The following is a 112,299-nucleotide window of genomic DNA, read 5'->3' as shown; positions in this document are numbered from 1 at the left end:
CCTGGCCACGGTGCCGGCCGGCACCCCGCACCGGCTGCGCGAAATGGGCGTGCGGTACGTGGAGTTCGCCCTGGGCCATCCAGCCCACTTCACGGTGATGTTCCAGCCCCAGCTGCTCCACGGCGACGACCAGGAACTCACCGCCGCCAAGGAACGCGCCTCCCGCGCACTGCGCTCAGGCGTCGAGGACCTCCCGGCCGCCAGACGCGGCCCCGATGTCCAGCGCGCCGCACTGGCCGCCTGGTCGCTGGCCCACGGCTTCGCCACCCTGCGACTCAACGGGAGCCTCCCACAACTGGACGACAACCCCGCCGAGACCTTTCGCGCACTCGTCGGCGACCACCGCGTCACGGACCTCCCGTAGCCGACCGCCCCCTCAGGGGCCGACGCCCACGCCCACCCGGGCAGTGTTCTTGACCCTCACACCGTGTCAGGCAGTCAACTCGGAGACATCATGTTCACCATCGGAGACTTCGCCCGGCACGGCCGCGTCTCGGTCCGGATGCTGCGTCATTACGACGCGACCGGTCTGCTGCGCCCGGCCCACGTCGACCCCGCCACCGGCTACCGCCACTACACGGCCGCCCAACTGGCCCGGCTCAACCGCGTCATCGCGCTCAAGGACCTCGGTTTCACCCTCCAGCAGGTGCTGGTGATCCTGGACGAGAAGGTGAGTACCGAGGAGCTGCGCGCGATGCTCCGGCTGCGGCACGCCGAGCTGCAGGCCGCGATGACCGCTGCGGCGGCCCGGCTGGCCCAGGTCGAGGCGAGGCTCCGCTCGATCGAGAGCGAGGGGCAGATGCCCAGCAACGATGTCGTACTGAAGAGCCTGCCGAGCGTGCGGCTGGCCGAACTGACCGCAGTCGCACCGGACTTCGACACCATCGGTCCGGTCATCCAACCGCTCTACGACGAGCTGTTCCGGCGTCTGGGGTCGGCGGGCATCGCCCCCTCCGGGCCAGGGATCGCCTACTACGAGGACGCGCCGGACGGCGGCATCCTCATCCACGCGGGCGTCGAGGTCTGCGCACCCCTCGGCGAGGACGACGGGCTGCGGATCGTGGACCTGCCTCCCGTCGAACAGGCGGCGACGATCATGCACCGCGGCTCGATGGAGACCGTCCTGCCCACCATCCAGACTCTCGGCCGCTGGATCGACGCCAACGGCTACCGCTGGGCCGGCTACCCGCGGGAGATCAACCTGGAATGCCCCGACAACCACGACGAGTGGGTCACCGAACTCCAGGAACCGGTGCGCAGGGCCTGACGAGAGAAGGCCCGACCAGGCCTGCGCACAGGCAGGATGCGCCGCACCGCCACTTGATCAAGCAGCAGTTGCACGGCCGCGCTGTCACTGCACGCGGTGGACTCAGGAAAGTGAACAACTCCGGCAGCTCGGGCATAACTTGGCGCCAAAAGCTGGCAAATTTTCAGTCACTATTCAGAAACCCCAGGTCATAACACCAGCAATCAGCCCTGCCGGGAACAGCGAAAAGCCTGTCCACTGAGGCGCCAACGAAATGATCATGACTTGCCAGACCTGGGGGTACCCGACGGTGAGATCCACCCTGCGCGGCAGAGTGCTGAACGCGACGCTGACTGCCGCGCTCAGCGCTCTGTCCCTGTCCGGCACGGCGGCGGCCGCCCATGCCGATGCCGCGCCCGCGACCTCGTCATCACGACTGCCGCTCGGCAAGCCGCAGACCTCGACCAAGGCCGGCCCGCCCGGTGCCCCGGCGATCACCGACGCCTCCGGATACGACTGCGGTGACGACGCGAGCCCGGCCTCCTACCAGGTCGGCATCCCGGCCACCTTCACCCTGGTACCCGCCGCCTCCGGCGGCACGACCGCCGGCTACCGCTACCAACTCGACGGCGCGGCACCGATCTCCCTGGCCGCCACCGGGTCCGGCACCACCATCAGCGTCACTCCCACCGAGGGCGCGAGCGTGCTGGATGTCACCGCGGTCTCGGCCGACGGCAGCATCGGCGACACCACGCGCTGCGTCTTCAGCGCCGCCCCCGCGGCCACCGCTCACGACGGCGACCTGACCGGCGACGGCATCCCCGACCTGACCGTAGTGGGCGGCCAGGCGGGTCTGCCCAGCGGGCTGTGGCTGGCTCGCGGCACGGCCGACGGGCAACTCGACACCCACGCCACCGATATCGGCGCGCAGGGCACCGGCGCCGACTCCTCGGGCTCACCTGCCAACTGGGACGGCATCCAGACCATCACCGGACACTTCCACACGGGCGCGGGCTTCAACGACGTCCTGGCCTACGACCCGGCGACCGGCACTGGCACGGTGCTGTACGGCAGCGGCGACGGCTCGCCCCTACTGCCCACCAGCGGCCACGAGGCCAACGTGTCCTCCATGGTCTTCACCGACTACTCCGGGAACAAGGCGACCAGCATCGCCAGCGGCGGCGACCTGTATCACACGCTCAACGGTGAACCCTCCACCGGCTATCCCGACCTGCTCCTGATCGTGGGCGGACAGCTGTGGGACGATGCGGGCAACCCCGTCCCTGGCGCCTTCGTCCCCGTCGACGCCGCGCTGCCGCTGGGCGGCACCAACCCCACCGGCACCGGAGACTGGACCGACTGGAGCATCACCACCAGCCTCATCGACGGGATGCCCGCGCTGTTCGCCCGCAACACCACCACAGGCGCGCTGTACTACTACACCCCGCAACAGCTCCAGGACCTCGCCTACGGCAACCCCGTCTCCCCCCTTCAGATCGCGGACAGCGGATACGACTCCGCGACCCTTCCGGTCCTGCAGGCCGCCGACCTCAACGGCGACGGCACGCCGGACCTGCGCAGCGTCTCCTCCGACGGGTCGAGCACTGCGCGGATCTTCGACGCGGCCACCGGAACGCTCGCCCCGCAGACACCGCAGACCCTGATCACCTCCTAGGGCCTGCCCGCTCGGCGACGGCGGCGAGGGCGGCGCCGCGAGGCCCCGGCCGGGGCCTCGCCGCCGTCTTCAACCGCCCCACGGACCCTCTCCCGCACCGGGGAACGTCCCCCAACACCCCGTTATGTCGCAACTTTCCCATCGCTCGCACCAATTGATGCCCTCCGGGCCCTCACAGAAACGTTCAGGATTCACCTAAGCTCCACACATCGCTGATCAGCGCCCTTTCATCCGTGACTGCTGATCAACACTCTTGAGGTCTTGGGGGGCCAGAGTCATGACGGGAAAGAGGCGTGCCGAAATCGGCCGGAGACGGTTCATCCGGCTGGCCGGCGGCGGCGCCGCGGGGGTGGCGGTCGCGGGCGGCGGGGCCGTCACCGCGATGGCATCGGGAGTCTTCGAGTCACCCGCGCCCGTCGACCCGTTCGCCAACATGCCGCGGTCGATCGCACTGAGCCTGCCGTCCGGCTCGGGCGAGGAGCCCATACCCGTGCCGACGGAGCTGCCGGACCCGCTGGACGGCGGCACCGTCAGCGCGCCGAGCGCGACCACCCGTATGCCGTACGCGGTCGGCACGCCGACCGAGACGGACGTCCCGACCACGCTGCCGTTCGAGTTCCAGAAGGCCGGCTACCAGATCGTCCCCGATCTGCCGGAGGCCATGCGGCCGTGGCGCAACCGGCCCACGCCCTGGGCCAATGTGAACCTCGCGTCGGGCGACTACCACCTGAACGCCGACGGCGTGTACATGAAGTACATGGCCGACGGGACGTCCTACGATCACCCGGTGGGCCAGATCCAGTTCGGTCTCGGCTGCATCGCCAGCTACCGCGTCGAGACCGACCCGGCCCGCAAGGCCGTGTTCCTCGATCGCGCCAGGGCCCAGGCCGACCGGCTCATCGCCAAGCGGGTCGAGACCCGCGGCGCCTGGTACTTCCCGTACCCGTTCGATTTCACCCACGCCGAGCACAGCGGTGTCGTCTACAAGGCGCCCTGGTACTCCGGGATGGCTCAGGGCGAGGCGATCAGCCTGTTCGCCCAGCTCGCCGCTCTGGAGGACGGGCTCGACGCGGAGCAGCGGGCCCTGTACCGCACGGCCGCCGACGGCGCCTTCGCCTCGCTGCTGCGCGCCGACAACGCCAGCCCGTGGGTGGTGAACAAGGACAGGGCGGGATACCTCTGGATCCAGGAGTACCCGTTCAAGGCGGCCGGGACCGGCGACTACACGTACAACGGCATGATCTTCGCCCTGTTCGGCGTCTGGGACTACCACCAGCTGACCGGGAGCGAGCTAGCCGCCCAGCTGTACGACGGCGCCTGCACGACGATCGCCCGGTACTTCAGCCTGCTGCGCAACCCGCGCTGGTTCTCGTACTACTGCCAGACGCACCGGATTCCGGCGAACACCTATCACCACCACCACATCACGCTCTGGCAGCAGTTGAACTGGCAGACGAACAGCTCGGTCTTCGCCTACCAGCTGGACATGCTCATCGAGGACGTCCCGCCGGGCGTGAAGTCCGGCTCGTTGATCGCCATAGCCGCCGGCACGCACACCTTGTACAAGCCGAACACCAAGCCCGACGGCAGCTGGGACAAGGCCAAGGCGGACAAGATCCTCAGCACCAAGAAGGTCACCTTCGCCCGGGCCACCCAGGCACCGACCGACATGCGTCGGCGCATCCAGGGCGCGGGCGTCTGGTACCGGATCAGTGCCGGGGCGTACAAGGGCTACTGGATCGGGGAGGCGTACCCGAAGGCGTTCCTGCGCGGTGAACACGTCGGCGTCACCTACAAGGTGCCGCGCACGCTCACGGTCGCCGCGAACGCCTCCGCCGAGGCGATCAGCTTCGGCACCAACGGCGTGGCAGGCACGCTCAAGACCCTGAAGTACTCGGCGCCGCGCACCCTCCAGTTCGACCGCAGGGCGGTCGTGAACGGCCGGTCGATGGTGCGGATCACCTCGGCGGAGCTCGCCGGGTACTGGATCCCGGCCAACCAGGTGATCACCGACGGACATTGAGCGGTCCTCGTCGTACGCCACGGAGCCGCCGTCCTCAAGTGCACGTGCGTGACGGTCTGGACGGACCGCGGCCCGGGCACGCCTGTCGCGTGTCCGGGCCGTGCGGTTCGACCGACGTCGCGGCGGTGCGCGGGTCGGCTCCGGGTCAGGCGGACAGTGCCTGGTGGAGGGCTTCGAGGCCGTCGCGGTAGATGCCGGCGAACAGGTCCTCGGCCTCGGCGTCGGTGATGCCGTCGGGGGTGAAGCGGCCGGACCACTGGACCTCGGCGACGTCGTCCCGGCCGGCGACCGGGTGGACGCGAAGGGTGGAGAGGTATCCCGTGACCGGGAACGGAGCCTCCAGGATGGCGTAGCTGTAGTGACGCCCGGCCTCGTCGAAGGCGACCAGACGCTCGACGATGACATCGCCGTCCGGGTTGGTCAGGCGGCGCACCCTGCCGCCTTCGAGCGCGGTGCTCTCCGGGATGTAGGGGAGCCAGTCGGGTAGGGCGTCGAAACCGCCGATGAGGTCCCAGACCCGCTGAGGGGAGGCGGGGACGACGCGTGAGACGGAGGTGGAGGCCATGGTCTTCTTCCTGGGGACGGAGCGCGGGGCGGGGGTCAGGCGTTGTTCGGGAGCGGGGCGGCCGGGCTGACCAGGCCTGCGGCGCGCAGTTCGGTCCAGAACGCGGCCGGGACGGTCTCGTTCAGGGCCGCGGTGTCCTCGGCGATGCGGCTGGGGCGGGTGGCGCCCGGGATGACTGCCGCGGCCGCAGGGTGGGCGAGGGAGAACTGCAGGGCGGCGGCCTTGATGCTCACGCCGTGCTTGTCGGCCAGGGCCTTCAGCGCGCCGACCCGCTCGACGATCTCGGCCGGGGCCTGCTGGTACTCGAAGTGGGTGCCGCCGGCGAGGATGCCGGAGCTGTAGGGGCCGCCGACGACCATGTCGACGCCCTGCTCCTGGGCCATGGGCAGCAGGCGCTGGAGGGCGTGGTCGTGGTCGAGGAGGGTGTAGCGGCCGGCGAGGAGGAAGCCGTCGGGGCGGGGCTCGTCGAGGGCGAGGGTCAGCTCGATGGGCTCGGTGCGGTTGACGCCGAGGCCCCAGGCCTTGATGACGCCCTCGTCGCGCAGCCGGCTCAGGACGCGGAAGGCGCCGGTGCGGGCTTCCTCGAACTTCTGGAGCCACAGGTCGCCGTGGAAGTCCTGGGCGATGTCGTGGACCCAGACGATGTCGAGGCGGTCGGTGCCGAGGCGTCGGAGGCTGTCCTCGATGGAGCGCTCGGTGGCCTCGGCGGTCCATTCGTGGACGATCTTGTTCGGGTTGCCGTGCTCGAACAGGCCGCCCTTCTCGCCGAGGTCGCGGGTGGCGCTTTCGTGCTCATCGAGGATGACGCGGCCGACCTTGGTGGACAGGACGTAGGAGTCGCGGGGCTCGGCCGACAGGACCTCGCCGAGGCGGGTCTCGGCGAGGCCGGCGCCGTAGAAGGGGGCGGTGTCGTAGAAGCGGATGCCGTGGTCCCAGGCCGCTTCGACGGTGGCGCGGGCCTCGTCGTCGGGGATCGCGCGGAACATGTTGCCGAGCGGGGCGGTGCCGAAGCCGAGACGGCCGGGAAGGATCTTCTTGAGCGACATGACGGTGCCTTTGCTTGTGTGGGGGTGGTGCGGTGCAGGACGGGGGCGAGCTCCCATTTACATGCACACGCGCCTTACATGTGAAAACAATACTTGCATTCGCGGGCTATTGCAAACGATGGGTGTTCGTCGGGCGTGTCCGCGCCTTCGGCGTGGGGCACTGTGCAGCACTTCACGGCGCGGAACTCGTGCAGCACTTCGCGATGAAGCAGACGGACGCAGAGCGGGGCTCCGCTCCGGGGCGTCTGCCCGGAGCGGAGCCCCGCAGGGAGGGACGACAGGTCGGCTCAGTTGAGCTCGTCGGGGTGCGGGCCGGTGCGCAGACCGCGGTCGAGCGCGGCCACGGCACGCATCTCCTCGTCCGTGAGGGCGAAGTCGAGGACGTCGAAGTTCTCGCGGATCCGGGCCGGGGTCACCGACTTGGGGATGACGATGTTGCCGAGCTGGAGGTGCCAGCGCAGGACGACCTGGGCGGGGGACTTGCCGTGGCGGGCGGCCAGGTCGCCGACGGTGCGGTCGTCGAGGACGGCGCCCTGGGCCAGCGGGCTCCACGCCTCGGTCGCGATTCCGTGCTCGGCGTGGAAGGCGCGCAGCTCGGCCTGCTGCAGGCCGGGGTGCAGCTCGATCTGGTTGACGGCCGGGATCAGCGTGGAGTCGCCCACCAGCCGCAGCAGATGGCCGGGCTGGAAGTTCGAGACGCCGGCCGCGCGGATCCGCCCCTCCCTGGCGAGCCGTTCGAGGGCACGCCAGGAGTCCCGGTACAGGTCGCGGGCGGGTGCCGGCCAGTGGATCAGGTACAGGTCCACGTGGTCGAGACCGAGCTTGGCGAGGCTCGCGTCGAAGGCGCGCAGGGTGGCGTCGTACCCCTGGTCGGCGTTCCACAGCTTCGTGGTGACGAACAGCTCGTCGCGGGGCAGCCCCGAGGCGGCCAGCGCGCGGCCGACACCGGCTTCGTTGCCGTAGATGGCTGCGGTGTCGATGCTGCGGTAGCCGGTTTCGAGGGCGGCGGTGACGGCGGCGGCGGTCGCGTCGTCGGGGACCTGGAAGACGCCGAAGCCGAGCTGGGGGATCTCGACGCCGTTGTTCAGGGTCACGCTGGGGACGGTGGCGGGTGACATGGTGTGCGGTTCTTCCTTCACGGGTTGCGCGGGGTGAGGGTGTAGCGGACGGTCTGGGCGCTGATGAGGCCGTCGCGGAAGACGAAGGTGTCGACGCCGTCGGCGACCTGGTGGGTGGCGCCGGTCGCGGACCACTCGAGGAACAGGACGTTCGCGGCGAAGCGGGGGGTCAGCTGCCACTCGGCGTCGGGAAGGTCGGCCAGCAGCCGGCCGATGCCCTCCTGGACGCCCCGGCGGCCGGTCAGCACGCCGTCGGGCGTCACGAAGACCGCGTCCTCGGTGTAATTGCGGCTGATCAGGTCGAGGTCGCCGGTGCCGAGGCGGGTGCCGTGGTCGGCGAAGACCTCCTGCGGGGTGCGGGTCATCGGCCGAGCTCCTCGAGTGCGGCGGTGGCGAAGGCGTGGTCCTGCTCGGGCGCGCCGCCGCCCACGCCCACGGCGCCGACGAGCCGGCCGTCGCGGTGGACGGGGATGCCGCCGGCGATGAACAGCAGCGGCCGGTCGAGCGCGGTCGGCAGCGAGTGGAAGGGTCCGTCGGGCTTGACCAGCTCGACCAGGTCGGCGGTCGGGGCGTCGAGCTGCAGCGCCGTGTACGCCTTGCGGGTGCTGGTCTCGCCGGAGATCAGGACCGCCCGGTCGTCGCGGCGGAAGGCGAGCAGGTGACCGCCGGCGTCCAGGACGGTGACGCTGACGGCGACCCCTGCCGCCTCGGCGGCCCGGCGGGCGGCGTTGATCAGGATCTCGGCGTCGGCGGTCGTCAGCGGGGTGACGGTGACGGGGGCGGTGGTGCTCATGGCGCTTCTCCTTGGTGATGTGCGGCGCTGGAAGGGAGGGAAGTCAGCGAGGTCACTGGTGTACGGGGGTACGCCAGTGAGGTCACTGGTGTACGGGGGTACGGGCCGGAACGTCGCCGGCGGCGGCCGGTCCGGCCGCGGGGGCACGGCGCTCCAGCGCCGCGGACCACAGGGCCAGGCCCAGCGCGGCGGCGGCGAGGACGGCGCCGACCCAGTTCGGGGACGTGTAGCCGAAGCCTGCGGAGATCACGAGTCCACCGAGCCATGCGGCCAGCGCGTTGCCCAGGTTGAAGGCGCCGATGTTGACGGCGGAGGCCAGCGTGGGGGCGCCGTGCGCCTGGTCGAGCACCCGCTTCTGCAGCGGCGGCACGGTGGCGAAGCCGAGCGCGCCGACGAGCAGGACGGCGAGCGCGGCGAGGATCTTGTCGTGCGCGAATACCGTGAACAGCGCCAGCACGACCGCGAGGCTGCCGAGCGCGACGTACAGCATCGGCATCAGGGCCCGGTCGGCGAACCGGCCGCCCAGCAGGTTGCCGAGGAACATGCCGATGCCGAACAGGACCAGGAGCCAGGTGACGGAGCCGTCGGAGTAGCCGGCGACATGGGTCATCATCGGCGCGATGTAGGTGATCGCGGCGAAGACGCCGCCGAAGCCGAGCACGGTCATCGCCATGGCGAGCAGTACCTGCGGGTTGCGGAACGCGGTGAGTTCCCGACGCAGATGGGCGCCCTCGGGACGGGGTGTCGCCGGTACGAGCTTGAGGATGCCGAGCAGTCCGATCACGCCGAGCGCGGCGACGATCGCGAAGGTGGTGCGCCAGCCGACCGCCTGCCCGACGAAGGTGCCCAGCGGCACGCCCACGATGTTGGCGATCGTCAGGCCGGTGAACATGGTGGCGATGGCGCCGGCCTTCTTGTCCGGGGCGACGAGGTCGGCGGCGACGACGGACCCGAGGCCGAAGAAGGAGCCGTGGGCGAGCGAGGTGATCACGCGGCCGGTCAGCATCATCCCGAAGCTGGGGGCGAGTGCGGACAGTATGTTGCCGAGCACGAACAGGCCCATCAGCAGCATGAGCATCCGCTTGCGGCTCACCTTGTTGCCGAGCACTGTCAGCAGCGGCGCGCCGACGACGACGCCGAGGGCGTAGCCGGTGACCAGCAGGCCCGCCGTGGGGATGGAGACGCCGTAGGTGGCGGCGATGTCGGGCAGCAGCCCCATGATCACGAATTCGGTGGTGCCGATTCCGAAGGCGCCGATGGCCAGGGCGAGGAGTGCGAGAGGCATGGTCTCGGCCTTCCAGGTGTTGCTTGAGGGAGCTCTTTAGACGCTCAGACAATAGTTGCATACGCGCTATAAGTGCAAGCGCGGCTAACCCTCGTGCGACATGACAGACGTCTCGGAGGGAGCTCGCGGACCGGACCCCGCGCATGAGTGCGGGCGGCGGCACCGACGGGACGGGGGCGCGACCGCCCGGGATACTTGCGTCCGCCACCTATGGGCCCTGGCCGGTAATTTTTTTCGCGCCTATCCTGGACCCTGTCCCCCGGAAGGAGATACGGACCCATGACCGCCACAGACCCCGCCCTCACCGCCCTCGCCAGCGGATGGGGCGCGCTCTCCCTCCTGCACGGCAAGATCGAGACACGTATCGAGCGCGCTCTGCAGTCCGGGCACGAACTCAGCGTCCGCGAGTACTCGCTCCTCGACGTGCTCAGCCGTCAGCACGACGGCGAGGGCGGACACCTCCAGATGAAGCAGGTCGCCGACGCGGTCGTGCTCAGCCAGAGCGCCACCACCCGCCTCGTCTCCCGGCTGGAGGACCGGGGCCTGCTGTCCCGGTATCTGTGCCCGACCGACCGCCGCGGCATCTACACCGACGTCACCGCGTCCGGCCTGGCGCTCCTCGAACGGGCCCGGCCGACCAACGACGCGGCCCTGCGAGAGGCGCTCGACGAGGCGGCGAAGAACCCGGAGCTGGCCCCGCTGGTCGAAGCGGTCGAGGCCGCGGACGCCCCGGCGGCCCGCCCGTAACCGTCGGAACACGGGCGGGCCGACCTCGTTTCACCGCAGGGTGCCCGCAGCGCATCTCCCGGCATAGAGTCTCGGGGACCGGCCGGCCGAGGGCTCCGGAGACCCGGAGATCCGGCACAGGTCCGGCACGGGTCCGGCACGACTCACCCCGGTGCCGCACCTGCTCGTCAGGCGACGGTCACGGGTCGAGTACCGGTCTCGGCGTAGCCGGGTGGGGCTCCGCGCAATGTGGACCGAGGGGGAACCGCGTGGGCGTGCTGCGATTTCATTTCACCGCCGCCGACCTGGGCAGGACCCGTGTCGCAGCCCGTCCGGATCCGTTATGGGAACTGGTGCTGAGCGCGAATCTGCTCGGCAACCGCGAAGGCCGTGCGGTGTTCGACCGTTGGCGTGGCGATGCCCGCGCTCGGATACGGACCCTCCCGCCCTGGCTCGGAGCCATGGTCCGCACCCTCGCGCCCCCGAGGGGTGACTTCCCGGATCTGCTCACCCCGCTCGCCGGCCAGCACGGCATCGAGGCAGGCTTGGACGCGGTCCTGTCGACACCGCGGGACCGTCTGACGCGCGAGCTCACAGCGCTGGGTCCGTTGCCCCGATGGGCGGGTCCGCTCGTCCGGGGCGAGCGTGAGGGGCTGGCCCTGCTCGGCCGAGCCCTGGACGGTTACCACACGCACGTGCTCGGGCCGTACTGGCCGCGCGTCGAGGCTCTGGTGGCCGCCGACCAGGCCCTGCGGGCCCGGGCGTTCATGCGGGGAGGTGTCGCCGCCGTGCTCGACAGCCTCCGGCCGTGCCTGCGCTGGCAGGATCCCGTGCTGGAGGCCGACTATCCGCAGGACCGGGACGTGCATCTCGACGGCCGCGGGCTGCTGCTGATCCCCTCCGCGTTCTGCTGGCGCCTGCCCGTCACCTGGATCGATCCTGACCTGCCCCCTGTCGTGGTCTACCCCGTCCACCGCACCCCCCAGTGGTGGGGCACTCCACAGGAGGGCACCGGCCGCGACGCTCTCGCCGCCCTGCTGGGCACCACCCGGGCAGCCGTGCTGCGGGCGGCGGCCGCCGGTGACTCGTGCGGGGAACTGGCCCGTCGCGCCGGGAAGCCGGTCAGCATCACCAGCTACCACCTGAACGTGCTCTGCGAGGCAGGGCTGGCGACCTCGCTGCCGGACGGCCCGCGCACCTTGTACTCCGCGACCGCGCTGGGACTGCGCCTGCTGGAACACAACGGCGCCCCCCGCGCGCGCTCCGGCACGTACTGACCGGCCAGCCGACCTCCCCTGTGGGCAGGCCTTTCGCATCAGGATTGGACAGTGTTGTGGCCCGCACTCCGCGCCGCGACGCTGGGCGCGTGCAGTTCCCGAGCGCGGAGAGACCGCGTGCCTGCATCAACAGGGGGAAAATCATGAACAGACGAAAGATGATCGCGGTCACCGCGGCGGCCTCCGCCGTTGCCGGGGTGCTGCTGCTCGCCCCCGCGTCACCCGCCTCGGCGGCCACGTCCTGCTACGACAGCGCCAAGACCATCACCGGCACCGACGACAACTGGCACTGGCCCGCAGCTGACCCCAACTACCGCTACACGACGTCGTACTGCAACGACATCAACGTGAAGATCACCACGACGGTGAGGGTGCAGACCTGTTTCGAGCCGTCCAGCGGCGGCTACTACTGCAACAGCATGCGCACCGTCTACGCCAACACCTGGGGACTCGCGGCCACGGACGTGAAGGACGGCACCAAGTTCTGGCTCGTCTTCAACACCTCTCAAGTCCGGGGCCTCGTCGCCTACTGACCCCAGGTGCGCTCGCGACAGCCGAGGATGCCCGGCCGCGCTGCGGAGGCGGCCGGGCACCGCAGGGCCGGACCCGGGTCCAACCGGCGCCGCCGGCGATGAATCCGGCTGCGGAACACGGTCTCAGCACTGCAACCGAGCGCTGGGAGTGGAGATGGGCGAGCTGAAGCAGGTCGCCGACGGCGTCTGGGTCCGGCAGAGCGAGTGGGTCTGGGCCAATTCCGTCGTGGTGCGCGGGGAGGACGGGCTGGTCCTGATCGATCCCGGCATCCACGGCGCCGAGTTGGACGGACTCGCCGATGATGTGGACCGGCTCGGCATCCCGGTGGTCGCCGGGTTCTGCACTCATCCCCACTGGGACCATCTGCTCTGGCATCCCCGGTTCGGCGACGTGCCGCGCTACGCCGCCCCGGCCGCGGCCCGGCGCGCCGGTCAAGTCCGGGAGCGGGCGCGGGCGATGGCGGCGGAGAGCGCGTCCGGCGTCCCTCTCGACCTGGTCGCGCTCGTCACCCCGCTGCCCGTGGACGGCGGACCGGTGCCGGGCGAGATCATCGAGCATCGGGCGCACGCTGTCGGCCACACCGCGGTCCTCCTCGCGGACCGTGGCGTCCTGCTCGCCGGCGACATGCTCTCCGACGTCCTGATCCCGCTCCTCGACGTCCGCGAGGACGATCAGGTGGAGGCCTACGGGAAGGCACTCGACCGGCTCGGTCAGGCCGCCCGGCACGTCGATGTCGTGATCCCCGGCCACGGGGCCGTTGCCGAGGGGCCGGAGGTGGCGGCGCGTCTCGCCGCCGATCAGGCGTACGTCGACGCACTGCGGCGGGCAGCGGAACCGGTCGACTCGCGGCTCGACCAGGACTGGCTCGCCGGCCCCCACCGGTCCAACCTGGAGCAGGCCCGGCTCTCGTCCGGATGAACGACGGACTTCGGCGTCATCGCCTCCTACGCGGCCGCAAGGGCCGCCCGGGCCAGCCAGTTGTCGATCAGCCCTGCCAGGATCCTCGGCTGCTCGTGCGGAAGCGCGTGGCCGGCGCCGTCCAGCACGGCCAGGGTGGCCCGCGGGTACCGGTCGAGCAGGTCCGCGGCCGCCACGTACCCGACGACGGAGTCCTGCCGGCCGGCCACGACGAGTGCCGGACCCTGGTACGCCCGCCCCTCGGTCGCCTCGAGCTCCCATCGCCCGCCGATCCGCTCCATGGCGGCCTCGTCGACCAGCGGGATCGCCGGTGCGACGAACCGCTCAAAGCGGTCGAGCATCGCCGGCGACTGAACCACGAAATAGCGGCGGAACTCCTCGGTGCCCAGATCGTCCGCCGCGACCACCGCGTGATGTGCCGGGATGTCTCGAACCCCGGTGAGCAGTGGACACACGAGGGCCAGCCCGGCGACCCGGTCGGGCCGTCGAGCTGCGATCCCCTGGGCATAGTAGGCGCCGGCCGAGTGGCCGACGACGAGAAGGTCGTCCGCGCCCGCGACCTCGTCGGCGAAGCCGAGCAGCACGTCGAGAACGTCGTCGGCGCTGCGCACAGACGCAGGTGCGGGGGTGCGCCCCATTCCGGGGAGGTCAGGATAGATCCGCCGGTAGCCGTCACGGGCCCCCAGGGCCGGTTCGAAGCAGGCAACGGCCTCGCGGTGGTCGACCCCCGCTCCGTGCAGCACCAGCACCGGCCTGCCTTCGCCGTACTCCACGCAGTGCACCGGCACGTCCCCTACCGCACGCTCCATCGAGCCAACCTATCAACACCACCACGGTGATCCGATGCGCCGGCCCGCCGCAGAGCCGTACCGGAACACCAACGTCGCCCGGCACCCGGGCATTACCCGCTGACCTGGGAGAAGCCCGCCCGCCGAGCTCGGTGTCCTGGGTCGGGCGGTCGCATAGGGTCGGGCCATGACGTCGACCGGGACAGAGCCCCAAGAGCCCTACACCGCACCGCACTTCGCGACCTCCGCGCTCATCACGATCGATGTGCAGCGCGACTTCCTCTCCGAAGCCCCGTACGGGGTACCGGGGACGACGGAGATCCTGCCCGCGCTGCGGCGGACCGTGTCCGCCTTCCGCGCTGCCGGGCGACCTGTGGTGCACGTGGTGCGCTTGTACGAGGAAGGCGGGGGCAACGCCGATCTGGTACGGCGCGGGCTGCTGGAGTCCGGGGTGCGGATCGCCGCGCCCGGCACACCGGGCAGTGAGCCGGCCGACGGGCTCCTGCCGGAGGACGCGCCCGCCCTGGACCCGGCGCTGCTGCTGTCCGGCCGGCCTCAGCGGTTGGGGCCGTACGACCATGCGGTCTTCAAGCCGCGCTGGGGTGCCTTCTACCGCACCTGCCTGGCGGATCTGCTGCGTGAACTCGGCGTCGACACGCTGGTGTTCGCTGGGTGCAACCTGCCCAACTGCCCGCGGGCCAGCATCATGCAGGCGTCGGAACGGGACTTCCGGGTCGCCCTGGTGCGGGACGCGGTCTCCCGGGTGACGGACTCGGCCCTGACGGAGCTCGCGGGCATCGGTGTCCAGATCCTCGGCACCGCCGCAGTCGAAGGGCTGCTGCTCGGACACACCGCCGACGCGGGCTGACACCGATCGGGACGCCGGCCGTCAGGAGGTTGCCGCCTTGCGCGGCGGCGTGAAGACGTAGAGGTCGAGAATGGCGGGGCAGGGGGCGACGCCGGGGCCGCCGGCCTGGATCCAGGCGGCGATGTCCTCGGTGGCGTCGGGGTCGTTGACGAGCCCGAGCCAGACCGGGCGGGCTCCTGCGGCACGTGCGGCAGCGGAGGGCTGGACGACGACCACGTTGGCGTGTTCGCACACGCCGAGGCAGTCCGAGACGCGTACGGGTACCTCCTCGGCCAGGCGGGCGAGTTGGCGGTCGTGGTCGACGCCGGTGACTTTCGGGGTTCCGCAGCAGCAGTCCCGGCAGACGACGGCGCGGCACGGTGCCGGTCCGGCCAGGGCCTGCACCGGGCCGGCTGCTTCATGGCGCTGTCGAGGCATCGCTCCTCACACTCCGCTTCGGGCGGGATCCAGTGCGGACGACCGGCCGCAGGAAGCGGATCGCGGGGTGTCCCGGGTCGCGGGCGACCTCGGTGCGCAGAGGGGCGGGGTACGGAGCACGGGCATGCCTCTGGGGTCGGGGCTCGTACGCGGAGCCTGGCCTGCGGACGTCCCTCCACGCCGGGGCGCGAAGGTGCCAGCAGGTCTTCGGACTCGGGTTCGTCCGGTCGGGGCGCCTTCCCGGTCTCCCAGTGGCGTCGTGCCCCGCCCGTCCCCCTCACCGCTGCGCGTCAGTTCCGGATTCGCACCGGATTCCCTGGCCTCGGGTGTGGCTCGACTGGCCCGCCGAGGCTATCAAGTCCGCCGGCGACATCTCCCGCCCCGAGCCGATGACCGTGCGCTGGACGACGTACGCCCAGTCCCTGACCTCACGCCCGGTCAAGGGCATGCTCACCGGACCGGTCACCATGCTCGCCTGGTCCTTCGTCCGCGACGACCAGCCCCTCGCCGACACCGCCCGGCAGGTCGCTCTCGCGCTGCGCGACGAGGTGGGCGACCTCGAGAGGGCCGGGACCTCGGTGATCCAGGTGGACGAACCCGCCCTGCGCGAGACCCTGCCGCTGCGGGCCGCCGGCCACGCCGCGTATCTGGCCTGGGCCACGGAGGCGTTCCGGCTCACCACCAGCGGTGTACGCCCGGACACCCAGATCCACACCCATATGTGCTACGCCGAGTTCGGCGACGTCGTCCGGGCCATCGACGACCTCGACGCCGACGTCATCAGCCTGGAGGCCGCCCGCTCCCGCATGCAGGTCGCCCGCGAACTCGCCGCCCAGGGCTACCCGCGCGAGGCCGGGCCCGGCGTCTACGACATCCACTCCCCCCGCGTGCCGAGCGCGCAGGAGGCCGCCGAACTGCTGCGGGCCGGTCTCCGGGCGATTCCCGCCGAGCGCCTGTGGGTCAACCCCGACTGCGGCCTGAAGACCCGCGGCTGGCCCGAGACCCGTGCCGCGCTGGAGAACATGGTCGCCGCCGCCCGCACGCTCCGTACGGAACTCCCCGTGTCCTGACCGCAGACCCCGTCGGCCGGGGGAGGAAGCATCCGCCCTCCCCCGGCCCTCGGGATTCCTTCCGTCAATCAATGTGACGGAAGATAAATCCGTCGCCTATTTCCGGTGGTCGAACATTCGCGCCATATTCCCCGGGCGACTTCCATGGGTATATCGTACGAGTCCGCTCAAAGATCTATTCCCCTTGGGGGCGGCATGGGGGATTATTCCTCATTCCTTGATCCGGCGCATTTCGATCCCTCGCATTTCGATCCCTCGTCCATCGACAGCCCCGATGAACCCGCCGACATCACACCCCCTCTCACCGACGGCCCGTCGGCGCAGGGCGACGGCTTCGACCTCCCGCACACCGCCGCGGACGACCACCCACCGTACGACGCCCACCAGTTCCAGGAGCCCCACGACCACCAGCTCCGGTTCGGTGCCGGGGCCTGCGCCCACTGCGGGGGCACCGGACGGACGCGCTGGATCTCCTCCCAGACGGACGAGCCCTGCTGGTACTGCGACGGCTCCGGGGTGGCCCCTTGAGTGCCGAGATCGGCGGGTGATCCAGAAATGGATCCCATATCCGGCACCGTCCTGGGCGTTCTCGCCCTGAGTCAGGCCGCCGGCCATGTGTTGAACTGGTACAAGGGCAAGCGCGACGGATCGTTCCAGGAACAACAGGACTTCCTCGCCGAGGTGCGTGAGAAAGAAGCGCGGCGTTCTCACGAGAATCTCCTCGCCAGGGACCGCAAACTCAGAAAGGACCGGAGGCAGGAGGCGGACACCGCCTACGAGCGGGCGCTGCACCGGGACCGGCAGATGGCCGAGCACCGCGAGCAGGACGCGCGGGCCGCACACGAGCGCGCCCTGGAGCGGGACCGCATCCTCGCCGGCACCCGCGCCCAGGAGGCGACCGTGGCACACCAGCGGTCCCTGGAGCGGGACCTCTATCTGACCAAGCTGCGCATCGAGGAGGCGGAACTGGCCTTCGAGCGGTCCCAGCAGCTTGCGGTGGTCCAGTCCCGGATACAGGTGGACACCCAGCAGGAGCTTCAGCGCCTGGCCCGCGAACAGGCGAACAGCCCTTTCGCGTACGACGTCGAGAAGGTGCGCGAGAAGGTCCTGGAGAAGACGGGCGGCGGCAACCGGCCGGTGCTGATCATCGCCCCGTTCCACTACGAGGACTCCGGGCAGCGCAACGGCACGGCGGAGCCCGGTTCGGCGCTGGGCATCCGGCAGGCATGGCTCACCTCCGCCTGGTCGCTCGACGCCGAGCCCTTCGCCGGGCTGGTGACCCGTCCACTGATCTGGCCCGACGCCGATGTGCAGACGATCCGGACCACCCTGCACGACCTGCCCGTGATCCTGGTCCAGGGGCAGGTACAGGCGAACACCCGCCTGTGGCTCTCGCTGTCCGCGTGGAACCTCGGAGACACCAGCGGGACGAGGGTCGTCGACACCCACTTCCCGCCGATGCTGCTTCCGGGCGCCGAGGCGGGGGAACGGCCGTCGCCGCTGGAGCGCCTCGCCTTCGAGGACCACATCGCCGAACTCGTCACCCTGACGGCGGGCGCCCACGCCGAGTGGTTCCACATTCTCAAGAGCGGCCGTGCGCCCCGGCTGCACAACCTGCTGCCCGCCGGCCGGGACTCCGACCGCCGGGTGCTGGCCGCCAACAGCGCCGCACTGTACGAGGTGTGCGCCGAGCGAGGCATCGTCAGCCCGGAGCGGGCCAGGCTGACCCAGGCCGTGGTGCTGGCGGAGGGAGGACATGAGACGCGTGCCGTCGACGTGCTGCGCTCGAGCCTCGCCCTCCTGGGCAGTACGACGGCCAAGGGGGCCCGGGACCCGGAACTGGCGGATCTGCTCAGCAGGCTGGTCCGTCTCGTCGAGGAGCGGGCCGACCCCGAGGCGAAGCGGCTCTTCGCCACGGCACTGGACGAACTGCGCGAACAGGCTCTGCTGCACCGATTCGGCTGGGGGGATCTGGATTGAGCGGCAAACACCGGGTGGTGGCGGCGATCGACTTCGGCACCCATGGCACAGGCTTCGCCTGGGCCGTGGTGAACGAGATCAATCGCGACATGACCCAGCGTGAGGTGTTCTTCTTCGACCAGTGGTCCCAGGAACTCGCCTACGCCAAGAACCTCTCCGCCCTCCTGCTGGACCGGGACGGGAACCTGGAGGAGTGGGGTTACGCGGCGGAGGAGCTCTGGCACACCGAGGGCTCCGCGACCGGCCGTCGCTACGTCAGCGGCTACAAGATGGCGCTCCAGCGGAATCTGAGCAATGAGGGCAGGGCACGTATCGGCGGCGGGGACGGTGTGGTCTCCGAGACCGCCGACGACGTGCAGGACCTGATCCGGATGTGCCTGCGGCAGGTCTACCGCAAGGCCGTCGACCTCATCGAGCGGGGCGGGATCTACAAGGAGGACGACATCCGGTGGTGCGTCACCGTCCCTGCCATCTGGGACAGTTACACCGCCGACCTGATGTACCAGACGGCCTGCCAGGCGGGACTGCCCGACGACAAGGAGCGTCTGATCCTGTCGCTGGAGCCCGAGGCGGCCGCCCTGTACTGCATCGTCAAGGGCGAGCAGGCACTTCAGCGCCCCGGGCAGATCTTCATGGTGGTCGACGCGGGAGGCGGGACCGTCGACATCACCTCCTACCGGGTGGAGAACGGCCGCAAGCTCAGCCAGCTGGCCACGGCGAACGGGAGCAAGGCCGGTTCGAACTACCTCAACCGCTACTTCGTGACCGAGGTCCTGTGCGACCGCTTCGGTTCGTCGTTCATCGAGAAGGTCTCCGAGCACCACGCCACGGACCTGTACGAGCTCGTACGCAAATGGGAGGGCCTGAAGCGGGCGGTGACCGTGACGGGCGCCAAGCCGCTCACGCTGCCCCTGACGGCGCAGATGTACGCGCTGGTCTCCCAGGACCCTTCGGCGCTGGCCCGGTTCGAGGAGCGGCAGGGCGGTGTGGTCACGGCCATCGTCATCTCCGCCGACGAAGTCCGCGCGGTCTTCGAGAAGGTGGTCGCGACCGTCGTGGACGAGGTCCGTGAGCAGACGGCACGGATGCGCACGAACGGCGGCTCGGACGGCGGGGAGATCGCCATTCTCGTGGGCGGATTCGCCGAATCCCCGTATCTCCAGGAACGTCTCACCGCTCACTTCGCCGAACAGAAGATGCGGTTGCACATTCCCCCGCGGCCTTCGGCGGCCGTGATGGCCGGCGCCACCCATTTCGCGTACGACCCCTCCGTCATCCGCGCCAGAAGGGCGCCGCTCACCTACGGTGTCGCGACCTCGATGAGCTTCCGGGAGAAGGTCGATCCGAAAGCCAAGCGCTACACGGACGAGGACGGAAGGGTCCTGTGCACCGACCGGTTCGACGTGTTCGTGTGCAACGGGGATCCGGTCGACACCGACTCCTACGAGCGGCGCATCTATGTCCCGGTCCATTCGGAGCAGACCGGGCTGGAGATCCAGATCTACGCCACTCGGGGCACCGAGCCGGAATACACCACCCAGGCGGGTGTGGACCATATGGCATCGCTTTCGATCAGCCTGGCGAAGTCGATGCATCTGCCCAGGGACGAGCGGGCGGTCGAGGTCAGGATGTTCTTCGGTGAGTCGCGGGTCCGCGTGGAGGCCAAGAATATGGAATCCGGCGAGAGCACCACTGCCGAGATCAAGTGGAAGCCGACGTGGTGAAGCGGATATTGCGGTTCTTCGGGCTGGGCGGAGAAAGGAAAACTGCATTGGAAGCGGTACGGGTTCCGGGTCCCGACGGCAAGCTGACGATGGTGCCACTGGACGACTGGGCACCCCAGGTCGCCCACGGCCTCAATAAACTCACCGGTCGCATCGACGAACTGACCCGTCACATCGACGACCTGACGCGTCGCAACGACGCGTTGAGCAGGGAGAAGAAGAGGCTCGTCGACACGGTCGAACAGCAGCGGGCCGACCTGGCCTCCGCCCACGACCGGATCACCCGTCTGGAGAGCGACCTCGAGGACTGTGCCGCGGCCGCTTCCGAACTTCAGCGGGCGTTTGCCGACATCGACCAGAGGTTCACCAACATCGCGGGCGGTATCGCGGCGGCCACCCACCCCGGCCGGCTCACCGAGGACGAATACGGTCACCATGACCTGGGCAAGCGCTACGGCGACTTCGTCCAGCAGCACGTCATGCCGCTGGCCCTGCAGTCCTCGTCGGGTGTCCACCTCAGCCCGTACGATCAGGCTCAAGTGGTCGCGGAGATCTGCCTGTTGCTGTTCGGGGACGCCGAGCCGGAAGCGGCGTACCTCGCCGACGTCCTGACCCGCCGCCGCCTGCTCGTCGACCGTCGCGCCCTGCAGGACATGTGCGAGCAGGCTCAATCGATCAGGGCCGAGGCGCGGCAACTCGGGCGCAGCCAGCGCTGGGTCTTCGACGTACCCGACGACCGGTTCGACGCGAAGCGGCAGCAGCAGTTCGTGGGTTCGGCCATGGGACACGAGCACGAGCTCGCCGTGACTCTGGTGGTGGCCCCGTCCTACGTGGTCGGCGACGGTACGTCGATCGCACCGCAGCAGGTGTTCACCGTACGACGCGACACGGCCGCCACGCAGGGGCCCGTCCCGACAGTCTGACCTGCTTGTTGCAGGAGTTGGATCTGCGGGCCGGCCAGCGGGTGCTGGACGTCGGGACGGGCGCGGGGGTGACCGCCGCGGTGGCCTGTCGGATCTGCGGTGACCAGGAGGTGGTCACACTCGACCGGGACCGGCACCTCACCGACGCGGCCGCCGTCCGGCTGGCCGCGCTCGGCTTCCGGCCGGACGTGGTGTGCGGGTCCGGGGACGAGGGGTGTCCCGCGCGGGCGCCGTTCGACCGCATCTTCGTGTCGTACGCGGTGCAGCGCGTACCGACGGCGCTCGTCGAGCAGCTTGCCCCCGGGGGCCGGCTGCTGGCGCACGTCACCAGCGCGTCCCCGTCGTGGCCCGCCCTCGCCGTCGTCGAGCGCACCGCCGACGGGCAGGTCACCGCGGAGCTGCGAGCCGTGGAGTTCGCCCACCGGGCGGGTCACGGCATGCAACGGATCTGGCTGGACGCGGAGTTCAGGCAGCGCATCGCCGGTGAGCAGGGCACCTGGACCCAGCGCAGCATGCTGGCGCCGCCCGCGGACACCGACCGCGGCCTGTGGCTGGCAGCGGACCACCTCCTCGGCGGGCTGGTGCGCGACTTCGGTGCCGAGCACCTCTGCGTCGGCGCCCCCGACTGCGGGTCGTGGCTGCGGGTGGAGCCCGTGGGGCGCTCCCGCTGGGATGTCACCGTCCACGGTCCGCGCGACATCTGGAACGAACTCCAGGACCTGACCGTCCGGTGGCGGGCGGCAGGCGGCCCCGGCAGCTACCGTCTCCTCTTCGAGCCGGACGGCCGTCAGCGGGCCGTGTCGGCGTGCGGCCGTCTGTCCTGGCACATTCCCGGACCCCGCCCACTCGACGAGGGAGCATCCGCGTGACCCGTCCGACCGAGTCCTTCCTGGAGCTGCGCGCAGCCGTGGTAGAACCGCACGCGTCGTTCGGGGATGAGGCCCGGGCGCTGTCCGACGAGCTCGCGGCCGACGGACCGCTTCCGGAGGACGCCGTGTCCCCGGTCCCGCTCACCCGGCGTCCGGGTGGTGCACGATGAGCGGCGGGCCGCGGCACACCGAACCGGTGGACGTCCATCTGATCCTGCGCCGGGAGAGCGCCGCAGGGCCGGAGGTGCTGCTGTCGCGGCGGGCCGGCCAGGTCTACGCCGCCGGCCTGTGGCACCTGCCGTCGGGTCATCTGGACGGTCCGCACGAGGACGTCGTCGCCGCCCTGGTGCGCGAGGCGCGGGAGGAGACCGGTGTCGTCGTCGATCCGGCCGATGTACGGGCCGCCGTGACCGTGCACCACCGCAGCCCCGGAGGATCCTCCCGCACCGGATATTTCTTCGAGGTCCGGCGGTGGCAGGGCACGGCCCGGATCGCGGAGCCGGAGGTCTGCGACGCCATGGACTGGGCGCCCCTGGACGCCCTTCCTGCCGGGATGGTGGCGTACTGCCGGGCCGGCCTGGACGCCTACCGCGCCGGCGCACGTCTCGCCGTGCACTTCCAGCTGCCCGGGGACGCCATCGTCTTCGACTCCGGCACCGACCGCCTGCGCATCGTCCCGGACGTGACCGACCGGTCGTACGCCGGCCGTCCCGACGCCGCGGTCGTGCAGTCCGCCCGCAGGGGTGATGTGACGCGGGCCCACTGATCGAGCAGACGCCGGTCAACCAGGTGAAGGCGTCGGCTTCGGGCGACATCGCGCGCGGGCTGGGAGATCCTCCCGTCGAGAGTGGGATGATCTTGTCGTCTCCGGTACGCCTGTCGACGCCACGTGTACCGGACCCCCGGTGACCGACGAGGAGGACGAAGGATCGATGACGCTGAACGTGGGCCAACGGGTGCGGCTGGCGATGGATCTGCGGCTGGCCGGGTCGGTGACTCCGGCCGAGGAGTTCCCGGAGGAGACGGGTGCCTTCGCCGGGTCCGTGGCCCTGGCGGCAGGCGTCGAGGGCACGGTCGAGCGTGTGGTCGAGCACCACCGGCAGCAGAGCCAGGAGGTCCGCGAGTACCTGCGCCTCAAGTCGCTCCGGGACGACTTCGGCCACCAGATGCCACCGGCGAGCAGAGAGCAACTGGAGGAGCGGGTGGGGGCCTTGGAAGAGCATTGGGTCGCCTACCAGCGGCAGATGCTCCGCGTCACGGTCCGCGTCCGGCTCGACAACGGCTTCGTCCTCGACGACACCCCCGAGGAGGCGTTCACCTCCGCCTGATCTGGCGTCGGTGGCTCGCCTACCGCGTGCACGGCTGCCGCCGGCACGAGTTCACCGTCGGCGGCGGGCCCGCGGCGGATGCCGAAGGCTTCCGGGCGAAGCGGTGCCAAGTAATCGGGTAGCGCCGTCCGTTGCAGCCTCGTGAACGCTTTTTCAAGGCCCCACCGGCCGACTGGCCCGACGGCGTCCGCGATCCCCGCGTCGGGCCTCGCCCCGCCCGGACACCCCGCGTCCTTGCTGTCGTACCGCCGTCATGTCAGGAGTTGTCGAGCGGCAGTCCGGGCGGGTTCACCTCGGACTTGGCGACGGCCTCGTTGGAGAGGTTCCAGGCGGCCAGCCACTTGGCGTACTGACCGTTCTCGATCAGGTAGTTGATCGCGTCGGCGATCGGCTTGGCGAGACCGCTGCCCTTCTTCGAGGTGGCCGCGATCAGGCCCTGGAGCGACGCGCCGGCGCCGGAGAACGTGCCCGCGTTGGCCGTGGGCGAAGGCGTCTTCGCCGTCTGGGTGATGTGGTAGGAGATGGTGGGGTTGGGGCCGAAGTGCGCGTCGATCCTGCCGCTGCTGAGCGCCTGGTAGACCCCGTTGTTGTCCGGGTAGTGCTTGATGGTGAGCGACTTGCCCTCGCTCTGCAGCTTCCGCTGCCACTCGATGAGGATCCGCTCCTGGTTGGTGCCCGACCCGACCTCGACCGTCTTGCCCGCCAGGTTGCGGTAGTTGCCGTCGAACCTCCACTTGCTGGACTTCAGCACCTCGAACGCGAGGTTGTCCTGCCGGTAGGAGGCGAACTCGTACTTCCTCTTTCGTTCCTCGGTGTCGGTGACGTTGGAGAAGGCCACGTCCACCTTGCCGCTGTCGACGCCGATGAAGAGGTTCTCCCAGGTGAAGTTCTGGCTCTGCGGCTCAAGACCCAGGACCGCGGCGACCAGGCGGCCGATGTCGGTCTCGGAGCCGGTGAGGGTCTTCTGGTCGTCACCCACGTAGTCGAGCGGGGCGGAGCCGGAGGGCAGGGCGCCGTGGCCGATCACCAGCTTGCCGCTCTTACGGACGGCCGCAGGCAGTTCGGCGCTGATCGACTTGACCTCGGACACCTTGAGGGTGACCTCCTCGGCGGCGCCGTGCGAGAGCTGACCGATGGTCACACTCCCCGGGCCGGCGTCGTCCGTCTTGGTGGCGGCGGTGCTGTCCCCACCGCAGGCGGTGAGCCCGGTGGCGAGAGTGGCGACAGCAGTCGCCGCCGTGATGCCGCGAATGAGGCTGCGTCGGGTGACGTGGGTAGGCATGGCCGTTCCTTGTCGCTCGGGAGGAGGTGGTGGAGTGGGGGAGGGAAATCGTCGGCGCGCCGTGGGGACGCAGGGGAAGACGCTGGGCCGGCCGACCTTGCTCAGGACGCACGCGGTCCAGCTCGGACGTACGCAATTCAGCTCAGGACATACGTGGTCCAGCTCTGCACGTACGTGATCCACTCGTTCAGGCGGGTGCGAAGACCGGCCGGCAGACGACACCGCCACGACCGAGGAGCCCACGGCGGCCGACCACCGGCATACGACCGGCCGATCCAGCCTCCGCGTCACATCGACGAACGCTGCTTCAACCGACTGGAAGACTTCGCGGTATCGCCCTCAGGTGCGGCAGGACCGCGACCTCATCCGGTGCGGTGGCCGGACTCACGCCGTTCCCGCTCCGGTCAGGCTCCGTTCGACGGCAGAGCCCAGGTCACAAGCCGTGGGACGGAGATCAGCAACAGATCTCGTCGAACTGGTCGGCGCGGCGGCTCACCCAGAACGGGTCGAGCAGCACCATGCGTGCCGTGCCAGTGGTTTCCATGGCCGGATACAAGCACACCACCCACTGGGGCGTCCACCATGTGTCCACTGGACGGACCGGAGCGCACCACCGAACTCGCCCAGCAGGCCTACAAGAACACGTACCAGCCCCTCCGAACCCCCCGTTCCCTACGACCTACCGGCGCCACTCCCTCCTTCACGTCGATCTACGGCGACCAGAACGGGCCGCAGACCGGCCCGCCCTGGGTGTGCGGCTCCTGAACTGCCGTACGCCTTCCGCCGCTTCGTCAACTCACTGCGAGCTCCATCCCGCCTTGTGATGACGCGCCGCGTGGTGCCGCTCACTCCGGCCCTCGGTGCAGCACAGTGGGCCGGTGTCTCATCGCCCGTTGACCCTTCTGCTCCTGGCACTGCTGAGTGTCACCGGCTGCACCACCGTGACCTCCGATTCCGAGCCGGTCGTTCGCCGCCCGGGCGTACGCGCCTCGCTCGCGACCGACAGCGCAGCCTCACCGACACCCGCGGCCGCGCCTGTGCCCGCGGCCGCGCCGACGCTCGCGCCCGTGGTGCAGCCCTCACCCCGTTCCACTCTGTCGAAGACCGATCCGCAGCAGCCGCGGCATACGGCCAAGGCCGACACAGATCCCCGGCAGCGGACGACAGAGCCGGCACAAGGCACGCCTCGTGCACTCCCGCCTGCGCGTGTGGCGCCGCACCCGCCGGCCCGCCCGCACCACCGGGCCCCGACGCAGGCACAGCCGCGCGCAAAGCCCCACCATCGCCCGGCTCCACAAGCCCCGCGCGTCCGCCCGCAGCCCTGGCCCCGCCAGATGCGCCAGCTGTGCCGCCGGGCGAAGGGCGTCACCTCCTCCGACATCGCGACCCTGTGCCGTCAGACCTGGGGATAGCGCGCCTGCCGGGCCGGCCCGTCCGGTCCGCGTCGCTCGTCACATCGCTCCGCCTGGTTCGGCCTCGGTCCTCAGATCCCGTCGCCCCATCCGAAGGTGATCCTGTACGCGCGCTGGAGTGCGTGCCGTCCGCAGTCCCCGTCGGCGTAGGCCCATGCGAGGGCCGCGGAGAACCAGAGCAGAACGGCTCCGCCGACGATTCCCAGGGCCACCGGTTTGCCGAGCCAGCCGAGTAGAGCCAGGGCGATGACCGTAATGGCGGCGCCGATGTGAGCTCCCCGCAGGTCGAGTGACGCAGCCTTGCGGGCCGCTCTGCGTGCGGCCCGCTCCGCCGCCAAGCGCTGCTCTCGAACGGACTGCGGTTCGTTCTCGTCGAAGTTCAACTCAGCCCCCTGGCGCTGACGTTACATGGACATGGGTCGTGCCGACCGTTGCTCGTCCGGCAAGCCCGACCGCCTTCCACATACCGCGCCACGAACATCCTTCCCTCCAAGCCGTGGTCAGTCCGTTTCGAGCCTTGACGGTATTGGTCTGGTCCAATAGCGTCTGCCCCGCACAGAACCCCACATGGCTCAACACCACTGATCAGCAACAGAGTTGACGATGAATCCGCCGGTTCGGGGACGAGAGCCCGGCCGCCCGTTGTGGGCCTGCCTCTCGACGGCAGCCCAGGTGCCGGTCTTCGCCCCGTTCGTCGTCATCCAGATCCACAAGGGCGCGTGCACTGCTCACCGTTGATGGCGATCGCCAGAAGCGGCGGCACAGCGAACAGACGCGATCACGCCTTTTCTTCGGAGGCCAGACCTATGCAATCACCCCCCGCAAGGGCACCGCGCGGCGCGTGGAAGAGAGCGCTCTCACTGATTCCGGTCGTCGTGATGACGGTGGTGGCCACCGTCACCACGACCCTCGACGCCCAGGCGGCAGTGCCCCCCACGCCGTCGGGCTTCACGCTCACCTGGAGCGACGACTTCAACGGTGCGTCGGGCACCGGCATCGACCAGAGCCTGTGGAAGTACGACACCGGGCCGGGCAGCAATTTCGGCACCGGTGAGATCGAGACGATGACCAGCAGCACCTCGAACGTCTACTACGACGGTCAGGGTCATCTGGTCCTCCAGGCACTGCACTCGGGTTCCGACGCGCGCAGCGGCTGGACCTCCGGGCGCGTGGAGACCCAGTCGGCGGGCTTCGGCGCCCCGGCCGGCGGCGTCGTACGCATCGAGTCCGTCCTCCAGCAGCCCAACGTCACCACCGCCAACGGCGCGGGCTACTGGCCGGCGTTCTGGATGCTCGGCGCGCCGCTGCGCGACGGTGTGACCTGGCCGAAGTCCGGCGAGATCGACATCATGGAGGACATCAACGGCCGCAGCTCCGTCTTCAGCACCCTGCACTGCGGGGTGAACCCGGGCGGGCCGTGCAACGAGTCGACCGGCATAGGCTCGGGTGAACGCGCCTGTTCGGGCTGCCAGACCGGCTTCCACGACTACGCGGCGGAGATCGACCGCTCGGTGTCGCCGGAGCAGATCAGGTTCTACCTCGACGGGAACAACTTCTTCACCGTCAACGCCAACCAGGTGGACGCCACGACCTGGGCCGACGCGGTCGACCACCCCTTCTTCATCATCTACGACCTGGCCATCGGCGGCGGCTTCCCGGACGCCTTCGGCGGCGGACCGAACGCGTCCACGGTCTCCGGCGGCAAGCTGGTCGTCGACTCGGTGGCCGTCTACAACAAGGCGCCCGGCTCCGGAGGCGGTGGCGGCGGCGGCGGCGGTTCGGTGACCGGCCAGACGATCACCGGACCTGGCGGCAAGTGCGTCGACGTGGCGGGTGACGACACCGGCGGCGACGGCACCGCGGTCCAGCTGTGGGACTGCCAGTCGGCGGCCAAGGACCAGCACTGGACCTGGAGCGGTCAGACCCTCCAGACGCTCGGCAAGTGCCTGGACATCGCCGGCGGCAACAGCGCCGCGGGGACGAAGCTGCAACTCGCCACGTGCAACAGCGGCGGCTACCAGTCCTGGGTGCGGCAGACCGACGGCTCGCTGCGCAACCCGACCAGCGGCCGGTGCATCGACTCGCCGTCGGGTGCCACGGCCAACGGCACCCGCCTCCAGATCTGGGACTGCAACAGCTCCGGCGCCCAGCAGTTCGCCATCGGTACCCCGATCTACGGACCTGGCGGCAAGTGCGTGGACGTGGCCGGTGACGACACCGGCGGCGACGGCACCGCGGTCCAGCTGTGGGACTGCCAGTCGGCCACCTCGCTCGACCAGAAGTGGACCTGGAGCGGCCAGACCCTGCGCACGCTGGGCAAGTGCCTGGACATCGCAGGCGGCGTCAACGCGAACGGCACAAAGCTCCAGCTGGCCACCTGCAACGGCGGCGGCTACCAGAACTGGGTCGCCAACGCCGACGGCTCGATGTCCAACCCGACCACCGGCCGGTGCATCGACTCGCCGTCGGGTGCCACGGCCAACGGCACCCGCCTCCAGATCTGGGACTGCAACAGCTCCGGCGCCCAGAAATTCGCCCTGGCGTGAGCAAGGATCGCCCTGCGTGAACTGACGCCGGGTCCCTCGAAGGGCCGCACCGCAGTCGGTGCGGCCCTTCGACGTGTCGCCGGTGCGCTGGTGATCCGTTGATCCGGTGATCCGGTGAGACCTTGTCCTGGCGTGAGTCCGCGGGGATCATGATCGCGTGCAGCGCCAGAAGAAGCTCCGTGAACTGCTCGAACGCACCGGCCTCACGGTCGTCGAGGAGGTACGCCCGGGCAGCCTGCTCCCGCCGGAGGCCGGCTGGCGCATCGCACGCGGGATCGCGGCGCCGGCCGGCGCGGCCCGGGATTCCCTCGACGCCGCGTGGTGGCGCCGACTTGCCGATGGAAACGGCGAGTTCCTGGTGGCCGTCCTCGGACACCGGATCGGCGGAAACGACTCCTGGTGGACCCGGGTCCGCTACGCCGGCGACGGTGTGCCGGAGCTGACCGGCGGCCCTGGGTTCGTGGCGCTCTCCCTCGACGGGCAGGTGCTGCTGGCGGAGATCCCCGGCACCGACGGGCCCCGAATGACAGCCCTCGACCGACTTCCGGAACGGCTGGAGGAGACCGCGACGGCCGCCGCTCAGGAGTCGGAGGCCGAGCGCGCCGAGGTGTGGGCGGCCGTTCCCGGCCGCCCGGCGTGGCCCCTGCACTGGGCGGAGGGATTGGGGTCCAATCCGGCCGCGCCCGACGAGCTGCTGATCCGGCTGCTGGATGTGACGGACGGCCTCCTGCACGGCTGCGACCGGCCGGCCGTCCTCGACGCCGCCGTGGCGCACCCCGATCCGCAGGTGCGCGCGAGGCCCGCCGACACCTTCCGGCCCAAGCTCACTTCCGATCAGTGGATACGCATGGTCCGCGCCGAACCGTCACCGGGGCGGCGCGTGCTCTGGGCGGAGCGTGCCCGCGCCCGGGGCGCCGAACTCCCCGGGGAGCTGTACGACGACCTCCTCGCCGGGCCGTCCCGCGCCCAGGCCGCCGAACTCCCCGGACTGCCCGTACACCACCTTCCCGGCCTCGTGGCCGACGCCGATCCCCCGGTGCGGGCGGCTGCCTGCGCCCGATGGGAGGACCTCGCCGCTCCCCTGCGGGCGCGGCTGCTCGCCGACACCGACGACACGGTGCGCACGGCGGCGCTCCTCGCCCACCACACCAACGTCCCCATACCGCGCGAGGTCTTCGGCGCGCTGCCCGACCAGCGGCGAGCACTCGAACGGTGCCGTTTCGAGGCCGAGTTGGAGGCGGAGCTGGTCCACGACGAGGACACGGAGGTACGCCGGGCGCTGGCCCGCAACCCAGGCCTCGGCGCACACGGCGTCGCCGTCCTGGCAGAAGACCCGCACAACGACGTCCGGTCCGCGGTGGCGCTGCGCCCCGACCTCACCGAGGAGCAACGCGCCGCGGTGCGCCACGATTTCGACCCGACGTCGATGTCACACACCTTGTCCTGGGTCGAGGACCTGCACGGCGACTCCGACGCGATGCGCCGCCTCGCCGCGTCGTCCCATCCCCTCGTCCGCCGCAGCGTGGCCCGCGCCCGGCATCTCCCACCGGACGTCGTGGAGCGTCTGGCGCGGGACGAGGACCGGGTGGTCTGCCTGTTTCTCGCCGAATCGTGCGACGACGCGCCGGCCGACATGCTGCTGAAGGTCTGGCGCTGGTGGGACGGCAGCCTCAGTCACCCCGGCCGCCCCCGCAACCATCCCAACTTCCCCCGCGCGGGCCTGCTGCGCTACGCCGACGACCCCAGCGGGCGGATGCGCCGCCTGGCGCTGGACGATCCGAAGTCCACCCCGGCCGACGTCGCGCGCCTTGCCCGGGACCTCGAGACCGAGGTGCGCCACCGCGCGGCCCAGGACCCCCGGCTGTCACCCGCCGACGCGGTACGGCTGCTCGACGACCCGGCGGCCCACGTACGCGCGACCGCCGCGCGCCATCCACGGCTGCCGGCCCGCGTCCTGGCCGGGCTGCTGCACGACCGCGACACGGCGTGCGAGGCGATCACCAACCCGGCGATCCCGGTCCCCGTCCTGCACCGCATCCTGGACGCGGCCACGGCAGCCGTCGCCGCCCGGCAGCAACCTCGCTCGTAGTCCGGGCCCGGAACGTCACCGGAATGCATGCCCCTACAGGCTCGGTCGGTTGGACCGGTCCGGTGCGAACTCGTGGTCAGGCTCAGGACGTTGCTTCCGTCCAGCGATGGAGGGTCCCGCTCGCGTTGTCGTAGGTCAGCCAGGTGCCGTCTCCGAGCGGACGCGCGTAACCGTCCACACGGCCGGTGGGATACGTGATCGCACCCCGTGTGCGCAGGGTTCGGGCGTCCAGCAACCAGTGGCAGGCCCGGTCCGGGTCCTCGTCGGAGTCGACCGTCGAAGCGATGACGGTGTCGGCGTCGACGAAACCGCAGCCGTAGTCCCAGTACAACGGGTCCTTTTCGTCCGACGGCTCAGGCGCGCCCTCGGCCAGGACGGTGCCGTCCAGGGCATGCAGTCTCAGGTCCGTCCCGTAGTGCTCGAGCGTAAGAAAACCCGGATGACCGGGATGGACGTCCATCAGGATGCGGTCCAGGGTCTCGTTGAGGTCCCAGCCGGTCAGCTTCTCGCCGTCCCAGCGCGCCCAGTGGAGCATGATGCCGTCCTGGCCCATGCCGATGCAGAGCCCCATGTGAAGGCCGTCCGGATGGGATATCTGGTGTGAACCGGAGGCCGCGCTGTCCAGCGGCAGCCGGGCGAGTTCCCGTCCGTCGCGGGCGTCGAGAACGACCCAGCACTCCTGCCAGTCCCGCTCCTCCGGGTCCAGCACGACATGCGCCCAGACGAGCCTGCCGTCGTCGGAGACACGACAGGATCCGTGCTCGGACCCGTAGCACACCTCCTGCTCGTCCCCCGAGTGCGCGTGGCCCAGCACAGGCCCCCAGCAGCCGTGCCGGTACTCCCACAGCAGCTCGCCGCCCGGGCCGACCGCCCGCACCGCGCGCTGGCCGGAGAACACGGCGAACGTGGCGTCCGGACTCACCGAGGGCACGCCACGGTCCCACCCCGGCCAGGGAAGGGGGAACACGGCGGTCGGGGCCAGCTCCCCCGCGAAGACGTCGTGCAGGTCGTAGACCTCCAGCTCATGTCCGTTCTGGAGCAGGGCGCGGCATGGCGCGTGCGTGCGGCTCTCGAGGCCGAAGCCGTTGACCAGTGCGGCCCCGCCCTGGAGCTTCACCGAGTCGTGCAGTTGTGCGGTGATCGACATGAGTCGAAGGTAACGGGCCGCACTGACAGCGTTCCCGGCGAGGCCCTGCCCCTCCATCGCAAGACAGCGATTCGTGCCGAAAGGATCAACGGGGCCGCAGCGCCAGGCGATACTCACCCTGTGGTGTGGTTCCAACAAGCCCGGGCAGTGACACGGAGGTCACCTGAATGTTCCCCGCACGGCTGCCTGCCGGTGCTCCGCTGGTTCTGGCGGTTCTCGCCCTGTCCGGCTGCTCCTCCCACTGGGGCTGCACGGACACGACTGCGGAGCGCGGCAAGGCCGCTGTCAGGGTGCAGATCGAAGACGTGTATGAGCGCCCTGTCGGGGTGACCGCCGAGGTCGTCGACTGGCGCCTTGAGCCGCACCCGCAGGTACCCGCCGAAGGCGACCAGGTGCACTTCCACTTCCGCTTCTACGGCGCCGACGAGAGTTCCAACCCTGGCGTGGATGCCTGCGCGGTCGACAAGAAGCGCATGGCGCTGGGGTGTCGGACGGTCTACTCGTCCGAGGCGTTCGGGCCGGGCGGCGACCCCACGGGCGACGAGTGGCTCGCCGTCGAGCACCCTGAGCAGGTTGCCGGAGTGCTGTTGATACCCAACGACCAGTCCTACGACCGGCGAACCTGCGAGCAGGACATCAAGGACGGCGGCGGGCCACATCCCCCGAAGCCGGCAGGCCGAGGAGACCAGTTGTGAGCCATCGTCGGCCCCCTTCGGCAAGCGGCGGGCACGCAGAGATGCGCGCTCCGGCCGTCGACGACTTCCTGGAGCAACTGCGGTGCGTCGCGCGGATCCCGGCTTCCGACGACGACAACGACCTGATCACCGGCCTGCTCCTCGTCAGCCACGAGGTCGACGGCATGAGCGAGTGGCAGGTGCGCGACGGCGACGTGGTGATCCGATCGGCGAGCGAGACGTATCGCTACCTCGACGAATAAATCGACCGGGTCCGGTGGAACAAGTCGACCCGGCAGACGCGGCACCTCTTGAGGTCCTCCAGGGCGATGCGCTGTCGGTACCTCCATCTAGGGTGCGAGCCATGTCGTTCTCCCTGCCTGATGGTCTGCCTCCCGGTCGGTTCGTGGCTTGTGGTCCCGAACTCGTGTGGGTCTCCGACGAGTTCCCTGATGACGTCGAAAGGCTGTGGCCTCGGCTGCTGAGCGAGCAACCGGTACACGGTCTGGTTCCGCTCCTGTGCTCGCCCGGCGCTTTGGGAAGTCCGCTCGCCCTGGATCACATCGATGCCATCCGCCTGGAGGAGGTGCTGGCCACGGACTTCGCCGAGTACCGGCGCAGGCGGCTGCCCTTCTGGACCGACCCGACGCCCGAATCCGTGCCTGAGGGAATCGAGCCATGGCCGCATGATCCGGGGCCGCCGTTCGAACAGTGGCCGGGACTGGCACCGCAGGTGCCGGCGGTGTCCGCACCTCCGACTTCGGAGGCGGCCGCGGCACGCCTGCTGGACCGGCTCTTGGAGACGGGTCCGTTCGGGCTGGAGGAGTGCTGCTTGGTGCTCGTCCCTGCCCGTCGAAGCAGCGACGCCTTGGCATTGATCGGCTGGTCCGCCGAGGCACCACTCCCCCTGCTCTGTTCACTCCTGCGGAGCTGGGAGGACCGCTTCGGTGCACAGGTCGTCGCGGCCGTCGGCAGCGAGCTGCACGTATCGGTCGCGAGACCTCCCGCGGAAGCAGAGCACGCGAACTTGCTGGCCCTGGAACACGTGTTGTCGACCGCGGACAACATCGTCGACGACCCGCCCACGCCGTTCCCCGAGTACGCTGCGCGGCTCGTGGGGCGCACTTCCTGGTCGTTCTGGTGGGACTAGACCAGCGGCGCGCTGACGAGCAACAGTCATCCGACCGACGAAGGCGGTGGCCGTCCACTCGACCCAGCTGCCGCCGCATCGGCATCTGCGATACGCAAGTGCCCTTGCGGATCCAGAAGCTCGCAATGCCGGCAGCCTGGGCCAGACCGTTCACCCCCCTCACGTCCAGAAGGTTCGGGGAGCCAACCGGTCGCGTGACATCCCGCCGAAGCTGGTAGATCGGCTCATCGGTTTCTATGGATCCTCCTGATGCCGCCTCCAGTCTGCCTGCCGGCGGGACCGTCCGCTGCGAGTGTGCGAGCGGGGAATCTGCTGGTTCCCGACAATGCGCCGCCGATACGGTCATTCCATGTGCACCTACGCCTTCGTCCACTACAAGCTGCACTACGTGTGCGTGTCGTGCCGGATCAGCTTCAAACGGCATCCCAGCCAGGCCGGGCACGCATGCCCGCGCTGCACGGGGACACTGCAGTGCGCCGGCCATGACTTCGCGGCACCTCGGCGCAGCAACCGGAAGGCCTGGTCGGTGGTGGCGGTGGTCCTGGCTGCGGGGCTGCGGTACGAGGGCTTCGAGCCGTGCGGTTGCGGGCGCGAGCCGAAGTTCCGCCCCCGTACACGTGCCCAGGTCCGCGCACGCCGCGTCATCGCCGCGCGAACCGGCACCCCGCTCGCGGAACTGCTCGGCCGGGCCGACCCGTTGGAACAGACCCACTGACCCAGGAATGGAGATTGCGTTGCCGCTACAGGACGTCCGGACCGAGTACCCGGAACTCTGGGCATTCCTCAGCGGGCTTCGTCCAGGCGAGATCCTGACGGGCACGGTCTCGGCGATCGAGCGGTTCGGTGTCTTCGTCGCCCTGGACGACGGCCCCGAACACCCCGTCTTTCCCGGCGTCGGCTTCATCACCCATCCCGAGTTGTCCTGGCGCGATTTCGAGGCGGCGACCGACGTCGTTCAGATCGGGCAGCGGGTGTCGTGCGAGTTCCTGCAGTTCGACACATGGAACGGCGAAGCCCGCCTGTCATTGCGGGCGATGCAGCCGGACCCCTTCCGCCAGTTCACCGACGGCATCGTGGTGGGTCGACGACTGACCGGCAGGGTGACCAAACTGGTCCCCTTCGGCGCCTTCGTCGAGGTCGAGGACGGCGTTCAGGGCCTCGTCCACCTGTCCGAGCTCAGCCCGGTGCCGGTGGCGGTGCCGGAAGAGGTCGTACAGGTCGACGATCAGGTCGTGGTCGTCGTCACGGACATCGACAACGTACGACGCCGACTCTCACCGTCGCTACGACAAGCCTGACCGGCAGGCGCGCCACTTCGTATTCGGGCTCGCCTCGATGCCCTCTTCCCCGGCTAGGCCGTTGCCCGCCGGACACGGTAGTTCCAGCGGGCAAGGGACCGGACAACTGTTTCCGCCCCGATGGGGTTGGCGCTGTGAACGAAGACCGCTCCGATCCGGAAGGGGCGTCCGTTGAAGGCGGCTTCTTCCATGACGGTCACCACCGGCATGATGGTGTCCTCGCCTCCGAGATCGTGGTCGAGCCACAGCTCGTCAATGAAACTGTCGCGATGCTCTTCCAGGAGTTGAATGCCTTCGCGGCTGGTGCGGGCGATCCGTGTGGCCCAGGGAAGCGGTCGGAGATCGTCTATGCCGAGGACGACGGGCATGGGCGCGACGGGGGCGTCTTTCGCTGGATTTCTCTCCACGGATACGGGGCTGGCCGGCGTGGTCCTCGTCATGCGCAGACCGTACGCGGCAGGGGAGATCACATGCGAACGAATTGCCGCGGGCCCCACTCTGTGCTGTCCGGCATCGGTGAACCGGTCGCGGTCGGTGACCCGCGTCTGCAGACTTGGCCCCCGCGACCCGGCAGAACGAGCCGCCGGGGGTGCGTCGCTCCCCCGGTCGGCGTCGGTGTCGTCTGGTGACACCGCGCTGGTGTCAGTCCTGGCGCGCCGTGTCGTCCCGGCCGCGGAGAGATTCAGTGCTCGCAGAGGGAGAATTCTCGTTCGTAGAGCTGCTCGTTGTGTTCGTCGACGAAGAACTTGCGTTCCTGCATGAGCTGTTCGCGGTAGTTCCTGGCCTGTTCAAGCGTCATGGTCGAGGTGTCGGACCAGGGTTGCTGCGGTGGCACATCGGAAGTCGATACGATCTTTTCCGACGGGTCGACCAGGAAGAACGCGAGGATCTTGCGATATCCCGGGCGGGTGTCGTCCTGGAGGCGGAACGAACCGACGCGGTGTTGCAGGATGTTCGGGAACGCCAGGCAGCGGCCCGCCGGGGTCGAGGCCGATCCCAGTACCTGGTTCAGTGCGTCCAAGTCCTCCAGGCCATAGACCTCACGTACACCGTTGTCGTCACTCTGCTCGTAGTCCGGATCGTCGAGTGCCGTCCGGAAACTCAGCCGGCTTTCGGTGATGTTCTCGCTGTCCCAGTAGTAGATGCCGGTCGAGACGATCCGCTCGTTCAGCATCCCCTCGACATGCCAGGAACCGCCGGAGTACTCAGGCTTGTCCGGAGTGAGCTGGATCGTGGCGAGCTTGACGATGACCTGGAGACTGCGACCGCGCAGGTCGACCCGGGCGGATTCATCAGGCAGTTCGGGCGCGGTGAAGAGCGGGGCATCCGGGATGGTCGGGCGGCGGTTCTCCCACCATTCGTCCTGAGCCTCCTCCCAGACGCGCACGGCTTCCGCGTAGGCCTCCTGATCGCTGTAGGAGGACTTGTCCGGATACTCCGATTCCTGCGACTCGTACCACCCGTAAGGATCGGCCTCGATCCGCAGCGGCCGCGGATGGCGCAGATCGGTGAGGACGTTCTCCAGCAGCGGGCGCATTCGCGCGAACAAGTCCGGTAGGACGGAGGCCAGTTCGCGATGAGTGTCAGGGTGGACGTTGTTGACGTACGAGCGGAAGGCGACCTCGCCGTCCTCACTGACGTCGACGTCCGTGGGCAGCCACTGGAACTTCTCCGAGAACTCGTACTTCGAGTAGCGGCTCGTCGGGTTCTGCCAAGCCCGCTCGGGTGCGCCGCTCGCCTCTCTCACCAGGCAGAACAGTGAGGGATGAACCAGGTCCAGCACCTGGCCGTCGGAACCGGGGTGCCAGTCCCGTTCTGCCTCGGGGACCTCTTCCAGAACCCGAACAGCGTCGCGCAGCCGGGATCCGAGCTTGTCGTCGACCAGAGTGTCCGACTGCCACACCCCGTCGACGGCGGACACCTCGGCGCCGGTGTGTCCGTCCCGCAGCGCGGCGTAGTGCGCGAGCTCGGCAAGTACGTAACGAACCTGCGCCTCGGTGAGGCCCTGAGCGACGGCCTCTTGCGTCCACCTGGCGACGATGTCGGCGTCCTTCATCTTGTCGAACCACCCCGGCTTCGCCCGAATATGGGCGCTGCACTGCATCATCTGAAGTTCCCGCAGCGTTCGGGGCGTCGCGAAGGATATGGAACGGGAGGCTTGAAAGGGCAGCGGGAAAGCGGACAGGCCGGTCAATTCTCTCGATCCTCCGAGTCGGTGTGCGGTGGCTGAAAGAGTATTTCAGCCCACTGACACCGCCGCCGCGACGACGGACGCCGCCGGTCCGGGAGCCGAAGTTCCGGAGCAGGCGCTTGTACAGTTGCCGCTCCGGAACTCCCCTGGGTCGGTCAGTTGACCGTCAGAGCAGCCGTGTTGTTCGTGAGGTCCGGGTCGAAGTCGAAGGGGTGCTGGCCGAACTCGCCGTACGCGGGGTGGATGCTCACGGCACCGGTCGCGCCGGGCACCACGGTGTCGACGCGCACGGAGAACGCGAACGTCCGGTGGGTGTCCGCCAGCACCCAGTACGGCAGTTCGCAGTCGTAGCGCGGAGCGCCCGTCTGCTTCGGGTAGTAGCCGCCGGCGAGGGTGCGCGGGACGCAGTCGGACGGCACGCCGGTGACCGTGGTGCCCTGGGGCACGATCAGCCGGACCTCGGCGACCGGGTCGCCGGAGCCGAGGTTGCCGAGCCAGGCCGGGCCGTTGTTCCTGAAGGTGAGCTCGGCCGTGGCCGTGGTGCCCGCCGCGCCGGAGATGGCGTCACCGGTCACGGAGAAGTCCGCGGTGTTCGCCGCGTCGATCTGAAGGACCGTGTAGTCGTTCCGGGAGTCGATGTCCTGGGCGCCGCCGGCCGGCTCGACGTCGATGTCGAGCCGCTCGCGCAGCGCGTGCGGGGCGAGTCGCACCGTCAGCGGCTCGGGCAGTTCGAAGGAGTCGCCCGGCGCTAGCACCTGGTCGAACGTGCAGTCCGCCTTGTTCGACGGTGCGTAGTCGGTGCCGTCCGTCGTGCTGTAGGTGCAGGCGTCGTACCGGGTCAGGTCCGTCAGGCCGTACGAGGCGTACAGCTGGACGGTGAACCCGTTCGCGCTCTCGTCGCCGTTGTTGGTGATCTTCAGCGGGATCGTCCGCCGGTCGCCGGGCCGGCCGTCCTCGATGTCGGCGACGGGGGCGATGGCGAGGTCGGGCCCGGCGCCGACGGTGAGCGTGGTGTCGAAGCTGTCGTGCGGCACGGTGAGCGTGCCGTCGGGGCCGCCGGTGGCCGTCGCCTCGTAGGTGATCCTGCCCCGTGCGCCGACTGCGGCGCCGTCGGCCGCGCGCACCTTCAGCACCACCTGGTCCTCGTAGTCGGCCCCCAGACCGGGTACCACGGGAACGTCGCACACCGCGGTCGTGCCGCTCGGCGTGCAGTTGTCGGGCCAGGTCACCTCGGCGACCCCGGTGAGGCCGGAGATGTCGACGGTGAGCCTGCCGTCGGTCACCGTGAAGTTCTGGTTGTCGTGGTAGAGGCCGACGCCGAGCGTGCGGGACTGCGGCTGAGCGCCGTCGGTGCCGAGCGGCAGCGTCTGCTCGTACGGCTCGTGGATCCACAACTGGTCGCTCTGCGGCGGGTCGTCGTCGGCGAACGCGGGCGCGGCGAGGCCGGCCGTCAGCAGACCGGCCGCCACCGCCAGGGCGGCGGCGGATCTGCGGCGTAACGGGCTTCCACCGGAGAACAAGGTCATTGCTACCCCCAAGGGTGTGATGACGTGACTGATGCGCCGACGTATCCGGCGCATCAGCATGATCATCACATGACAGGGCAGCCCATCGCGCCCCGGTTTTCCGGCCCTGCAGGTGAACACCTGGCCTCCCGTCCCAGGCCTGGTCCACAAGCTCCATGTCCCGTGCCGGAACAACGAGTTGATCAGTGGATCAAGCGACGGTCACCTGATCTGCCGCAGGGTTCTCAGCGGTTGACGGATCGCATGCCTGCCTCGTCGTAGCGCTCACCCGACACCTCGGGCAGCTCCGCATCGATACGGGCCAGGTCCTTCTTGGTCAGTTCGATGTCGACCGCGGCGGCGTTCTGCTCCAGGTAGGTGCGGCGCTTGGTGCCCGGGATCGGCACCAGGTGCTCGCCCTGGGCCAGCACCCAGGCGATGGCCAGCTGGGCCGGGGACACTTCCTTCTCGGCGGCGATCTCCTTCACCTTCGCCGCGAGCCGCAGGTTCGCCTCCAGGTTGGCGTCCTGGAAGCGCGGGTTCTGGCGGCGCCAGTCGTTGGCGTCGAGCTCGTCCGGCGAGCTGAACCGGCCGGCGAGGAAGCCGCGGCCGAGCGGCGAGTACGGCACGAAGCCGATGCCCAGCTCACGGCAGGCGGGCAGCACCTCCGCCTCCACGTCCCGTGACCACAGCGAGTACTCGCTCTGCACCGCGGTGACCGGGTGCACGGCGTGCGCGCGCCGGATGGTATCCGCGCTCGCCTCGCTCAGGCCGATGTACCGCACCTTGCCCTCGGTGACCAGCTCGCCCAGCGCCCCGACCGTCTCCTCGATCGGTACGTTCGGGTCGACCCGGTGCTGGTAGTACAGGTCGATGTGGTCGGTCCCCAGACGCTGCAGGGAGCCGTGGACCGAGCTGCGGACATGCTCGGCGGATCCGTCCTGCGGGCCGACCGTGCTGATGTCGCCGGGTACGGCGTCGTCCATCCGGTAGTTGAACTTCGTCGCGATCACGTACGCGTCGCGGTGCCCCCGGATCGCCTCGCCGACGAGCGACTCGTTGGTCAGCGGCCCGTACATCTGCGCGGTGTCGAGGAAGTTCACCCCGACGTCGAGAGCACGCCGGATGGTCGCGATCCCCTCCTCCTGGTCCGCGGACCCGTAGAAGGCGGACATGCCCATGCATCCCAAGCCGATGGCCGATACCTCAAGGTCCCGCAGACTGCGCTTGCGCATGACGTCTCCCAGCTTTGTTCCGCACACTCGTTCATCGTTCACGCGACCGCGCGCAGCGCCTCGTCCAGCGCGGCTTCCACAAGCGGGTATCCCGTCCGGGACGCGTGGTCACAGGCTTCGTGCGCCGCGGTCACTGCGACGCTACGACCTGAAGCGCACTCCAACGCAACCCGACGCTCTGACCGAACCCGCCCATGACCCTGGTACCGACCTTGCGCGCCTAGGGCCTGTCCGGCCAGGCGTGCCCCTGCCTTCCCCGCGTTCCGCCCACGGTGAGATAAGAGGTTCCCGCTCATGACGACCTCCGCTTCCGCGACCGCAGCCCGCTGTCCTTCGCTGCTCGGAGTCTTCGCCCACCCCGACGACGAGAGCCTGCTCGCGGGCGGTGTGCTCGCCCAGCATGCCGCCGGCGGCGCCCGCACGGCCGTCGTCACCGCGACCTGGGCCGGAAACACCGCGCGTGCCGCCGAACTCGACGCGGCCCTGACGGTTCTGGGCGCGGGCGAGCCGCGCATGCTCGGACACGGCGACGCCCGCAACGAGTCCTCGGCTCCCGGTCGGCCCCGCTGGTGCGACGTGAACCTGGCTGAGGCCGTCGCCCAGGTCGTCGCGCACATCAGGCGGTTCCGTCCCGATGTCGTCGTCACGCATGACGCGCTCGGCCAGCTCACCGGCCACCCGGATCACCGTCGTACCCACCGAGTGGCTGTGCTCGCCGTGGAGGCTGCCGGGAACGGCCGGCTTCACCCCGAGGCGGGCGAGCCCTGGCAGACCGGCGCGCTCTACGCGGCCACCCACCCGCACTCCGGGACCGGCGACCTCGGGCCGCTGCTGAGCGGCGTCGGAAAGACGCTGCACAGCGTGCCGGACGAGGACGTGACCGCAGTCGTGGACGTGACGCCATGGGTGGTGCAGAAGTGGGCCGCGATCTCCTCACACACCAGCCAGCTCCGGGGCGAGCGAGCCCTGCCTGCGCTGCTGTCCCGCCTCGATGAGGCAACGCGCATCCGGATCCTGGCCACCGAATACTTCACCCGCATCAGCCCCGGCGCCGGCCCCGCTCACACCGTCCATCGCAGGCTGACAGCCTGATCCCCCGCGCCTCGACACGCGCAACCATGCTCCTGGGGTCAGGTGCCGGAGTTCACGGCCCGGCGCTTGCGATGCCTCGCTCGACCGGGATCCACAGCTGGGAGTCGGTCTCCGTACCGATCTGCACCGGCTGCGTCCGCAGGAGTTCGGGACCCGGCCGGCTCACGTACAGGCTGGAAGGGAACCACTGCGTGAACACGTCTCGCCACAGCTCCTGGAGAGCGCTGGGGTAGGGCCCGTGGTTGTCGAAGACCGCCCATGTCCCGGCCGGCACATCGAGGGCGTCGAGCTCATCGGCGGCCGTCCCCGAACCGGTGACCACGCCGATCCAGTAGTCCGCCTCGGCACCCTCGTCCCGGCTGTCGGTCAGGTACACGGCCGCCGACAGGATCCCCGCCGGCTCCTGCTGGTCGAGCTCCTTCATCCGTACGATCGCCCGCTCGTCCAGGCTCTTCAAGTGCGCCGTGGCGGCCGCGTTGATCCCCTCGGGCACGAGCGGAACCCGGGCCTTCCTGCCGACGACCCGGAACGCCTCCTTCTCCACGATGCGGTACCGCATGGTCGTACTGCCTTCGACGACGACGCGGAAGGACATGCGTGGCTGCGCCGTGAGCACCGCGCCCGTGCGCCGGGCCTCGCCCGGACCGACGCCGTGCACCGACCGGAAGGCCCGGGCGAACGCCTCGCCCGAGCCGTACCCGTAGCGCACCGCGATGTCGAGCAGAGTCGGTTCCCCGGCCAGTACGTCGGCCCCGGCCAGGGTCATGCGTCGGCGCCGTACGTAGACGGGGAGCGGCATTCCGGCGAGTGCGGAGAACAGTCGCCGGAAGTGGTACTCCGACACCGCGGCGATCCTGGCCACCTCGGCGATGTCGACCTCGCCGTCGAGGCAGGCCTCCAGGTGGTCCAGCGCCTGATTCAGCCGTTCCAGCACGCCTGTCCGTCCTTCGGCTGTCGTGACGCACGCCCCTCGACCTGCGGAGGGCCGTCAGGCCGCCGTACCGGGGCAGCGGAGATTGTCCGCGTCCCGCCCGACCGAACGCGTGCGGGAATGGTCGGGCAGGAGGACTTGGGAGCACCTGAGGCTTATGCCCATGACTGATGTTAAGGGATTCTGTGATCCCCGGTTCGCCGCAGTCCGTGAGGCACTTGCGGCTCTGCTCGGCAAGGACGACGTGGGCGCCTCGGCGGCCGTCTATCTCGACGGCGAGCCGGTGGCGGACCTCTGGGGCGGGTACGCCGACGCGGACCGGTCCGTCGGCTGGGAACGCGACACCCTCGTCGGTGTGAACTCGACGACCAAGAACATGATCGCCCTGTGCGCGCTGATTCTGGCCGACCGGGGCGAGCTCGACCTGTCCGCGCCGGTCGCCGCCTACTGGCCCGAGTTCGCCGCGGCCGGCAAGGAGAAGGTGCTGGTACGGCACGTGCTGTCGCACACCGCGGGGCTCCCGGACCTGTCCGGGCCGACGGCGGTCGAGGAGCTCTACGACTGGGAGAGCGTGACGGCAGGGCTGGCCGCCCAGGTGCCCGAATGGGAGCCGGGAACGGCGGCCGGCTATCACGCGCTCACCTTCGGCTTCCTCTTGGGTGAGATCGTCCGCCGCATCACCGGCCGCGGTGTCGGCGAGTTCTTCGCCGAAGAGGTGGCAGAGCCGCTGGGCGCGGATTTCCACCTCGGGATCTCCGCCGGTCACGACCACCGCGTGGCACCGCTCATCCCGCCACCGTCACTGACCGACGACTACGTTGCCGGCGCACCGTCCGGACCGGACGGCACTCGCCGGGAGAACACCGGTGTCGCGATCCGGGTCAAGGACGCCAACTCCATGGCGTGGCGCCGTGCGCGGATCCCTGCGGTGAACGGCTTCGGCAACGCTCGCTCCATCGCCCTGGTCCAGTCGGTACTGGCGAACCGGGGTTCGGCCGGCGGCGTGCGGCTGCTGTCCCCTCAGGGGTGCGAGCCGGCGTGGCAGGAGGTGTTCCGCGGCGAGGACCGCGTGCTGCGGACGCCGATGGCCTGGACGATGGGCTTCGGCAAGTTCGGCACCGCCTTCGGCTGGGGCGGCTGGGGCGGCTCGCTGGTGGTGAGCGACCCCGGCTCACGCATGACGGTCGCCTACGCCATGAACCGGATGATCGACCGGGACCGGCAGGAGGACAACCGCGGCATGGAGATCGTGATGGCCGCCTACAGCGGCCTGCACTGACAGCGCATCCAGGGGCGGCCTGGGCCCGCTGAGGCTCCCCTCCCGTCACTCAGTACCGGACGGGAGGGGAACCCCTGCCGGTCGCACGCTCACACCGGTGGCCTGCACGGCCGGCGGCCGGTGTCCGTGTCACTTCGACCGGATCAGCTGCGCACGCACGCCGTAGTGGTCGGACAGGTAGGCCTGGCGGCCGTCGTCCAGTGTCACCCGGTCCTGGAACACGAGGTCCGCGCCGCCGGTCAGCGTCTCCCCGGCCGCGGCCCGGACCAGTACGTGGTCCAAGGCCGGTGGCGACGGCCACTGAGGTGTCGGCCGGTAGGTCGGACGCGTGTCGCCGGCGAGGACGTCGCGCAGCCCCGCTGTGGCGACGAAGTCGGCGAGCACCGCCGAGTCGCGCGGGAGGTTGAGATCACCGGCCACGGCCACGGGCAGGTCCGGTCCCATGGCCGCGATCAGCCCGGTGAGCCGGGCCAGTTCGGCAGCGGCGATCCGCGTGTACCGGTTCGTGGGAGACCAGTCGTCGTCGCGGTTGGCCGACAAGTGGGTGTTCACGACCACCAGTTCACCGTCCGGGGTGGCAACGGACGCCAGCAGCGCACCCTTGCGCATGAGGAGTTCGCCGCGCACCGGGCCCGTCGTCGGGTACCGCACGAACCGCCATCGGCTGATCGGCCATCGCGACAGCAGCACCAGGCCGCCCTTGAGCAGAACCGTGCCCGAGTAGGCGAAGTGCCGGTACGCGGGAGCGGCACGGCAGATCAGCCGGGCGTTGCGGCGGAACATGACCTCCTGCAGACAGACGACGTCGTAGTCGGACCGGCCCAGAGCCGCGCCGAGGGCCCTCAGCCGGGCCGGGACATCGCCGGTGAAGAGGGTGTTCATGGTCAGCAGTCGCAGGGCCGTCACGAATGTGCCGCCTTCCGTCCGGGGCCTGCCGGGCCGTGCGGGGAGCCCGGGCCGCTCAAGGCGTCGATCGTACTGTCGCCCCTGCCGCCGAGAGACCCGAGGCCGTGGCGGGGCGCCGCCGCGAGCGCGAAGTCGGTGGCACTGCCGCGCAGTTGGAGAGCCCTTGGCGGCCAAGGGACTGGCGGTGGGGCCGGTCGTCCTGAAGTCTGGCCGCACATGCCTGACAGCGGACTCCTCCCGGCCTCCCGGCAGGAGTACGACACGACGACGGAGGCTGCATCCGATGGACCGAGTCGACGACGACGCACGGAAGATCCGCCGGGATCCCACCGGACCCGGCTGCCCGGTCGGCCGCGGGGACGACGGCACGTGGCAGGTACGCGGCTACGCGGCGGCGCGTGCCGTGCTGCGCAGCACCGACACCGTGCAGGCAGGTCTGGGCATCGAGACCGTCGAGAAGCTGCCCGCCCGGATCCGGCGGCCCGTGCTGTACCGCGACGGGCCCGAACACCGGGAACACCGCCGTCAGACCGCCCGCTACTTCACGCCCCGCCACGTGGACGAGCACTACCGGGAACTCACCGAACGCGTCACGCAGAAGCACCTGAGCACTCTGCGGACCGAAGGCGAGGCTCAGCTGGAGGATCTCACCTTCGGCGTCTCGATCGATGTGGCGTGCGGGGTGATCGGCCTGACCCACAGCAGACCCGGCATTCAGGGCCGCCTGGAGCGCTTCTTCCCCGAGAAGTTCGGCAAGCCCGGATTCACCAGTCTGCACGGGATCTACTGGCTGTTCCGCCAGAACACCAACTGGCTGCGGATCTACTTCGCCGACGTCCGCCCGGCCGTCCGCGCCCACCACGCACGGCCCGCCGACAACCTGATCTCCCACCTGATCGCGGAAGGCTGCTCGAACCCCGAGATCCTCGGCGAGTGCCTCACCTACGCCGCTGCCGGAATGATCACCACCCGCGAGTTCATCTCCGTCGCCGCCTGGCATCTGTTCACCGACGCCGCCCTGCGCGAGCGCTACACGAACGGCGACGAGACCGAACGCCTGGCGGTGATCCACGAGATCCTGCGTCTGGAACCCGTGGTCGCCCGGCTGAGCCGGCGGACCACCGGCGCGCTCGACGTGCCGGGCGCCGACGGCCCGGTCACCGTGCCCGCCGGCGCGCTCGTCGACATCTTCGTGGACGAGGCCAACACCGACCCCGAGGCCGTGGGGGCCACTCCCACGGCGGTCTGCCCCGGCCGGCCGACGACGACCGGGCGGTACGCGGCCGCCCTGTCCTTCGGCGACGGACCGCACCGCTGTCCCGGTGCGGACATCGCCCTGATGGAGACCAACGTCTTCCTCGGCCACCTCTTCGCCCTCGAGGGCATCCGCATGCTCACACCGCCGCGCGTCACGTTCCAGGACGAGATCGGGGGCTATGTGATCCGCGGACTGCGCGTGGCCGTCGACCGGGGGTGATGCCCCGCCGTCGGCACTGTGCCGCGACCGGAGGGGTGCACCGGCCGGTCCTCGCGGCCGGCGCACCGGGGCCCCGTCGACGCGGCGCGCGTCCGGTGCGAGAACGCGCGTCGCGTCCCGGGGGCTCGTTCAAGAAGGTGACGCCCGCACCGATCCCTCGGGTCGTGACCGATCCCGCCGGACTCCGGAATGCATGATGGCAGCCCACGGCCGCCCGTCTTCCGCCCTTCGCGGGGCAGGGGAGTTCATGTTGTCCGCACACGCCCGTCGCACCCGCACCGCCATCGGATCCGCACTCGCCGTGCTCGCCCTGGCGGCAGGGTGCACCGCACCGCGTACCGAGGCGACCGCACTCGGCCGTTCCCAGCCTGCTTCCGTTCCCGTGCCGAGCGTGTCCCCGTCGCCTGCCCTCACCGCGCGGGCGACGGAGGACCTGCGTGATCCCCCGCAGGTCGTGAGCCGCGACGGGCTGCTCAAGACGCGGATCGTCGTCGAGCGCAGGAAGGTGCGTCTGGCAGGCCGCGAGCTGTGGGCCCTGACGTACAACGGGATGTACATGCCGCCCACGCTGCGCCTGCGGCCGGGGGACCGGATGGAGGTCTCCTTCGAGAACAGGCTCGGCCAGCAGACGAATCTGCACGTACACGGCATGCACGTCTCCCCCGCCGGCGATTCGGACAACATCTTTCTCACGGTCGAACCGGGCAAGTCGTTCACCTACAGGTACGCCTTCCCCAAGAGCCTGGAACCGGGAACGTACTGGTACCACCCGCACCCGCACACGCTCTCCGCCGGCCAGACCGCGGGGGGCATGGCCGGCCTGATCGTGGTCGACGGTCTCGACAGATATCTGCCCGCGGCGCTGCGCGGGATCACGGAACGCGTCGTCGCGCTCAAGGACTTCCAGCTCGTGGGTGACGAGGTCAAGACCGCGAACCTGAAGATCGGCGCTCCCACGACACGTACCGTCAACGGGCAGCTCGACCCGCGGATCCGGATCAGGCCCGGCGAGACCCAGCTGTGGCGCCTGGCGAACATCGGGGCCAACATCTTCTACAAGGTGCAGCTGCCGGGCACCAGGTTCCACATCGTCGCCCAGGACGGCTACCCGGTGAACCGGGTCTACTCCGTCGACTCGCTGGTCATCCCGGCCGGTGCCCGCTACGACGTGCTCGTCCAGGGCCCGAAGGCCGGAGTGTCCGAGCTGCGGACCCTGCCGTACAACACCGGCAAGGCCGGCAACCAGTTCCCCCTGGCGACCCTGGCCACGGTCCGCTCCGAAGGCGAACCGATGCGGCCCGCGACCCTGCCCACCTCCTTCGCCCCGGTGGACGATCTCGGCAAGGAGTCCATTGCCGGACGCAAGACGGTCGTCTTCACGGAGAACAAGGCGGGCACGGTCTTCTACATCAACCACAAGCTGTTCGACCATCACCGCGTCGACTTCCGGGCCAAGCTCAACACCGTCGAAGAGTGGACGATCAAGAACGACAGCGACGAGGTCCACTCGTTCCACGTCCACACCAACGACTTCCAGGTGATGAGCATCAACGGCAAGCCGCAGACCAACTACGGCCTGCAGGACACCGTCGACGTACCGCCGCGCGGGATCATGGTGCTGCGGATCCGATTCCTCGACTATCCCGGCAAGACGGTCATGCACTGCCACATCCTCAACCACGAGGACGCGGGGATGATGGCCGTGCTCCAGATCGAGAAGTGACCGCGGCCCGCGTCGGGACTCCCGGCGGTGTGCCGGTGGCCGTGTCACCTGGCGCGCGTGTCTACGCTGCGGTCCGGTGGGCCGTGACCATCAGGTACTCCCAGTCCATGGCGCCGTCGGTGAGGTGCCGCGCGGCCAGGTCGTCGAGGGCCGCGTCGAGTGCTGCCACCCGCTCGGGCTCCCCGGAGACGAAGCCGTAGGCGGCGACGGTCGGCCCGTAGCAGGCTTTGAAGAACTCCCGGAACTCCTGCGGCCGCGCGAACCGGTCCACGCGCAACCGCTGCCGGCGGGCATCGACGTCGGTGACCCGGTCCCCCAGCAGGGAGTACACGTGCTCCGGGTCGCCCCACAGGGGTGGCGGCTGGGCGCCGGGCGGCGGCGGGGGAACGAAGGGGCGCATCGCTGCGAACATCTGTCCGATGAACCCCTCCGGGGTCCAGTTGATCAGGCCGATGGTGCCGCCCGGTCGGCAGACCCGGACCAGTTCGTCGGCCGCCCGCTGGTGGTGCGGAGCGAACATGACGCCGACACACGACATCACCGTGTCGAACTCCCCGTCCGCGAACGGCAGGGACTCCGCGTCCGCCTCCCGCCAGTCCACCCTGGCGCCGCGCACCGCGGCGAGGTGGCGTCCGACCTCCAGGAGCTCGGGCGTGAGGTCGCAGGCGACGACGTCGGCGCCGAGGAGGGCGGCGGGGATGGCCGCGTTCCCGGAGCCGGCCGCGACGTCCAGGACACTGTCGCCCTGCCCGACGCCGCACTCCCGCACCAGCTCACCACCCAGATCATGGATGACGTGCGACGCCACGGAGGCGTAGTCGCCCAGCGCCCACATCGCACGGTGCTTCGCCTTCAGCAGATGGTCGGCACGGGCCGCGTCGCTCGCCTCGGTCATCGAATGCCTCCGGTTTCCTGCCCTTGCAGCCGGTTCCTCACATTCTGGGTTCTACCCTGCCCACCGCGCCGCGGACGGATACGCCACGGCCGCCACGAGACGATCACCTTCGGGTGGCTGCTCACAGACTCAGTGTGATCGCGGCGGCCACGCCGCCGAGGCCGAGGGCGAAGGCTGCCTCCTTCCAGCCGCCCGCGCCCCACGGCAGGAAGCGGTCGGCGGCCAGTCGGCCAGGACCGATGGCAGCGATCGCGAGGGCGACGACGGTGATGCAGACGCTGTATTCCACACCGCCTTCCGTCTCCCACAGGCCGTGTGCGCCGGTGACCGTGGCCATCGCATTGATCATGACGCCGATCAGGGCGGCTGCCGCCAGCGGCGTCAGCAGGCCGAGGGCGAGTCCCAGCCCTCCCAGGAGCTCGGACAGTCCGCCGATCACGGCGAAGAGTTTGCCGGGGTGGTAGCCCAGGGCCTCGAATGCCTTGCCGGTCGCGGTCAGGCCCTGGCCCCCGAAGAGTCCGAAGACCTTCTGAGCCCCGTGAGCGGCCATGAGGAGGCCGAAGGTGAGTCGGATGAGCAGCAGGCCGCAGTCGGCGGCGGTCACCACGGAGGCGGTGGTGGGATGCGGTGGCGACGGTGTGGAACCAGCAGGACGGTTCACTGTGCGTTTGGTCGACATGGGAAGGCTCCGGTCGGAACGCCTCAACGGGCTTCCCCCCAGTTCGGGCTTGGGCCGAGCACGACAGCTCGGGCTTGGGCCGAGCACGATGGTGCGTGCGGATGGGCCCCGCAGGCATTCGCAGTGCACGCCCCCTTTTGCCGACGATCCTCGTGCCGGACCGGCGTCGCATGTCGGGGCGGCGGCATGTGTCGCGGCGGCGGCCCGCGGGGGCGGCCGGCCGCCCTCACGTCAGCGGTCCTGGTCCACCTGGTCATCGTGATCGTTCTCGCTCGGGCCGAGCCGTACGCAGCACTCCCCCGGCTCCGGCGCGAGGACGGCCTGGATGCCGTTGACCTCCAGGCCGTCCAGACAGCCGCTGAGGAAAGCGTGGTTCATCCCGCACACCAGGTCCGGAGCTTTCGCGGCCAGGGGGCGGAAGGGGCAGTTGCGCAGCCGCAGCCGGGTGGAGGCCTCCCGGACGGGTTCGTAGCCGTACCGGTCCAGCAGGTGCTCGCACACGGTCAGTCCACGCTCGGGGCCCAGGCGGCCCGGGCGGGTCTCCTCCCGTGCCGCCTCGCCCACCTGTCGGCCGCGCTGCCGCGCGGTCCGCATGGCCGCCTGCGTGGCGGTTTCGTCGGCGCCCTCGGTCAGGACGGCGTCCAGAAGCAGGTCCGCCAGGAGTTCGTGGCGGCGGTCCGGGATGCTCACGGTGATCTGGGCGTCGGTGGCCTCGTACATCTTGGGCTGTCTGCCGACCTTGCGGATCCCGCCGGGCGTCGCGTAGTGCGCGCGCAGCAGCCCGGCCTCTACGAGCTTGTCGAGGTGGAATGCGGCGAGCTTGCGGGAGATGCCGATGCTGGCGGCAGCCTCGTCCCGGGTGACGGCCCGGCGCGCCCGCCGGATGAAGGAGAACAGGCGTCGGCGCGAGTCCTCACCGAGGACGCTGACGGCGTCGAGGGCACGGTCGGCCGCGTCGGACCGCGCGCCCGAGTCGGAAACCACACCACCACGATAACTCCCATTCACATGGACACAAGCGTTCCTCACTCCCTCGTGGACTGCGTATCTCGACGTCCACCTCGAATATCACCAAGCCCTATTGGTGAAATTACGGTTCGCCGACGACGACCCGGGTACGGGCGGTGAGCTTCCTGCCGTCGGTGGTGGTGTACGTGATCCGCAGGACGCCCGAGTCGCCCGCCACGCCGCCGGCGACCTCGGACGATTTCAGGGCCGGCCGCGCAAGAGATTCGCGGTGTGGGCGATGTCCGCCAAGCCCCGGCCCCCGTCGCGGGCCTGCTTGCGGAAGGCGGTCGCGTCACTCTCGACGCTGTCCCTGGTGGGCAGGCACAACAGGCTGAAGAACCAGACCAGTCCCGACTGCTCCTTGTCGCTCAGCGTGCCCCACTCACCGCGTATCCCGCCACAGGCTTCGGCGAGCGCGTTGACGCAGAAGGCCAGGGCCAGGTTCTGGTCACCGCCCCAGTGGTCGCGCATCCACTGCCCGAAGTTGCTCTGGACTGTCGCTACGACATCGGGGCCGGCCTGACCTGCGAGGATCCTGGCGACCAGTGCTCCCTGCTCGTTCGCTCGATTGCTGAACACGACTGACTCCCCTTTCTCTCGGTCCTGGTGGTGCGCGGAATGGCCGGCTTCTTTGAACTTGCCGGCGTTCTTCAACGGACCGAGGCCGCGGGCCAGTCGGTCCTCAAGTCCGGTCAGGGCCTTGCGGGCCGCCCAGTTCCGCTCGTCGCGAGCGGCCTCCCGGTACCAGGCCAGCGCCTCCGGCCAGTTGCCCAGGTGGTCCTCGTAGGCGAGCCCGAGGAAGTAGGCGCCGTGGGAGCTGCCGAGCCGGGCCGCCCGGGTGTACCAGTGCATGGCACCGTCGATGTCCGGGGCGGTGGTCCCACCGGGGAGCGTGACCCCGAGGCGCTCCTGGGTGCGCCCTTCGAGGATCATGCCCAGGCGGGTCATCGCCTCCGGATGTCCGGCCTCGGCGGCGGCCCGGTACATCGACTCGAGGCGCGGCAGGCTCGCCGCCTCGGCGTCCCCTTCGAGTTCGAGTGCGAGGGCGGCCCGGAAGAGCTCCTCCACGTCCTGGTGAGCCGGACCGGTCCCGATGCCCTGTTCGCCGGGTGTGTGGTCCTGGTCAGTCGGAGGTCGGCGGGCCGAGCCCCGGGCGATGACGAATCGCCCGGCGTGGTGGCGGACGGACTGGGTGGGCCGGGGCTTGCCGTCGCGGACCAGTGCCGCCGAGGCGGTCGCGAAGGCGGCTTCGAGGGAGACTCCGTGCGGGTGGCCGACGGCACCCGTCTCGATCGCGTCGACCAGGTAGCGGGTGAAGTGGGTCTGCGGACGGCCGCTCGTCGAGTCCGGTTCGTACCACGCGGTGCGGTAGGCGTCGGTCGCGGTCAGCGTGATGGTCCCGGAGCAGTGGGTCAGCTCGGTGATGGCGGGCGCGGACAGCGTGTGCCTGGGCAGGGTGGCCTGGCCCGAGAAACAGCAGTCGAGGATGACCACCTTGGTGACGGCCTCGGATTCCTCCAGGGCCTCCCGGATGTCGGAGAACCGCAGCCCGGTGGTCTTCTGGGCGGATCCGCTCAACGGGGATTCGGCGAGTGCCAGGCAGAGTTCGTCCCCGTAGAGACGGCCGTGGCCCACGAAGTAGAACAGAGCCAGGTCCGTGGCGTCCTCGAACCACCGCATGAGGTCGTCGGGCAAGTTGTTGCGCCGCCGCGGATTGCGGACGACCTGGAGCCGGTCCGCCGGGCTGCCCGAGGACCGTGGCCAGCCGCAGAGGGGGCCCTGGAGCAGACCGGTCATCCGGTCGAGGCTGTTCCTGGTGGCCGAGGCCACGGGGGGCAGATGCTCGTAGTCCCACACGCCGACGAGAACCGCCCGTGAGCGTGCGTAGTCGTACAACGGCTCAGGAACTGTCACGGAGCAGCCGTTCGAGGATCTCCAGTGCCCGGTCCGTGTTCTCCAGCTCGATCTCGACCTGCTTGCCGTCGGCGGTGATCTGCACCCTGAGGTTCGAGCGGCGCGAGCGCAGGAAGTCGGGCAGGGTCTTCACCGCCGCGGCCAGCGCGCCGCTGCCTGCGAGCACGGCCAGCACGTCGGCGGTGCCGAGCTCGCCAGGGGCCGGCGACGTGGGATTGACGCGCACGGTGATCCCGTCCTGTGCGCGTAACCAGTCTCGAAGTCCCCAGAGTTGTGTCGGATCGGAAAGTGTCAGTTCGAGCGTCCGAGGTGATTCTGCTGTCTCATGTGCCACTGGTTTCCCCCGGCCCCTCGATCCGTCCGTGCGCCTGCTCTTGCGCCTGCGCATGCTCCGATCGCCGCTCTTCCGGGCGGAGTTCACCGAGCCTGGGCCCTACAGGGACGACCGGTACCAGAACCGGTATGACCGTTGCGCTGTGCATGTGTCGCCTCCGCGCTCGGGGGTCCGGACGTCGGTGCTTCCGGCAGCGTAGCGGTTTCGTCCACGCAAAGGAACACGGATGTCTGTTAGGAATGCGGGAGGCGTGACGCGGCCGGTCAGGCGCGCGGGCCGAGCAGACCGGCGTCCCACAGTCGGCGTACGTACTGGTTCAACTCGACTCCAGCCGAGTCGAGTTGGCCTTGGTCGCCGTCGGCCACCGCCGAGGTCGCCAGGGCGGTGGTGGCAGCGAGGATCATCCGGCAGAGGAGCCGGCCCTCCGTGTCCTCGACCCCGAGGGTCTGCGCGACCAGGTCCACCACGGTGTCGTACAAGGGCGCCCGTACGGGCAGCACGCCGGGACCGGCCGCGAACGCCTCCACCAGGCAGAGCCGGGCTCTGGGCCAGTCGGCTGCCAGGGTGCGGAGGTAGGCGTCGACCAGCCGCCCGAACCGGTGCGGCGGGCCGCCGTCGGCACCTGCCGAGGGCTCGCTCTCGGCAGCGGCGAGCCGCTCGAGCACTTGGGCCAGCAGGTTCTCCCCGGCCGCCTGGTAGGCCGCAGCGAAGCAGTCCGCCTTGGACGTGAAGTAGCGGTAGAACGTCTGCCGGGACACCCCCGCCCGCCTGATGACGTCCTCGACGGTGGCGGCGGCGTACCCCCGCTCGGTCAGTACCTGCGCCAACGCCGTGTACACGCGCTCCCGTTGCAGCGATTCCACCTCGTCGACCGGCAGGGCGCTCATGCCCCGGGGAAGCTTGCGGCGCGGTGTCGTCGTCATGGACGCAGGTTAGGGCCTGTCCGGCGGATCAGGCCGCACCGGAGGCCGGCTACCGGCCGAGCTCGTAGTCGAGCCAGATCCGATGGGTGCCGTCTGCATCGACGGCGATGCCGCCGGTCCCGGTGATCCCGGCCAAGGCGCCCGTTCCGCTGGCCGGCACGATGACGAAGAACTCTCCCTCCCTGCCCTCGCCCCGAGTCGTCGCGGAATGCGCGAAGTTGAAGGCACCGGCCTGCCCGTGGAGCGTCCCCTCGAAGGACTCCATAGCGACATATGTCCCCGTCGCGCTGGACTGGTCGTACGCGGCGGTGAACAAGGTCGCGGATCGTCCGGCGATCTCGCCCGCGTACTGCTTGTCCATCGTGGCGACGCCGACGGGCAGCGCCGTCCCGATCGCGGGGCTCGGTACCGGAGCCGGGGTGAAGTCGGCAACCTTGAACGTTCCTGAGGCTCGCATGCTCGGATCGTATGCCGCACCACTGACATCGCCACCGGACAATCCGAGTTCGCGGTGCTCAGTTGCGGTACGCGGTGACTGCGACGGCGGGCAGGAGGGCGAGGGCGAGGATGCCTGCGGTCAGGGCGAGGGCGGGGTAGCCGGTGGCGGCCACCATGATGCCGGAGGCCATGCCCCCGGTCGCGCCCGCGATGGCGATGGAGACGTCGACCAGGCCCTGGGTCTTGGCGCGGGTCGCGAGCGGGACGGTGTCGGTGATGATGGCGGTACCGGCCACCAGCCCGAGGTTCCAGCCCAGGCCGAGCAGGGCGAGCGCGAGGGCGAGCAGGGCGACGGAGTCGCCGGGGGCCGCGGCGGCGAGGATGCCGGCGGCGAGGAGGGTGATGCCGGAGGCGGCGGCGATCTTCACACGGCCGTAGCGGTCGACGAGCCGGCCGGTGAGCGGGGAAGGCAGGTACATGGCGCCGATGTGCACGGCGATGACAAGGCCGGAGGCGGCGGTTCCGTGGCCGTGGTCGTGCATGTGGACCGGCGTCATCGTCATGATCGCGACCATGACGAGCTGGGTGAGGATCATGACCAGCGCGCCGAGGACGACGCCTCCGCGGGCCTCGTCCGTACCTGCCGGGTCGGCGTCGGCGGCGGTCCGGGCGGCTGCCGCGTCGGCCTCCTTGGCCCGGGCGAGGCTGCGGGCCATGAGCAGCGGGTCGGGTCGCAGCCATACGGCGAGGACGACGGCGGCGAGGGCGTAGGCGGCGCCGGAGAGGATGAAGGGTCCGGCGAGGTGGGGGATGCCGATGCGTTCGGCGAAGGTGCCGGCGGGAGCGGCGAGGTTGGGGCCGGCGACGCCGCCGAGGGTGGTGGTGACCAGGACGGTGGAGACCGCGCGGGCACGGTGTCCGGGGGCGGCGAGGTCGGCCCCGGCGTAGCGGGCCTGGAGGTTGGTGGCGGTGCCCGCGCCGTAGACCAACAGGGAGAGGAACAGCAGCGCCGGGTTGTCCAGGACGGCGGCGACGATGACGCCTGCCGAGCCGATCGCCCCGGCGAGGTACCCCGCCGCGAGTCCGGGGCGGCGACCGCGGGCCTGGGAGATGCGGCCGACGGTGACGGCGGTGAGGGCGGAGCCTGTGGTCATCAGGGCGCTGGGCAGCCCGGCGAGGTTCGTGGACCCCAGCATGTCCTGGGCCAGGAGGGCTCCGACGGTGACACCGGCGGCGAGCCCGGCCCCGCTGAGGACCTGGGAGGCGACCAGGACCCGCAGGATGCGGCGCTGGGCGAGGGCGGCATCGGGTATGCGGGCCGTCGTGTCGGCGGGTGCGATATCGGTCATGCTTCTCTTCCGGCGGAGGGCTGACGGTGGTGGGGCAGCGATTTGGGGGACGGCCGCCGGCGGGTGGCCGCCGCCCTCACCCGCGTACGGGGCGCTCCTGACAGCTGCTGTGCTGCTCGGGCGACGTCACTGCGCGGCAGGGGCGTCGTAGTCGTCGGGAAGCGGGCTGTGCCGTTCGGCGAGAGGGCCGACGCCGAGATCTTCGCGCATGAGCCTGCGCATCCTGGCCGCTGCTTCGCCGCGTGCCTCCCAGCGGGCGCGATCCTCCGGACTGCTGACCGCACTTCCGTCGACGTAGCCGTCGCAGATGCGTCGCAGGCAGTGGAACACGCTGTTGGAGGCCTTGACGACGGGTTCCGGCGCGATGAGCCACATCCGTTCCGAGGCGGTGCCCATGCCTGAATCCCGAAAGGCTTCACGCAGCGCCAGCGCCCGCTCGCCGTCGGACGGGTACTCCCGCTCGGCCAAGGCCCGCAGCGTCTCCCCGAGGGTCTTCACGGTGGTGGTGTACTGCGTGTAGATGTCCAGCCGCAGCCGCAGAGCCTCTTTGACGTCCTCGTGCTTCCACCGATTCCGATCGGCGATGAGCGTCGCGCCGATGCCGATCGCAGCACCGGCCAGGGTGGAGAGCAGTGGCAACCAGTCCATGCGGGCCAGCTTGGGCCATCCCGCACCAACGGCACCAGATGGGCTGTGCGAACAAGAACGAGAGCACCCTCAGACGAGGGCGTGTTGATGTGCTGCGGCCAAGTCGGTCAGGTCCGGTTCACCGAACTCCGCGCGCAGGCAGGCGAACGCGGACAGCTTGTCTCCGCCGAAGCGGGCGATATACCTGGCGTACGAGTCCGCGGAAAGGAACTTCGGCGGATCGGACTTGCTGTGGAATTTGTCGGCGTACATCACCAGTCGCTCTTCGCCGGTCACGGCCACGTAGTCCGCGACCGGCAGTGGCAGACCTTGGCTTTCCACGTCGTACTTCGTCAGTCCGACTCCTGTGTGGCACGAACAGAACCGACAGAGTTCCTCCGAGAACCCTTCTTCGGCCAGGATCTCGTGACCCATCAGGCCGTGACGCAGATAGTCGGCTTCGTCGATTCTTCCGGTTTCGTCGATGAGCCGATAGACGCCGATGTCATGGAGCAGGCATCCGGCACGTACAAGATCTGCGTCGAGGTCGCGCCCTGCCGTCGCGATCAGCTTCTCCGCGATGGACCAGACGATCTCGCAGTGCGTGAAGACCAGGTCGAACGCATCGCTGCCGGGTGCGTACTTTTCGTGCAACGCGCGGATTTCGGCGGGACTTGGAGGCTGCATCGCTCAATCCTAGGGGCTTTCGTCGCGATCACCGGGCGGACCACAGGCCAATGCCTGGGCTACGGCTCCGGCTACGAGTCCGCAGTGGGCCTATTTGCTTTGCCTCGCCGTTCCACCGCCGCGTAGGGTCGCCGCGTCCCAGGAGGTGAGGTCGTGACCACATACGGCACGATTCTGATTCCCGTACCGCTCGAACGGGCGGCTCCCGTCCTGCGCGAGGTCTGCGCGGCGGGCTACGCGATTCCCGCCGGGCCGGGATTCTGTCTCGTCCATCCGGACCGGTCCGTCGACGACAACGGAGTCTTCGCGCTCGCCGGGCCGGTCAGCGCCGAATTGGGCGTCCCGGTGCTGGCCGCCTTCCAGTACGACGGCGGCCAGCTCGAGTTGGAGATCTGGCGCGACGGAGTGCGCGACCACCGTTACGACTCCTGGCCGGTCCGGGACGACGCGGACCCCCGCGACGAGCCCCTGGGTGCCGACCCCGCCGCGTTCCTGGACTTCGCCGCCGGGCCCGTGGACCTCCACCGCCTGGCCTCCGCGCTCGCGGACACCCCGATCGACGCGGAGGACATGGACGTCGACGGCGAACCGGGCTACGTCTGGGCCCAGGCCCTGCACTGGGACGTGCTGCGCGCGCTCGGCCACCCTGCCCAGGTGACCCGTCGCGCGCAGTGGGACTACTTCCACATGCGCGGCGCGCCGCGGGCTCTCGCGGAGGTGCTGGGCAGCACCGAACTCATCGCTCTGGGCACGGCCGACCGCCCGTTCTGAGGGCCCCGGCGGGCGTCCATGTGACAAGGATGTCGCCAACTCCGTTGCGGACAAAACGAGATCGCGGACCGCCCGGCCTTGAAGGCAGGCGCTGTCGCCCTGGGCGGAGAGTCACCGCGGTCCCCACGCCGTCGGTGGCACCCGAAGGGAGCATCCGCCGGGACGGACGAATGCCCCGCCCGGTGTCCTGACCACCGGTGAAGGCAAGTCCGCAGGTGGGCGATAGGGTCACCCGCGTGCGGTCCCGGCGAAGGCCTACCGCGGACGGCGTGGGAGGCCCGATGGGCGGATGGCGGAGGTTCGAGCGGCAGGAGGCCACGCTCGCGTACTGGCAGATTCGCCAGGAAGGGATCCGATGCTTCATCCAGTGGGGATCCGGCCGAAGTCCGGGCAAGGCCAGTACGACGACGCTGGAGGACGAGGAACAGGCGCGGCGTCACGCGGTACGCAAGATCAACGAACGTCTCCGCAAGGGGTTCACCGAGGTGGACCCGCCCTGCGATCCGGCAGAGGCCGAGGCCGGAACACCGGTTCTGGACTTCCTGACCAGGTCGGTCGGCCCACACGCGCCGGTCGCCCCGTACCTGCCGGTCGACGGCTTCGACGAGGTCTACCGCCGCGCACTCTCGCCCGACCACCCGCGGGGCTTCCTCGAGTACTACGTACTGCGTGAGCAAGGGCGCAGCGCGGTCCGCTTCGCAGTACGAGCCGACAGTCATCAGGACGAGGTGGTCGCTGGTTTCCTGGAGTTCCTCTGCTCCAGGCGTGACCTCGCCTTCGACGGCCGGTCCCATCACAAGGTGCCGTTGCCGAGCCCGGTCGGGGCCTTCGACCACGCGCTGTTCTGCTCGCCGGCCCTGGGCCAGGCCTGTGCCGCACACCCGGAGGTGGCGGCGCGGGTGGCGACGGCCTTCCCCGTGTTCGACTGCGAGATCGGGGACGAGGACAGGGAGGTGCTGGTCGACGCCCGCATCCACGGTCATGCCTCGCTGCCTTACAGCGACTGGGGACGCTCTCCGTATCCCGCCGTCGATCTGCGCTTCGACGTCCAGCCGTCGTACTACCGGCCGTCGCCGAAGTTCAAGGTCCACCGGGCGGCCGACCTCCAGAAGCTCATGGACCTGCTGCCGCAGGCATCGCCGCAGAGCTGGCTGGAGGTACGGTCCTTCCGAGGAGAGACCAAGCGCCTCGAACCCGGCACGTCCCTGTCCTTCCCCGACGTGCTCTCCTTTCTGGTCGGCTGAGGCGCCGGCCCGGATTGCAACGCGATCACGGTTCCTCCCCTACGGACGATCACGCCTTCAGTGCAGGTCAAGCGTGTGATCAGATCGGCTCCTACCGATGAACAGCGGCTCGGGGAGGGCCGCGAGGGAGGGGAGAGCGTGATGCCTGAAAGTGCCACGGAGACAGCACAGTCGTGCCCGGAATGCGGCGCGGAGATCCGCGGCGACAACCGGTTCACCGTCTGGTGCGCCGCCTGCGACTGGAACGTGGATCCCGAGAAGCCGCGGCCGGAGCCCGGACGCCTGGAGCGGGCCGAGCGGGCCCTGGCCCAACGGCATGGTGAGCAGTTGCTCGCCGAGATGTCGAGCGGGCAGGAACTGCGCCCGTGGCGCGACGCCTCGGCGGTGTCGGCCACCGCGCTCGCCCTGATCGTGCACGGTGTCACGCTCGCGCTTGCCGTCGGCGGCATCTGGTGCGTGGTGGCTGGCTGGGGTGGTATCGGCATGGTGGCGGGACTGGTGCCCCTGCTGATGGCCTGGGCGCTCGCTCCGAGAGCTGGCCGTCTGCCCGACGACTGGCCGGTGCTGTTCCGGGCCGACGCGCCTGAACTCTTCGCCCTGGTGGACGAGGTGGCTGCGGCGGTTGGCACCCGGAGCGTGCACGCGATCGCCGTGGACGGGGACATCAACGCCAGTGTCACGACATACGGCGTGCGCGGCCGACGGCTGCTGGTGCTGGGCATGCCGCTGTGGGAAGTCCTCACGCCCGAGGAGCGGATCGCACTGCTCGGCCATGAGCTGGCCCACTACGCCAACGGCGACATGCGCAACGGCCTGGTGGTCGGTACGGCGACGCGGACCCTGGCGCTCTGGTACAACACCCTCCGGCCGCATCAGCACCCGACCGCGATCGAGATGGCCGTCGATGCCTTCTGCGTGGTGCCACGGCTGCTGGTCTGGGGGATGCTGGTGCTGCTCGTCCGGCTGACCTCCCAGGCCGGCACGCGGGCCGAGTACCTCGCCGACAGGCTTGCCGCCCGTACCGCATCCACGCGGGCGGCGGTGGGCCTCATGGACCGGTTCCTCGTCTCCGGGTCGTACGGCGTCCTGCTGCGCAGCGAGACCAACCGTGCCGCCCTCGGCGGGCCGAGGTCCACCCGCGATGCCATGGCCCGGGCCGACGAGCTGTGGGGGCGGCTCACCGCATTCGCGGCGTCCGTGCCGGAGCACGAGTACGAACGGCAGCGGCGGGCCGGAGCCCGGCGCGGCCACCAGGTCGATGCCACTCACCCGCCGACCCATCTGCGGCGTGCCTGCCTCCTCGCCGGGCAGCCCGCGGCGGCCGTGGTGGTTCCGCAGGCCCGCAGGACCGAGCAGATCGCCGCGGAACTCGCCCCGGCCCGCGCACAGGTGGCCCGTTGCCTGTTGCGCGACGGCTTCGAGGACTGAGGCTCTCCCGGGCTCCTGACAAGGGTGCATCGCGCAGAAGGCCGGATCGTGGTCGGGTCACGAGCTCGGGGGTTCTCTCGCCTATGCCGAACTGTTGCTTTCGACGCCAACCGATCACGGCTCAGCGGCTGTGCCGGCAGACGTTCCTGGACACCGCGTTGTCGGAGGTCACGTCTAGGTTGATCCGCAAGATCCCTGGCGAGTGACGTCAGGGGTATTCGGAGCGATCGTGGGGGTTGCCATGCACTGGTGGAACAGGAAGCCCGGGGAGCGGGCGGAGTGGCTGCTTGAGCCGCTGGTGAAAGTAGGGCCGCTGCGGTTCGGGATGAACCCAGACGAGGTGGCATCGGCCCTGGACGGAGCGGTTGCCCACGTCTCACAGGGGTTGGGCGGCGGCATCGGCTGGGGCTACTACACAGACTGGGGTGTGACCGCGCTCTACGGCGAGGAGAATGGACTGGTCGCCGTAGCGATCGATGCGATGGATGGGCCGCTGGTGCGCCTGCGGGACATCGACCTCATTGCCCGGGTGCCGTCCGAGGTGCGCGCAGACATTCAGGACCTCGCACTCCGGGAGGGAACTTCCGTGCGAGTGAACTGGAGCGGTGATCCGGAAGTCGAGGCATGGGGGGTCTCCATGGGTGCCGCACAGGAGCAGGGGCTGACGCCCGAGGGGTACACACAGCGGTTGGACACGATGATCACCAACGCGCTGCTGGTTGGTCCCGAGCTGGCGAAAAACCCGTTCGGGTCCGGGCCGGTTATCCGTTGGCGCGACGTCCGTGACGAGCCTCCGAACGTTGGGGCGTGGCCAGTAAGAGCTCAGCAGGAGCGACAGCACTGGGACTGGACACCACTGGAGAGCGTCGGTCCGCTCAGGTTCGGTATGAAGCCGCAGGAGGTGGCGGCTGCGCTGAGCGAGGAGCCGACCACCCGCCATGGCCGGTATCCCTTCGGAACGTCGTGGGAAGGCATGGGCCAGTGGATCTTGGGTGAGGACCGCTTCGACCGCGTAGGCGTGACCGCTCACTACTCCAGTGGCTATAACTGGCCCCCAACCCTCGGCGCTGTCACCGTTCACGGACGAACTGGGCCTCAGGTCGAGTTCGCGGGCATCCGACTGATCGGCATGACGGTTTCGGCCGTTGACACAGCCCTGATCCAGCACATCGAAGAACGAGATCTGGGCCTGGTGATCGGATGTGGCGGCGATCTCGGCGTGGATGGCCTCAAGATGTACGTCCGGGCCAGTAGGGCCGGGGACACCGCGGTGAGTGAGGCTCGATTCTGCCAGGCGCAATGGGAGGACCACGGCTGATCCGTAAGGCGCCTTGATCGCTCCGCGGTGTACCGCATCGTGCTCCTGGTCCCACGCTTCTACCCACGGCCTGGGTGCCGGCTCATCCGCCTACTGGGTTGAGCACGCTGGGGTGTACACCGGTACGCGCGTTTAGGTAGCGCTGATCGGCAGGCTCCGGACAGGGCTGCGTTGGGTGTTGTTGGTGAGCCGGTCCAGTTCGGTGCGGAGTTCGTGGATGACCTGGGCGTATACGGCAACGCGCTCGCGAAGCCGGTCGTTGTCTTCCCGAAGGGCCTGGGCGGCGGCTTCCGCGTCGATGGCGCGGGCATGAAGATGCTGGTACGCGGGTGGGATGCCGTTCGCTTCGGACTTTCGGCGGACGAATTCTTCTTTGAGGTCAACGTGCTTGTGCGTGAGGACCCAGCGCTTGACGCCTGCCTCGGCAGCGAGTTGTAGCGTGGTGAGCGCCCCGGTGGACCGGGTTGGACGGCCGTCAAGGAGCCGTTGGATCGCTGCGGTGATGGCGTCGCGTTCGGCGTCGCGGTCGGTGGCCATCGTCGGGTTCTCCGGTGCGGTCGTGGGCGATGACGATGCGTTCCAGGCGGTCGAGCTCGTGCTGTTCGCGGGCGTGTCGGAAGGCGGGAGCCAGCGGGTCGTCCACGAGTGGCCGTCGTCGCTCGATCTGGACGAGGACGTGCTCGATGTTGCGGTCGGTCCGCGCGATGTTGACGCAGTTCGGGCGGCAGTCGTCGAGGTCGGGGGTGCGGCGGGTGCTGTCTTCCTCGCTGCGCAGGCGGCAGGCTGCCCGTGTCGGGTCCAGGACGCAGGTCATGCCCTTGCCGGGGAAGATCTGGAGGTCGGGGTTGGCGAGCATGGTGGTGGCGTGCCGCTTGGTTCGAAGGACTCGGCCAGCGAAGCGTGTGGCGGCTTGGACGCGGTGCTGGTAGGTCTCGGCTGCTGGGCCGCTGACCTGCTCGCCTTCACGCAGGCGCTGGTGTGCGTCGGCGAGAGTGTCCAGCCGGGCCAGCCAGTCTTCGAAGGCGAGGTCGTCGGGGAAGCCGGAGGCGTAGTTTCCGGCGTAGCCGAGGGTCATCTGGACGCGGAGGTGTCCGTATTGGATGGCGGCGGCAACCAGGCCCCGCGGCCGGCGGACGATGAACCAGGCCAGGGTGCGGCGCAGGCGGGCGGAGTAGATGGCCGGGTGGACGGGGTCGGGTGGGATTCGGTCGCTGCGGCCGTGTTCGGTGCAGTAGGTCTCGACCCAGGCCAGGAATTCGGCGATGTCGTGGTTGATTCGGGTCTCCGACCGGGAGGCGCCGACGCGGCTGCGCAGGATGGTCTCGCCGTCGCGGCCGTCGGTGAACAACGTCGCGGGGAACAGCCAGGGCGCGCTGCTCGGCGGTGATCTCGGTGCGGGTCGTGGCGATCGTCGCGGTGGGGAAGCTGGCGAGCAGGTCGGCCAGTTGCGCGACGGGCCCGGCGAAGCGCTCGGCCCAGCGCAGAGGCGTCATCTCCTGCCGGCGGGCCTCCAGTCCCTCCTGGACGGCGATCAGCACCGGCAGGTGCGCCGGAGTCGCGCGGGCGCAGGGACAGGACAGGCAGAGCAGGAACGAGGCCCGGCAGGGCTCGCCCGTCGGGCTATGCGGGCTGGCCAGGTGGTCGGTGCAGCCTCCCAGCACGGTGTCCAGTTCCCCGGCCAACAGCTTGCTCAGGGTGGCCGTCTCCAGGCCGTGGCGCCTGGCGACGGCCTCGGGCCTCTGCCTGGCCTCGGCGACATCAGCGGCCGTCAGCACCCGCATGACCTGCGCGGCCCTCGCGCCGGCCAGCTGCTCCTCCAGCACGTCCGCGACGACCTTCTGATACTCGGCGAGGTTGCCGCGGTTGCGCGCCAGATACTCGTTCGCCAGCGTCCGTTCCGTGTGTGCGACCGGCTGCTGGTGACGCTCCAGCCAGCTCATCCGCAACCGTCGGCTGTCGACCACGAGCGGAATCGGAAGACCGTCCTCGCCCAGGGCGTCGGCGCGCAGTTTCGCGCCACGGCTCCAGCTAGCCAGGATCGAGTTGGGCAGGCCGGCGCGGAATCCGCGGCCCTTCTCCACGCCCTTGGAGCAGAAGAAGGTCAGAAGCAGATCGGTTCCGATGTGCGCCCTCGCTGGTCCGGCCAGATCGACCAACAGCGCGTAGACCCCAAACGGTGTGTGCAGGTCGAACTGCCGGTGAGGGTTGTCGCCCGGCCCGCCGGGCGCGCTGCCGGAAAACGCGGTCGGCATGTGTCCGCGGTCCCGGGCGCGGCGCGGCTTGATCAAGTCCACCACCGCAGTCGCGGTGGTCCCGGTGTGCCCGTCGGCGCGGTGGTGCGTCGCCGTGGCGGTGGCGATCGTGCTGTAGTTCTGCCCAGTCAGGCAGAGCAGCAGCACGCCGGCCGCGCCGATGTCGGAGAACGTCAGGTGCAGGTCCGCCATCAGCCGGCCCGCCCCGAACGGACGGACGCAGTGGTCGGGCTGCTGGCGGATGTCCCTGCGCGGGACGTCGCCGTGCCGCTCCACGTAATCCAGCAGCTCGCCGTGCTGCCAGGTTCGCGGCTCCGCTTCGGCGTCGATCTGTCCGGCCCGCCAGCGGGCCAGCAGTTCCCGCCCGGCGAAGATCCGCTCGGCGGCCCGCCTCAGCTGGAAGCGCGCGGTGGTGGTGATGCGGTCGAACTCGGCCGGAGTGTAGCTGGCAGCGGGCGTGGAGTTACGCTCCAGGCCCTTGCTGGCCAGCCGCGCCAAGAAGTCCTGCCCTGCGCCCTCGGGTGCGAACCGCAGCACCGAGCGCAGCGTCGGCAGCTCCCGGTTTCGGTTCGGCGTGCCGAGCCTGGCCATCTGAAAGCTTTCCAGGTGGGCGGCTCGAAGCTGCGCCGGATGGGCCGGCGGGCGGTTGAGCGAGGCCAGGTGGTGTGCGAATCGGCGCAGCAGACCGTAGGCGCTCAGAGCCGAGGAGGTCGTCCTGCGCCGCCCGGCCGGAGAGGTCGCCCCGGAGAAGGCGGTCGCCAGCCACACCATCAGCTCGCGGGTGATGGGGAAGGCGGCGAAGTCGTAGTCGGCCGGCGGGCCGCCGCGCTCCGGGAAGAAGCGGACCAGGCACTGCCCGTCGTCGAGGAACAACCGTTGCGGCGCTTGGTATCCGGGTGTCGGCAGCGCAGCCGGGGCGCCCTGCAGCGCGGGTCATGACGGTTCTCCGGCGACCGGGTCGGACAGGACCTGCGGGTGCGTGGCGAACATGGACGCCATCAGGGCCGACAGGGCAAAACCGTGAGCGTGCTCGATCAGCAGCGAGACGTCGAGGTCGCGGAAGGGCTCCAGGTAGGTATCCATGGTGGTCGTCACGTCGGCGTGCCCCAGCAACGTCTTGACCAGATACCAGGTGTCGCCGAACTGGGCACGGAAGTCGCGTACCTCCTCAGCGTTCAGGTGCGCGACCTGCCGCTCGTAGAGCAGCCGGCCGACCGAGTACCAGCGCAGCGCGAACGAGTGCCGCATCATGTGCGCGTTCGCCTCGAACGAGGTGAGCCCGGCGCGGGCGACCCGCTCGTTGCCGGTGTCGAAGGTGTGCTGCCAGCCAAGCGCCGCGCGCGGCAGGCCGTCCTCGTTCAGCCAGACCGCCAGCGGCTCCAGCCCGGCTGCGGTCCGGCGGAACAGCCTCTCGCGGGCACGGGGGTCCAGCGAGTCCATCGACACGGTCACCCGCCGACCGCCTGCGTCGCGCATCTCCAGGCGGCGGTTGCGGGTCCTGCGTTCGACCAGCAGCAGCCCCGGCAGCCGCTCGTAGCGGCAGGCGCGCTGAGCCCGGCGGACCGCTGCGGCACGCTCGCCCTCCTCGTAGGCCAGGACGTCGACCAGGACGCTGCGCGGCATCCAGAAGCGGCGCCCACGTCCCCCCTTGGCGCAGGCCTCCGCCAGCCGACAGGTGTAGTAGGTGCGGGTCTCGTCGTCGGCGGGCAGCTCCAAGCGCAGGACGCTGGCCCACTCACTCAGCCGCAGCCCGGTGCCGTAGAGCCCGTCGACGAACGCGCAATCACGCTGGCTGTTGCGCCCCCGCCACCCGTCGATCTCCCGACCGCGCAGGTCCAGTCCGCGCAGCCCGACATCGACCCAGCGGGCGTAGCCCGCCGGGTCCAGCCATTTCACGTCCTTGCTGCGGACGAGATGCGGGCCGGCCTCGAACGACTCCGTCTCCGAGCCCGGGTCAGGACCGGGAACCTGCCGCCGGGCCACCGGATCGCTCACTCCGAATCGGAACCCGGCCCAGCGGTAGAACGCGCTGATCGCGACCAGGTCGTCCAGCACCGTCCCGCCGGCCACGCGCCGGACGTTGGCCTCGGCGGTCATCCGCCAGAACTTGAACCCGGCGACGTCCTCTTCGTCGGCGTCGTGCCAGGCCCGGCCCACCGCATCAAGGAACCCCAGCCAGACGGCTACCGCGAAGGCGTACTTTCTTCGCGTGCCTGCCCTCGCATTACGCATCCGCGCCGAGGCGAAGAACCCGTTGACCTCGGGCACCGACCACCCATCGGCCCGCAGCAGCACCGGCTGTCCCGGCTGCGTACCGTGCGCGTGCGCCCACTCCGCCAGCGTCGGCAGGCCCGCCAGCACCGGATCGGCCGCGTACCACGACACCTCCCGCCGCGGGTCACACCAATGCACCTGCCACCGCGCCAACGGCCCGGCTTGCACCTCAAGTTCATCGATCATCAATGAGTGAACATACAGCCACTCACAGTCACTGAAATCGCAGCAACAGTTCCTTGTGGCTAGAGGCCGCCTTCCGACCCATCTGCGGCGTGCCTGCCTCCTCGCCGGGCAGCCCGCGGCGGCCGTGGTGGTTCCGCAGGCCCGCAGGACCGAGCAGATCGCCGCGGAACTCGCCCCGGCCCGCGCACAGGTGGCCCGTTGCCTGTTGCGCGACGGCTTCGAGGACTGAGGCTCTCCCGGGCTCCTGACAAGGGTGCATCGCGCAGAAGGCCGGATCGTGGTCGGGTCACGAGCTCGAGGGAAAAGGCTTTGAGCGAGGCGGCGCCCCGCTGCTACGTTCGGGGCGGACCGTGAAGTCGACGTAGGGAGGTGAGCCCCGTGAACGCAGTTACCCGTGGGTGCTCCCTCGATCCGTCACGGTCCGGCGGCTGACGTCCGGTGTCGCCAGGAGCGCCTGAGACCAAGGCACTCCTGAAGGAGACTCCGATGAACACAAAGCCTTTCACCTCCGGTCCGGGCGAGAACGCGGTGGTGATCACGCGCGTCGCGGACCGGCAATGGCATGCTCTGGACGACGACCTGGTCGTCGGCCGCGGACATGCGCAGCACCGCCCCGACGGACGCCTGTTCGTCACCATCGACGCCTGGCACGACGCCACCTTCGACCGGCTCGCCGAGGCGATGGTGGCGCAACTGCCCGCGCCGCTGCACACGGTGGTCGACGAAGCCGACGCCGGGCTGACGGCCGGCTGGCGGCGCGCCGGATTCACGGTCCGGCGCCGCGAGTGGGAGTACGCCGTACCGACCGACCCGCAGGTCACCGGGCTCGGAGCAGTCCTGCCGCCCGCGGGCGTGACGATCGTGCCCGCCGGCCTGACGGACGAGACGTTGCTGCGGGCGGTGGACCGTGCGATCCGTGACGAGGTCGAGGCGAGCGTCGGGTGGCAGTCGATGCCCGTGGAGGTGATCTCCCACCCCGAGGGCGACACCATCGTCGACCCGTCGAAGTACGCGGTGGCCGCGGCGCCGGACCGCTACCTGGGTCTGGTCCGGGTGGTGAGGGCGAAGCGGCCGCGCATCGGCCTGCTCGCGGTCCGCGCCGACGAACAACGGCGCGGCATCGCGCGGGCACTGCTGGCCCACGCGCTGGGGACACTGCACCGCTCCGGGTCCGCCGCGGCCTGGACCGAAGTCCAGGAATCCAACCAGGCGGCCACGGCACTGTTCGAGGGCATCGGCGCCCGGCGGCTGAACAGCAACCTGGAGCTGGTGCGATGACGAAGCACAAGAACGTCATCGAAGTCGAGGGCAAGGTCGTCGAGTGCCTGCGCAGCGCCATGTTCACCGTGGAGCTCGACAACGGCCACCAGGTGCTCGCGCACATCAGCGGGAAGATCCGCAAGAACTACATCAAGATCGTGCTGGAGGACCGGGTCCTGGTGGAACTCCCGCCGTACGACCTGACACGCGGCCGGATCGTGTTCCGCTACCGGAGCTAGCAACGGCCGACACCCTGCGCGACACCCTGCGCGGAACCTGATCCCAGGCCCCGGTCACGCCGTTTCGGTGACCGGGGCCTGGCGACGGCCCGTACGGCCGGAGTGCTCGCCCCCCGGGGGTCAGCTCGGCCGGGCGCGGGCGAGGGTGTCGGCGGCGCCAGTGGGCGGGGAGGTCCCGTACGACGCGGTCCAGCAGGCGCACGACGTCCGCGCGTACCCCGGGATCCAGCGACTGAAGTTCTCCGAACAGGTGTCCGCCGTCATCGTCCACCCCGCAAGGGTCCACGAGAACGACCGTCGGCTCAACCGCCGGGACAGCGGCCCGCGTTCGTCTTCGTCCAGCCGACGCCGGAGGCACACGGCCGGGTTCGGTGACTCGGATCATGCGCCTGGCCCGTTCGGGGGTGTCGGCGTGGCCTGCTTGCCCCGTGGGGTCGGGGGCCGCAGAGTCTGGGTGCGGCGCGCTCCTGGCCGGCCTGTGGCTCACCGGCAGCAGCAGCTACGTACTCGCCACCTGCCCACCCACCCCCGGTTCGTCAGGGGCGGGGCGCCAGCACTTCCAGGGCGCCGGTCTCGGTGTCGTAGCTGCGCAGCGTGGTGAGCCGTACCGACAACGGCGGCATCGGCAGCAGTTCGGGAATCCGCCGGTCGGCGAAGGCGCCGGCCCGCCGGGACCGGCCGAGGGTGACGTGCGGGCTCCAACGCGCGGGGTCGTGCAAGGGGTTGAGGGTCTCGGGCGGGCTGTCCGAGGTCACCGCGTCCCACACCCTGCGGTGCAAGTCGACCAGAGCGGAGTCGAGTTGGAGGGACCAGGCCAGCACCGAGGTCGGCCGTTCGAAGCGGACCAGGCCGGTGAACCGCACCGGCAACGGCAGGGCGGCGGCCACCTCGGCAAGCTCCCAGCGGATCGGGGCGGTCAGCTCCGGGCAGCCGGCCAGGGTCAGGTGTGGGCTGTTGGTCGGTGAGCGCAGGCGCGCCTGACTGGGCAGCCCCGCGTCCGCGAGCCGTCGCCAGGCTTCCCGGACCGCGAAGTCCGCCGACTCGTCCAACAAGACCTCGACCGTGCGCACCGGCGCAGCCTACCCGCGACAGCCTGCGGCTTCCGCCGGCCGCCGTCGGCACCTGCCGGCCTGCCGAGCCGCCGACGGACTACAGTGGGAGGGTGGGGTGAGAACCCACGGGCCATCGGGACCCACGCCGGAGAAGCACGGCGGTTCGCACGACGCCGGGCCGTCCCCGCGTGCGTGCGAGCGGCTTTCCAGCAGGCCGTCGCAACGCTCCGGCGATCACGACACGGACCCCACACACCGGTCAGTGAGGCCGAACATGAGCGATCAGTTCCCGACCCCGTCCCAGGCAGAGGGCGAACGCGACGACGAAGCCGAGGCGAGCCGTCCCGAGTTCCCCCGAACGACCCCCTCCCAGGCGGAGGGGGAGGACACGGAGGACGAGCAGGGCGTGGAGGACGCCGGGCCGCATCCTCATGACAGCCCCGGTCCCGTGCGTCGGCAGGACATCGGGACCTGACGGCGCCCCGCGGTTTTTGTTCATGAGAACGGTTCACCGACCGGCCTGCCGTGCACGGCTCGCAGGGGCGCGTCTCACTGCATGTCGGCGAGATCGTGCACGATGGCCGTCGTGGCCGGGTAGAGCGCGGTGTACGACGCGTACAGGCGGTCGTACGTCTCGCGTGTGTGCGCCCGGGGCCGCACGGTCGTCGCGGTGACCGCCCAGTCGGTGTCCGGCGGTACGAGCCCGAGCCCGACCGCGCAGAGGAGGGCGTCGCCGTAGCAGGCTCCGATGGTCTGCGCCGGTACCTGCTGCTCCCGGCCGGTGACGTCACTGACGATCTGCGTCCACAGTCCGCCCTTCGTACCGCCCCCGACCGCGACGATGCGCCGGACCGGGTCGTCGGGGTCCTCCAGGAGGCCGAGGATCTGGCGGACCCCGAACGCGATGCCCTCGTAGGCGGCGCGGAAGAGGTGGCCGCGCGTGTGCCGCAGCGTGAGGCCCGCCACCACGCCTCTGGCCCGCGGGTCGAAGACCGGGGTCCGCTCGCCGGCGAAGTACGGGAGCATCAGCAGGCCGTCCGAACCGGGCGGCACGGCTTCGGCCTCGGCGACCAGGGTGTCGAAGGGCGCTCCTCCGGTGACCTCCTGGAGCCACTGGGTCAGGGAACCCGAGGTCGACATGCCTGCGGAGATGGTGCGTCGGCCCGGCTCCACTCCGGCCGTGGTCCACAGTCCGGGGTGCGCCCGGTAGGTGTCCAGGATCTGCACGAAGAACAGGGTGGAGCCGTACATGAGCATGAGGTCGCCCGGGTGCCTTACGCCGGCGGAATGGGCCTCGGCCCAGGCGTCGACGGTGCCGGCGCAGACGGGTGTGCCGACCGGGATCCCGGTGGCCTCGCAGGCCTCGGGTGTCACCGTTCCCACCACCTCGTGGGGGTGGACGAGCCGGGGAATCTCCAGGTGGCCTGCGATGTCCGGCAGCCAGTCCTGCGCCCAGGATCCGGCGTGGATGTCGTACAGCGGGTCGCACTGACTGGCCGTGTGGTGATCGAGTACGTAGGCCCCGGTGAGCTTGGCGGCCACGTACGAGTGGGAGTTGTACCACCTCGTGGCGCGCGCCCACTCCTGTGGCTCGTTGCGCTGCATCCACAGCATCTTCGGGCCGACGGCCTGGCTGCTGAGTTCCTTGCCGCAGCGTTCGAGGACGGTGTCGGCGCCGAGCCGCACGGTGAGGTCGTGGATCTCTCGCTCGGCCCGGCCGTCGATGCCGTAGAGGATGGCCGGTCGCACGGGCTCCCCGTCGCTGTCGCAGAGCAGCAGGCAGGGGCCGACGCCGCTGACGCAGAGTCCGGCGAGGGTGTGCGCGCCCGTCCGGCCCGTCAGTTCACGGGCCACCGCGGTGAAGTCTTCCCACCAGACGGTGGTGGCGTCCACTTCCGCCCAGGACGGTCTGGGCAGCGACATGGAGTGCGGGCGCACGGCTGTCGCCGTCACCGATCCGTCCAGGGTGGTGAGTACGCCCTTGGTGCCGGCCGTACCGATGTCGATGCCCAGCACGAGTTCGCTCATGGCGAGGTGTCCGTTCCGTCGTCGAAGCCGTGGGAGGAATCCTGTGAGGACAGGATGCGGGCGTCGGCCGACGGGCGCTCGGAGCGCAGGACGAATCCGATCGGGTATGCGTCGTACGTGGTGAACCGACGGGTGCTCCGCGACGGCTCCGGCCGACGGCACACACGCGTGCGACGCACCGCGTCCGGCGCGGTGCGTCGCACGGGTTCCCGTCCGGCGCGGGCCGACGGCTTCCCTACCGTGATCCTGGTGCGGGGGCTAGTAGGCCGTACGCCCGCCGCGGGTGCCGCCGCCGTTCGTGGTCACGAAGTAGAAGGTGGTGCCGTCCAGCACGTCGGTGGCCACCACCTGGTAACCGGCGCCCTGCGTGACCAGGGTCCAGTGGTCCTGGCAGTAGCCGTGCGCGGCCCAGCACACGGCGACCCACTGGCTGCCGCCGGAGTCGATGCGCAGGTTGATGTCGTTGCAGCGTGAACTCGTCTTGTACGTACCGCTGTAGCCGTTGGGCGGCAGGCTGATCGCCACCGACCCGCCGTAACAGGTGACCGCCGCCTGGTCGGCACCGTCGGTGGCGGCCGACGCGGTGGCCGGCACCAGGAAGGAGAGGAACAGCGCGCTCGTGGCCAGGATGCCCAGCCGACGCGTACGGAGCCCTCTCACCCGTATACGAGCCATGATATGTCCTTTCATTTTGAAGTACCGGGTCTGATTTTCGGTCACGGAATTCCGCTCTTTACAGAACCCGTCTCGATGCTGTCTTTGTGGCTGGCTTGAAGGCATGTTCCCAACGCCCGACACGGACTGTCATGCTCATTCGATTCCAGTGAAGATTCGCAGGTGCATCTAGGGGGAGACAGCGGATGCTTCGCTTCCATTTCACTGCCGAGGACTTGGCGCGCACGCGGGTGGCGGCCTCGCCTCATCCGCTGTGGGAGATCGCCGCCAGCCTGCACAGATTCCAGACCCGTAGCGGCAGATGGAACTATGCGAATTGGTACGACCGCGCGTGCGGGAACCTTCAGGAAGCGGGTCTCGCACTTCCGGTGAAAACGATGTTGCTGCCACTCTTCCCGCGCGCCCGCTATTTCGCCGACTTTCTCACGCCGTTCGAAGGCGTCGACGGTCTGGAGCCCGCGCTGAAGGCCATACTCGCGACGCCCGACGAGCAGGTGAACGACGAGATGGCCATCGCGGCCCGGGCGAGCCGGGTGCCGTCCTGGACGTCACGCGTCGCCGAGAAGCCGCTGCGCGAGGACCTGGTGGATCTGCTGCGCGCGTATCACCGGACCGTCATCGCTCCGCACGAGGAGGACATCCAGGAGACCTTCCAGGCGGAGCGCGCCCGTCACGCCCGGAGCATGCTGACCGAGGGAACCGCCGGACTGCTCGCCGACCTCTCGCCGGCGATCCGCTGGCGGCATCCAGTGCTGGAGGTGCCTGACTACCCCGCCGAGAACGAGGTGCATCTGGGCGGCCGCGGACTGCTGCTCATCCCGTCCTACTTCTGCTGGAAGGCACCCGTCGCCCTGGCGGACCCCCGGCTTCCCCCGGTTCTCGTCTACCCCGTCCACCATCTGCTGACGGCCGCCTCGACCCAGGACGAGGCCGCCCTGCACGCCCTCCTCGGCCGTACCCGCGCGGTCATCCTGCGGGCCGCCGCCACCGGGGTGACCACCAGTGAGGCGGCCCGCCGGGCCGGGGTCTCCACCGGAACCGCCACCCACCACACCACGGCCCTGCGGGACTCCGGCCTCATCACCACCCACCGGCGCGCCAACAGCGCCCTGCACACCCTCACCACACTGGGAGCGGCCCTTCTGGGCGGCGACGCCGTCGGCGAGTGCCGGTGAGCCTTGGCGGATCAGGAGTGGTCCGGGCCGAGAGCTTCGCGGACCGCTGCCAGGATGGCCTCGGTGTCGGCACCCAGTGCGCGGGCGGAGGAGGTGAAGTCCCTTGCGAGGGTGGCGAGTTGAGAGGCGTAGGAGCGGCCCGGACCGGCCGGGGGCGCCGCGACCCGGGAACCGGCGCCGCGGCGGGTACGGATCAGCTCGGCGGCCTCCAGCTCGCGGTAGGCGCGGGCCACGGTGCCCGGTGCGAGGCCGAGGTCCATGGCCAGCTGGCGCACGGTCGGAAGCCGGTCGCCCTCGACCAGTCGTCCGGTGACGATCAGCGCGCCGAGCTGGGCGCGGATCTGCGCGTACGGCGGTACCTGGCTGGTGGTGTCGACGCGGACGGCGGGCTCATTCATGGTCGGGCGACTCCCCCGCCGCATCGTCGTTGACGGACCGGGGGACCACCAGGGTGACCAGGGACCAGACAACGGTGAACAGGTTCAGCAGGGCCAGAGGGTAGAACACCCAGAAGGTGAGCGCGCCCATCGCACCGGCGCAGCCCGTGTCCGTCAGCGAGACGGAGACCATCAGTACGGCGTACAGCTGCTGGCTCGACACCAGCAGACCCCAGGCCCCGGTCACCGCCCACGCGCGGTCGCGACGCTGCTGCTCCCCGCCCGGTCCGTGGGCGATGCGGCGCAGGGCCCACACACAAGTGGGAGTGGCGACGGCGAGGGCGCCGAACATCGGAAGGCTGTAGTACAGGCCGGGCCAGGGTCCCAGGGGCGCCTGCATCCCGTTGCAGGTGACGGTGACGACCTTCCCCGTGCTGAAGATGTGGTCGGGGTCGATAGAAGCCGTGGCGGCCGCGATCGCCAGCAGCACGGTGAGCGAGACCCCCTGAAGTGCGATCAGGGGGCCCATCCGCGGTGGCACATGGTCTCTGACCAGGCGTGGGGCGAGACTCGCGGTGCGCACCGCGTCCTGGGGGACCAGGGTCAGCGCGTCGGCAAGAAGGACGCCCGCGACCGCGCACAGACCGAAGGCCGTGATGCAGAACACGACGCGCTGCTCGAACTCGATGTGCACCAGCGTGGACAGCGCCTGGGCGACGACGATGCCGATGGCCAGGCCGGACCAGCGGGCGTAATGGTCCGCGTGATCGAGTATGCGGCGCTGGAGCGGGGCGGCATCGAGCATGGGGATCCCCTCAGATCATCTTGTACCAAGCGGCGAGTACAAGATGCCGGAGACGGAATCTTGTGTCAAACACCCAATACAAGATGACGTGACGCCGCTGAACGCGACAGCGTGTGCACCGACTCGGTCAGGGACGGAGCGCCGGCCGGCCCGGGCAGGCGGCGGCCTTCACAGGACGGCGAAGCCTCCTGAGGGGAGGCCTGGCCCGGCGTCGCTCACCCGCCGTCGGACTCCACCACCCAGCCGAGGCGGACCGTCCACACCCTGCCGTCCGCCGTCGCGCCCCGCATCCCGTCCAGCGCCCCCGGACCCGCGGCGGTCACCAGGCGCGAATCGCCCGCGGCCGCGAAACCGAACGTGCGGCGCGGGTCCCAGTCGGTGCTGTGCCGCAGCCGACGGCTCAGCTGGACCCAGCCGGCCGACGCCGCGGCCACCACCCAGGCGTCCGGCGCCGGACGGGTCAGCCGACGCGCCTGACGCAGCCACGAGGCGGCGTCCTCCGGCCAGTCGACCACCGCGGCGAGCTGTCCGCCGCTCCTGTGCCAGGCGTCGGCGAACGCGGTGGCGGCGGCCTTCGACACGGCGTCGCGGCCATGCCCCAGCGCGACGCTGCCGCCACGAAATCCGCAGTCCTCCAACAGGGCCAGCAACCGCGCGAGTTCGCGTTCGGTGTGCGGCCGGGCGGCGGGCCGGGGCGCGTACGCGGAGAGCGCGGCCGAAGCCAGTCGGGGAGAGGGCTCGCTCACGACGGCTCCCCGTTCCGCCACGCCCGGTGGCGATCGGGCAGGCAGACCGCATCCTCTCGGGCGGCCGTGCCAGCGGTATCCGGACGTCGACCTCGCAGGCGGCTCCGGGGGATTTCGACCGGCGCTTCAGCGGCGCGCGGCACACTGCGTGCCGGGCAGTCCCAAGCCGGACAGACCCAAGCCGCGCAGTCCCAAGGCGCCGGGCCCGGCCCGGCGCCCCGTACGGCCCGGCCGCCGCGCACCGGGCCGCACCCCTCGACCCCGGGTTCAAGGAGAGAGACCGTCGTGCGAATCGCCGTGACCGGCTCGATAGCCACCGACCATCTGATGTCCTTCCCCGGTCGGTTCACCGACCAACTGATCGCCGACCGGCTGGAGCAGGTGTCCCTCTCCTTCCTCGCCGACCGTCTCGACGTACGGCGAGGCGGTGTCGCCGCCAATATCGCCTTCGGACTGGCCCGGCTGGGACTGACTCCGCGTCTGGTCGGTGCCGCGGGCGTCGACTTCGACGAGTACGGGGCCTGGCTGCGTGCCGCCGGGGTGGACACGGACTCGGTCAGGATCAGCGAGACACTGCACACCGCCCGGTTCGTGTGCACGACCGACGAGGCACAGAACCAGATCGCCACCTTCTACGCCGGTGCCATGGCCGACGCCGCGAAGATCGACCTCGCCGCGGTGGCCGCCGACTGCGGCGGTCTCGACCTGGTGCTCGTCGGCGCCGACGCCCCGGAGGCGATGCTGCGGCACACCGAGACCGCCCGGCGTACCGGCATCCCTCTGGCCGCCGACCCCTCGCAGCAGCTCGCCCGGCTGACCGGCGCCCAGGCCCGGCAGCTCGTGGACCACGCGCAGTTGCTGTTCACCAACGAGTACGAGTCCGCCCTGTTGCAGGAGCGCACCGGCTGGAGCGAGCGGGACATCCTGCAACGAGTCGGTACGTGGGTCACCACCCGGGGCGCGGACGGCGTCCGCCTGGCGCGCTGCGGTCAGCCCCTTCTGGACGTGCCCGCCGTCCCCACCGCCGAGACCGCCGAGCCGACGGGGGCGGGGGACGCGTTCCGTTCCGGATTCCTCGCCGGTCTGAGCTGGGAGTGGCCCGAGGAGCGGGCGGCGCAGCTCGGCTGTGCGCTGGCGTCGGTCGTGCTGGGGACCGTCGGCACCCAGGAGTACAAGGTGCTCGCGGCGGATCTGATCGACCGTGTCGAGCGCGCGTACGGGCACGACGCGGCCCGTGGCATGGAGCCGCGTCTGGCGAAGCTGTCATGAGCGGGCCGCGGAAGAAGCCGACCGCCCACACCGCGGGAGGGCGTTCATGAGTTCCGTGCCCGAGGCGCCGGCGAGCGGCGTTCCCTCGTTCTCCTTCGAGTTCTTCCCACCGAGGACCGGCCGGGGCGAGCGCACCCGGTGGAACGCCGCCCGCCGGCTCGAGTCCCTCTCCCCCGCCTTCGTGTCCGTGACCTACGGCGCCGGGGGCTCGTCGCGCGAGCGGACCGTCGAGGTCACCCGGCGCATGGCGGCCGAGACCACCCTGCGGCCCGTCGCCCACCTGACGGCCGTCGGGCACTCGGTGGCGGCCTTCCCCGAGATGCATCCGCGCTCGCCGGACTGGGACAGCGACATCCGGCACTTCGTCGCCAAGTGCCGGGCGGGAGCCGACTACGCCGTCACCCAGATGTTCTTTTCTTCCGCGTCGAGGACTACCTGCGGTCGCGCGACCGGGTGGCCGCGGCCGGCTGCGACGTCCCGATCATCCCGGAGGTCATGCGCCGGCACCGCCGACCCCCGCGGGGCCGGTGGACACCGCACCGCAACACCTTCGGGCACAGCGGTGTTTTCCGTTGACGAGAGCACATCGCACCGCGCTCCTCCCCCTCCTGCAGGCGGGGCCGACCATCGAGAAGGAACCTTCATGGATCTGCAGCTTTCCGGGCGGGTCGCCGTCGTGACCGCCGCTTCCAAGGGCATCGGACTGGCCGTCGTCAGCACGCTCCTCGAAGAGGGCGCCAAGGTCGTGGCCACGTCCCGCAAGAGCACCCCGGAACTGGATGCGCTGGCCGGCCCGAACCTCGTGCACGTCCCGGCCGACTTCATGGACGAGGACGCGCCGGCGCAGGTCGTCGCCCGTGCCGTGGAGCGGTTCGGCGGGCTCGACATCCTGGTGAACAACGCCGGCGGCCCGCCGCCCGGTGTGACCCTGCCGCGTGGCTCGTTCCTGCACGCCTCCGACGAGGAGTGGCGAGCCATGTTCGAGTTCAACCTGTTCTCGGCCGTGCGCGCCGTCCGTGCCGCCATCCCGCACCTGCTGGAGCGCGGCGGCGGCGCGATCGTGAACATCTCCTCAGCGTCATCGACAACGTCGTCCCGGAGATGCTGAACCTGGCCACGGGCCGCTTCGTCGAGCCGCAGGAGGTGGCCGACGCGGTGCTGCTGTTGGCGTCGCCGCGTCCGGCAGCACCACGGGTGCCGAGTTCGTGGTGGACGGCGGGCTCCTCAAGGAGCTCTGAGCACCACCGTGCGCAAGGGCCGGTGAACCCCGGCCCCTGCGTACGGGCCCGCCCGGTCCGCCGCTGTCACCGACGGATTACCCTGGCCGGCCATCGGGCGGGCGGCCCGGCACCGGACGCTCCGGCCGTTCGTGTACGGCCGTTCGTCTACGGCCGTTTCCGTCCGTCTGCAACACCCTGCGCCCGGACGGTGTTCTTCTCAGTGATGGACGACAAGGCAGAGCAGCTGACGGATCTCCTGGCGGCACACCTCGAAGCCGGCTTCACCGAGCTGGTCCGGGTGCACGCCGGGGCGGTGCACGCGTTCCTGTACCGCGTCTCCGGCTCCTTCGCCGAGGCGGACGACCTGGGGCAGAACACGTTTCTGCGCGCCTACACCGCCCTCCAGGACTACTCCCCCGCACGGCGCCGTGAGCTGCGTCCGCGTGCGTGGCTGATGACCATCGCAGCGAACGTGTGGCGCAACCACGTGCGGACACGCAAACGGCGCCCGGCCACGGCCGGACTGCCCGTGGAGGAGACCATGGACGTCTGGCCGGACCACAGCCGCACCGGGTGCACTTCCGCACCGCACATGACGCACGGGAGGCGGGTTACCGAGCCTGCAAGAGCTGCCGGCCCCTCACCGTCTGATCCGGCGCCCTTCTCCTTCCCCGACCGCGGAGCCGACAGTGACCAGTCACCACACCCCACAACTGCCGGGCCCGGAGCCCGGCCGCACCCCCACCGCGCCCGACGCGAGCACCGACGACGGCATGGACCTGCCCGCCGTGGACGCGCTGGACTGGCCCGCGCTGACCACGGCGCTGGACGCCGACGGCGTCGCCGTCACCCCGCCGCTGCTGTCGCGGCGCGCCTGCGCGGAGATCCGCGAGCTGTTCGACCGGGACGAGGTGTTCCGCAGCACGGTCGACATGAGCCGTCACCGCTTCGGAAGCGGCCGCTACCGCTATTTCGCCGCCCCGCTGCCTCCGGTGGTGGCCTCCCTGCGCAGACAGGTGTATCCGCCGCTGGCCCGGATCGCCAACCAGTGGGCCGAGCGCCTGGACAGGCCTCGGTTCCCGGCGACCCACGCCGAGCTGACGGCGGCGTGCGCCGCGGCCGGACAACTGCGGCCCACTCCCCTGCTGTTGCGCTACGGCCCGGGCGACCACAACTGCCTGCACCAGGACGTCTACGGCGAGCTGACGTTCCCGCTCCAGGTGGCGGTGATGCTGGACCGTCCCGACGTCGACTTCACCGGTGGTGAGAGCGTCTTCGTCGAGCAGCGTCCGCGCGCCCAGTCCCGTCCGATCGTGAAGCGGCCCGGCCAGGGGCAGGGGCTGATCTTCGCGGTGCACGACCGTCCGGTCCCGTCGACGCGCGGCTGGAGCCGTTTCATGCTGCGCCACGGGGTGAGCACGGTGCACGACGGCCGACGGCACGTCCTCGGCGTGATCTTCCACGACGCCCCGTGACACCCGGGCCGGCCGGTGCCGACCGGTGCCGGCCGGGAGCCGCTTTCCGGCCATCGTCCCCGTGGACGACGCGCCGCCGACGGCGGGCGGGTTAGCGTGCGGGGGACGGATGATCGGCAAGCGCCACGGCGACGGGGACACCCATGGACATCATCGACCTGACGGCCTACGGCGAACGCTTCACCGCCGATCCGCACCCGTTCCTCGCCGAACTGCGCGAACAGGGGCCGGTGCACAAGGTGCGCGACGCCAACGGCGGAGAGTTCTGGCTGGTCGTCGGCCATGAGGAGGCGCGGGCCGCGCTCGCCGACCCACGGCTGTCCAAGGACATGCGCAAGCTGGGCTGGGACCTCTACGACGCCGATCTGATCGGACGTCACATGCTGATCTCCGACCCGCCCGAGCACACCCGTCTGCGCAGGCTGGTCAGCCGTGAGTTCACCCCGCGCCGGGTCGAGGCGCTGGCACCGCGCGTCCAGGAGATCACCGACGGGCTGCTGGACGCCATGCTGAAGCAGCCCGCCGGGCGGGCCGACCTCGTGGCGTCGCTGGCCTACCCGCTCCCCATCACCGTCATCTGCGAACTGCTGGGCGTGCCCGACATGGAGCGTGAGGAGTTCCGGCGCTGGTCCAACGAGGTCGTGGCGCCCACCAGCGAGGAGGCATCCTTCCGGGCCTTCGGCGAACTCGGCTCCTTCCTCACGTCGTTGATCGGGAAGAAGCACAGCACGCCCGGCGACGACCTGATGAGCGCGCTGATCCGCACCACCGAGGAGGACGGCGACCGGCTGTCGTCCCGTGAACTCGTCGGCATGGCCTTCCTATTGCTGGTGGCCGGCCACGAGACCACGGTCAACCTGATCTCCAACGGAGTGCGCGCCCTGCTCACCCACCCCGAACAACTCGCCGCGCTGCGGGCCGACATGAGCCTGCTCGACGGCGCCATCGAGGAAATGCTGCGCTACGACGGTCCGCTCGAGTCGGCGACCAACCGCTGCACCACCGAGCCCGTCGAGATCGCCGGCACCGTCGTCCCGGCCCTGGAGCCGGTGCTGATCTCGCTCGCCGCCGCCCACCGCGACCCGAACCGCTACGAGGCCCCCGACACCTTCGACATCCGCCGCGAGGCTCGCGGTCACCTCGGATTCGGCCACGGCATCCACTACTGCATCGGCGCGCCCCTGGCCCGCCTGGAAGGCCGGATCGCCCTGCGCTCACTGCTGGAGCGCTGCCCGGAACTCGCCCTGGACACCCGCCCGGCCGCGCTGGAGTGGCTGCCGGGACTGCTCATCCGCGGCACCCGCACCCTGCCCGTCCGTTTCACCTGACGGCCGGGGCGCGGCCCGTGCGGCCACCCGTTCGGCGGATCGCGGTGGTCACTGCCCCTTTCCCGGAGACCGTATCGGAGGGCGGGCGACCCGACCCGCGCCCCGGAGTCGTCCCATGCTGCTCCGGCGGTCGTATGGTTCATGGTGATTTATGGTGACTCAAGGAGGATGCCCCTACCGGAGGTGCAATGATGCGCGCCGCGGCAGCGATCGTCTCCCTGGCTGTCAGCGGGGCGCTCATCGTCGCGACATCGGCTTGTGACCGCGGCGGGTCGGCGTCCGCGAAGGCCCACTACGGCGACTGCCAGGTATCGGGGCACTACGGGGAGTTCCACCTGTCTCCCCAGACGGCGGGCGCCCTCACGGTCAAGACGACGCTGCCCGCGCCCGGCTGGTGGAACGGCAAGACGCCGGACTCCGTCACGAGCGGCTACGAGTACTGCATGGCCGCCAACATCGCCTACCGGTCCGGACTCGACCGGGTGAAGGTGGTGAACACGCCTTTTCCGGAGATCGTGTCCGGCAAGGCCAAGGACTTCGACCTGGCCCTGGCGCAGATCACGATCACTCCGGAACGCAGCAAGGTCGCCGAGTTCTCCGAGCCCTACCTCTCCTCGACCCTGGGGGTGCTGATCAGGGACGGCGAGAAGATCAACGAGAACAACATCCGTGACGCGCACATCGGAGTGGCGGAGGGCACCACGGGCGAGCAGTTCGTCAAGGAGCGCCTCAAGCCGACCAAGCCCGTCACCACCTTCGCCAACGATCCTGAGATGGTCACGGCGCTGGAGGAGGGCCGCATCGACGCGGTCGTCCACGACACGACGATCCTGCTGGCCTATCCCCAGAGGCGGGAAGGCCGGGTGCGCCTCGTGGGCCAGTACCGGACCGACCAGGGCTACGGCGCCCTGTTCCCGAAGGGGTCACCCAACACGAAGGACGTGGATCGCATCATCAGACAGCTGATCGACGACGGGACGCTCACCAAACTGTCGGCCGTGTATCTCGGGGCAGCCTTCGGCCAGGACCCGGCCAAGATCCCGTACTTCACGGTCGAGGAGAGCTCCTGACCGCTCCGCACCGCCGCACACCCCCGGGACGGACGGCGGTCCGGCCCGCGCCCCGCATCACAGCTCCGCCATCAGCAGACCGCTCAGGTCCCCCGGGGCTCCGGCGTCGAGCGCCTGCTCAGCCCAGATGATCTTGCCCCGGTCGGTGTACCGGGTCCCCCAGCGGCGGGACAGCTGCGCGACGAGGAACAGTCCACGGCCCCCCTCGTCGGTGAAGGCCGCGCGGCGCAGGTGCGGGGAGGTACTGGTGCCGTCGGCGACCTCGCAGATCAGGCTGTCGCCGTCGCGCAGCAGCCGCAGTCTGATCGGGCTGGCTCCGTACCGCACGGCGTTCGTCACCAGCTCGCTGAGGATCAGCTCGGTCGTGAAGGCGGCCTCGCCGAGGCCCCAGGCCTCCAGCCTTCGGATGGCCTCGGCACGGACCTGGGGTACGGCCGCGGGGTCGTGCGGCACCTCCCATTCCGCGACCTGCTCCGGGTCGAGCAGCCGGGTACGTGCGACGAGCAGGGCGACATCGTCGCTCGACCGGGTGCGCAGCATCGCGTCGAGCACCACCCGGCAGGTGCCGTCCGGGGTGGCACCCTCCGCGCCGGCGAGCGCCTCCCGCAGCATCTCGAGCCCGACGTCGATGTCACGGCCACGGGCCTCGACCAGGCCGTCGGTGTACAGGACCAGCCGGCTGTCGGCGGCCAGCAGGAGCTCGGCCGTCTCGACCGGCAGGCCCGCGCCCGCCCCCAGCGGCGGGGCGACGGGGACGTCGGGGAACGTCACCCGGCCGTCGGGCGAGACCAGCGCCGGACCGGGATGCCCGGCCCGGGCGAGGACACACCGCCCGGAGACCGGGTCGTAGACCGCGTACAGGCAGGTGGCACCGGTGACGGCCTCGGAGTTGCCCTCGGCCGCCGCGTCCTGGTCGATCCGGGTGATCAGGTCGTCCAGATGCCCGAGGAGCTCGTCCGGAGGCAGGTCCAGGGCGGCGAAGTTGTGTACCGCGGTCCTCAGGCGGCCCATCGTCGCGGCGGCGTGCAGACCGTGTCCGACGACGTCGCCGACCACCAGGGCCACCCGGGCGCCCGGCAGCGGGATGACGTCGTACCAGTCGCCGCCCACGCCCGCCTGGGCGGGCAGGTACCGGTGCCCGACCTCCAGGGCGGACAGTTCGGGCAGCGTTCCGGGCAGCAGGCTGCGCTGGAGGGTGACGGCCGTGGTGTGCTCGCGGGTGTAGCGGCGCGCGTTGTCGATGCACACGGCCGCCCGGGCGGCGAGTTCCTCGGCAGGGGACAGGTCGTCCGGCTCGAAGGGGTCCTGCTCCGAGCGCCAGAACTCCACGATCCCCAGCAGTTGGCCCCGCGCCTTCAGCGGCACCGAGATCATGGAGTGGATGCCGTATTCGATGATCTTCTGGGCCCGCACCGGATCCTGGGCCCGCCATTCGTCGACCGCGGCGAGGTCCGCCAGCAGGACCGGCCGGCCGCTGGTCATACCGATGGCCACGGGGTTGCGGGGCACATAGTGCATCAGCGTCCCGACGGAGTAGAGGGGCGCGTGGTCCTGGATGCCCGCGGCCGCGACCCGCCGCATCTCCATGCTCGCCCCCGCCGGTTCACTGCCGCGCAGCACGGGCTCCATCAGCTCGATCGTGGCGAAGTCGGCGAAGCGCGGGACCGCCACCTCGGCCAGTTCCTCGGCGGTGCGGGTTATGTCGAGGGTGGTGCCGATCCGCGTGCTGGCCTCGTAGAGCAGTTGCAGGCGCCCGCGCGCCACGTCCGCGCGGCCCGCGAGGGCGCTCAGCTCCGTCGTGTCGCGCAGGGTGGCCACACTGCCCCCCTTCAGGCCCACCGGCCGCAGGTTGACCGCCAGCAGGACGTCCCCGGCCAGGAAGACCTCGTCCGTGACCGCCCGGTCCGATTTGAGCAGTGCGACCAGGGCCGGACTCAGCCCGGATTCGGTGACCGGCCTGCCCTCGGCCTCCGACGGCAGTGCGAGCAGCCGGCGCGCCTCGTCGTTGACCAGCAGCAGCTTTCCGTCACCGTCCAGGATGATGACGCCTTCGCGGACCGCGTGCAGCACCGCGTCGTGGTGCTCGTACATGCGGGTCATCTCCACCGGCCCCAGGCCTCCGGTCTGACGCCGCAGACGCCCGCTGACCAGTGCCGACCCTCCGGCGGCCAGCAGCAGCGCGACACCACCCGCGGTGAAGATCACCGGCAGCTGGTCCTGCACCACGCTGGACACCTTGTTCACCGTGACCCCCACGGTGACGAGCCCGACGGCGGTCCCCTTCTCGTCGAAGACGGCCACCGTCGAGTCGACCGCCTTGCCCAGACTGCTGTCGAACGTGGTCTGGTGGGGCTCGCCTTCCAGTGCCTGGCCGTAGGAGGTGGAGACGTGCTTGCCGATCTGATTCGGGTCCGGGTGGGTCCACCGGAAGCCGTAGGGGCTCAGGGCCACGACGTAGTCGACGCCGGTCTTCTTGCGTACGGCCTCGGCGTGCGGCTGGAGTGCCGCCGTCGGGTCGTCGCTCTGCATCGCCTCCGCGGTGCCCGGGGCGTTCGCGAAGGACTCCGCCGCCACCAGTGACCGTTCGGCGGCATCGTCGATCGCGCGGTTGCGGTCCTGGAACACCAGCACCACCACGGCCGTGGCGATGAGCAGCAGGACGACCACCAGCTGCAACAGGAAGACCTGACCGGCGACGCTGCGCGGAGTCAGCCACGACCACACACGCCTGCCGGCCGACCGGCGACGGGCCTTCGGGCCGGCTTCCGGTGGCACGGCCTTCGGCGGTACGGCCTTCGGCGGTACCCGGCCGTCCCGTCGGCTCGCCGGGACGGATCGCCCTAGTTTGCCCATTTTCTCAGTATCGGCGAGCAACCCGCCGGGCGCGGCTCAGGACGAACCCGAACCGGTCCGGCACGAGGTCCGGACCGGTTGGCGGACGGCGCCGTCAGTGGTACGCGTGCACCACGGCATGGCCCTTGCCGCGGCCGATCATCCACCGGTTGACCGGCGTGGTGAGCACGAAGGCCAGAACGAGGGAGAGCGCGAGCGAGGCCCAGAAGACGAACTGACCGAGGCCTGCGTCCATCGCTCCGGGCACAGCCACGATGACGGTGTTGTCGATCACTTCCATGACGGCGATGGACACGGTGTCCGCGGCCAGCGCGACCTTCAGCGCCTGACCGAGCGGCAGCCCGGCACGCAGCACGCCGCGCATCGTCAGCGCGTAACCGAAGACGAAGGCGAGCGCGATGGAGATGACGACAGTGGTCGCGTTGTGCAGGCCTGCGGCGGTACCGATGACCATGCCGAGGACTTCACCGATGGCGCAGCCCGTCAGACAGTGCAGCGTCGCCTGAGCGGCGGTGCGCCAGGACGTGCCGGAACCATGGTGGGCGTAGTGCTGGTGCTCGTGGTGGTGGTGTGCGCTGTGGTCCATCGTCGGCCTCCCCTTTGCCGGATCGCGTCACCGACCTGAACCATATACCCCCCTGGGGTATTCCCGTCCCGTCCGGACTTCTTCACTGACAGAAGATGTCAGTGAACCTCCGGACAGTGGTGCCATGATCCTCAGTCACCACTCCCGCCGGGCCGAGCGACTGCTCGTGCCCGCCGCTTTCGCCACCGCGCTCGGCAACAACGTCCAGCTCGTCGCCGGGGCACTGCTCCTGATCAGGGAGCAGCAGACCATGATGGCCGTCGGCTGGCTGTTCATCGCCGTCGCCGGGCCGCAGGCCCTGCTGTCACCGTTCTTCGGCCATCTGGCCGACCGCTTCGACCGGCGGGCCCTGTGGATCGGCTGCGATGTCACCAGCGCGGCGCTGGCCCTCGGGCTGCCGCTGTGGCTGGCCTGCGGCGGCGCCCCGGGCTCCGGGATCTACGGCGCCAATCTGGCGCTCGCCGTGATCGGTGCCCTGTTCGTTCCGGCCAGCTCCGCGCTGGTCAAGGAGCGCATTCCGGCGGAGCGGCTGCGGCGGTTCAACGCCCGCTACGAGATGGGGACCCAGGCGGGGATGCTGCTGTCGGCGACGGTCGGCGGGCTGTGTGTCCAGGCGTTCGGTGCCATGCCCCTGCTGGTGTTCAACGCCGGGACGTTCGTGGTCTCGGCGCTGTGCGTGTGCGCGGTGGGACGTCGTCAGGACCGAGTGCCCGCGGCCCCCGGCGCCGGGAAGCAGCCGCCGCCCCGGACGGCTGGGCGGACGCCGCTGCGGATGCGTCACTTCATCCTGCTCTACGCCCAGGGCAGCGTGGTCGTCACCGTCTTCAACGCCCTGCTGCCCACCGCCGTGCTCAGTGAACTTCACCTGGGAGCAGGGATGTTCGGGGTGGTGGACGCCCTCGGGAGTCTCGGTTTCCTGGCGGCCACCGGTGCCTACCGGATCGTCAGCACACGCAGTACGGACCTTCGTATCGCCGTCGTCGGCTTCCTGCTCGTCGGTGTCGGCCTCGTACTGCAGAGCCAGTTCGGGATCGCCGGATACCTCGTCGGGGTACCCCTGGGTGCGTTCTTCTTCGGGCAGGCCCGGATCGCCTCCCGCACCATGCTGATGGCCTCGGCCGACGACGCCTCGGTCGGCCGGGCCTTCGGGCTGGCCAACGGCGGCGGGCTGGCGGCCACGGTCGGGGTGATGTTCCTGGTCGCGACGGTCACCGACCACAGCGACACGCGCTACGGCTTCGTGGTCCTCGCCGCCCTCGCACTGCTGGCGACCGTGTCCGCCGGACTGCTGCTGAGGTCGCCGGCCTCCGTGCGGCCCGATGCGCGCGCCGGCCGGTACCGGTCGAGCACGGCCGCGGCCGTCTCCGCGATCCTGCGGCGCAGCTCCTCGGGGGCGAGCACCTCGACGTCCGGCCCCAGCGACAGGAGTGTGGGCACCGCCAGGTCGACCGATTCCAGCGGCACGGTCGCCGTGACCCAGCCGTCGGCGTCCGGCGGACCTGCCGAGGCCTCGACGGCGCGGACCAGTACCGCGTCCAGGTGATCCGGCAGTGCGGCGAGCAGTGCCGGAGCGATCCGCAGCGAGGCCTGAAGCCGGAGCCTGCGGGCGTCGTAGGCGGCGAGGTAGTCCTGCCAGTGAGCCATCAGGTCGAAGCCGTCGGGGCGCTCGAAGCCGTCCTCCCGGACGTCCAGGCGCAGGATCGACGACACCCGGTACGTGCGCACCGTGCCGTCCACCGCTGCGACCAGGTACCACACGCCCGCCTTGAGGACCAGGCCGTAGGGGTCGAGTTCCCGCTCGACCTCCTGCGGCTCGGCCCAGCGGCGGTAGCGCACCCGGATCCGCCGCTGGTTCCACACGGCATCGGCGAGGGCCACGAGAGCCGGCGGGGAGTCCTGTTCCCGGTACCAGCCGACGGCGTCGAGGTGGAAGCGCTCGCGGATCCGGCCGACCCGGTCCCGCAGTGGCGTCGGGAGCGCCGCCGTCAGTTTCAGCTGCGCCGCCGCGAGCACCTCGCCCAGTCCCAGGTCGTCCGCCGCGCCGGGCATCCCGGCCAGGAACAGCGACTCGGCCTCGTCGGCGTGCAGTCCGGTGAGCCGGGTCCGGTAGCCGCCGAGCAGCTGGTAGCCGCCGCGGTGCCCGGCGTCCCCGTAGACCGGGATGCCCGCGCTGCTCAGTGAGTCGATGTCCCGGTAGACGGTCCGGGCCGAGACGCCCAGCTCCCGGGCGAGCTCGTCGGCCGTCAGCCTGCCCCGGTTCTGCAACAGGAGGACGAGTGACAGGAGCCGCGCCGCACGCATGAGCGAATCATCGCAGGTCCGGCGCCCGGATCAGCCTGGATAGGGCAGATAGCAGTCCAGGGCCGGGTGGTAGAGCACCTGCCAGGTGCGGTCCTCGATGACGCCGCTCTGCTGCAGGCCGTGGCAGACCTGGATCCACTCGATCTTCTTCAGCATGACGATGCCGTAGACCCCGTCGAGAGTGAGTTTGGGCGGCTCACCGCCCCACATGTTGCTGAGGCACTGTGCCTGCCTGACCGCCTCGCCCGTGTCGCCGTAGACGAGTGTGGGGCGTAGATCCGACGGCATGCCGGAACAAGCGGTCGGACCGGGATCGGCCGCAGCGGTCTGCGGAGCCATGAGGCCGAGTGCCGACGTCGCGCACACTGCCGCGACCACGGTGAGCAGTCGGTTTCGTCGCATGCCCACTCCTTCGATGGCGGTATCCGGCCATGATCCCGCATATACGGCCAAACTCGCGAGTTGTGAGCCCTATGTCCCGAGAACGACCGAGAACGATATGAAACGGCTCAGAATTGAACGAATCCGGGTGAGACGGTACGGACCGTGACAGCGCCCTTTCCCCGCCTCACCCGGGCTCGGTCAGCGCCCGGCATGTTCTGCGTGCTCCGCGTGCTCGCGCACGGCGATCCGGGCCAGTTTCGTGAGCATCATGCCGTTGCGGACCGCGACGATGTAGTCCACCGGCAGTCCGTGCATCCGGGTGCCGGGTCCCCGCAGGGGGTGCCAGTCGAGGGTGAGGAGGGTGTGCTCGCCCCAGGGAAGCAGTTCCATGGCGATACGGGCCGCACCGAAGGGGTCCGCCTTCGCCTCCAGTTCCAGGCGATGCTGCGGTTCGCAGATACGGACGACGCAGGTGTCGTCGAGGGTCACGGGTCCGATGCCGACGCGGACCTTCAACCGGGCGCCGACCTCGGGCCAATGCGGGTCCGCGGCGAGGACCTGCTGGGTTCCCGTCACCCACTCCCCGTAACGGTGGCCGTCGGACAGCAGGCGCCAGACCTCGGACGGCGAGTTCAGGATCAGACGGCGGTTCCGGGCCATAATCACGCTCCTGGAGGACGGTCCGCGTGCCAGGCGTCTTCGGCCGAGGCACCCCGGGCCGAGGACACCCGGCGCGGCAGGCGTCCGGCAGTCGCGAAGCCCTGCGCGCGAGCCCGGCCGCTCCCCCGCTCGACGGGGGTGCGGCGCGGCCGGATCCCGCTCCGCCCGCTCACGGCGCCGGCTCCCAGCGTCCTGCCGACCGCACCACGTGCCCAGTCCGACAGGTCCGGACGGGTGAGTGCCCTTCCCCGGGGAAGCCTGGCGTCGGCGGCAACCTCCAGCGCCTCGCGCGCCTGCCTCGGACGGCTTGCTGATGTGCTCAGGCCCGGTCGGGCTCCACAGGCAGCCACAGCTCGGCATCGGCCTCGGTCTTGTCCGACGACAGGCGCATACGCAGGATCTCGGGGCCGGGCCGGCTGCGGTACGGGTTCGAGGGGAACCACTGCGTGAACACGTCCCGCCACAGCTCCTGGATGGCCTGCGGTGCCGGCCCTGAAGTGGTGAAGACCGCCCAGGTGCCGGCCGGAACGCCCAACACGGTCGATCCCGCGGGTGCGTCCGCAGTGGTGATCACGCCCTGGTAGTAGTCGAGTTCGGTGCCCTCGGCACGACTGGGATCCAGGTCGTCGCAGACCGCGACGATGCCGGACGGCTCCTGGTCCGACAACTTCTCCAGACCCTCCAGGAGCTGCGGATCGATCCCGCGGACAAAGTCCATGATCGCCTGGTTGGGCCCCGAATGCACCAGCGGCACCCGGGCCTTGAGACCGACGACGGTGAAGTCCGCCTTGTCCACGACGCGGTATCGCATACTGCTGTTCCCTTCGATGGTGAGGCGGAAGGCCATCCGGGACTGGGAGCTGAGCGCGGCGCCGGTGCGGCGGGCCTCGCCCGGTCCGATACCGTGCATGGCACGGAACGCCCGCGCGAACGACTCACCGGAGCCGTAGCCGTAGCGCACCGCGATCTCCAGCAACGTCTCGCGCCCCGCGAGCACTTCGGCGCCCGCGACGGTCAGCCGACGGCGCCGGACGTACTCCGACAGCGGCATGCCCGCGAGCGCGGAGAACATCCGGCGCAGGTGGTACTCCGAGGTGGCCGCGATGCGCGCCAGCTCGTCCACCTCGATGACCTGGTCGAGATGGCGCTCGATGTGCTCCATGGCCTGGTTCAGCCGCTCCAGCATGCACGGTTCCTTCCTTGACGATCACCACGCTAGGCATCGCCCACCATGTCGGACCCGACATTCTGTGCCCGATCAGGTCGGGTCCACGAGGCGGCCCGGAAGGTCGTACGGCTCGGCCCCGGCCAACTCCCCCCTATGGAGATTCGCACAGCAGCGCGAGTCGCGCTCACCCGCTCGGATGGATTCGTACGTCCGGTGAGTGCAACGCCGCTCGTGGTAACCGTCGGCGCGTGCGTGCGTCGGGAGGCTGTCGCCATGTTCACCCCACATGCACGACCGGCGCGCCAGCGGCGCGGCGGCCGCCGCCGATCCTCCCCGGCCCGGGCCGGGACCGTCGCGGCGAGCGTCCTGGCACTGGTGCTCGCCGTCCCCGGGGTCGCGGCCGCGGCCCCGGGCGGCCTGGACACCACCTTCAGCGGTGACGGCAAGGTGCTCACCGACATCGCCGACGACGATCACGCGGAGGACGTGGCGGTACAGCCCGACGGAAAGATCGTCTCCGTCGGCTCCTCCGTCGACGAAGCGGTGACGGAGAGCCGCTTCGCACTGACCCGCCACAACCCCGACGGCACCCCGGACACCGGCTTCGGCACCGGCGGCACGGTGACGACCGCCATCAACAACATGGGCCCGAGCCTGCAATGGGGCGAGGCGCACGCCGTGGCCCTGCAGGCCGACGGCAAGATCGTCGTGGTGGGCAGCAGCTGGCGGGAGTACGACGACTGCTGCTGGTTCGTGGTCGCCCGCTACAACCCCGACGGAACCCTGGACAACACCTTCAGCGGCGACGGCCGGGTCTTCGCCGACTTCAACAGCCCCACCGAGGCCCAGGACGTGGCCATCGACTCCAGCGGCAGGATCGTCGCGGCCGGCTCCTTCGGCGGGGAGATGGCGGTGCTGCGCCTCAGGAGCGACGGCACCCCGGACACCACGTTCGGGGGCGACGGCACGGTGACCGCCAATCCGGCGGGGCCGGTCCCGCAGGAGGGCGGTCAGGGCCGGGCCCTGGCACTACAGCCCGACGGCAAGATCCTGGTCGGAGGCGAGGTCGGCTCGACCCGCTTCGACTTCGCGCTGATGCGCTTCAACACCGACGGCAGCCTCGACACGGGCTTCGACGGCGACGGCATCGTCCGCACCGACCTGGGCGACTACGACTCCGTGGAAGGGCTTGCGGTCCAGCCGGACGGAAGGATCGTCGCCGCCGGCGGCAGCGGCTCCCGGTTCGCTCTGGCCCGTTACCTCCCCAACGGCGCCCTGGACACGAGCTTCAACCGGAACGGCACGGTGCTCACCCCCGGCGGCACGGCGGCAGACGTCAAGGTGCAGCCGGGAGACGGCCGGATCGTCGTCGCCGGAAGCAACGGGTCCGGCGGCGACTTCGCCGTCGTGCGCTACAACCCCGACGGCAGCCAGGACACCGGCTTCGGCAACGGGGGCCTCGCGACGGCGGACTTCGGCGGCACCGACGCGGCCGACGGCATGGCCCTCCAGACGGACGGAAGGATCGTCGCGGCCGGCGGGGGCGGACCTGACAGCGACTTCACCCTGGCGCGCTTCGACGGCGGCGGCACCACCCCGCCGCCGTCCGGCGTGGATCTGGCGGTGACGAAGTCCGGTCCCACCACGGTCAGCATCGGTGACCGTGCCACCTACACCGTGCGCGTGACCAACAACAGCACCACGACCTCCGCGACCAACGTCTCCCTGTCCGACGCCCTCAGCGGCGTCGCCGTCTCGGTCGTCTCCGCGACCACCGGCTCGGGCACCTGCACCACCACCGCCACCTCCGCGAACTGCTCCCTCGGCACCCTCGCCCCGGGGGCGGTCGCCACGGTGACCGTCGCCGTCGAGCCGCGGGCCACCGGCACGCTCACCGACCGGGCCACCGTCGCCGCCACCCAGAGCGACCCGAGCTCCGGCAACAACACCGCCACGGCGACGACCGCGGTCAACAACGCCCGTGGCTGCACCCGCATCGGCACCAGCGGCAACGACGCCATCACCGGCACCGTCGGCAACGACGTGATCTGCGCCCTGGGCGGCGACGACACCGTCAGCGCCGGCAGCGGCAACGACACCGTGCACGGCGGTTACGGCAACGACCGCATCGACGGCGGCGCCGGCAACGACACCCTCACCGCAGGCCCCGGCAACGACACCCTGATCGGCAACACCGGCACCGACAACCTCAACACCGTCGACAACGTCTCCGGCAACGACACCGCCAACGGCGGCCTCAACACCGACTCTTGTACGACGGACGCGGGCGACATCCGCATCAGCTGCCCCTGAGCCAGACCGAAACCCCACGACCAGGGCCCCGCACCACGTGTGCGGGGCCCACGCCGTGTGCGGGGCCATCAAGCGTGCAGGCCCGTCAGGCGTGCGGAGCCATCAGGTGTGCGGGGCCCCTCCCTCGGCCGCGGTGGCCGGAGCGCACCGGACCGCAGAACGCGCTCCGACGTCCGTCCCGCAGGCCGATCACAGCGGCGCCGTCGGCAGAGGCTTCGGGAGCGTTTCATGTCCGGCCAGGCAGAGCCTGAGGCGGCACTGGTCTTCGGCCTCGACGAACACCTGCTGCCCCCAGTAGGCGGTGAGGCGGTGCGCGACATCGACCAACCGACGGCGGTCTTCCCGTGTGTACGCCGGGAAACGCACCCAGCCCTGGTCGGCGATCTCGTTGCCGAGTTCGCTGAACAACAGGGCCCGCAATCGCTGTTCTTCCTCGTCGGTCAGCGGCGTAACTGTGCCCTCTTCGGGCCGCACCTGGACGTTGTACAGGTCTCGTATCACCGCGCGGCTCGCAATCTCGCTCAAGGTCAGCTCCACGCGAGCTTACCGATTCACCTACGTGCAGAATCAGGGGCGACGCGTGCCAAGCACGTGTCCGGGCGTTCCGTCGGCAATGCGTGAGCGTCGAAAAAATCCCGAACGCGTCGTCCACGCTCCAGGCAGGATGCCGGTGTGCATCACATCCTGTGCGGGCTCGCCGCCAACCCGGCCCTGTCGTCCGAGCTGGTCGACCGGCTGATATCCATCGCGGACGGCGACCTCGCCACGGACCTCGCCTGTCGTGCGGACCTCAGCCGCGCACAGGCGGTCGCGTTGGCCGAGCGCATCGACGCAAGCGCGGTGCAGCTCGCGTACGAGGGTCGGCTGACCGCCGCGGACGTCGATCCCTCGGTCTGGCCGGATGCCGCCCTCGCCCTGCTCGACCAGGGTGCCGGACGCCCTGAGTGGGCGCGTCTCCTTGCGGCGGACCCGGCCCGTGAACGCCGGGAGAAGCTGGCAGCATGCCGCGGCCTCCCGTCCGACGTGGTGGACACGCTCGCGACGGACCCGGACGTACTGGTCGTCGCCGAACTCGCGTTGTGGGCCGGCCCGGACGTGGCCGCGAGGCTCGCGGCGCATCCGCACGCCGAGGTCCGCCGCGCGGTGGCGTGCAACGAGGCGGCGCCTCCGGCCGTGCTCGCGGCACTGGTGACCGGGGAGGGGCTCCCCGCGGCCCGACGCTGTCTGGTCTGCGACCGCGAGGAGACGCCCTTCCAGCACGATCCGTATTGCCCACGGCTCGACTGCGATCTGCCGCCGGGCGCCGCCTGCGACGGCTCCCACGAGTCCACCGTCCACGGCATTCAGGAAGCGGCACTCCGCAACCCTGCCACCCCTGCCGAAGCCTTCGTCGGCTTCGTGGGACATCCGTCCATGCTGCTGCGCTGGACGCTTGCCGGCCGCCAGGACCTGCCTCCGCAGACCTGCGCACGGCTCGCCTCGGACCCTGTTCCCGTTGTCCGCGCCGACCTTGCCGGAAATCCCGCGATCGACGACGCCCTGATCCGCGCGCTGGCCCGCGACCGCGACCCGGCCGTTCGACGCAGCCTTGCACACAATCCCCGCGTACCGCTCGACGTGCTCACCCTCTTGGCCGGAACCACCAAGATCGGCGCTACCCTCCTGCCCCGTATTGCCGCCTCCTCACCCGCCGAGGTCGAAGAGCTGGCCACGTCACCGGACCCGGCCGCCCGGATGCTCGTGGCCCAGCGACGTGATCTGCCGCCGGAGATTCGCGACCGGCTGGCCGACGACCCCGACGCCAAGGTGGTCAAGGCTCTCGCTCCTCACCCCGGCCTCACCGACGCGCAGTTGAGAGCCATGGTCGCCCGGCACGGCGTCCGTGTCCTGGCCAAGGTGGCGACCAATCCGGACGCGCTCCCTGCGTTGCTGGAGGACCTGGTCCGCCACGAACCAGCGGTGCGGAAGGTGTTCCGTGAGGTTGCCCGACACCGCGGGGCGACGGCTTCCGCGCTGCTCGTCTGCCTGGCGGACGAACAGGCCAGACCGCTGGCCGCAAGGCACCCGGCGCTCCCGCCGCCGGTCATCGTGGAACTGCTCGCCGACGCGGACCGGCAGGTGGCGGAAGCGGCAGCGGCCAACCCGTCCCTGCCGCCTGCCGTCATACCGGATCTGCTGTGGCGGCAGTAAACACCCCGCCCGCCAAGCGAATTGCTCGGTTCCAGAACAAAGAAGAGACCCCGCCCCGAAACCCGGGACGGGGTCCTCACAGAGCGCCGGGCAGGCCTTGCACCTGCATCTCCCCGCAGGAAGCGGGGCATCTTTCCTTGGACGACCAACGCATCGCAACCCGACGCGACTTCCGCCGACCTACTCAAGATCAACCATAGCAGAAACGTTACGCCAGCTCCCGGACCCGCTCAGCGCGACGAGAAGACCGGCAGTCCGCCGACAAGCCGGGATTCCCGCGCCTCTCGGGTTGCTAGTCTGCGCGCATGTCAGACCTGGGGCCCGTCGCCTGGCCGCCTGCGCCGATCAGGACCGAGAGACTCGTGCTCCGTGCGCCCGAGGCCCGGGACCGTACGGCGTTCGTCGAGCTGCTGGCGTCGCCGGAGGTGCACACCTACCTCGGCGGTGCCCGCCCGCGCGCCGAGCTCGAACGCGAGATGCCCCGGGTGCCCGAGCGGTGGCCGGGGAGTTTCGTCGTCGATCTCGACGGGGCGATGATCGGCCAGATCCTGCTCAGGCGAGCGACGGAGCACCGTCGCCCGGCTGCCGTGGGGAAGGCCGATCTCGGCTACCTCTTCCTGCCGCGGGCGTGGGGATCCGGGTACGCCGTCGAGGCGTGTGCGGCGGCGCTGGGCTGGTTCGACGAGGTCTTTCCCGGCGAGCCGGTGGTGCTCACCACCCAGACAGCCAACGCCGGCTCGATGCGCCTCGCGGCAAAGCTGGGGTTCACGGAGGTGGAGCGGTTCCGCGCTTGGGACGCCGAGCAGTGGCTCGGGCTGCGGCCCTCGGTCGCACCGTCCGCTTGAGCCCGCGGCCGCCAGGTCGGGTACCGCCTGGGGGTGAGGACCCTCGGGTCGGCCGACCCGACGCGCGGCGCCCCGCCGCCGGGGATTCCGGCGACGGGGCGCTGACGGGACCGAACAGTCGGCTCAGAAGGCGCAGATGGCGTACACGCTGATGCCGACGCTGCTGTAGGCCTTCTGCCTGCCGAGGCCGATCCAGCCGGATCCGTCCGGGGTGGGGAAGCTGCCGACGAGCATCGCGTCGGCGCCCTGCGCTTCGGCTCCGCCACCGATGACGTGCTTGCCGGCCGGACAGTAGACGGTGCGGCGCTGGAAGTTCGGGACGTTCGCGTTGGGGAGCGTGACGATCTGGTAACCGTCGATGGCACGGGAATGTACGGGCTTGGCAGCGGGTGCGTGCTCGGGGGCTGCCTGGGCGGCCCAGCCGGCTCCAGCGGCGAGAGTGAGCGCCAGTGCACCGGCGGTGAGGGCCGTCTTTGCTCGCATGTGTCTCCTCCTGGTCGTGCGGGACGTCTGTGGTTGGCGTCCCGTCACTGGTGCAACCCTGCCGGACACAGGAGGCACGAACCGATCTTTTCCTGACCAAACGCCCTGATGGTGGGACGTGGAGGTGCAGAAGCGTGAGGGGCGCAGGACCCGGGCGCGGGGTGCGGACGGGTCAGGGGTCACTCGGGGCGGCTGTCGGGTGTCATTCGGGGCGGCTGAAGCGGCGGGCGGCCCAGAGCAGGGCCGCGACTCCGCCGGCCAGCAGGACGGCGCCTTCCAGGAGCAGGGAAGGCTGCCGGCCGAACCACTCGATGCCCACGGCGGTCGCCTGATGCGGTACGCGGAGCGCGATGACGCGGCGGAGCAGGTCCACCCCGTAGGCGAGCGGGTTGGCGGCGGCCAGCGTATGGGCCCAGCCGGGCAGGTTGCCCAGGGGGAAGAAGCCGCCGGAGAGGAACAGCAGCGGCATCATCACCAGGCCGAGCAGCATGTGGAAGATCTCGGGCCGGTCGAGGCTCACGGCCAGCAGCAGGGACAGGGCCGTGATGGTGAACGAGGCCAGGATCATCACGGCGAGGAGCAACGCCAGGAGAACGGGGTCGTAGGGCAGGCCGACGGCGCCGGCCAGGCCGAGCAGGACCGCTCCCTGGACCGTGGAGACGATGGTGCCGCCGGCGCAGCTCCCGAGCAGGAGGGTGGGCCGGCTGACCGGGGCCATCAGCAGTTCGCGCAGGTAACCGCTCTGCCGGTCGGTGATCAGACGGACGCCGACGATGATGGCCGGCGCCTGTACGGTCATCATCAGCATGCCCGGGAAGAGAAACGTCTGGTACCCGACACCCAGTGAGGAGTTCGGGATCAGGGCGGCCAGACCTCCGCCCAGGACGAAGAGGTAGAGCACCGGCTGGATCAGCATCAGGGCGCTGTGCGTGGGCTGGCCCGCCAGGCGCAGTAGATCGCGGTGGACCAGGGCGTGGACCGCCCGCAGTTCGTGGCGCAGGGACAGTCCTGGCTCGCGGCCGCCGCTGCGGAAGGCGGGGGTGCCGGCAGCGTCCGAGGCCGGGAGAGCGGGGGCGGTCATGGGGCCTCCTCGGTCGCTGCAGTACCGGCGCCCGGAGCCGGGTCGGCCGGTGTCGGGTGCGGCCGGGGGGCGTGGATGCTGCGGCCGGTGTGGTGGAAGAAGACGTCGTCGAGGGTCGGCGGGGTCGCGGACGCGGCGTGCACGGCGATGCCGTGGGCTTCGAGTGCCGCGCACAGGCGGGGAATCCAGGCGCTGCCGTTGGGCACGCGCAGGGACACCCCCTCGGTGTCCAGGGTGACGGCCGGGCCCGGCGGCGCGGTCCGGGCGACGACCTGCCGTGCCGCCGTGTCGTCGCCGGTACGCAGCAGTACCCGGTCCGCCCCGATCTCGGCCTTCAGCGCGTGGGGCGTGCCCTGGGCCACGAGTCGGCCGCGGTCGAGGATGCCGAGCCGGTCGCAGTGCTCCGCCTCCTCCAGGTAGTGGGTGGTGACGAAGAGGGTGCTGCCGTGCTGCTCGCGCAGTACGCGCAGGTGTTCCCAGACCTGGGCGCGGGCGTGCGGGTCGAGTCCGGTGGTCGGCTCGTCGAGGAACAGCACCTCGGGCGCGTGCAGCAGGCCACGGGCGAGCTCCAGGCGGCGGCGCATGCCTCCGGACAGGGTGCGGACCGGGAAGCGGCGGCGGTCGTCCAGTCCGACCGCTTCGAGCATCTCGGTGACGCGCACGCGCGCGTGGCGGCGGCGCAGTCCGTAGAGGCGTGCGTGGATGTGCAGGTTCTGTTCGGCCGTCAGGTCGGGGTCCAGGGCGCTGTGCTGGAAGAGCATGCCGACCAGTCTTCTGACCTGGTCCGGCCGGCTGAGCACGTCGGCGCCCGCCACCGTGGCCCGTCCGGCGGTGGGGCGGGCCAGGGCGCACAGCAGGGCGAGGGTGGTGGACTTGCCCGCGCCGTTGGGGCCTAGGAAGGCGTAGGTCTCGCCCTTGAGGACGTCGAGGTCCAGGCCGCGTACGGCGTGGGTGGTGCTTCCGTCCGGGCCCGCATAGCTCTTGACCAGACCGCGCGTGCTGATGGCGTACACCGGGGCGGCGGCCTGTGCGGCGACCGGGCCGGTGCGGGTGGCGGTCGGGGGGACGGCTCGGGTGCGGGCTTCGTCACCGGCATGTGGCTGCACGGTCGGCTCCTCGTCCACGGGGGTGTCTTCCGCGAGGCCTGCGGGCCGCGGCGGAACCGGCTCCGGCCGGTGGCCGCCCGAGGGCGGCCACCGGCCGGAGGATTTCGACTAGGCGCAGCTGACGCCGATGCAGACGGTGTTCAGCAGCGTCAGCAGGCCGACGCACGCGCACGTGCCGCTGAACTGCGCTCCGTCGACGCCGACCGGGTCGGTCTCCGGAAGGGCGTGCAGGTGGGCCAGCAGCTCGAGGGCCTGGTTCTCCATGACATTCTCCTTCTGTGAGCGGTTACGACAGGAGGATTTACCTGTCGTTCAGCCCGGCTCCTGAACCATCCAGTGCCGGGAGTCTGTGTGGCGTGTCCTCAGAAGGAACGCCAGGATCCCTGCGGATCCGTCGCTCCAGCTCGTCGAGACGTCCCCGTACTCGTTGGGGAAGACGACGTGGCTGTCACGGTGGGCCCGTTCGCAGACGATGAGGCGGGCCACGTCCTCGGCCATCGACCGGTAGGCGGGATCCCCGGTGACCTCGGCCATGTCGAGGAGGAAGTCGCCGTTGCCGGCCAGTCCGTGGCACTGGGCCACGGCGGCGCGGGAGGCGCGTTCCACGACGGCGTGTGCGGCTCCGCGGGCGAGGTCGACGAAGCGTTTGTCCCCGGTCTGCTGCCAGAGCCGGACCAGGAAGGAGCCGATGCCCGCCGAGCCGTGACACCAGTAGGGGGCTGTGGGCACGTCCGTGGCCTGGGCCGGCCACTGGGCCGTCTGACCGACCATCACGGCGTTGGCCACCAGGTGCTCCCCCGCCGCCACGGCCAGCTCCATGTGTTCCATGCGGTGGGAGACAGCCGCGGCGGCGAGGAGGAAGCAGCCGATGCCGGACGTTCCGTGCGCGAAGCCCAGATACCGTTTGCCGGCCTCTTTGGACACGGCTTCCGCGGGGACGGGCCAGCTCACTCCGGTCGGTTCGGGCCGTGCGGCGGCGGCCAGCCGGTCGGCCGCGTCGGCGACCAGCTCGGCCAGGCGTGGGTCACCGCTGCGGTGCCACAGATGGGCGGCGGCCAGGCCGCTGCCCGCGCAGCCGTGGGTGATGTCGTAACTGGGCGTCCGCTCGAGCGGGGCCAGTGCCAGGGCCAACGCGTGGTCGGTGAGCGCGCGGTCGTCGATGGCACGTCCGGCGTCGTACAGCGCCCAGGCGATTCCGCGGCCGCCGAAGTGCAGTCCCGGACGGATGGAGCCGGTGTCGGTGCGGGCGACGATCCAGTTTCCCGCGGTACGGAGCAGATCCGGCAGGCGCGGGGCGCCGGTGAGCTCGAAGTACCGGGTCAGGACCGCCAGTACACCGGCCGCACCTTGCTGCACGGTGCAGGGGTCGGTCTCGCCGGCCAGGGTGGACACGGGCCACAGCCGCCCCGCGTCGGCCGGGGTCATCGACTCGACGAGGTGGTTCACCATCCCGGTGACCACGACCTGCGTCGCGTCGTCCGGCTCGGCTGTGCGTGCCGGTGCGGCGGTGGGGCGCGCGGTCCATGACGGGTCCGCCGCGCGAAGCGCCGTACGCGCCCTGTCCGGGTCCCAGCGCTCGCCGGGATCGTCCTTCATCAGCCCGAGGATCATCTCCCGCAGGCCCTCCGGCAGGCCCAGCGTTCCGGCACAGGCGTCCAGCCAGTCGGCGAACCGCTCTTCCTCGGACCTGCAGGCCGGCTCCTCGGGCAGCAGGTTCGGTACCTTCCCGGCGAGCACGAAGCACACGGTGGCGCCGAGACTGTAGTAGTCGGCCGTCGGGGAGACGGGAGCGTCCGCCAGGCGCTCGGGGGCGCTGAAGCCGGGGGTCCCCACCTGGGTCGGGAGCGCGATGTCGTCCTCCAGGACGGCGAGCTCCAGGTCGATGAGGCGCAGTTCCCCGTCGGGGCGGACCATGACGTTACCCGGCGTGAAGTCCCTCAGTACGCAGCCGCAGGCATGGGCCGCCGCGACCAGGTCCACCAGACGTGCGATCTGGTCGAGCGCCTCCGCCCGGTAGCGCTCGCTGCCGACGTCGCGGAAGCGCTCGGCGACCCAGTTGCGCAGGGGTACGCCCGGTACTTCCTCCAGGGCGAGGAACAGGTGCCCGCCCGTCTCGAACGTCGCGAGCAACTCCGGTGCCAGTCCCGTGTGTTCGAGCTTCTCCAGCGTCCTGGCCTCGGTCCGCAGCCAGTCGCGGACGTCGGAGCCGGACCTGTCACCCTCGACGTGCGGCCGGGCCTCCTTGATCACCACGGGTGCGCCCGTGGTGACGTCGGTGCCCCGGTAGACGCCGCCCTTGTTGGTGTGCCGGATCGCTTCCCGTACCGAGAACCGGCCGCCGAGCAGTACGGGCTTGCTCGCCGCCTTCTCCTGCTGCGGGGGAAGGGGTACCGAGGCGGGGAAGGGGCTGACCGCCCAGGGGGGTGGCGCGTACTGGCCGGTGCGCTTGTCCTCCACGGGATTGCCGTCGGGGTCCTCGATGAACCACACCAGCAGACCCTCGTCCGACAGCCGCCGCCGGCCGACGAAGGCGCCGTAGCGGTAATGCACCAGACTTCGCGGGGCGTACGGCTGGTCGGACAGGATCCGGGGGCCGGCCAGGCCTGCCGTGGCCCTGTGCAGCTCCATCGCTATTCGGGCCGCGGCGCCGTCGGAGGGCGGGTATACGGTGATGAACTTGCCGGAACTGCCCCGCGGTGTGGCCCGGGAGTTGAGCGCGCTCACCTGTTCGAGCGATCGCACGAACTTGAATGCCGCGTCTTCGCGCAGCAGTACATCCAGGGCCCTCACAAGGACTTCCGGTGCGGAAGCCGCCGTCGCGGAAACATGCAGTTTCCAGCCTTGCCGGCGTTGAATTCCGGACCGGCAGGTGAGGCGGCACCACATCTCGTCCGCGTCGGTCGTCCAACGCGCCTCCGTACCCGTGGCCTGTAACGCCCGGCGGAGCAGACTTTCGAGGTCGACTTCGGTTGCGTGGCTCGTCATGCGTGTCCCTCCCATCGGTGAGAACCGCTGAGAGAAATGTGCCGTCAGCCCGAAGAAATGCACAACACCCGTCTGCCGCATTCACTCGGTCCAGCGAGCGCAGGGTGTTATCGCCGTTATGAACGGTACAGTCCGGCGCAAATATCGGCGCGCGAGCGCCCCGCGCAGAAATACCCCACCCGTTCGAGGACTTCGCCGTCTGCACCGGTAAAGCACAAACGGACCGAATTGATTCGCCCTCAATCAAGGATTGATGATACAGATTCAAAAGAGCCGCGGCGACCCGTCGACCCCAACTCTCCCAGCAGTTCTTTTATACCGCCACGACGGCGCGCGCCGTTCCCGTTTTCGCGATCGGTCAATCCCCGGCCGCGGTCGAACAGAAAATTGGGCCGGAGCAGCGCCCGTGGCCAATGCCGCGGCCGCCGACGGATGCCGTTCCGCTTTCCGTCAGCCCGTCCATTTCATCCATATAATAATACCGACCGGTGGGAGAAAAACGGCGGCCGCGGGGACCGGCCGACGGCGACGGACCGGTTCGGGCCGGAGCGGCCCGGGGCGCGCCGCCCGAGGTCCTGCACCGCCGAAGGGGGAAAACCTGCCCCGGAGCGATCGGCCGCCGCGAACGAGGGAACCCCTAACGCGTCGTCCGCTCGAGAAAGGCACCGCCATGACCACCACCCTCGGCCCCGACAGCGATCTGTCCCAGATCTTCGAGCTCGCCCAGCAGCTCCGCGTGGACTCCGTCCGTGCCAGCACCTCCGCAGGCTCCGGACACCCCACCTCCAGCCTGTCCGCGGCCGATCTGATGGCCGTACTCATGACCCGCCATCTGCGCTACGACTGGGACGCCCCCGACAACCGGGCCGGCGACCACCTGATCTTCTCCAAGGGCCACGCCTCTCCCCTGCTCTACGCGATGTTCAAGGCCGCCGGAGTCGTCGACGACGACGAGCTGATGACGACCTACCGCCGCTTCGGCCACCGCCTCGAGGGCCACCCCACCCCCGTCCTGCCCTGGGTCGACCTGGCCACCGGCTCACTCGGCCAGGGCATCGCCTACGCCGTCGGCATCGCCCTGGCCTGCCGCGATCTGAGCAAGCTCGACTCCCGGGTGTGGGTCCTGTGCGGCGACAGCGAGATGACGGAGGGCTCCGTCTGGGAAGCCCTGGACAAGGCGGGCCGCCACCGGCTGGGCAACTTCACCGCGATCATCGACGTCAACCGCCTCGGCCAGAGCGGTCCCACCGAACTCGAATGGGACACCCACGCCTACGCCCGCCGCGTCGAGGCGTTCGGCTGCCGCGCCCTGGTGGTCGACGGCCACGACCTCGACGCCGTCGACAAGGCCCTGACCGCCGCCGACGACGACCGCGAATCCCCCACCGTCGTGGTCGCCCGCACCGTCAAGGGCCGGGGCGTCAGCGAGGTCGCCGACAAGAACGGCTGGCACGGCAAGCCCCTGCCGAAGGACATGGCCGAACGCGCCGTCGCCGAGCTCGGCGGCCGACGCGACCTGCGCGTACGCGGCCCCCAGCCGCCGCAGGCCCCGCCCGCCCCCGCACCGGCCGCCGGGCACATCGAGCTGCCCCGCTTCGAAGTCGGCGACAGCGTCGCCACCCGGGTCGCCTTCGGCAAGGCCCTCGCCGCCGTCGGCAACCGCCCCGACGTGGTCGCGCTGGACGCCGAGGTCGGCAACTCCACGCACGCCGAGGACTTCCAGAAGGCCCACCCTGAGCGGTACTTCCAGACATACATCGCCGAACAGCAGATGATCGCCAGCGCCGTCGGCATGGCCGTGTGCGGCTACCGCCCCTACGCCACCACGTTCGCCGCCTTCCTCACCCGTGCCCACGACTTCATCCGCATGGCCGCCGTCTCCCAGGTCACCATGGCCCTGTGCGGCACCCACTCCGGTGTCGAGATCGGCGCGGACGGCCCCTCCCAGATGGGCGTCGAGGACCTGGCCATGATGCGCGCCGTCCTCGGCTCCACCGTCCTCTACCCGAGCGACGCCACCTCGTCCGCCGCACTCACCGCCGCCATGGCCGGCCTCGACGGCATCTCCTACCTGCGCACCACCCGCGGCGCCTACCCCGTCCTCTACGACGCCGACGAGACCTTCCCCGTCGGCGGCTCCAAGACCCTGCGCCACGGCGCCGACGACCGGGTCACCCTCGTCGGCGCCGGCGTCACCCTGCACGAGTGCCTCGCCGCCGCCGACCGGCTCGCCGCCGACGGCATCACCGCCCGCGTCGTCGACCTCTACTCCGTCAAGCCCGTCGACACCGACACCCTGGCCCGCGCCGCGCGCGAGACCGGCTCCCTCGTCGTCGCCGAGGACCACCACCCCGAGGGCGGCATCGGCGAGGCCGTGCTGTCCGCCCTCAACGCCGCGGGCGTCCACGCGGCCGTCGCCCACCTCGCCGTCCGCAGCCTCCCCGGCTCCGGCACCACCGCTGAACTCCTCGACGCCGCCGGCATCTCCGCCGGCCACATCGCCGACGCCGCCCGCAGTCTGCTCGGGTGACCCGGCCCGGCCGTGACACGGACCCGGGCAGGCGGCCCGGACGGGGTGGCTGAGTCCCTACCGCTCACGCGGCGCCGCGCGTCCTCGTACGGCTCGCGGCGACCGCGTCGGCGAAGCTCCGCGCGAGCGGGGAGAGCGCTTCCCAGCGGCATACGGCACAGCGGCGTACGGCCCAGCCGTCCGGCAGCGGCGGCAGCGCCGGAACGGGGACGAGACGCAGAGCGCCGCCGTCACCATGTGCGGGCAGGCCCTGTACGGCGCGTACGACGGCGTGGCCCAGGCCGAGTTCGGCGAGGAGCAGGGCCGTGTCCCGGTCGGCGACGCTCGTGTCCGAGCCGGACCGGATCCCCGGTTCGGCGAAGGCCGCGTCCAGTCGGGCGCCGGAGGTGGAGTTCGGCGGCAGCCGGCCGAGGCGGAGGTCCGTGCGGTCGGCTGCGTCGATGCGCGGCCGGGCCGCGAGCGGATCTTCGGACCGCGTGGTGAGTACCCAGGGCACCGAAGGGACACGGACACCGTGCCTGCTCTCGCCGCCACGACCGACCGGGCCGTCACCCTGCTGCGTGAGTCCGGTGCCGAAGGCATCGGCCATCCCGGCGGCACCCTCCTCGCCCATCTCCGGCGCGTACCGGCGCGGCTCCGGGAGTCGCTGAGCGCCGACGCCTGACTCGACTGCCGCACCGTGCTTGCCACTCCCGCCTCCGGGCCGGGCGTGGAGAACTGACCGCTGTGGCGCGGACCGTGGCGCGTTCCATGCCCCCGAAAGTCCCCTGCGTCACAGCTGTCACACAGGTAAGTTACCCTCCGGTGTTCGGGCTTGATCGGTCCGATACATCCTTCTGACCTGTGGGGGGTCCCTGCATGCGCATGTCGCGCGCACATCGGGCTGCCGTTTTTCGGAGCGCGGCCTTCCTTCTGACGACCGGACTCACGATCGGTGCGCTGGCCGCGGTGCCGGCCGTCGCCGACCCGGTGACCGTGACCGGTGTGTCCACCGATGACGACGGCAGGCTGTCCGTGGCGCTGCCGGACAGCCAGGCGCTGTGGGTGAAGGTCAGCGTCCGCGACCCCGCCCGGCCGGATGCTCCCGTGCTCGCCTCGACGGACGAGCTGTCGTTCAGCTGGGAGCACGGCTGGAGCACGGACCAGCCGCTGCGCCTGCCCGGGGACGCCGCCTACGGCGACTACCCGGTCGACGTCGACTTCCGGCTGGCCGACGGCACCGTGCAGCACTGGAGCGGCGCCGAGCACGGCAGGTCCGGACTGTTCGGCTACCGGCTGCACACCGGTGTGGCCACGGCCGCCTTCGACCGCGCGTACACCGACTACGACCACCGCGACGCGATGCTCAGCGGTACCGTCACCACGTTCGACCCGGCGACCGGCACGACCGGCGCGGCCCGGGCCGGCACCCAGGTGAGGATCGCCTGGTCCACTCTCCGGAACGGGACCTGGATCGACGTCTCGCAGACGGTCCTCACCGACGAGTCCGGCGCCTTCACGCTGCCCGTCACCCCCGGCGGCAGGCTCCTGAGCGGCACCGCCACCGTGGTCGCTCCCCAGGCCGACACCGATCCGGAGGACGCCGAGGCGATTCCGGAACTCGACGCCGTGACGACGCGCTACCGGATCACCGCCGAGGCGGACAAGGCGCGTGTCTACGCCGGGAAGACCTTCAAGGTCAGCGGCAACGTCCAGCGCTTGACGCCCAACGGCTGGGTGCCCTTCGCGAACGCGCCGGTCATCACCACCACGCATGCACCGGACCCCTGGAACCACACGGTCACCGACATCATGGGCAGTGCCGCCGCGGGCGCCGACGGCACGTTCTCGTACGACGCGAGGGCCGACCACACCACGACCCACTACACCTATGTGCAGCCCTCCGACTACCTGGCGGACTACACCGACCCCTTCAGCGACGAGGTCACCGTGCCGAGGGCGGGTCAGATCGGCAACCTCAGCGCGACCCTGGACGCCTACCGCACGATCACCGTCACGGGCCGGCTCAAGCCGGAGTGGATCTGCAACGCCCAGACGGTGACGCTCCAGTACTCCAAGAACGGCCGCGACGGCTGGCAGAACCTCGCCTCGGCCAAGGCCGAGGGCGGCACCGCGGGCTACTGCCCGTTCACCATCCGCGCGCTCGGCCGCCCCGCGGGCTACTACCGAGTGGCGCACGGCGAGAGTTACACCCTGCTCCCGGTCAATTCCGCCGCCTTCAGCCGCAGTCGGATAGAGACGCGCATCGTGTCCTTCGACATGACGCCCAACCGGCCGTACCGCAACGCCTCGCTGACCGCCAAGGGCACGCTCCAGTACAAGTCCGGCAGCACCTGGAAGAACTACAAGGGCGGACGGATCGTGCTCGTCCTCAGGCCCAAGGGCGAGAGCACCTGGTACTGGGTGGTCAAGGGGACCACCGACTCCGCCGGCCGGTTCAGCCTCAAGACCAAGGCCTACGAGGACGCCACGTGGGGCGCCTACCTCGCCGCGGATTCCAAGCACTTCTACAGCGAGTCGAAGTCGGAGTATGTCGATGCCCGCTGAGCGCAGATCCTTCGCCCTGGCCGCCGCCATCGCGGTAGTGGCCACCGCGCTGAGCACGGTGCCCGCTTCGGCCGACGACGCGGGACCGGTCGGTATCGGCGTGGCCCGCACCGCGGACGACCGCGGGACCTTCACCGTCACCGCGTGGACGGACGCCCCGGGCGCCGCCGTGACCTCCGTCTCCGCCCGGGTGCGGGCCGGTGACACGGTGGTCGCCGAGGTGCCGGCGCTGACCAGGACCGGTTCGACCTGGGCGCTGCCCGCCGACGCCGCGCTGAAGCTGGTCGAGGACGGTGGGACGATGCCCCACCTCGGCGCCTACTCCATCGACGTCAGCGCCACCGACGACCAGGGCCACACCACGACCCGCAGCGCGGCGGGAACGCTCGACTTCACCCTCCGGCCCGCGCTGATCGACACGGCCGGCGACAACAAGCTGGAATTCACGCGCCTGCCGACCTACGACCGCAGAAGCCTCGGCGCCACCGACCGCCTGGTCGGCATCGAGCCCGGCTCCGGCGACCGGGTGCCGATCGAAGGCCGTACGGTCGAGGTGACCCGCTCCTACGACGGCGGCGCGCCGCGGCCGGACGACACCTTCACGGCGGTCACCGACGCCGAGGGCCGCTTCACCACCGAAGACCTCGACATGGCCAACTGGGCCAGTTTCACAGCCCGGTTCACCGCGGCCGACGACCAGGTGCACGGCGACGCGCGCGCGTTCGGCCGTCCGTCGATCTCCCCGGCGAAGGCGTCCGTGACGGCCACGGCCGACCGCACCCGGGTACTTCCCGGGCAGACGCTGACCGTCACCGGAACCGTGAGCACCGGCAGCGGTGCCGACGCGGCCGCTCTCGCGGACATCCCGGTCCGGATCAGCCTGCGCACCTACGGCAGCGACCGTCCGGCACTCACCGTCACCACGGACGCGTCCGGGCACTTCTCGGCGGTGCTCCACCCGCCCGCGGGCGTCGGAGTCGACGGATGGTCCGCCGTCCCGCCCGACATGTACCTCTCCGCGACCGCGGCCAGGGGCTCCCTGGTCGTGCCCGAGGAGTCCGTGCTGCGCAAGGTGACGGCGTCGCTCGCCGCCAACGGGCAGGTCAAGGTCACCGGCCGACTGGCGCACGCGTACAACAACAGCTCCTCCGACGCGGAGTCCGTGCGCCTGGAGTACTCGGCCGACGGGCGGACCGGCTGGCAGAGCCTGGCCACCGGCAAGTCGGACTACTACGGCAACTTCACGCTCTCCGCGTGGGGTTACATCGACGGCTACTACCGGGTCCACCACCTCGCCGACGACAAACTGGCGGAGAGCACCAGCGCCCCGGTCCGGCTCAGCCGCGTCGACACCCGGGTGTCCTCGATCAAGGCGTCCGCCGTGAAGGTCACGAAGGGGGCCACCGTCACCTTCACGGGCACCCTCCAGGAGTACGTCTCCCGCACGTGGCGGCCGTACAAGGGGCAGCACGTCGAGCTGTTCTTCCAGAAGAAGGGCTCGACGAAGTGGACGTACGTCGCTTCGGGCACCACGAGTTCGACCGGCAAGGCCACCCTCAAGGGCAAGCCCACCGCCGACGGCAAGTGGCTGATCCAGTACTTCGGTGACTCCAGGCACTTCGACAGCGGCGGCACCGCCGTCTACGTCGACGTGCGCTGACACCCACGCCGCACGGCACGAGCGGGGCCGACCGGGACGACCGGCCGGCCCCGCTCCCTTTTACGGTGTCAGGCAGTGGCCGCCGCGGATGCGAACGGGCCGTCCAGGGCGGCCCATTGCAGCTCACGGCGAACGGCGTGGAGATCCTGACGGCCGGCTGACGGCCACGGTCTCAGACGCCGGCCCCGTACACCTGCGTCGTATTCGGCCGGGGCGCGGGCCGGTGGCGGGCCGCCGGTCCCTCGGCGAAGGCGCGCAGCAGGTTCTCGGTCGTACGGGTGACGAAGGCGCGGGTGCGGGCGTCCATGCCGTGGTCGCGGCCCCCGCCGGGGGTGCCCGCCAGCAGAGCCTCCACCCAGCGCATGGTGCCGGTCGCGAAGACGCCCGCGCCGCCGCGGAGTGTGTAGTACGCAGAATCGGCGTGGCTGCGCCGGTCGTTGCACACCAGGGGCGAGTGCGCCGTGATCTCCAGCGGTGCGGGGACGGGCGCACCCGGGGTGACCCGGTCGTACTCCACGCCGACCAGATGGTCGAAGCCCTCCCCGGGACGTACGCCGGTGCCTTCGTACAGCCAGTGGTCCGCCGCGTGGACGACGTACGGGGCGTCCGTCGGGTAGCCCTCGTACAGCACCCCGGTCAGCGACGACTCCGGGTCGGCCGCCGGGGACCGGCGGAAGTCGGTCGTCACCAGGGCCGGTTGCGACGTACGGAGAGGGTCGGCCGGGAAGGACGACTTGTAGCAGACCACCGTGCGGTCGGACCCCGTCCCCTCCTGCTCCAGGCGGATCCGGCGGAAGCAGGTGTTGGCTCCGAGGAAGGCCACGTTGGTGCCGGCGTCGCGCGCCTCGGTGACGTGCCGACGCTGCTCGGGGGTCCAGTACTCGTCATGGCCGAGGCAGATGACGGCGCTCGCCCCGTGCAGGACCGTCGGGTCGCGGTGTACGTCCATCCCGGTGGTGTAGGCGAGCGGGAGGCCGAGTCGTTCGGCCAGGACCACCGCCGCCCGCTCGTACACCCGGAACTTCTCCGCACCGTCCGCGTCGTACGGCCGGTCGAAGCTGACGGCGAGCGACCGGTCGGCGTACGCGCCGGAGGAGCCCTCGTAGAGGCTGAAGCCGCCCCAGCGGTTGTACGCCTGCCAGGTGGCCGGGGCATGCATCAGCACCGTACGGCCCGCGCCCCGGGTGGAGCGCACGATCAGCGGGATGTATCGCTGATGGCCGTCCTGCGTGTCCAGGCGCAGCAGGTAGGCGCCCTCCGGCCATCCCGTCGTGCCGAGCCCCGTCGTGCGCGGCCACTGCGCGCGGACCGTGCGGGTGTCGGACTGCAGGCGGGGTGCGGGCTGGACACGGCCCGGTAGCCGCTCGGACGACCACACCAGCCGGGCCTCGGCCCCGCCGTACCAGCCGACGCGGAAGGCCGAGACGGTGAAGGACGGCGCGGTCGTCGAGACGTGCAGACCGATCTCCTCCCCCGGGGTCACACTCACCCGGTCCGCGTACCCCATGACGGCCGTGTCGGGACCTCGCGACCGAATGCGCCAGTCGGGTGTCCCCGGGCGGTTCCGTTCCGCCTCCGGCCGGGGCGAAGCGGCGGTCCGGTCCGGGTGGCGCGCGAGAGCGGACGGGGCGCACGCGGCGGTCGCGGCGAGCCCCCCGCCTGCGCACGCCTCCAGGAACGCCCTGCGTCGCAGCCCCGGGTTGTGTCCCTGCCCGTCCCGCGGGGTGTCTCGCTGGTCGGGGCCCACATCGCCTCCCGTGCGTCCGGTTCCTGCGGCACCTGCCCCCGAGGACCAAAGTTGGCACAGCAGGACAAGCCGCGCGCCCTGCCGTCGGCCGTCTCCACGGCGTACGGCCGCATCCGCTCCCGGGGCGGGCCGGCCGCGTCGGCGCCGCGCCCTCGTCGCAGGACTCGTCAGCCGACGTGCCGACCGTCGGCGAGCCCGCCGCACACCTCGGCCACCGTCCACCCATGGCCCCCACCCGCCCCGCTGGAAGGCAGGCCCTTCGGGCACGTCGGCCACCCCGGCACCGGGGGTCGCTTCCGGCGTGGCAGAGTGTGCGTGTGCCCACCACTGATACCGCCCGTGCCGCCGACGAGGTCCCGCGTGCCGTGAACACGGCCGACGCCTCCCCCGACCGGCCCGGCCGTCCCGTCGATCTGCGCAGCGACACCGTCACCCGGCCCGGCGAGGCGATGCGCCGGGCGATGGCCGAGGCCGAGGTGGGCGACGACGTCTTCGGTGACGACCCCACCGTCAACGCGTTGCAGGAGCGGATCGCGGGGCTGCTCGGATTCGAGTCCGCGCTGTTCGTCTCCTCGGGGACACAGAGCAACCTCTGCGCCCTGCTGACCCACTGCGGCCGCGGCGACGAGTACATCGCCGGCCAGATGGCCCACATGTACCGGTGGGAGGGCGGTGGCGCCGCCGTGCTCGGCGGCATTCAGCCCCAGCCGCTGCCGCATCGGGCGGACGGGACAATGGACCCGCTGGACATCGCGGCGGCCGTGAAGCCGGACGACCCCCACTTCGCGCGCACGCGGCTGCTCTGCCTGGAGAACACCATCGGCGGCCGCGCCGTGTCGACGGACTTCCTGAAGACCGCCACGCAGCTCGCCCGCGACCACCGGCTGGCCACGCACCTGGACGGGGCGCGGCTGTTCAACGCGGCGGTCGCCGCCGGAGGCGACCCGTACGAGCAGGCCCGGCTGATCGCCGGCCACTTCGACAGCGTCTCGGTCTGCTTCAGCAAGGGCCTGGGCGCGCCGGTCGGCTCGGCGCTCCTGGGTTCGAGGGAGTTCGTGGCCGAGGCCCGGCGCTGGCGCAAGGTCCTGGGCGGCGGGATGCGACAGGCCGGCGTACTGGCGGCCGCCGCCCTGTACGCGCTCGACCACCATGTCACGCGACTCGCGGACGACCACGCACACGCCGCGCTGTTCGCCGAGGGCCTGAGGGACGTCAAGGGTCTGACCGTGGAGCCCAGCGGGACCAACATGGTCTTCGCGAAGTCCGCCCCCGGCCTCGACACCGACGAGCTGCGCGACCGGCTGGCGCGTCGTGGGCTGTTGTGCGCGGGATACCCGGGCCAGCTGCGCTTCGTGTTCCACCTGGACGTGACGCGCGCCGACGCGGAGTACGCGGTGCGGATCGTGCGGGAGACGCTGGACGAGGTCGCAACGGGCTGATCCCGTAGGGACGTCGGCCGGTACGTCCGTCCGTTCCGTCAGTCCACCGGCCAGGTGTGGACCGGCGCGTTGAGGTGCATGTAGTCGATGTACTGATGCGTCATGCGCCGCAGCGCCTCGTGACGGCCGCAGTGCTCCGACGCCTCGTAGCGGTGCAGCATCTCCTTCTGCCAGACGGCGCCGTTGCGCGCGGTGACGCACCGCTGCTCGATGATGCCGAGCAGCGGTTCCCGCCAGGCCGCGTCCATGCCCGAGCGCTCCAGGCCCTGGTGCGCCAGCGGCAGCAGCCTGCGCAGGGCGAGTTCGGGCGCCGGCACCTCGCCCGTTCCGGGCCAGTAGAGCCGGGCGTCGATGCCGTGCCGTGCCGCTGCGTGCAGGTTGTCCTCGGCGGCGGAGAAGGACATCCGCGACCACACCGGCCGGTCCTCGTCCACCAGGGCGCGGGTGAGGCCGTAGTAGAAGGCGCCGTTGGCGAGGGTGTCGGTGACCGTCGGGCCCGCGGGCAGCACGCGGTTCTCCACCCTCAGGTGCGGCCTGCCCCGGGAGACGGCGTAGACCGGACGGTTCCATCGGTAGATCGTGCCGTTGTGCAGGGCGAGTTCGGCCAGGTCCGGGGTGTCCCCGCGATCCAGCGTCTGCTGGGGGTCCTGGTCCTCGCACAGGGGCAGCAACGCCGGAAAGTAGCGGACGTTCTCCTCGAAGAGATCGAAGACGCTGTTGATCCACCGCTCCCCGAACCAGACCCGGGGCCGTACTCCCTGTGCCTTGATCTCCAGCGGGCGGGTGTCCGTCGCCTGCTCGAAGAGCGGGATACGGGTCTCGTGCGCCAGCTCCTTGCCGAACAGAAAGGGCGAGTTGGCCGCCAGCGCGACCTGGACTCCGGCGATCGCCTGCGCCGCGTTCCAGTAGTCGGCGAACTCCTCCGGCGGCACCTGGAGATGGAACTGCGTGCTCGTGCACGCGGCTTCCGGCGTGATGGTCTCCGCGTAGGTCCGCAGCCGGTCGACACCGTCCAGCTCGATGAGCAGATCCTCGCCGCGCGCCGCGAAGACCTGCTCGTTGATCAGCCGGTAGCGGGCGTTCTCCGACAGGGCGTCCGGTCCGACGTCCGCCTCCCGCAGGGTCGGGAGGATACCCACCATGATCAGCTGGACGCCGATCGTCCTGGCGCGCTGGTCCGCGTGGTTCAGCGCGGCACGGATCTCCTCCTCCCAGGCATCGGGGCCGCCCGCGGTCAGCCGCCGGGGCGGAATGTTGATCTCCAGATTGAACCGGCCCAGCTCGGTGTCCCAGGCGGGATCCCCGATCGCGTCGAGCACATCCGCGTTGCGCATCGCCGGCTCGGCCTCGGAGTCGGTCAGGTTCAGCTCGATCTCCAGGCCCACCTGAGGCCACTCCGCGTCGAACCGTGACTCCCGCAGCATCTGTGCGAAGACGTCGAGACATTCCTGCATCTTGATCCGGTACCGGCGACGGTCCTCGCGGGTGAAGACCAGCGCCGGAACGTCGCGTCCCATCGGCCCTCCCGGTGGCCCCACGGCTGCCTCTCCCCTACAGCGTCGCACCACGGGACAGGTCTGACCATGCGGGACGAAGCCGCAGGCCGGCCGGGGACGGCACCGTCGCCGCCGCAGCCCGGTCAGGCGGCGACCAGGGCGACCAGCCCGTAGTCCAGTTCCTGGCCGTCGACCAGCACCGCCTCGACGGTGCGGGTCTCGGGGTCGATGTCGGCCACGATCCCCTGCCCCGAGTAGCGGGGGTAACCGGAGGCGCCCGTCTCGCCCGTCACCTCGACGAGTGCCGACCTCACGGCCGAGTCCTCCGCGCCGACGCCGCCTCCGTTCGCGATGTGCGCGGGGACCAGCAGGACGGTGAAGCGCTGCGGTTGTGTAGTCATGCTCCGGAATCTAATCGTCCGTCCCGCTCCGTCCGGGAAGGACGCACGGTGGGGCTGCGAAAGAGGCGGTCGCCTCGGCGTCGGCGTCCACTGCCCCGTTCCTGCCCGCCGGGTCAGCTGAAGGTGCGTCGGTAGGTCTGCGGGCTGACGCCGGTGGTGCGTTTGAAGCGGTCGCGGAAGGTGGTGGGTGAGCCGAAGCCGACCTGGCCGCCGATGCGTTCAACGGAGTGCTCCGTGGTTTCCAGGAGGTGCTGTGCCTGGCGGATCCGGGCTCGGTGCAGCCACTGGAGCGGGGTGGTGCCGGTCTGCTCGCGAAAGCGCCGGATCAGGGTCCGGGTGCTGGTCCCGGCTCGCTCCGCGATGTCGGTGAGGGTGAGGTCGCGGGCCAGGTTCTCCCGCAGCCAGGCGAGCAGCACGTCCAGCTCCGATCCCTGTGGCTCGGGGGCGTGGTCGTGGACGATGAACTGTGCCTGTCCGCCCTCCCGTTCGAGGGGCATCACCGACAGCCGGGCGGCATCGGCGGCGACCGCCGAGCCGTAGTCACGGCGGATCATGTGCAGGCACAGGTCCAGGCCTGCGGCCGCGCCGGCCGAGGTGAGGAACTGGCCGTTGTCGACGTAGAGCACGTCCGCATCGACGTCGAGGTCCGGGTGGGTGGCGGCCAGGAGCTCGGCCGCGAGCCAGTGGGTCGTGACCCGCAGCCCGTCGAGGAGCCCGGTGGCGGCCAGGGGGAAGGTGCCCGCGCAGATGGAGGCGATCCGCGTGCCGTCGGCCGCGGCCGACCGCAGCGCGTCGCGCACGGCGGCGGAGAGCGGAGCGGTGAGGTCGGCGACACCCGGCACGATGACGGTGTCCGCGCCCTGGAGGCCCTCCAGCCCCCAGGGTGCGCGCAGGGCGAAGGCTCCGGCGTCGATCTCGTCGCGCTCGGCGCACACCCGGACCCGGTAGCCGGGCCGCCCGTCGGGCAGACGGGTGCGGGAGAAGACCTCGATCGGGGTGGCCAGGTCGAACGGGATCACCTGGTCCAGCGCGAGGACGGCGACGGTGTGCATGGCCGGAATTTACCTCATCAACGGTTCGGCGGGACCTGCCCGACGTCCGGGAATCCCCGAATCACAGCAGGTCCGATCCTCTGAATGCACTTCTGAATGCCTTTGGCGTTATCCCGTTGAACTCTGTCATTACTGCCACTGGGCGATCAAGGCGGCGGCCTGTTGACTTCGGGGTGTCCGATGGAGACCACCCCCCGAAGGAACGTCCATGCACATCCAGGTTGTCCTGTACGACGGCTTCGACCCGCTCGATGTCATCGCCCCCTACGAGGTGCTGTACGCCGGTGGCTCGGCGTCGGACGGCGCGGTGAGCGTC

Annotated in this window: 106 protein-coding genes, 5 pseudogenes and 1 riboswitch (2 of these 112 running past the window's edge); of the genes and pseudogenes, 57 read left to right on the top strand and 54 right to left on the bottom strand. The window is 70.5% G+C overall.

Annotated features, from left to right (window positions below):
- The 4 genes from ACZ7OY_RS30645 to ACZ7OY_RS30630 form a co-directional block, all read left to right on the top strand.
- Positions 1-364 carry the 3' portion of a TetR/AcrR family transcriptional regulator gene (locus tag ACZ7OY_RS30645; RefSeq protein WP_471914417.1) on the top strand. 218 nt of this gene lie to the left of the window's left edge, so only the last 364 of its 582 coding nucleotides appear in the window; its start codon lies off the left edge, out of view; its stop codon occupies positions 362-364.
- A 90-nt stretch (positions 365-454) separates the two neighbouring features.
- A complete protein-coding gene (locus ACZ7OY_RS30640) occupies positions 455-1,267 on the top strand; it encodes a MerR family transcriptional regulator (RefSeq protein ID WP_471914416.1) in 813 nt (270 codons plus the stop codon).
- 259 nt (positions 1,268-1,526) lie between these two features.
- Positions 1,527-2,921 carry a hypothetical protein gene (locus ACZ7OY_RS30635; RefSeq protein WP_471914415.1) on the top strand — a complete coding sequence of 465 codons (1,395 nt, stop codon included), beginning with the start codon at positions 1,527-1,529 and terminating at the stop codon, positions 2,919-2,921.
- 277 nt (positions 2,922-3,198) lie between these two features.
- On the top strand, positions 3,199-4,944 hold the full coding sequence (locus ACZ7OY_RS30630) for a D-glucuronyl C5-epimerase family protein (RefSeq protein ID WP_471914414.1): 1,746 nt from the start codon (positions 3,199-3,201) through the stop codon (positions 4,942-4,944).
- Between the two features lie 145 nt (positions 4,945-5,089).
- Here the strand turns inward: ACZ7OY_RS30630 and ACZ7OY_RS30625 are convergent, their stop codons facing one another.
- From ACZ7OY_RS30625 to ACZ7OY_RS30600, 6 genes are all read right to left on the bottom strand, one after another.
- Entirely contained in the window at positions 5,090-5,509 is a 420-nt protein-coding gene (locus ACZ7OY_RS30625; protein ID WP_471914413.1) for an SRPBCC family protein, read from the bottom strand.
- Between the two features lie 35 nt (positions 5,510-5,544).
- Complete coding sequence (locus ACZ7OY_RS30620; RefSeq protein WP_471914412.1) at positions 5,545-6,555, bottom strand: aldo/keto reductase; 1,011 nt, start codon at positions 6,553-6,555, stop codon at positions 5,545-5,547.
- A 287-nt stretch (positions 6,556-6,842) separates the two neighbouring features.
- Entirely contained in the window at positions 6,843-7,673 is an 831-nt protein-coding gene (locus ACZ7OY_RS30615; protein ID WP_471914411.1) for an aldo/keto reductase, read from the bottom strand.
- 17 nt (positions 7,674-7,690) lie between these two features.
- On the bottom strand, positions 7,691-8,038 hold the full coding sequence (locus ACZ7OY_RS30610) for a nuclear transport factor 2 family protein (protein ID WP_471914410.1): 348 nt from the start codon (positions 8,036-8,038) through the stop codon (positions 7,691-7,693).
- Positions 8,035-8,466 (bottom strand): GlcG/HbpS family heme-binding protein, encoded by a 432-nt coding sequence (locus tag ACZ7OY_RS30605; protein ID WP_471914409.1) that lies wholly within the window; start codon positions 8,464-8,466, stop codon positions 8,035-8,037. The genes ACZ7OY_RS30610 and ACZ7OY_RS30605 overlap by 4 nt, the downstream gene beginning before the upstream one ends.
- Positions 8,467-8,548: 82 nt before the next feature.
- Positions 8,549-9,751: an MFS transporter gene (locus ACZ7OY_RS30600; RefSeq protein WP_471914408.1), complete on the bottom strand. Its 1,203-nt coding sequence runs from the start codon at positions 9,749-9,751 to the stop codon at positions 8,549-8,551.
- Positions 9,752-10,030: 279 nt separating this feature from the next.
- Between ACZ7OY_RS30600 and ACZ7OY_RS30595 the strand changes: the two genes are divergently transcribed.
- The 4 genes from ACZ7OY_RS30595 to ACZ7OY_RS30580 all read left to right on the top strand — a co-directional run bounded on the left by ACZ7OY_RS30595 (position 10,031) and on the right by ACZ7OY_RS30580 (position 13,206).
- A complete protein-coding gene (locus ACZ7OY_RS30595; protein WP_471914407.1) occupies positions 10,031-10,498 on the top strand; it encodes a MarR family winged helix-turn-helix transcriptional regulator in 468 nt (155 codons plus the stop codon).
- A gap of 254 nt (positions 10,499-10,752) precedes the next feature.
- On the top strand, positions 10,753-11,754 hold the full coding sequence (locus ACZ7OY_RS30590; protein WP_471914406.1) for an ArsR/SmtB family transcription factor: 1,002 nt from the start codon (positions 10,753-10,755) through the stop codon (positions 11,752-11,754).
- Positions 11,755-11,897: 143 nt separating this feature from the next.
- Positions 11,898-12,287 (top strand): hypothetical protein, encoded by a 390-nt coding sequence (locus ACZ7OY_RS30585; RefSeq protein ID WP_471914405.1) that lies wholly within the window; start codon positions 11,898-11,900, stop codon positions 12,285-12,287.
- A gap of 154 nt (positions 12,288-12,441) precedes the next feature.
- On the top strand, positions 12,442-13,206 hold the full coding sequence (locus tag ACZ7OY_RS30580) for an MBL fold metallo-hydrolase (protein ID WP_471914404.1): 765 nt from the start codon (positions 12,442-12,444) through the stop codon (positions 13,204-13,206).
- A 26-nt stretch (positions 13,207-13,232) separates the two neighbouring features.
- On the opposite strand, the gene ACZ7OY_RS30575 is transcribed toward ACZ7OY_RS30580, so the two are convergent.
- Entirely contained in the window at positions 13,233-14,015 is a 783-nt protein-coding gene (locus ACZ7OY_RS30575) for an alpha/beta fold hydrolase (RefSeq protein WP_471914403.1), read from the bottom strand.
- A 166-nt stretch (positions 14,016-14,181) separates the two neighbouring features.
- Here ACZ7OY_RS30575 and ACZ7OY_RS30570 point away from each other — a divergent pair, with 166 nt between their 5' ends.
- Positions 14,182-14,862, top strand: coding sequence for a cysteine hydrolase family protein (locus tag ACZ7OY_RS30570; RefSeq protein WP_471914402.1), 681 nt, complete (start codon positions 14,182-14,184; stop codon positions 14,860-14,862).
- Positions 14,863-14,883: 21 nt separating this feature from the next.
- Here the strand turns inward: ACZ7OY_RS30570 and ACZ7OY_RS30565 are convergent, their stop codons facing one another.
- A complete protein-coding gene (locus tag ACZ7OY_RS30565; RefSeq protein WP_471914401.1) occupies positions 14,884-15,279 on the bottom strand; it encodes a (2Fe-2S) ferredoxin domain-containing protein in 396 nt (131 codons plus the stop codon).
- A gap of 181 nt (positions 15,280-15,460) precedes the next feature.
- A riboswitch (cobalamin riboswitch) is annotated at positions 15,461-15,636 on the bottom strand.
- Positions 15,637-15,641: 5 nt separating this feature from the next.
- Here ACZ7OY_RS30565 and ACZ7OY_RS30560 point away from each other — a divergent pair.
- From ACZ7OY_RS30560 to ACZ7OY_RS30520, 9 genes and pseudogenes are all read left to right on the top strand, one after another.
- Positions 15,642-16,349: pseudogene (locus ACZ7OY_RS30560) on the top strand (5-methyltetrahydropteroyltriglutamate--homocysteine S-methyltransferase); the annotation flags it as partial.
- Between the two features lie 195 nt (positions 16,350-16,544).
- Complete coding sequence (locus tag ACZ7OY_RS30555) at positions 16,545-16,877, top strand: hypothetical protein (protein ID WP_471914400.1); 333 nt, start codon at positions 16,545-16,547, stop codon at positions 16,875-16,877.
- A 27-nt stretch (positions 16,878-16,904) separates the two neighbouring features.
- Positions 16,905-18,329, top strand: a complete 1,425-nt coding sequence (locus ACZ7OY_RS30550; protein ID WP_471914399.1) for a hypothetical protein — start codon at positions 16,905-16,907, stop codon at positions 18,327-18,329.
- Positions 18,326-20,053, top strand: coding sequence for an Hsp70 family protein (locus tag ACZ7OY_RS30545; RefSeq protein ID WP_471914398.1), 1,728 nt, complete (start codon positions 18,326-18,328; stop codon positions 20,051-20,053). The genes ACZ7OY_RS30550 and ACZ7OY_RS30545 overlap by 4 nt, the downstream gene beginning before the upstream one ends.
- Before the next feature lie 47 nt (positions 20,054-20,100).
- Positions 20,101-20,976, top strand: a complete 876-nt coding sequence (locus ACZ7OY_RS30540) for a hypothetical protein (protein ID WP_471914397.1) — start codon at positions 20,101-20,103, stop codon at positions 20,974-20,976.
- 5 nt (positions 20,977-20,981) lie between these two features.
- Positions 20,982-21,845 carry a protein-L-isoaspartate O-methyltransferase family protein gene (locus tag ACZ7OY_RS30535; protein WP_471914396.1) on the top strand — a complete coding sequence of 288 codons (864 nt, stop codon included), beginning with the start codon at positions 20,982-20,984 and terminating at the stop codon, positions 21,843-21,845.
- Complete coding sequence (locus ACZ7OY_RS30530; protein WP_471914395.1) at positions 21,842-22,015, top strand: hypothetical protein; 174 nt, start codon at positions 21,842-21,844, stop codon at positions 22,013-22,015. The genes ACZ7OY_RS30535 and ACZ7OY_RS30530 overlap by 4 nt, the downstream gene beginning before the upstream one ends.
- Positions 22,012-22,611: an NUDIX hydrolase gene (locus tag ACZ7OY_RS30525; protein ID WP_471914394.1), complete on the top strand. Its 600-nt coding sequence runs from the start codon at positions 22,012-22,014 to the stop codon at positions 22,609-22,611. Before ACZ7OY_RS30530 ends, ACZ7OY_RS30525 begins: the two co-directional genes overlap by 4 nt.
- A gap of 139 nt (positions 22,612-22,750) precedes the next feature.
- Positions 22,751-23,173, top strand: a complete 423-nt coding sequence (locus ACZ7OY_RS30520) for a hypothetical protein (protein ID WP_471914393.1) — start codon at positions 22,751-22,753, stop codon at positions 23,171-23,173.
- Positions 23,174-23,429: 256 nt separating this feature from the next.
- Here the strand turns inward: ACZ7OY_RS30520 and ACZ7OY_RS30515 are convergent, their stop codons facing one another.
- Positions 23,430-24,455 carry a transporter substrate-binding domain-containing protein gene (locus ACZ7OY_RS30515; RefSeq protein ID WP_471914392.1) on the bottom strand — a complete coding sequence of 342 codons (1,026 nt, stop codon included), beginning with the start codon at positions 24,453-24,455 and terminating at the stop codon, positions 23,430-23,432.
- A gap of 582 nt (positions 24,456-25,037) precedes the next feature.
- On the opposite strand from ACZ7OY_RS30515, the gene ACZ7OY_RS30510 reads away from it, so the two are divergent.
- Positions 25,038-25,220 (top strand): hypothetical protein, encoded by a 183-nt coding sequence (locus tag ACZ7OY_RS30510; protein ID WP_471914391.1) that lies wholly within the window; start codon positions 25,038-25,040, stop codon positions 25,218-25,220.
- A gap of 718 nt (positions 25,221-25,938) precedes the next feature.
- Here ACZ7OY_RS30510 and ACZ7OY_RS30505 read toward each other — a convergent pair.
- On the bottom strand, positions 25,939-26,250 hold the full coding sequence (locus tag ACZ7OY_RS30505; RefSeq protein ID WP_471914390.1) for a hypothetical protein: 312 nt from the start codon (positions 26,248-26,250) through the stop codon (positions 25,939-25,941).
- A gap of 495 nt (positions 26,251-26,745) precedes the next feature.
- On the opposite strand from ACZ7OY_RS30505, the gene ACZ7OY_RS30500 reads away from it, so the two are divergent.
- Positions 26,746-28,413 (top strand): ricin-type beta-trefoil lectin domain protein, encoded by a 1,668-nt coding sequence (locus ACZ7OY_RS30500; RefSeq protein WP_471914389.1) that lies wholly within the window; start codon positions 26,746-26,748, stop codon positions 28,411-28,413.
- A gap of 157 nt (positions 28,414-28,570) precedes the next feature.
- A complete protein-coding gene (locus tag ACZ7OY_RS30495; RefSeq protein ID WP_471914388.1) occupies positions 28,571-30,502 on the top strand; it encodes a hypothetical protein in 1,932 nt (643 codons plus the stop codon).
- An 82-nt stretch (positions 30,503-30,584) separates the two neighbouring features.
- On the opposite strand, the gene ACZ7OY_RS30490 is transcribed toward ACZ7OY_RS30495, so the two are convergent.
- Positions 30,585-31,649 (bottom strand): hypothetical protein, encoded by a 1,065-nt coding sequence (locus ACZ7OY_RS30490; RefSeq protein WP_471914387.1) that lies wholly within the window; start codon positions 31,647-31,649, stop codon positions 30,585-30,587.
- A 167-nt stretch (positions 31,650-31,816) separates the two neighbouring features.
- On the opposite strand from ACZ7OY_RS30490, the gene ACZ7OY_RS30485 reads away from it, so the two are divergent.
- The 5 genes from ACZ7OY_RS30485 to ACZ7OY_RS30465 all read left to right on the top strand — a co-directional run bounded on the left by ACZ7OY_RS30485 (position 31,817) and on the right by ACZ7OY_RS30465 (position 34,771).
- Positions 31,817-32,344, top strand: a complete 528-nt coding sequence (locus ACZ7OY_RS30485) for a hypothetical protein (protein WP_471914386.1) — start codon at positions 31,817-31,819, stop codon at positions 32,342-32,344.
- Between the two features lie 41 nt (positions 32,345-32,385).
- Entirely contained in the window at positions 32,386-32,586 is a 201-nt protein-coding gene (locus tag ACZ7OY_RS30480; protein ID WP_471914385.1) for a hypothetical protein, read from the top strand.
- Positions 32,587-32,687: 101 nt separating this feature from the next.
- Positions 32,688-33,473, top strand: coding sequence for a DUF4253 domain-containing protein (locus ACZ7OY_RS30475; RefSeq protein WP_471914384.1), 786 nt, complete (start codon positions 32,688-32,690; stop codon positions 33,471-33,473).
- 349 nt (positions 33,474-33,822) lie between these two features.
- Positions 33,823-34,188, top strand: coding sequence for a hypothetical protein (locus tag ACZ7OY_RS30470; protein ID WP_471914383.1), 366 nt, complete (start codon positions 33,823-33,825; stop codon positions 34,186-34,188).
- Between the two features lie 19 nt (positions 34,189-34,207).
- Positions 34,208-34,771, top strand: coding sequence for a S1 RNA-binding domain-containing protein (locus ACZ7OY_RS30465; protein WP_471914382.1), 564 nt, complete (start codon positions 34,208-34,210; stop codon positions 34,769-34,771).
- Positions 34,772-34,824: 53 nt separating this feature from the next.
- On the opposite strand, the gene ACZ7OY_RS30460 is transcribed toward ACZ7OY_RS30465, so the two are convergent.
- The 4 genes from ACZ7OY_RS30460 to ACZ7OY_RS30445 form a co-directional block, all read right to left on the bottom strand.
- The gene (locus ACZ7OY_RS30460; protein ID WP_471914381.1) at positions 34,825-35,211 is read right to left on the bottom strand and encodes a cyclic-phosphate processing receiver domain-containing protein; all 387 of its coding nucleotides are present in this window, start codon (positions 35,209-35,211) and stop codon (positions 34,825-34,827) included.
- A 242-nt stretch (positions 35,212-35,453) separates the two neighbouring features.
- Positions 35,454-36,965 (bottom strand): DUF4246 domain-containing protein, encoded by a 1,512-nt coding sequence (locus ACZ7OY_RS30455; protein WP_471914380.1) that lies wholly within the window; start codon positions 36,963-36,965, stop codon positions 35,454-35,456.
- A 152-nt stretch (positions 36,966-37,117) separates the two neighbouring features.
- Positions 37,118-38,488: a COG1361 family protein gene (locus ACZ7OY_RS30450; RefSeq protein ID WP_471914379.1), complete on the bottom strand. Its 1,371-nt coding sequence runs from the start codon at positions 38,486-38,488 to the stop codon at positions 37,118-37,120.
- A gap of 224 nt (positions 38,489-38,712) precedes the next feature.
- Positions 38,713-39,702, bottom strand: coding sequence for an aldo/keto reductase (locus ACZ7OY_RS30445; RefSeq protein WP_471914378.1), 990 nt, complete (start codon positions 39,700-39,702; stop codon positions 38,713-38,715).
- Between the two features lie 294 nt (positions 39,703-39,996).
- Between ACZ7OY_RS30445 and ACZ7OY_RS30440 the strand changes: the two genes are divergently transcribed.
- Positions 39,997-40,794 carry a PIG-L deacetylase family protein gene (locus ACZ7OY_RS30440; RefSeq protein ID WP_471914377.1) on the top strand — a complete coding sequence of 266 codons (798 nt, stop codon included), beginning with the start codon at positions 39,997-39,999 and terminating at the stop codon, positions 40,792-40,794.
- A 52-nt stretch (positions 40,795-40,846) separates the two neighbouring features.
- On the opposite strand, the gene ACZ7OY_RS30435 is transcribed toward ACZ7OY_RS30440, so the two are convergent.
- Positions 40,847-41,728, bottom strand: coding sequence for an AraC family transcriptional regulator (locus ACZ7OY_RS30435; protein ID WP_471914376.1), 882 nt, complete (start codon positions 41,726-41,728; stop codon positions 40,847-40,849).
- A gap of 160 nt (positions 41,729-41,888) precedes the next feature.
- Between ACZ7OY_RS30435 and ACZ7OY_RS30430 the strand changes: the two genes are divergently transcribed.
- Positions 41,889-43,004, top strand: a complete 1,116-nt coding sequence (locus ACZ7OY_RS30430; RefSeq protein ID WP_471914375.1) for a serine hydrolase domain-containing protein — start codon at positions 41,889-41,891, stop codon at positions 43,002-43,004.
- 129 nt (positions 43,005-43,133) lie between these two features.
- Here the strand turns inward: ACZ7OY_RS30430 and ACZ7OY_RS30425 are convergent, their stop codons facing one another.
- Entirely contained in the window at positions 43,134-43,910 is a 777-nt protein-coding gene (locus ACZ7OY_RS30425) for an endonuclease/exonuclease/phosphatase family protein (protein ID WP_471914374.1), read from the bottom strand.
- 283 nt (positions 43,911-44,193) lie between these two features.
- Here ACZ7OY_RS30425 and ACZ7OY_RS30420 point away from each other — a divergent pair, with 283 nt between their 5' ends.
- A complete protein-coding gene (locus ACZ7OY_RS30420) occupies positions 44,194-45,387 on the top strand; it encodes a cytochrome P450 (RefSeq protein WP_471914373.1) in 1,194 nt (397 codons plus the stop codon).
- Positions 45,388-45,634: 247 nt separating this feature from the next.
- Positions 45,635-47,110 carry a multicopper oxidase family protein gene (locus ACZ7OY_RS30415; protein ID WP_471914372.1) on the top strand — a complete coding sequence of 492 codons (1,476 nt, stop codon included), beginning with the start codon at positions 45,635-45,637 and terminating at the stop codon, positions 47,108-47,110.
- Positions 47,111-47,171: 61 nt separating this feature from the next.
- Here the strand turns inward: ACZ7OY_RS30415 and ACZ7OY_RS30410 are convergent, their stop codons facing one another.
- The 10 genes from ACZ7OY_RS30410 to ACZ7OY_RS30365 all read right to left on the bottom strand — a co-directional run bounded on the left by ACZ7OY_RS30410 (position 47,172) and on the right by ACZ7OY_RS30365 (position 55,964).
- Positions 47,172-48,005: a class I SAM-dependent methyltransferase gene (locus ACZ7OY_RS30410; RefSeq protein WP_471914371.1), complete on the bottom strand. Its 834-nt coding sequence runs from the start codon at positions 48,003-48,005 to the stop codon at positions 47,172-47,174.
- A 121-nt stretch (positions 48,006-48,126) separates the two neighbouring features.
- Positions 48,127-48,684 carry a DoxX family protein gene (locus tag ACZ7OY_RS30405; protein ID WP_471914370.1) on the bottom strand — a complete coding sequence of 186 codons (558 nt, stop codon included), beginning with the start codon at positions 48,682-48,684 and terminating at the stop codon, positions 48,127-48,129.
- Positions 48,685-48,915: 231 nt separating this feature from the next.
- Positions 48,916-49,668: a helix-turn-helix transcriptional regulator gene (locus tag ACZ7OY_RS30400; RefSeq protein WP_471914369.1), complete on the bottom strand. Its 753-nt coding sequence runs from the start codon at positions 49,666-49,668 to the stop codon at positions 48,916-48,918.
- 225 nt (positions 49,669-49,893) lie between these two features.
- Positions 49,894-51,606: a caspase, EACC1-associated type gene (locus ACZ7OY_RS30395; protein WP_471914368.1), complete on the bottom strand. Its 1,713-nt coding sequence runs from the start codon at positions 51,604-51,606 to the stop codon at positions 49,894-49,896.
- Positions 51,593-51,994, bottom strand: coding sequence for an effector-associated constant component EACC1 (locus ACZ7OY_RS30390; protein WP_471914367.1), 402 nt, complete (start codon positions 51,992-51,994; stop codon positions 51,593-51,595). Before ACZ7OY_RS30390 ends, ACZ7OY_RS30395 begins: the two co-directional genes overlap by 14 nt.
- 209 nt (positions 51,995-52,203) lie before the next feature.
- Positions 52,204-52,863: a TetR/AcrR family transcriptional regulator gene (locus tag ACZ7OY_RS30385; protein ID WP_471914366.1), complete on the bottom strand. Its 660-nt coding sequence runs from the start codon at positions 52,861-52,863 to the stop codon at positions 52,204-52,206.
- Positions 52,864-52,912: 49 nt separating this feature from the next.
- Complete coding sequence (locus ACZ7OY_RS30380; RefSeq protein ID WP_471914365.1) at positions 52,913-53,320, bottom strand: DUF3224 domain-containing protein; 408 nt, start codon at positions 53,318-53,320, stop codon at positions 52,913-52,915.
- A gap of 58 nt (positions 53,321-53,378) precedes the next feature.
- The gene (locus tag ACZ7OY_RS30375; RefSeq protein WP_471914364.1) at positions 53,379-54,650 is read right to left on the bottom strand and encodes an MFS transporter; all 1,272 of its coding nucleotides are present in this window, start codon (positions 54,648-54,650) and stop codon (positions 53,379-53,381) included.
- A 126-nt stretch (positions 54,651-54,776) separates the two neighbouring features.
- The gene (locus tag ACZ7OY_RS30370; RefSeq protein ID WP_471914363.1) at positions 54,777-55,298 is read right to left on the bottom strand and encodes a hypothetical protein; all 522 of its coding nucleotides are present in this window, start codon (positions 55,296-55,298) and stop codon (positions 54,777-54,779) included.
- A 69-nt stretch (positions 55,299-55,367) separates the two neighbouring features.
- Positions 55,368-55,964 (bottom strand): HD domain-containing protein, encoded by a 597-nt coding sequence (locus tag ACZ7OY_RS30365; RefSeq protein WP_471914362.1) that lies wholly within the window; start codon positions 55,962-55,964, stop codon positions 55,368-55,370.
- A 153-nt stretch (positions 55,965-56,117) separates the two neighbouring features.
- On the opposite strand from ACZ7OY_RS30365, the gene ACZ7OY_RS30360 reads away from it, so the two are divergent.
- The 4 genes from ACZ7OY_RS30360 (at position 56,118) to ACZ7OY_RS30345 (ending at position 60,725) form a co-directional block, all read left to right on the top strand.
- The gene (locus ACZ7OY_RS30360; RefSeq protein ID WP_471914361.1) at positions 56,118-56,735 is read left to right on the top strand and encodes a hypothetical protein; all 618 of its coding nucleotides are present in this window, start codon (positions 56,118-56,120) and stop codon (positions 56,733-56,735) included.
- Positions 56,736-57,016: 281 nt separating this feature from the next.
- Positions 57,017-57,979: a WGR domain-containing protein gene (locus ACZ7OY_RS30355; protein WP_471914360.1), complete on the top strand. Its 963-nt coding sequence runs from the start codon at positions 57,017-57,019 to the stop codon at positions 57,977-57,979.
- Between the two features lie 141 nt (positions 57,980-58,120).
- On the top strand, positions 58,121-59,407 hold the full coding sequence (locus ACZ7OY_RS30350; protein ID WP_471914359.1) for a M48 family metallopeptidase: 1,287 nt from the start codon (positions 58,121-58,123) through the stop codon (positions 59,405-59,407).
- A gap of 241 nt (positions 59,408-59,648) precedes the next feature.
- The gene (locus tag ACZ7OY_RS30345) at positions 59,649-60,725 is read left to right on the top strand and encodes a hypothetical protein (protein WP_471914358.1); all 1,077 of its coding nucleotides are present in this window, start codon (positions 59,649-59,651) and stop codon (positions 60,723-60,725) included.
- A 132-nt stretch (positions 60,726-60,857) separates the two neighbouring features.
- On the opposite strand, the gene ACZ7OY_RS30340 is transcribed toward ACZ7OY_RS30345, so the two are convergent.
- From ACZ7OY_RS30340 to ACZ7OY_RS30325, 4 genes are read right to left on the bottom strand one after another with little or no spacing between them, the layout of a single operon-like run.
- Positions 60,858-61,262, bottom strand: coding sequence for a hypothetical protein (locus tag ACZ7OY_RS30340; RefSeq protein ID WP_471914357.1), 405 nt, complete (start codon positions 61,260-61,262; stop codon positions 60,858-60,860).
- Entirely contained in the window at positions 61,201-61,800 is a 600-nt protein-coding gene (locus tag ACZ7OY_RS30335; RefSeq protein WP_471914356.1) for a hypothetical protein, read from the bottom strand. Before ACZ7OY_RS30335 ends, ACZ7OY_RS30340 begins: the two co-directional genes overlap by 62 nt.
- On the bottom strand, positions 61,688-63,850 hold the full coding sequence (locus ACZ7OY_RS30330) for a hypothetical protein (RefSeq protein ID WP_471914355.1): 2,163 nt from the start codon (positions 63,848-63,850) through the stop codon (positions 61,688-61,690). Before ACZ7OY_RS30330 ends, ACZ7OY_RS30335 begins: the two co-directional genes overlap by 113 nt.
- A 60-nt stretch (positions 63,851-63,910) precedes the next feature.
- Positions 63,911-65,362: a site-specific integrase gene (locus ACZ7OY_RS30325; RefSeq protein ID WP_471914354.1), complete on the bottom strand. Its 1,452-nt coding sequence runs from the start codon at positions 65,360-65,362 to the stop codon at positions 63,911-63,913.
- Positions 65,363-65,492: 130 nt separating this feature from the next.
- Between ACZ7OY_RS30325 and ACZ7OY_RS30320 the strand changes: the two genes are divergently transcribed.
- From ACZ7OY_RS30320 to infA, 3 genes are all read left to right on the top strand, one after another.
- Complete coding sequence (locus ACZ7OY_RS30320) at positions 65,493-65,666, top strand: hypothetical protein (RefSeq protein WP_471914353.1); 174 nt, start codon at positions 65,493-65,495, stop codon at positions 65,664-65,666.
- A gap of 257 nt (positions 65,667-65,923) precedes the next feature.
- Positions 65,924-66,715 carry a GNAT family N-acetyltransferase gene (locus ACZ7OY_RS30315; protein WP_471914352.1) on the top strand — a complete coding sequence of 264 codons (792 nt, stop codon included), beginning with the start codon at positions 65,924-65,926 and terminating at the stop codon, positions 66,713-66,715.
- Positions 66,712-66,936: a translation initiation factor IF-1 gene (infA, locus tag ACZ7OY_RS30310; protein WP_351601918.1), complete on the top strand. Its 225-nt coding sequence runs from the start codon at positions 66,712-66,714 to the stop codon at positions 66,934-66,936. The genes ACZ7OY_RS30315 and infA overlap by 4 nt, the downstream gene beginning before the upstream one ends.
- A 536-nt stretch (positions 66,937-67,472) precedes the next feature.
- Here infA and ACZ7OY_RS30305 read toward each other — a convergent pair.
- Positions 67,473-68,006, bottom strand: a complete 534-nt coding sequence (locus tag ACZ7OY_RS30305) for a 2'-5' RNA ligase family protein (protein WP_471914351.1) — start codon at positions 68,004-68,006, stop codon at positions 67,473-67,475.
- Between the two features lie 256 nt (positions 68,007-68,262).
- Here ACZ7OY_RS30305 and ACZ7OY_RS30300 point away from each other — a divergent pair, with 256 nt between their 5' ends.
- Positions 68,263-68,463 carry a hypothetical protein gene (locus ACZ7OY_RS30300; protein WP_471914350.1) on the top strand — a complete coding sequence of 67 codons (201 nt, stop codon included), beginning with the start codon at positions 68,263-68,265 and terminating at the stop codon, positions 68,461-68,463.
- Between the two features lie 74 nt (positions 68,464-68,537).
- On the opposite strand, the gene ACZ7OY_RS30295 is transcribed toward ACZ7OY_RS30300, so the two are convergent.
- Both ACZ7OY_RS30295 and ACZ7OY_RS30290 read right to left on the bottom strand, forming a co-directional pair.
- On the bottom strand, positions 68,538-70,016 hold the full coding sequence (locus tag ACZ7OY_RS30295) for an FGGY-family carbohydrate kinase (protein WP_471914349.1): 1,479 nt from the start codon (positions 70,014-70,016) through the stop codon (positions 68,538-68,540).
- Between the two features lie 258 nt (positions 70,017-70,274).
- Positions 70,275-70,691 carry a hypothetical protein gene (locus ACZ7OY_RS30290; protein WP_471914348.1) on the bottom strand — a complete coding sequence of 139 codons (417 nt, stop codon included), beginning with the start codon at positions 70,689-70,691 and terminating at the stop codon, positions 70,275-70,277.
- Between the two features lie 377 nt (positions 70,692-71,068).
- On the opposite strand from ACZ7OY_RS30290, the gene ACZ7OY_RS30285 reads away from it, so the two are divergent.
- Positions 71,069-71,866 (top strand): DUF5937 family protein, encoded by a 798-nt coding sequence (locus tag ACZ7OY_RS30285; RefSeq protein WP_471914347.1) that lies wholly within the window; start codon positions 71,069-71,071, stop codon positions 71,864-71,866.
- 11 nt (positions 71,867-71,877) lie between these two features.
- On the opposite strand, the gene ACZ7OY_RS30280 is transcribed toward ACZ7OY_RS30285, so the two are convergent.
- From ACZ7OY_RS30280 to ACZ7OY_RS30270, 3 genes are all read right to left on the bottom strand, one after another.
- The gene (locus ACZ7OY_RS30280) at positions 71,878-72,264 is read right to left on the bottom strand and encodes a GntR family transcriptional regulator (protein ID WP_471914346.1); all 387 of its coding nucleotides are present in this window, start codon (positions 72,262-72,264) and stop codon (positions 71,878-71,880) included.
- Positions 72,257-73,048 carry a hypothetical protein gene (locus tag ACZ7OY_RS30275; protein WP_471914345.1) on the bottom strand — a complete coding sequence of 264 codons (792 nt, stop codon included), beginning with the start codon at positions 73,046-73,048 and terminating at the stop codon, positions 72,257-72,259. The genes ACZ7OY_RS30280 and ACZ7OY_RS30275 overlap by 8 nt, the downstream gene beginning before the upstream one ends.
- A 215-nt stretch (positions 73,049-73,263) precedes the next feature.
- The gene (locus ACZ7OY_RS30270) at positions 73,264-73,794 is read right to left on the bottom strand and encodes a hypothetical protein (RefSeq protein WP_471914344.1); all 531 of its coding nucleotides are present in this window, start codon (positions 73,792-73,794) and stop codon (positions 73,264-73,266) included.
- A gap of 285 nt (positions 73,795-74,079) precedes the next feature.
- Between ACZ7OY_RS30270 and ACZ7OY_RS30265 the strand changes: the two genes are divergently transcribed.
- The 8 genes and pseudogenes from ACZ7OY_RS30265 (at position 74,080) to ACZ7OY_RS30230 (ending at position 80,156) form a co-directional block, all read left to right on the top strand.
- The gene (locus ACZ7OY_RS30265) at positions 74,080-75,063 is read left to right on the top strand and encodes a carbohydrate kinase family protein (protein WP_471914343.1); all 984 of its coding nucleotides are present in this window, start codon (positions 74,080-74,082) and stop codon (positions 75,061-75,063) included.
- 46 nt (positions 75,064-75,109) lie between these two features.
- Positions 75,110-75,561, top strand: a pseudogene (locus ACZ7OY_RS30260) (methylenetetrahydrofolate reductase); the annotation flags it as partial.
- 145 nt (positions 75,562-75,706) lie between these two features.
- Positions 75,707-76,171: an SDR family NAD(P)-dependent oxidoreductase gene (locus ACZ7OY_RS30255; protein WP_471914342.1), complete on the top strand. Its 465-nt coding sequence runs from the start codon at positions 75,707-75,709 to the stop codon at positions 76,169-76,171.
- Positions 76,165-76,731 (top strand): annotated as a pseudogene (locus tag ACZ7OY_RS30250) (RNA polymerase sigma factor); the annotation flags it as partial. The gene ACZ7OY_RS30255 and the pseudogene ACZ7OY_RS30250, both read left to right, overlap by 7 nt.
- Complete coding sequence (locus ACZ7OY_RS30245; RefSeq protein ID WP_471914341.1) at positions 76,731-76,934, top strand: Ada metal-binding domain-containing protein; 204 nt, start codon at positions 76,731-76,733, stop codon at positions 76,932-76,934. The pseudogene ACZ7OY_RS30250 and the gene ACZ7OY_RS30245, both read left to right, overlap by 1 nt.
- Positions 76,935-76,972: 38 nt before the next feature.
- Positions 76,973-77,758, top strand: coding sequence for a 2OG-Fe(II) oxygenase (locus ACZ7OY_RS30240; protein WP_471914340.1), 786 nt, complete (start codon positions 76,973-76,975; stop codon positions 77,756-77,758).
- 143 nt (positions 77,759-77,901) lie between these two features.
- The gene (locus tag ACZ7OY_RS30235; protein ID WP_471914339.1) at positions 77,902-79,086 is read left to right on the top strand and encodes a cytochrome P450 family protein; all 1,185 of its coding nucleotides are present in this window, start codon (positions 77,902-77,904) and stop codon (positions 79,084-79,086) included.
- A 191-nt stretch (positions 79,087-79,277) separates the two neighbouring features.
- On the top strand, positions 79,278-80,156 hold the full coding sequence (locus ACZ7OY_RS30230; protein WP_471914338.1) for an ABC transporter substrate-binding protein: 879 nt from the start codon (positions 79,278-79,280) through the stop codon (positions 80,154-80,156).
- Positions 80,157-80,213: 57 nt separating this feature from the next.
- Here ACZ7OY_RS30230 and ACZ7OY_RS30225 read toward each other — a convergent pair whose 3' ends face one another.
- Entirely contained in the window at positions 80,214-83,009 is a 2,796-nt protein-coding gene (locus ACZ7OY_RS30225; protein WP_471914337.1) for a SpoIIE family protein phosphatase, read from the bottom strand.
- Between the two features lie 94 nt (positions 83,010-83,103).
- Positions 83,104-83,595, bottom strand: coding sequence for a DUF4396 domain-containing protein (locus ACZ7OY_RS30220; protein ID WP_471914336.1), 492 nt, complete (start codon positions 83,593-83,595; stop codon positions 83,104-83,106).
- 124 nt (positions 83,596-83,719) lie between these two features.
- Between ACZ7OY_RS30220 and ACZ7OY_RS30215 the strand changes: the two are divergent.
- Positions 83,720-84,916: pseudogene (locus ACZ7OY_RS30215) on the top strand (MFS transporter); the annotation flags it as partial.
- On the opposite strand, the gene ACZ7OY_RS30210 reads toward ACZ7OY_RS30215, so the two are convergent.
- The 4 genes from ACZ7OY_RS30210 to ACZ7OY_RS30195 all read right to left on the bottom strand — a co-directional run bounded on the left by ACZ7OY_RS30210 (position 84,826) and on the right by ACZ7OY_RS30195 (position 88,126).
- On the bottom strand, positions 84,826-85,896 hold the full coding sequence (locus ACZ7OY_RS30210; RefSeq protein WP_471914335.1) for a helix-turn-helix transcriptional regulator: 1,071 nt from the start codon (positions 85,894-85,896) through the stop codon (positions 84,826-84,828). The pseudogene ACZ7OY_RS30215 and the gene ACZ7OY_RS30210 sit on opposite strands and share 91 nt — an antisense overlap.
- Positions 85,897-85,926: 30 nt before the next feature.
- Positions 85,927-86,298, bottom strand: a complete 372-nt coding sequence (locus tag ACZ7OY_RS30205; RefSeq protein ID WP_471914334.1) for a peptidoglycan-binding domain-containing protein — start codon at positions 86,296-86,298, stop codon at positions 85,927-85,929.
- A gap of 180 nt (positions 86,299-86,478) precedes the next feature.
- Positions 86,479-86,940, bottom strand: coding sequence for an SRPBCC family protein (locus ACZ7OY_RS30200; protein ID WP_471914333.1), 462 nt, complete (start codon positions 86,938-86,940; stop codon positions 86,479-86,481).
- Between the two features lie 319 nt (positions 86,941-87,259).
- The gene (locus ACZ7OY_RS30195; protein ID WP_471914332.1) at positions 87,260-88,126 is read right to left on the bottom strand and encodes an AraC family transcriptional regulator; all 867 of its coding nucleotides are present in this window, start codon (positions 88,124-88,126) and stop codon (positions 87,260-87,262) included.
- Between the two features lie 255 nt (positions 88,127-88,381).
- Between ACZ7OY_RS30195 and ACZ7OY_RS30190 the strand changes: the two genes are divergently transcribed.
- Positions 88,382-90,421, top strand: coding sequence for a calcium-binding protein (locus ACZ7OY_RS30190; RefSeq protein ID WP_471914331.1), 2,040 nt, complete (start codon positions 88,382-88,384; stop codon positions 90,419-90,421).
- Between the two features lie 189 nt (positions 90,422-90,610).
- Here ACZ7OY_RS30190 and ACZ7OY_RS30185 read toward each other — a convergent pair whose 3' ends face one another.
- Positions 90,611-90,946, bottom strand: coding sequence for a hypothetical protein (locus ACZ7OY_RS30185; protein WP_471914330.1), 336 nt, complete (start codon positions 90,944-90,946; stop codon positions 90,611-90,613).
- 147 nt (positions 90,947-91,093) lie between these two features.
- On the opposite strand from ACZ7OY_RS30185, the gene ACZ7OY_RS30180 reads away from it, so the two are divergent.
- The gene (locus tag ACZ7OY_RS30180) at positions 91,094-92,611 is read left to right on the top strand and encodes a hypothetical protein (protein WP_471914329.1); all 1,518 of its coding nucleotides are present in this window, start codon (positions 91,094-91,096) and stop codon (positions 92,609-92,611) included.
- A 305-nt stretch (positions 92,612-92,916) separates the two neighbouring features.
- Complete coding sequence (locus tag ACZ7OY_RS30175) at positions 92,917-93,456, top strand: GNAT family N-acetyltransferase (protein WP_471914328.1); 540 nt, start codon at positions 92,917-92,919, stop codon at positions 93,454-93,456.
- A 123-nt stretch (positions 93,457-93,579) separates the two neighbouring features.
- Here the strand turns inward: ACZ7OY_RS30175 and ACZ7OY_RS30170 are convergent, their stop codons facing one another.
- The 5 genes from ACZ7OY_RS30170 to lanL form a co-directional block, all read right to left on the bottom strand.
- The gene (locus ACZ7OY_RS30170; RefSeq protein ID WP_471914327.1) at positions 93,580-93,939 is read right to left on the bottom strand and encodes a hypothetical protein; all 360 of its coding nucleotides are present in this window, start codon (positions 93,937-93,939) and stop codon (positions 93,580-93,582) included.
- 202 nt (positions 93,940-94,141) lie between these two features.
- Positions 94,142-95,020 carry an ABC transporter permease gene (locus ACZ7OY_RS30165; RefSeq protein ID WP_471914326.1) on the bottom strand — a complete coding sequence of 293 codons (879 nt, stop codon included), beginning with the start codon at positions 95,018-95,020 and terminating at the stop codon, positions 94,142-94,144.
- On the bottom strand, positions 95,017-96,126 hold the full coding sequence (locus tag ACZ7OY_RS30160; protein ID WP_471914325.1) for an ATP-binding cassette domain-containing protein: 1,110 nt from the start codon (positions 96,124-96,126) through the stop codon (positions 95,017-95,019). Before ACZ7OY_RS30160 ends, ACZ7OY_RS30165 begins: the two co-directional genes overlap by 4 nt.
- A 108-nt stretch (positions 96,127-96,234) precedes the next feature.
- Positions 96,235-96,390: a VenA family class IV lanthipeptide gene (locus ACZ7OY_RS30155; RefSeq protein ID WP_202919550.1), complete on the bottom strand. Its 156-nt coding sequence runs from the start codon at positions 96,388-96,390 to the stop codon at positions 96,235-96,237.
- 48 nt (positions 96,391-96,438) lie between these two features.
- Positions 96,439-99,111 (bottom strand): class IV lanthionine synthetase LanL, encoded by a 2,673-nt coding sequence (gene lanL / locus ACZ7OY_RS30150; protein WP_471914324.1) that lies wholly within the window; start codon positions 99,109-99,111, stop codon positions 96,439-96,441.
- A 670-nt stretch (positions 99,112-99,781) separates the two neighbouring features.
- Here lanL and ACZ7OY_RS30145 point away from each other — a divergent pair.
- Entirely contained in the window at positions 99,782-101,641 is a 1,860-nt protein-coding gene (locus ACZ7OY_RS30145; RefSeq protein WP_471914323.1) for a transketolase, read from the top strand.
- A gap of 64 nt (positions 101,642-101,705) precedes the next feature.
- Here ACZ7OY_RS30145 and ACZ7OY_RS30140 read toward each other — a convergent pair.
- Positions 101,706-102,140: pseudogene (locus tag ACZ7OY_RS30140) on the bottom strand (LysR substrate-binding domain-containing protein); the annotation flags it as partial.
- Between the two features lie 15 nt (positions 102,141-102,155).
- Between ACZ7OY_RS30140 and ACZ7OY_RS30135 the strand changes: the two are divergent.
- From ACZ7OY_RS30135 to ACZ7OY_RS30125, 3 genes are all read left to right on the top strand, one after another.
- The gene (locus tag ACZ7OY_RS30135) at positions 102,156-102,305 is read left to right on the top strand and encodes a hypothetical protein (protein WP_471914492.1); all 150 of its coding nucleotides are present in this window, start codon (positions 102,156-102,158) and stop codon (positions 102,303-102,305) included.
- A 200-nt stretch (positions 102,306-102,505) separates the two neighbouring features.
- Entirely contained in the window at positions 102,506-104,188 is a 1,683-nt protein-coding gene (locus ACZ7OY_RS30130; protein WP_471914322.1) for a hypothetical protein, read from the top strand.
- Positions 104,178-105,848 (top strand): hypothetical protein, encoded by a 1,671-nt coding sequence (locus ACZ7OY_RS30125; protein WP_471914321.1) that lies wholly within the window; start codon positions 104,178-104,180, stop codon positions 105,846-105,848. The genes ACZ7OY_RS30130 and ACZ7OY_RS30125 overlap by 11 nt, the downstream gene beginning before the upstream one ends.
- A 172-nt stretch (positions 105,849-106,020) precedes the next feature.
- Here ACZ7OY_RS30125 and ACZ7OY_RS30120 read toward each other — a convergent pair whose 3' ends face one another.
- On the bottom strand, positions 106,021-107,595 hold the full coding sequence (locus tag ACZ7OY_RS30120; protein WP_471914320.1) for a N,N-dimethylformamidase beta subunit family domain-containing protein: 1,575 nt from the start codon (positions 107,593-107,595) through the stop codon (positions 106,021-106,023).
- A 317-nt stretch (positions 107,596-107,912) separates the two neighbouring features.
- On the opposite strand from ACZ7OY_RS30120, the gene ltaE reads away from it, so the two are divergent.
- The gene (ltaE, locus tag ACZ7OY_RS30115) at positions 107,913-109,034 is read left to right on the top strand and encodes a low-specificity L-threonine aldolase (RefSeq protein WP_471914319.1); all 1,122 of its coding nucleotides are present in this window, start codon (positions 107,913-107,915) and stop codon (positions 109,032-109,034) included.
- A gap of 38 nt (positions 109,035-109,072) precedes the next feature.
- On the opposite strand, the gene ACZ7OY_RS30110 is transcribed toward ltaE, so the two are convergent.
- The 3 genes from ACZ7OY_RS30110 to ACZ7OY_RS30100 all read right to left on the bottom strand — a co-directional run bounded on the left by ACZ7OY_RS30110 (position 109,073) and on the right by ACZ7OY_RS30100 (position 111,983).
- Positions 109,073-110,551, bottom strand: coding sequence for a glutamate-cysteine ligase family protein (locus tag ACZ7OY_RS30110; RefSeq protein ID WP_471914318.1), 1,479 nt, complete (start codon positions 110,549-110,551; stop codon positions 109,073-109,075).
- Between the two features lie 122 nt (positions 110,552-110,673).
- Positions 110,674-110,931: a hypothetical protein gene (locus tag ACZ7OY_RS30105; protein ID WP_471914317.1), complete on the bottom strand. Its 258-nt coding sequence runs from the start codon at positions 110,929-110,931 to the stop codon at positions 110,674-110,676.
- Between the two features lie 113 nt (positions 110,932-111,044).
- Positions 111,045-111,983 (bottom strand): GlxA family transcriptional regulator, encoded by a 939-nt coding sequence (locus ACZ7OY_RS30100; RefSeq protein ID WP_471914316.1) that lies wholly within the window; start codon positions 111,981-111,983, stop codon positions 111,045-111,047.
- Between the two features lie 208 nt (positions 111,984-112,191).
- On the opposite strand from ACZ7OY_RS30100, the gene ACZ7OY_RS30095 reads away from it, so the two are divergent.
- A protein-coding gene (locus ACZ7OY_RS30095; protein ID WP_471914315.1) for a DJ-1/PfpI family protein crosses the window boundary here: on the top strand, positions 112,192-112,299 show its 5' portion. It continues 582 nt past the right edge of the window; only the first 108 of its 690 coding nucleotides appear in the window; it begins with the start codon at positions 112,192-112,194; the stop codon falls past the right edge of the window.

It is taken from the genome of Streptomyces sp. NPDC107559, from assembly GCF_055657365.1.
The sequence above is the reverse complement of the archived record's forward strand: the minus strand, read 5'-3'. Positions and strand labels throughout refer to the sequence as shown.

Bases quoted from the DNA above. Each gene is read 5' to 3' on its own strand.
- ACZ7OY_RS30640 (WP_471914416.1), top strand. From the start codon at position 455: ATGTTCACCATCGGAGACTTCGCCCGGCACGGCCGCGTCTCGGTCCGG.
- ACZ7OY_RS30635 (WP_471914415.1), top strand. From the start codon at position 1,527: ATGACTTGCCAGACCTGGGGGTACCCGACGGTGAGATCCACCCTGCGC.
- ACZ7OY_RS30630 (WP_471914414.1), top strand. From the start codon at position 3,199: ATGACGGGAAAGAGGCGTGCCGAAATCGGCCGGAGACGGTTCATCCGG.
- ACZ7OY_RS30625 (WP_471914413.1), bottom strand. From the start codon at position 5,509: ATGGCCTCCACCTCCGTCTCACGCGTCGTCCCCGCCTCCCCTCAGCGG.
- ACZ7OY_RS30620 (WP_471914412.1), bottom strand. From the start codon at position 6,555: ATGTCGCTCAAGAAGATCCTTCCCGGCCGTCTCGGCTTCGGCACCGCC.
- ACZ7OY_RS30615 (WP_471914411.1), bottom strand. From the start codon at position 7,673: ATGTCACCCGCCACCGTCCCCAGCGTGACCCTGAACAACGGCGTCGAG.
- ACZ7OY_RS30610 (WP_471914410.1), bottom strand. From the start codon at position 8,038: ATGACCCGCACCCCGCAGGAGGTCTTCGCCGACCACGGCACCCGCCTC.
- ACZ7OY_RS30605 (WP_471914409.1), bottom strand. From the start codon at position 8,466: ATGAGCACCACCGCCCCCGTCACCGTCACCCCGCTGACGACCGCCGAC.
- ACZ7OY_RS30600 (WP_471914408.1), bottom strand. From the start codon at position 9,751: ATGCCTCTCGCACTCCTCGCCCTGGCCATCGGCGCCTTCGGAATCGGC.
- ACZ7OY_RS30595 (WP_471914407.1), top strand. From the start codon at position 10,031: ATGACCGCCACAGACCCCGCCCTCACCGCCCTCGCCAGCGGATGGGGC.
- ACZ7OY_RS30585 (WP_471914405.1), top strand. From the start codon at position 11,898: ATGAACAGACGAAAGATGATCGCGGTCACCGCGGCGGCCTCCGCCGTT.
- ACZ7OY_RS30580 (WP_471914404.1), top strand. From the start codon at position 12,442: ATGGGCGAGCTGAAGCAGGTCGCCGACGGCGTCTGGGTCCGGCAGAGC.
- ACZ7OY_RS30575 (WP_471914403.1), bottom strand. From the start codon at position 14,015: ATGGAGCGTGCGGTAGGGGACGTGCCGGTGCACTGCGTGGAGTACGGC.
- ACZ7OY_RS30570 (WP_471914402.1), top strand. From the start codon at position 14,182: ATGACGTCGACCGGGACAGAGCCCCAAGAGCCCTACACCGCACCGCAC.
- ACZ7OY_RS30565 (WP_471914401.1), bottom strand. From the start codon at position 15,279: ATGCCTCGACAGCGCCATGAAGCAGCCGGCCCGGTGCAGGCCCTGGCC.
- ACZ7OY_RS30555 (WP_471914400.1), top strand. From the start codon at position 16,545: ATGGGGGATTATTCCTCATTCCTTGATCCGGCGCATTTCGATCCCTCG.
- ACZ7OY_RS30550 (WP_471914399.1), top strand. From the start codon at position 16,905: ATGGATCCCATATCCGGCACCGTCCTGGGCGTTCTCGCCCTGAGTCAG.
- ACZ7OY_RS30525 (WP_471914394.1), top strand. From the start codon at position 22,012: ATGAGCGGCGGGCCGCGGCACACCGAACCGGTGGACGTCCATCTGATC.
- ACZ7OY_RS30515 (WP_471914392.1), bottom strand. From the start codon at position 24,455: ATGCCTACCCACGTCACCCGACGCAGCCTCATTCGCGGCATCACGGCG.
- ACZ7OY_RS30510 (WP_471914391.1), top strand. From the start codon at position 25,038: ATGTGTCCACTGGACGGACCGGAGCGCACCACCGAACTCGCCCAGCAG.
- ACZ7OY_RS30500 (WP_471914389.1), top strand. From the start codon at position 26,746: ATGACGGTGGTGGCCACCGTCACCACGACCCTCGACGCCCAGGCGGCA.
- ACZ7OY_RS30490 (WP_471914387.1), bottom strand. From the start codon at position 31,649: ATGTCGATCACCGCACAACTGCACGACTCGGTGAAGCTCCAGGGCGGG.
- ACZ7OY_RS30485 (WP_471914386.1), top strand. From the start codon at position 31,817: ATGTTCCCCGCACGGCTGCCTGCCGGTGCTCCGCTGGTTCTGGCGGTT.
- ACZ7OY_RS30480 (WP_471914385.1), top strand. From the start codon at position 32,386: ATGCGCGCTCCGGCCGTCGACGACTTCCTGGAGCAACTGCGGTGCGTC.
- ACZ7OY_RS30475 (WP_471914384.1), top strand. From the start codon at position 32,688: ATGTCGTTCTCCCTGCCTGATGGTCTGCCTCCCGGTCGGTTCGTGGCT.
- ACZ7OY_RS30470 (WP_471914383.1), top strand. From the start codon at position 33,823: ATGTGCACCTACGCCTTCGTCCACTACAAGCTGCACTACGTGTGCGTG.
- ACZ7OY_RS30460 (WP_471914381.1), bottom strand. From the start codon at position 35,211: ATGACGAGGACCACGCCGGCCAGCCCCGTATCCGTGGAGAGAAATCCA.
- ACZ7OY_RS30450 (WP_471914379.1), bottom strand. From the start codon at position 38,488: ATGACCTTGTTCTCCGGTGGAAGCCCGTTACGCCGCAGATCCGCCGCC.
- ACZ7OY_RS30445 (WP_471914378.1), bottom strand. From the start codon at position 39,702: ATGCGCAAGCGCAGTCTGCGGGACCTTGAGGTATCGGCCATCGGCTTG.
- ACZ7OY_RS30440 (WP_471914377.1), top strand. From the start codon at position 39,997: ATGACGACCTCCGCTTCCGCGACCGCAGCCCGCTGTCCTTCGCTGCTC.
- ACZ7OY_RS30430 (WP_471914375.1), top strand. From the start codon at position 41,889: ATGACTGATGTTAAGGGATTCTGTGATCCCCGGTTCGCCGCAGTCCGT.
- ACZ7OY_RS30420 (WP_471914373.1), top strand. From the start codon at position 44,194: ATGGACCGAGTCGACGACGACGCACGGAAGATCCGCCGGGATCCCACC.
- ACZ7OY_RS30415 (WP_471914372.1), top strand. From the start codon at position 45,635: ATGTTGTCCGCACACGCCCGTCGCACCCGCACCGCCATCGGATCCGCA.
- ACZ7OY_RS30410 (WP_471914371.1), bottom strand. From the start codon at position 48,005: ATGACCGAGGCGAGCGACGCGGCCCGTGCCGACCATCTGCTGAAGGCG.
- ACZ7OY_RS30405 (WP_471914370.1), bottom strand. From the start codon at position 48,684: ATGTCGACCAAACGCACAGTGAACCGTCCTGCTGGTTCCACACCGTCG.
- ACZ7OY_RS30390 (WP_471914367.1), bottom strand. From the start codon at position 51,994: ATGCGCAGGCGCAAGAGCAGGCGCACGGACGGATCGAGGGGCCGGGGG.
- ACZ7OY_RS30385 (WP_471914366.1), bottom strand. From the start codon at position 52,863: ATGACGACGACACCGCGCCGCAAGCTTCCCCGGGGCATGAGCGCCCTG.
- ACZ7OY_RS30380 (WP_471914365.1), bottom strand. From the start codon at position 53,320: ATGCGAGCCTCAGGAACGTTCAAGGTTGCCGACTTCACCCCGGCTCCG.
- ACZ7OY_RS30375 (WP_471914364.1), bottom strand. From the start codon at position 54,650: ATGACCGATATCGCACCCGCCGACACGACGGCCCGCATACCCGATGCC.
- ACZ7OY_RS30370 (WP_471914363.1), bottom strand. From the start codon at position 55,298: ATGGACTGGTTGCCACTGCTCTCCACCCTGGCCGGTGCTGCGATCGGC.
- ACZ7OY_RS30365 (WP_471914362.1), bottom strand. From the start codon at position 55,964: ATGCAGCCTCCAAGTCCCGCCGAAATCCGCGCGTTGCACGAAAAGTAC.
- ACZ7OY_RS30355 (WP_471914360.1), top strand. From the start codon at position 57,017: ATGGGCGGATGGCGGAGGTTCGAGCGGCAGGAGGCCACGCTCGCGTAC.
- ACZ7OY_RS30350 (WP_471914359.1), top strand. From the start codon at position 58,121: ATGCCTGAAAGTGCCACGGAGACAGCACAGTCGTGCCCGGAATGCGGC.
- ACZ7OY_RS30345 (WP_471914358.1), top strand. From the start codon at position 59,649: ATGCACTGGTGGAACAGGAAGCCCGGGGAGCGGGCGGAGTGGCTGCTT.
- ACZ7OY_RS30340 (WP_471914357.1), bottom strand. From the start codon at position 61,262: ATGGCCACCGACCGCGACGCCGAACGCGACGCCATCACCGCAGCGATC.
- ACZ7OY_RS30335 (WP_471914356.1), bottom strand. From the start codon at position 61,800: ATGACCCTCGGCTACGCCGGAAACTACGCCTCCGGCTTCCCCGACGAC.
- ACZ7OY_RS30315 (WP_471914352.1), top strand. From the start codon at position 65,924: ATGAACACAAAGCCTTTCACCTCCGGTCCGGGCGAGAACGCGGTGGTG.
- infA (WP_351601918.1), top strand. From the start codon at position 66,712: ATGACGAAGCACAAGAACGTCATCGAAGTCGAGGGCAAGGTCGTCGAG.
- ACZ7OY_RS30300 (WP_471914350.1), top strand. From the start codon at position 68,263: ATGAGCGATCAGTTCCCGACCCCGTCCCAGGCAGAGGGCGAACGCGAC.
- ACZ7OY_RS30295 (WP_471914349.1), bottom strand. From the start codon at position 70,016: ATGAGCGAACTCGTGCTGGGCATCGACATCGGTACGGCCGGCACCAAG.
- ACZ7OY_RS30290 (WP_471914348.1), bottom strand. From the start codon at position 70,691: ATGGCTCGTATACGGGTGAGAGGGCTCCGTACGCGTCGGCTGGGCATC.
- ACZ7OY_RS30285 (WP_471914347.1), top strand. From the start codon at position 71,069: ATGTTGCTGCCACTCTTCCCGCGCGCCCGCTATTTCGCCGACTTTCTC.
- ACZ7OY_RS30280 (WP_471914346.1), bottom strand. From the start codon at position 72,264: ATGAATGAGCCCGCCGTCCGCGTCGACACCACCAGCCAGGTACCGCCG.
- ACZ7OY_RS30275 (WP_471914345.1), bottom strand. From the start codon at position 73,048: ATGCTCGATGCCGCCCCGCTCCAGCGCCGCATACTCGATCACGCGGAC.
- ACZ7OY_RS30255 (WP_471914342.1), top strand. From the start codon at position 75,707: ATGGATCTGCAGCTTTCCGGGCGGGTCGCCGTCGTGACCGCCGCTTCC.
- ACZ7OY_RS30235 (WP_471914339.1), top strand. From the start codon at position 77,902: ATGGACATCATCGACCTGACGGCCTACGGCGAACGCTTCACCGCCGAT.
- ACZ7OY_RS30230 (WP_471914338.1), top strand. From the start codon at position 79,278: ATGCGCGCCGCGGCAGCGATCGTCTCCCTGGCTGTCAGCGGGGCGCTC.
- ACZ7OY_RS30225 (WP_471914337.1), bottom strand. From the start codon at position 83,009: ATGGGCAAACTAGGGCGATCCGTCCCGGCGAGCCGACGGGACGGCCGG.
- ACZ7OY_RS30220 (WP_471914336.1), bottom strand. From the start codon at position 83,595: ATGGACCACAGCGCACACCACCACCACGAGCACCAGCACTACGCCCAC.
- ACZ7OY_RS30210 (WP_471914335.1), bottom strand. From the start codon at position 85,896: ATGCGTGCGGCGCGGCTCCTGTCACTCGTCCTCCTGTTGCAGAACCGG.
- ACZ7OY_RS30205 (WP_471914334.1), bottom strand. From the start codon at position 86,298: ATGCGACGAAACCGACTGCTCACCGTGGTCGCGGCAGTGTGCGCGACG.
- ACZ7OY_RS30200 (WP_471914333.1), bottom strand. From the start codon at position 86,940: ATGGCCCGGAACCGCCGTCTGATCCTGAACTCGCCGTCCGAGGTCTGG.
- ACZ7OY_RS30195 (WP_471914332.1), bottom strand. From the start codon at position 88,126: ATGCTGGAGCGGCTGAACCAGGCCATGGAGCACATCGAGCGCCATCTC.
- ACZ7OY_RS30190 (WP_471914331.1), top strand. From the start codon at position 88,382: ATGTTCACCCCACATGCACGACCGGCGCGCCAGCGGCGCGGCGGCCGC.
- ACZ7OY_RS30175 (WP_471914328.1), top strand. From the start codon at position 92,917: ATGTCAGACCTGGGGCCCGTCGCCTGGCCGCCTGCGCCGATCAGGACC.
- ACZ7OY_RS30170 (WP_471914327.1), bottom strand. From the start codon at position 93,939: ATGCGAGCAAAGACGGCCCTCACCGCCGGTGCACTGGCGCTCACTCTC.
- ACZ7OY_RS30165 (WP_471914326.1), bottom strand. From the start codon at position 95,020: ATGACCGCCCCCGCTCTCCCGGCCTCGGACGCTGCCGGCACCCCCGCC.
- ACZ7OY_RS30155 (WP_202919550.1), bottom strand. From the start codon at position 96,390: ATGGAGAACCAGGCCCTCGAGCTGCTGGCCCACCTGCACGCCCTTCCG.
- lanL (WP_471914324.1), bottom strand. From the start codon at position 99,111: ATGACGAGCCACGCAACCGAAGTCGACCTCGAAAGTCTGCTCCGCCGG.
- ACZ7OY_RS30145 (WP_471914323.1), top strand. From the start codon at position 99,782: ATGACCACCACCCTCGGCCCCGACAGCGATCTGTCCCAGATCTTCGAG.
- ACZ7OY_RS30130 (WP_471914322.1), top strand. From the start codon at position 102,506: ATGTCGCGCGCACATCGGGCTGCCGTTTTTCGGAGCGCGGCCTTCCTT.
- ACZ7OY_RS30125 (WP_471914321.1), top strand. From the start codon at position 104,178: ATGCCCGCTGAGCGCAGATCCTTCGCCCTGGCCGCCGCCATCGCGGTA.
- ACZ7OY_RS30110 (WP_471914318.1), bottom strand. From the start codon at position 110,551: ATGGGACGCGACGTTCCGGCGCTGGTCTTCACCCGCGAGGACCGTCGC.
- ACZ7OY_RS30105 (WP_471914317.1), bottom strand. From the start codon at position 110,931: ATGACTACACAACCGCAGCGCTTCACCGTCCTGCTGGTCCCCGCGCAC.
- ACZ7OY_RS30100 (WP_471914316.1), bottom strand. From the start codon at position 111,983: ATGCACACCGTCGCCGTCCTCGCGCTGGACCAGGTGATCCCGTTCGAC.